The following is a 111,527-nucleotide window of genomic DNA, read 5'->3' as shown; positions in this document are numbered from 1 at the left end:
GTCCGGGTGTCCGCCACAAGCAGTTCTGTTATTCCGGTGGATATCGAAGAGCGAAACTCGCGCCTCGATAAAATCAGGCTATTTACGGCGGCACACCATACCCTGGGGTATTCGGGGACTGAAATTTTCGCGCTTGATCATGATGTCGCAGTACCGCTGGATGCCGGGTGGCCGTCTGGCGCCGAGGGTGGGGAGCTCACAGTTTCCTATAATGACCACAGAATCGGGCAGGGCACAGCCTCCGTATTGATGAGAGACTACGTGCCGGGCAGTCCGTACCAATTGTGGGGCTGGCAGTTCGATCGTTTCGGGATGTTCGAGACGGCCATCGGGCGAAAAGTGAGCGAGGTCATGGGTCGGCCGTTTGAACACCGCGGCGCGTTGTACATGAACACCCGCCATCACGATGGGTCATCCAGTCTTTACCGTTGGCATTACGGGCAAAAGCTCGAGGTACCCGTCGCCTCAGACATGACGGGCACCTGGTACGACCCGGCGACATCGGGGCAGGGGTTTGTGATGCACCGCTGGAACGACCGCTCCAGCGTGATCAGTTTTTATGGCTTCGAAGACGATGGCCAGCCACTTTGGCTAATTGGGGTTGCGGGCGATGACGTGGCGCCTTACCGGCGTGGCAAGGTGACGCTGGAAGTCGCCCAGGGTGGGCGTTTTGGAGCATTTGACCCCGGATCCGTTGAACAGGAATCCTGGGGGACGCTGGATATCGAGTTTCATGACTGCTCCACGGCAACGGCGACCCTGGAAGGAAAATCCGGAACGCAGACGTTGCAGCTGGTCAAGTTGCTCGGCCTGGAGGGGCTGGCATGCCAGGGCAGGATCGCGCCATCGGCTGCCATCGCCGGTGTGACGGGCACCTGGTTTGACCCCGCTACTTCGGGGCAGGGTATCGTGCTTCACGCCGTCAACGAGAATGAAATGGTTGTTAGTTTCTATGGGTTTTCGAATGACGGGCGGCAACGCTGGTTGATCGGGCACATCCGTACTGCGCTGGATTTTTCCGCGCCCATTGACGTGGCAATGAGCTACTCGACGGGTGGGCAGTTTGGCGGATTCGACCCCGCCGGGATCAGTACGATTCCCTGGGGAACGCTCAGCATCGAGTTCGAAAATTGCACCACGGCAATCGCGACGCTGGACGGCGAGGATGGCGAACAGACACTTGAGCTGACCCGACTGGCAGGCCTCGACGGTGTTGACGCAGGCTGCCCCATCGAAGCGCCGTAGCGCCTAAACGGCATCGCCACTGGCTGGCCCACCCTCAAACACGACATCGAGTAAGCTTTTCGCGTCACGCGTCACGCGTCACCCTTCTTCCGCGCCCGTGGGTGCGCCTTGTCATACACCTCGGCCAGGTGCTGGAAATCCAGGTGCGTGTAGATCTGCGTTGTGGAGATGTCGGCGTGGCCGAGCATTTCCTGCACGGCGCGCAGGTCGCCGGAGGATTCGAGGACGTGGCTGGCGAAGCTGTGGCGGAGCAGGTGGGGGTGAACGTGCCGGGGCAGGCCCTGGTGCCGCGCCCAGTAGCGGATGCGGTCCTGGATGTTGCGCACGGAAATCGGCTTGCCGTGCTGGCTGACGAAGACGTGCGGCTCCTCGAAGGGCGCGATCGCCGCGCGGGCCTTGCGCCAGTGGGTGAGTGCATCGGCGGCCTTGGTGCCCAGCGGCACCATGCGCTGGCGGTTGCCCTTGCCGGTGACGGTTACCAGCCCCGAGGACAGGTCGAGCCGGTCCCAGGTCAGTCCGGCCAGTTCGGACAGGCGCAGGCCGGAGGAGTAGAACAGTTCCATGATGGCCTTGTCGCGAATCGCGATGGGGGTATCGGCCTTGAACGCGAGCAGGGCGTCAATGGCCTCGGGGTCCAGCGTTTCCGGCAGTTTGCGCGGGGACTTTGGCGCGCGCACCCCGGTGGCGGGGTTCAGGCTTGCGCGGCCCTCGCGCATCAGGTAACGGTAGAACGTTCGCACGGAGGACAGCAGTCGCTGGATCGAGCGGCCGCCCAGGCCCTGCCGATGGCGGCGCGCGACCAGTGCGCGGACATGGTGCTCGGTGACGGCGCCGGCGACCTCGACCTGCTGCTCGGCCATGACCGTGACGAATGAATCGAGGTCGCGCTGGTAGGCCGTCACTGTGCGGGGTGACAGGCCGCGCTCGTTGGCCAGGTGATCGATGAACCGGCGGACGTCGTCAGCCAGGTTCACGGTTCAGGCGCTGCGCCGTTGTTGCTCCGGCGCGGTGAGTTCCAGTTTGCGGACGATGACCCGGGCCAGCAGGTCCAGGAACAGCGTGCCCATGCCGGGGTAGAAGCGTGCCGGGTCGCTGCTGCCGATGGCCATCATGCCGGCATCGCCCAGCGGCACCAGTGCCGAGGACTGCACCCACTGCGCACGGCTGCGGAACAGGAACTCCAGCTTGCCCTTGTTCAGGCGCCCGCAGACGGTCTTGCCCTTTTCCAGGTGGCCGGCGAACGGCTTCAGTTCCGGGTCGTCGCGGTCGTAGTTGAACAGCGGTGTGCTGTCGGACGCCTTGATCTCGCGCTCGAACAGCGAGATGTTCAGGATGTCGGCGTCGAATTCTTCCAGCAGCACCTCGGCCAGCCGGTCGAAGAAGGCGCCGGTGTCTTCGACCAGGATCAGCTCCAGCGTCAGGCCGTGCAGCCGGTCCATCAGCGCCTCGTTATCGGTGGCGACGCGGATCAGCTGGTTCAGCTGGCGTGACAGCTTGCGGTTCTGGTCGCGTAGCAGGTTGACCTGCTTTTCGATCAGGGAGACGGCCTCGCCACTCTCGTGGGGCAACTGCATTTCCGCCAGCAGGTCCGGGTGGTCGACCAGGAAACCGGGGTTGTCCTGCAGGAAATTCTTGACGTCGTTGTCGTCCAGGCGGGTGTCGGTCATTCAATCATTCCTTGGAAAACATGGGCGGCCGGGCCGGTCATCCAGATCGAGCCGGTGTCCGCATTCCGGCCTATTATAAGCCGCCCCCCGTTCTGCACCACTTCGACCTCGTCGTCCAGAAGGCCGGCGCGCTGTAGCACGGCCACGGCCGCGCAGGCGCCGGAGCCGCAGGCGGCGGTTTCGGCGGCGCCGCGCTCGTGGACGCGCAGGCGGATGCCCGTGCGGCTGGTGATCTCGGCGAAGCCGACGTTGCAGCCGCGGGGAAATGCCGGGTGATGGCCGATCGCCGGTCCCAGCCGGGCGACCGGCGCGGTGGCGGCGTGCTCGACGCGGATCACCACGTGTGGATTGCCCATCGACACCGCGCCGAACCGGCAGGTCGCGCCGTCGATGTCCAGCGAGTATTCATCGCCGTTGGGGACAAGGTTGGTGGGCACGGCGTCCGGGCCGAAGGCCGGCCGGCCCATGTCGACGCGGGTCATGCCGGGTTCGATCCAGGCCATGTGAATGGTCTCGACTGGGCCTTCCACGCTGAACGGGTCGTCGCCGGCTTCACCCTGGCGGTGCAGGTAGTCGGCGATGCAGCGCATGCCGTTGCCGCACTGCTCGGCGCGGCTGCCATCGGCGTTCCAGATCTCGACGCGTGCCAGTGCGGTGGCCGTTGTCGGCGGGTACAGCACCAGCAACTGGTCGAAGCCGACGCCACGGTGACGATCCGCCATGGCGCGGACCCCGTTGCTGTCCAGGGCATAGTCCTGCGCGCGCAGGTCCAGCAGCACGAAGTCGTTGCCGTTGCCGTGCATCTTGTGAAAGGTCGCGCTCAAAGGTCGTCATCCTCGTCGCTGTCGCCCTGGTCGTCCGGGCCGGTGACTTCGTCGCCTTCCGGCTCCAGCGGGGCACCTTCCACGCGGGGCTGGTCATCGGGCAGGTACAGCGCGCCCTTGTTGCCGCAGGCACCCAGCAGCATGGCCAGGCCCAGGCAGGCGGCGAGAAGGATGAATGAGCGGGTTTTCATGGGGCGATGAGCCATGTGCAGATGCTGCGGACTGGTAGACTATACGCCATGAAAGAAGCGACTTCAGCCACCGGGGACGCGGCCCCGGAACAGGGCGTCACGCTGCCGGAAACCGTCGAGGTGGTCACCGGCGTCAACCCCACGCACGCGGTCATCTGGCTGCATGGCCTGGGCGCGGACGGACATGATTTCGAGCCGGTCGTGCCGCAGCTGGGGCTGGGCGGCGGGCCGCCCACGCGGTTCGTGTTTCCGCACGCGCCGGTACGCCCGGTCACGCTCAATGGCGGCATGCCGATGCGGGCCTGGTACGACATCGTCAGCATTTCCGCCAGCCGTGACCTCGACATGGCCGGCATCGAGCAGTCCCGGCGGCTGGTGGACGCCCTGGTCAACCGCGAGATGGCGCGCGGCATCGCATCTGGAAACATCGTCCTGGCCGGGTTCTCGCAGGGTGGCGCGATGGCGCTGCACGCGGGCCTGCGGTTCCCGCACACGCTGGCCGGCATCATGTCCCTGTCCGCCTACCTGCTGGCCCCGGACCGGTTGGCCGATGAACGCGCCCCGGCCAACGCCGACACCCCCGTGTTTATCGCCCACGGCCAGGCCGACCCGGTCGTGCCGTTTGTTGCCGGTGACACGGCGGCCCGCCAGCTGCGCGAGATGGGCTACCCGGTGGAGTGGCGCCAGTACCCCATTCCTCACTCGGTGTCGATGGACGAGCTGGTCGACATCGGTCACTGGCTGAGGGCGCGCCTGGTTTGAATGTCGAGGCGCCAACGGTGCCCCGGCCGGTTCTGCCGCCGAGTTTCTGTAGCTGGCGCGCGCTGGCCGCTGTCGCGGCGGTTTCCCTGCTGGCCACGGCGCTGGTCCTGCTGGGCCGCCTGGATGTGCTGGCGCCTGGTCGCGTGGTGCCGGTGCTGGTCTACGGTGTCGCGCTCGGCGTGATTTGCGCGCTCGCGGTCTGCGTCTGCCGGGCCTTGCTTTCGCGCTTGTCCGTGCGCGCCGCCTGGCTGGGCGGGTGGCTGATCGTGGTGCTGACCACGCTGGGCATCAGCTATGGCGTCGGCGTTGTCGGCAGTGTTCACGGCGTCGGGCCGGGCCCCAATGGGCTTGGCCTGTTCATGCTCCAGAGCGTGCTGGCGACCGGTGTGGTCACGGTCGCGCTCTTTCGCTACCTGTTTATCCGCGCGCAGTGGCGTGCCGAGATGCTGGCCCAGGCGGACGCCCGGGTACAGGCACTGCAGGCGCGGATTCGCCCGCATTTCCTGTTCAACAGCCTGAACACCATCGCCAGCCTGATTCACGATGACCCGGCCAGCGCCGAGCGCGCCACCGAGGACCTGGCTGACCTGTTCCACGGCAGCATGCGGCGCGCGGACAAGTCCATACCGCTCAGTGACGAGCTGGAACTGGCGCGCAAGTACCTGGCCATGGAAAAGCGCCGCCTGGGCGAACGGCTGGCGGTGAAATGGTCAATGGACGGCCTGCCGGACAACGCGATGGTGCTGCCGATGGTGCTGCAACCCCTGCTGGAAAACGCCGTGGGCCACGGCATTGGCCCGCGCGCCGATGGTGGCGAAATCCAGGTATTCGGCCGGGTCGAGGGCCAGAACCTGGTCATCACCATCAGCAACCCGCTGGCGCCGCCACGTGACCATGCCGGCGCGGGCATGGCGCTGCGCAATATCCGCTCACGCCTGGACCTGGCGCATGGCCCGCGCGCCAGCCTGCTGACCAACCGCGACGGCAACCGCTTCTATGCCGTCCTGACGGTGCCCCATGTTAAAGATCCTGGTCGTTGACGACGAACAACCCGCGCGCTCGCGGCTGAAGCGGATGCTGGCCGACCTGCCGGGCTGGACCGTGGTTGGCGAGTCGGCGTCCGGCGATGCCGCGCTCGAGGATATTCGCCGGCTGGAGCCGGACGCGGTGCTGCTGGACATCTCCATGCCCGGGCTGGACGGCATGAGCCTGGCGCGGGCCTTGGACCAGCTGGAGCGGCCGCCGGTGGTGGTGTTCTGCACGGCCTGGCCGGGCCAGGCGCTGGATGCCTTCGACAGCGGCGCCGTCGACTACCTGGTCAAGCCGGTGCGCGCGGAGCGCCTGGCCCGGGCGCTGGACAAGGCGGCGCGCTTCGTTCAGCGCGACGCCGCCAACGAGGCCGTGCTGACGGCCACGTCCGGGCACCGCACCGAGATGATCGAGTTTGGCGCCGTGGCCTGCTTCATCTCCGAAGACAAGTACACGACGGTCCATCACGATGACGGCGAAGCACTGATCAGCGAGTCACTGGTCGAACTGGAAAAGCTGTTCGGTGACCGCCTGTTGCGCGTGCACCGCGCGGCGCTGGTGGTCCGCGAGCGCATCTGCGGCCTGAAGCGCGAAGAGGGGGGTGCCGTGCGCATCCTGCTGGACGGCTGTGACGAGGCACCCCTGGTGAGCCGGCGCTGCCTGCCGACGGTACGCCGGGTCATCAAGGAAAGGAAAGCAATACCATGAATCACACTGATGTCATCCGCATCGCCACGCGCAAGAGCGCCCTGGCCATGTGGCAGGCCAATCACGTCCGCGACCGGCTGCTCGCGACCCATCCCGGCCTCGAGGTCGAACTCGTGCCCATGGTGACCCGCGGTGACCGGGTGCTTGACCGGCCGCTTTCGGAGATCGGCGGCAAGGGCCTGTTCCTGAAGGAGCTTGAGCAGGCACTGCTGGAAGGCGGCGCGGACCTGGCCGTGCACTCGATGAAGGACATGCCGGCCGAGGACACCCCAGGGCTGGTGCTGGACGTGGCCCTGCCGCGCGCCAACCCGTTTGACGCCTGGGTCTGCCCGTCCGGCGCCACGCCACAGAGCCTGCCGGCCGGCGCACGTGTCGGCACGTCCAGCCTGCGCCGGCAATGCCTGCTGGCGGCACTGCGGCCCGACCTGGACATCGCGCCGTTGCGCGGCAACGTCGATACCCGGCTGGCCAGGCTCGACGCCGGGGAGTACGACGCCATCATCCTGGCCTGCGCCGGGCTGGAGCGACTGGGGCTGGGCGAACGCATCAGCATGCCACTGCATCCACCCGAATGGCTGCCGGCGGTGACGCAGGGCATTATCGGCCTGCAGTGCCGGGCCGGCGATGATCGCGTGCTGCAAGCCATTGCGCCGCTGCATGATGACGAGGCGGGTGTACAGAGCCGCGCCGAGCGCGCGCTTGCGGAGCTGCTGGAAGGCTCCTGCCAGGTACCCCTGGCGGGCTACTGCCGGGTCGCCGGTGAGGGCCTGTCCATGGACGCCCTGGTGGGTACGCCGGACGGCCGTACCGTGCTGCGGGCCAGTGGTGAAGGCAGCGTGGCAGAGCCGGAGCAGCTGGGCCGGGCGGTGGCCCGGGACATGCTCGGGCAGGGCGCCGCGGACATCATCGCCGGAATGAAAGCGCAGGCCTGAAGGCCCATGAGTCGCTACGTATCTGTCCTGGTCACCCGGCCGCAACCGCAGGCTGACGAACTCGCCGCGCGCCTGGCCCGGTCCGGCATCCCCGCCTTGCTGGCGCCGGCGTTCCGCTTCGAGGCCATGCCCAAGCCGCCGGTGTGGCCGGACCCCGATGACGATGGCAGCCGTTCACTGTGGCTGTTCACGTCGCCCAGGGCGGTGGCCTTCGGCCTGCCGTTGCTGGGACAGCGGATACCGGCCCAGGCCCGGCTGGGCGCCATCGGCCCCGCCACCGCCGCCAGCCTTGAAGAAGCCGGCCGCCCGGCATGGATCGTGGCCGGTGGCCAGCACACCAGCGAAGACCTGCTCGCCGACCCGCGCCTTCGTGAGCGTCAAGGCACCGCTTTCATCGTCACCGCCCCGGGTGGCCGCGGCTGGCTGGGGCCGGGCCTGGAACGGTTGGGCTGGGCGGTGAGAACACTGGACGTCTATTGCCGTGTACCCCTTGCGCCGCCGCCGGGTGTGCTGGGCGCGCTGGCCGAAAGCGGGCCGGTCATCAGCGCATGGACCAGCGGCAACGCCATGGAAGCGCTGCTCGGCCAGCTTGGCGAGGCCTCGCGCCGGGCCGTGACTGGCGGCCTGTTCGTGGTGGCATCAGCACGGCTGCAGGCCATGGCGATCGGGCTGGGCGCCCGCCAGGTGACCATCGCCAACAGCGCATCGAACGCGCATCTGCGCGCGGCGATTATCGAGGCCTGGCAGGCCGGGGCGGATGGCCGCGGGCATGAAAGCCGCGGCTGATTTGGGATAGCATCACGGGATAAACCGGGAAACGGGCAGGACCATCTTGAATACTGAAATCGAAGAGCAGGAGTTCGACCCTTTCGCCAGGGAGCTGGAAAAGGCCCGTCGCGGAAGCGCCGGGACGGTGGCCTGGCTGGCGCTGTTGCTGGCCCTGGGCGTGGCCGGTTTCGTCGGTTGGCAGTGGTGGCAGGACAGCCGTGCGCCCGACCCCGCGGCCACCTTGCATACCGCGGTCGCCGATGTTCGCCAGCAACTGGCGGCGCTTGAACGTCACGATGGTGTGCAGGATGGCCGAATCGACGCCGTCGAGCGGCGCGGTGACGGCGAGGGCGTCCGCGCGTTGCAGAACCGCGTGGCCGAGCTGGGCAGTGGCGTCAACGACCTGTCGGCCCGTGTGTCGGTGGCCGAGCAGGCGCAGGCCGACACCCAGCAGCGCCTGCGCGGCATCGAGTCCGGTTTCTCCGCGGTACTGGCGCGCGAGCAGTCGCCCACCCGCGTGCTCGAGCTGGACGAAATCGATCACCTGCTGCGCGTCGCCAGTGAACGCGCGCGGCTGTACGCCGACCCCGACACCGCCGATGGCGCACTGGCGCTGGCCGACGCGCAACTGCAGGCCATCGACGACCCGCTTTACCTGCCGGTGCGCCAGGCCATCGCGACCACGCGGCAGCATCTGCAGGCGCTCGAGCGTGTCGACACGGTCGCCGTAACCGAACAGCTGGGGGCGCTGCAGGGCCGCGTGATCGCCCTGCCGTTTCCGGGTGACGAGCCGGCCGCAACAGAGGCGGTCAGTGGCGAAGAATCTCCTGGGCTGTGGGCGCGCTTCAAGGCCAGCCTGGCCGGCCTGGTGACGGTCAGGCGTACCACCGGCGACAAGCCGCTGGGGCTGGAAGACCGGGATTTCCTGCGCCAGGCGCTGTGGCTGCAGCTGGAAACGGCCCGGCTGGCGCTGATGCGCCGCGACCAGGGGATGTACGACGGCGCGCTGGACCGCGCCGGGTCATCGCTGAACGAACATTTCGATACATCCGCGGCGACCGTCCGCGAGTTCAATGCGGCACTGGCCACGCTGGGCGATGTGAATGTCGCCCCGGCCATCCCGGATGTCTCCGCGCCGTGGACGCGCTTGCAGCGCCTGCGCACGGCGGCCCCCGCACCGGCACCCGTCACGCCGCCTGGACCGGCGGATGAACCCGATGTCGCCGAAGACACCGAAACTTCGGACAGTTCGGTGAACGAAGGGGAACCGCCGCAGTGAAACACACCGCGACCTGGCTGACGCTGCTCGCCCTGCTGCTGCTGACCGCAGGGCTGGCGCCGGTGTTCAAGTCCGACCCGGGCATGGTGCAGGTGCATTTCCGTGACTGGACGCTGGAGACCAGCGTGCTGGTGCTGGTGGGCGCGGTCCTGCTGGCCTGGCTGCTGCTGCAGTTCGCGCTGTGGCTGTGGCGCTTGCCGGCGCGCACCGCGGCGCGGGTCGCCGAGCGACGGGGCCTGGCCCAGCTGGAAAAAGGCCTGCTGGCACTGACCGAGGGCGACTGGCGCACGGCCGAGCGCGCGCTGCAGAAATCCACCGTGGCGCCTGGCCGGGCTACCGCCCGTTACCTGGCCGCGGCCCAGGCCGCCGACGGCCAGGACGCGGACGAGCGTCGAGACCATTACCTGGAGCAGGCCGACAGCGGCGGCCGCCGCCGGCGTTTCCTGGTAGAGCTGACGCGGGCACGAATGCTGGTCGCCAACGGCCGGTTCGACGAGGCCCTGCCAGTGCTCAAGTCGCTGAACGAGCGCCGCCGCCAGAACCCGCAGGTGCTGGGCATGCTGGCGCGCTGCGAGGCCGAACTGGGTCACTGGGAAGCCGTGCAGGTGCTGCTGCCCACGCTGCGTCGTGCCCAGGCCCTGCCCGAAGACGAGCTCGATCACCTGCAGGCCGAGGTCGCCCGCTTCCGCCTGCTCACGGCCGAGGATGCCCAGGCGCTGCAAACCGCCTGGCAGGGCCTGCCGAAGGACATGCAGTCGCAGGCGACAGTGCTCGAGCGCTATGCCGAGCGCGCGGGCCAGCTGGGTCATGCCGAGCTGGCCGAACCGCTGCTGCGCAAGTGGCTGAAGAAGTCATGGAGCCCCGCGCTGGTACTCCGCTATGGCGACCCGGGTGCCGGTGACGCCGCAAAGCGCCTGGCGCAATGCGAAAAATGGCTGAAAACCTGGCCGGACGACGCGGCCCTGCACATGGCCCTGGGGCGCCTGTGCGCCGGACAGGAATTATGGGGCAAGGCGCGCCATCACCTGGTTCGCAGCCTGGAGATCGAGCCGACCGCCGCCGGCTATGATGCGCTCGGCCAGCTGCTCGAGCGCCTTGGCGAACTCGAGCCGTCGCTGGTCTGCTATCGCAATGCCCTGCGCGTCACCCAGGGCCGCCAGCCCGAAGCCCTGCCCGCGAGCGCGGCCAGGATTGGCCCGCCAGGCAGGGAGTGAGTGGTGAGGCGGGAGGAGTGAGGAGTAAAGAGTGACACGCGTCTTCGCCGCCGCGAATTTCTCCTACCTCCTGCCTCCTGCCTCCTGCCTCCTGCCTCCTACCTCTTAACGCCTACCGCCTGCCCACTAGTGCGGCCGCGCAAGAATCCGTACGGGCACATCCGCGCCAAATTCAAACGAGTCGTAGAACAACCGGTCGGTATGGACACCGTGGGCGGCGAAGGCCTGCTTGGCGGCGTCGATCATGGCGGGCGGGCCGCTCATGTAGACATCGTGGCCGGAAAGATCCGGGTAGGTGTCGACCACGGCTTCGTGCACAAAACCGGCAAAGCCACGCGGTGCGGCATCGTCACCGGGCTCCGAGATTGCCGATGAATACTGGATATGCGGGTGCGCCTGCGTCCATTCCCTGACCAGGCCTTCCTGGTACAGCTCGGCCGGTGTGCGCGCGCCCCAGAACAGGTGGATCGGGCGCTGGTCGCCATGTGCCAGCAGGTCTTCGATCATCGACTTCAGTGGCGCGAAGCCGGTGCCACCGCCCATCATCACCAACGGCCGCTCGGCACCATCGTTACGGACAAAAAACGTTCCCAGCGGGCCTTCCAGACGCAGGATGTCGCGCAGCGCCAGTTCATTGAAGACCCAGCCGGTGAAGTCGCCGCCCTCGACGTGGCGGACATGCAATTCGATCTCGTCCTCGCTGGATGGCGGGCTGGCAATTGAAAACGCGCGCCGCTTGCCGCCGGCGAGAAGGATCTCGATGTACTGCCCGGCCAGGAACTGCAGTCGCTGCGCGGCCGGCAGTTTCAGCACCAGCTTCATGACGTTGTCGGCCAGCAGGGTCTTTTCCATGACACGGGCAGGCAGGCGCCGGACCTCGATATCGCGGATTGCCTCGATCTCGCGGGCTTCCACGACCAGGTCTTCCAGTGGTTCCGCCTGGCAGAGCAGGGTCTTGCTGTCGGCCAGTTCGTGGCGCTCCAGCGCCATGGGCGGGTGGAACGGGTAGTGCACTTCACCCGTGACCAGGGTGCCCTTGCAACTGCCGCAGGTGCCGTTCTTGCAGCTGTACGGCAACATCACGCCCTGGCGCAGGGCGGCATCCAGCACGGACTCGCCCGTGCGCACGGTAAAGGTCGTGCCGCTACCGGCCAACCGAACTTCGAATTCACTCATGCGCGTATTCTAACCGCGCGGCGTCGGTATTGCGCTCCGATGCGCGGGCCAAAGCTGGTACGCTTCACGGTTGGATATTGTCGGGCCGGTTTTCTCTATGTGGACGGACGCGCTGACGCCGGTACGCTGGGTGTACCGAAGCGTGCTGCTGATATTGCTGTGCCTGGTCGGGCTTTTGCCGACCGTCGTGTTGCAGGGCCGATTCGGCCAGGCCCGGCTGTGGCGTGGCCGGTCGCTGGCCGAACATTCGCTGATGGCGTTCTCGGGCGGCGTTTGCCGCGTCTTCGGCCTGCGGCCCAGGGTGCATGGTAAGCCACTGCCAGGGCCAGTGCTGATTACGGCCAACCATATCGCCTGGCTGGATATCGAGTTGCTGCACAGCGCCGGCGCCATGAGTTTTGTCGGCAAGGCGGAGATCGCCCGCTGGCCACTGCTCGGTTTCCTGGCGGCGCGTGGCGGAACGATTTTTCACCGCCGTGGCAGCCACGATTCGGCGGCCGGTGTGGCCGGCGTGATGACGGCGAAACTGGCCGAGGGCAGTCGCGTGGCGGTGTTCCCGGAGGGCGGCATCCTGCCGGGCGAAGACATCAAGCGCTTCCACGCCCGCCTGTTCAAGGTGCCGGTGGAGGCGGGCTGCCCCATCCAGCCGGTGATGATCCGCTATGTCCGCGATGGCCGGCGCGACCCGGGCACCACGTTTCTTCCTGGCGAAAACCTGGTGGTCAACTCGATCCGGCTGATGGGCCGGCCAGCCTGCGACGCGGAACTCTGGTTCCTGCCGCCGTACACGGTCGAAGACCGTTCGCGCAGGGAACTGGCCGCCGTTGCGGAGCAGGCGATCACGGCAGCCTATGAACAACCGATTGGTACAGATGGAGTTTGACGTTGGATGATTTTCGACCCGTTCCCGGGCTGCGTAACCCCCATTCACAGTCGCTGCTGAACAGCAGCGGCATCCGCCGGCGCGTGGTTGCGCGGCGCGCGCGGGACATGGTCGCCGCCGAGAAGGCGCTGATGCTGGACGGTGGCGACGGCGTTCGGCTGGTGGGACACCTGTCCAGGCCGTCCTCGAACCCGCTGGGAACGGTGGTCTTTTTTCACGGCTGGGAGGGCAGTTCGCGCTCCAACTACGTGATGTCGGCCGGCGCGCGCCTGTTCGAAGCCGGTTTCCAGGTGTTACGTTTCAACTTCCGCGACCACGGTGACACGCACGAACTCAACCCCGGCATCTTCCACTCCTGCAGACTGAGCGAGGTGATCCACGCCCTGGCCGATTTTCAGGACCGCGAGGCCGTCACCGAATGGTCACTGGCGGGTTACTCGCTTGGAGGCAATTTCGCCCTGCGGGTCGCGCGTCGCGGGCCGGCCCAGGGGCTGCGCCTGGACCGCGTGTTCAGCGTCTGCCCGGTCATCGATCCCCACAGCGCGCTCAGCGCGATGGAGTCGGGGCCCAAGTTTTACAATGACTACTACATTCGCAAGTGGGCGCGATCGGTACGCATCAAGCAGCGGCTGTTCCCGGACCTGTATGACTACGAGGAATGGTTCGAGCTGGAAGGCCTGCGCGCACGCACCGAGTGGTTCGCCACCCGCTACTACGATTTCGGCAGCCTGGACGACTATCTCGAAGGCTACTCGGTGGCCGGCGACCGCCTGGTCGGCCTGGATGTGCCGACCGTCCTGCTGACCTCCGAGGATGACCCGGTGATTCCCGCCGCGGACGCGCGCGCGCTGCCGGACATCGACGCGCTGGATGTCCAGGTCACCCGTTACGGCGGTCATTGCGGTTACCTGAAGAACTGGCGGCTGGAGAGCTGGGCGGAAGACCGCCTGTTCGACTACTTCACCGGGGACAGGACTGAACGGCGCGATGAAAGTGGAGCGGGTGATGGGAATCGAACCCACGTCATCAGCTTGGGAAGCTGAGGTTCTACCATTGAACTACACCCGCGCCTGGCAGGAATTCTAACGCTTCAGCGACCGGTGACCAATGCCCGCGTGTGCGCCGCGGCCGACGATGCCAGGCCTTCCAGGTCGTAGCCACCTTCCAGGATGGAAACCAGCCGCCCGCCGGCATGCCGGGACGCGATGGCCAGCAGTTCCCGCGTGATCCAGTCGTAATCATTGTCTTCGAGTTCCAGCGCGCCCAGCGGGTCGCGGGAATGGGCGTCGAAGCCGGCCGAGACCAGTACCAGGTCGGGCTCGAAGGCGTCGATGGCCGGCAGGCCCAGGCGTGACCAGGTCGCGCGGAAGGCGTCGCCGCCGGTGCCCGGTGCCAGCGGCAGGTTCATGATGTTACCGGCGCCGGTCTCCTCGGGGTGGCCACTGCCGGGGTAGAGCGGCATCTGGTGGCTGGACACGAACATCACGCGGGGGTCGTCCTCGAACACCTGCTGGGTGCCGTTGCCGTGGTGGACGTCGAAGTCGACGATGGCCACGCGCTCGATGCCACCCGAGGCGAGCGCATGACGCGCGCCGATGGCGACGTGGTTGAACAGGCAAAAGCCCATCGCGAAATCGGTGCCGGAGTGGTGCCCGGGTGGGCGCGTGACGCAGAAGGCATTGGCCGCGCGGCCGGCGAGTAGTTCGTCGATGGCGTAACACATGGCACCGGAGCCACGCCGCGAGGCATCCATCGAACCCCTGTTGACCAGGTTGTCGGCCTCGCCCACAGCCGCACGGCCTTCCTGCGGCTCCATCGACTGCAGCCAGTCCTGGAATTCCAGGCCATGTACGCGGCCGGCCTGTTCGGGTGTGACCAGCGGCGCGGGCAGGCGCTCAATGCCGTTGACTGCTTCCAGCGCCTCCAGCACCACGGCGGTTCGACGCACCTGTTCCGGGTGCCGCGGGCCGGGGTCGTGGCGCCGGCAGTCGTCGTGATGGATGACGAGCGTGGACATGGCCGCAGGATAACGTAATCGCGCCGCTACCGTAGCGGCAGCCGCGTGGTCTCCTTGACCTCCTCCATGACCACGTAGCTGCGCGAGCCGTTGACGCCGGGCAGCGACAGGATCTTTTCACCCAGGAACTCGCGGTACTCCTGCATGTCGCGCACGCGCGCCTTGATCAGGTAGTCGAAGTTGCCGGAGACCAGGTGGCAGTCGAGCACTTCGGGCAGCTGCCGGGCCTCGCGGCGGAATTGCTTGAAGACATCACCCGCGGTGTGGGTCAGGTTGATCTCGGCGAAGACCAGCAGGCCGGCGCCCACCAGTTCCGGGTCCAGCAGCGCGGTGTAGCCGCGGATGTAGCCGTCGCGCTCCAGTCGCTTGACCCGCTCCAGGCAGGGTGTGGGCGTCAGGTTGACCTCGCGGGCCAGGGCCACGTTGGAAATGCGGCCGTCGCGCTGGAGTACTTCCAGGATGCGTTTGTCGGTGCGATCCAGTGGTCGCGGGCGTCTTTGCGATGGACTCATGTTTATCGGGTGGTCTGTGGTTGTTAATGCTGTTCAGAGCATATTAACAGCATAAAACACCAGATACCTTGCGATAACATGGTGAATCAGTTTACCGGAGTTCGGCTATGAAGATTGGTGTGCCAAAAGAGATCAAGAATCACGAGTACCGCGTCGGCCTGGTGCCGGCCTCGGTGCGCGAACTGGCCGCACGCGGTCACGACCTGTATGTCGAGACAGGTGCGGGCGCCGGTATCGGCATGAGCGATGACAAGTACGAGCAGGCCGGCGCGACCATCCTGCCGAACGCCGAGGCCGTGTTCGAAACCGCGAAGATGATCGTCAAGGTCAAGGAGCCCCAGGCCGTGGAGCGCGCCATGCTGCGCCCCGACCATGTGCTCTACACCTACCTGCACCTGGCCCCGGACCCGGAGCAGACCGCCGACCTGGTGAAATCAGGCGCTACCTGTATCGCGTATGAAACCGTCACCGACGCCAAGGGTCGCCTGCCACTGCTGCAGCCGATGTCCGAGGTCGCCGGCCGCCTGTCCATCCAGGCCGGTGCGGCCTGCCTGGAGAAGGCGAAGGGCGGTTCCGGTGTGCTGCTGGGCGGCGTGCCCGGTGTGCAGCCGGCCAAGGTGCTGATCATTGGTGGCGGCACGGTGGGCTTCAATGCCGCGCAGATGGCCGTCGGTATGGGCGCCCGCGTGGTGATCCTGGACCGCAGCGCCGAGGTGCTGCGCTTCCTGGATGCCACTTTCGGCAGCCAGGTCGAGACCGTCTACTCCAGTGTCGACGCCATTGAAAAGCACGTGGTCAACTCCGACCTGGTCATCGGCGGCGTGCTGATCCCCGGCGCCGCGGCGCCCAAGCTGGTCACCCGCAAGCACCTGAAGACCATGCGTCCGGGCTCCGTCGTGGTCGATGTCGCCATCGACCAGGGCGGCTGCTTCGAGACCTCGAAGGCCACGACCCACGCTGAGCCCACCTACGTGGTCGACGACGTCGTGCACTACTGCGTGGCCAACATGCCCGGCGCCGTGCCGCGTACTTCAACATTCGCGCTCAACAACGCGACCCTGCCGTACGCGATCGCGCTGGCCGACAAGGGTGCCGAGGTGGCCATGCTGGACGACGAGCACCTGCTCAACGGCCTGAACGTCTACCGCGGCATGGTGACCTGCGAGGAAGTGGCGCACGACCTTGGTTACGACTACACCGATCCGCGCGAGGCCCTGACGGCCGCATGATCGGTGACGCGTAACGCGTAACGCGTGACAGGTGACGGGTGACTTACAAGGATAAGAAATAGCCTATGAAAAACTTCGATTCGTTTTGGATGCCGTTTACCAGCAACCGCACGTTCAGGAATCAGCCCAGGCTGCTCGAGCGTGCCGAGGGCGTTTATTACTACAAGCCGGGTGGTGAGAAGGTCCTGGACCTGGTGGCCGGGCTGTGGTGCTGCAATGCTGGCCATGGTCATCCAAAAATTGTCGAAGCCATCCAGTCGCAGGCGGCCGAGCTGGACTATGCGCCGCATTTCAATTTCGCCCATACGGCGGCCTTTGAACTGGCGGAGCAACTGACCGGCGTTACGCCGGCCGGCCTGGATCACGTGTTCTTCACCAACTCCGGTTCGGAGTCGGTGGACACGGCGCTGAAGATCGCGCTGGCCTACCAGCGCGAGCGCGGCAAGGCCACCAAGACGCGCCTGATCGGCCGTGAGCGCGGCTATCATGGTGTCGGCTTTGGTGGAATTTCCGTGGGCGGTATTCCGTACAACCGCATGCAGTTCTCCACCGCGCTGATTCCCGGCGTCGACCACCTGCCGCACACGCACCTGCCGGAAAAGAACGCGTTTTCGCGTGGCCTGCCCGCCGAGGGCGCCTACCTGGCCGACGAGCTGGAGCGCCTGGTCACGCTGCACCACGCGGACAACATCGCCGCGGTGATTGTCGAGCCCGTCGCCGGCTCCGCCGGCGTGCTGGTGCCGCCGGTGGGCTACCTGAAGCGCCTGCGCGAGATCTGCGACCGTCACGATATCCTGCTGATCTTCGACGAGGTCATCACCGGCTTCGGCCGCCTGGGTGCGCCATTCGCCGCGCAGGAGTTCGACGTCGTTCCGGACATGATCACCACGGCCAAGGCGCTGACCAGCGGCACCGTGCCGATGGGCGCCGTGTTCGTTGCCGACCACATCTACAACGCCTTCATGGAGCGGCCGGGCAGCGCCATCGAGTTGTTCCACGGCTACACCTACTCGGCCCATCCACTGGCCGTGGCCGCCTGCCGCGCCACGCAGCAGGTCTACGCCGAGGACGGCCTGTTCGATCGCGCCCGCGAGCTGGCGCCGGTGTTCGAAGACGCACTGCATTCGCTGGCTGATGCGCCCGGCGTCATTGACGTGCGCAACTACGGCCTGATGGGCGCCGTGGAAATGGCCCCCGACGATGGCGCCCCGGGCGCTCGCGGCATGCGCGTGCTGCAGGCGGCCTTCGATGCCGGCCTGATGATCCGCATCACCGGTGATACCATCGCCTTCAGCCCGCCGCTGACCATCGAAGCGGCGCAGCTTGAAGGAGCGGCTGAGAAACTGGGAGTGGTGCTCGCACAGGTTTGACCCCATCTCATGTCAGTGACTTTGTTGACCAGCCAGCCGGCTGGAATGGATGAACTGAAATGATGCGAATCATGTTGTTCCTGGCGACCAACGCCGCGGTGCTCGTACTGATCAGCATCGTGTTCCGCGTGCTGGGTATCGAATCGGTGCTGGCTGAGAACGGCGTCGACCTGAACCTGACCGCGCTGCTGGTCATGTCGGCCGTTATCGGATTCAGCGGCTCCTTTATCTCCCTGGCCATGTCCAAGTTCATGGCCAAGCGCGGCATGGGCGTGCATGTCATCGAGGAGCCGTCCAACGCCACCGAGCGCTGGTTGGTGGACACCGTCCGCAAGCAGGCCGAAGCCGCGGGTATCGGCATGCCGGAGGTCGGCATCTTCAATTCCGACCAGCCCAACGCCTTCGCCACCGGCATGCGCCGCAACGACTCGCTGGTGGCGGTATCCACCGGACTGCTGCGCAGCATGAAACCGAATGAAGTCGAGGCGGTGCTGGGGCACGAAGTGGCCCACGTAGCCAACGGCGACATGGTCACCATGGGCCTGCTCCAGGGCGTGGTGAATACCTTCGTGATTTTCCTGTCGAGGGTGATCGGCCACGTGGTCGACCGCGTGGTGTTCAAGGTCGAGCGCGGCTACGGCCCGGCCTATTTCATCGTCACCATCGTCGCGCAGCTGCTGCTGTCGATCCTGGCCAGCATGATTGTCATGTGGTTCTCACGACGTCGTGAATTTCGTGCCGACGAGGGCGGCGCCAGCCTGGCCGGCCGCCAGAACATGGCCGACGCGCTTCGCGCACTGCAACGCACCAGCGAGCCGAAGGACCTGCCCGGCGAAATGGCTGCCTTCGGCATCTCCGGCAGCATTGGCCAGGGCTTCAAGCGCCTGTTCATGAGTCATCCCCCGCTCACGGAGCGCATCGCCGCTTTGAGTGAGTAGTGAGTAGTGAGTAGTGAGTAGTGAGTAGTGAGTGGTGAGTGGTGAGTGGTGAGTAGTGAGTAGTAAGGGCTCCTTCGAAGGAGGTTTTTACTACTCACTACTCCCTACTCACTACTCACCCACTCACCGGTAGCGCTCGAACCAGGCCAGGATGTTGTCCACCTTCGCGATCAGGTGCGAGGGTCGGGCGACGATGCCGTGGTACGCCTCTGGTACGCGGATCAGCGCCGTGTCGACTTTCCTCAGCTTCAGTGCCTGGTAGAACTGCTCGGACTCGGTCATCGGCGTGCGAACGTCCGATTCGCCGGTCAGTAAGGCGGTGGGCGTGGTGACATTGCCTACCAGCGACAGCGGCGACTGCGCCCAGTAGGTTTCCGGGTCTTCCCAGGGCATCTTCTCGAACCAGTAGCGGCTGAAAAAGTGGGTGAAATCGGCGGTCAGCACGTGGCTCACCCAGTTGATCACCGGTTTGGCGCTGACGGCCGCGGCGAATCGGTCGGTCTTGCCGACGATCCACGCCGTCAGCAGTCCGCCGCCGGAGCCGCCGGTGACGAACAGCTGGTCCTCGTCGATAAAGCCCTTCGCGATGACGGCATCGACGCCTGACATCAGGTCGTCGTAGTCGGCGCTGGGATAATTGTGGTGAATCTCGTTGACGAAGTCGTAGCCGTAACTGGTCGAGCCGCGCGGGTTGGCGTACAGCACCACGTAGCCGGCCGCGGCGAACAGCTGGATCTCCGGTGAGAACTGCGGGCCATAGGCCGCGCGAGGGCCGCCATGGATCTCCAGGATCAACGGATACTTCTTGCTGGCATCGAAACCGGGCGGGTAGGCGACCCAGCCCTGGATATCCAGGCCGTCGGCCGACGAGGCCCAGTTGATCTCCTCGATCTTCGCCAGTTCCTTGTGACCCAGCGCGTCCTCGTTCAGCGCGGTGATGCGGCGCGGTTCGCGGTTACCCCGGCCGACGCCGACATCGGCGGGCCGGTCTGGGCGGCCCGCAGTGTAGGCGTAGTTGCCGTCACGGGCCACGGTGAAGCTGCCGCTGGTGTAAGGACGCCCCAGGATGGCGCCACCCACGTCATCGGCCAGGGAGTCGATATCGCCGTCCATTGACAGACTGGCGATGTGGGTGCGGCCGTGGTCGTCGTACTGGACCAGCAGCGAGCGGGAATTACCGGCCCACTGCACGTCATCGATGCTGCGGTCGAAATCGCCGCTGATGCGGCGCGGCTCGCCGTCCTCCAGGGACATGACGTACACGGCCGTGTTCTCGTAGCCCATCAGCTTGTCGTCGTAGCCCAGCCAGGCCAGCGTCTTGCCGTCCGGTGAGAGGGCAGGAGCGGCGTCCGGGCCGTTGCGGTCGGTGAGCGCCGCCATGGCGCCGCTGGCCAGGTCGATGGACCAGAGCTCGGACTCGATGGGGTCGTGCTCGGCGTCGTCCTGGCGGTTCGCGGCAACGATGATGGCCTTGCCGTCCGGGTGCCAGGCCAACCGGCCGCCGTGGTCGAAATCACCACTGGTCAGCTGGCGGGGGGTGCCGCCCTCGGCGGAAATGACGAACACGTGGTCACGGCCCACGTCCAGGAAGCCCTGGCCATCGGCCTGGAAGGGCAGGGTGTCGAAGACCTTCACCGGCGGCGCCCATTCGGCGCCTTCCGGTTTCGGTGGCGGCGCGGCCAGCGCCTTGCTCTCGCCGGGCACGAACTGGGTGAAGGCCAGCTGGCGGCCATCCGGAGACCAGGTGAGTGATGATGGAGAGTTGCGCAGATTGCTCAGTACCGCGGTCTGGCCCGTGTCCATCCAGCGCACGTGAATCTGCGGCCCGCGGCCCTCGACACTGGAAACATACGCCAGCCGGCTACCATCGGGAGACCAGCGCGGGCTGCCGTAGCTGTCCGCCCCGGAAAGAATCGGCCGGTGACCCTGGCCGTTGGTGCCGATGATCCAGAGATCGCCATTGGGCCGGTCGGTCATGATGTCCATCGACCGCCGCACGTACACCACCTGCTCGCCGTTGGGCGAGATCCGCGGATCGCTGGCCACCTCCATCTCGAAGATGTCCACGTTCTTCAACACCTCGGCCCCCACCAACGGCGCCACCACCACCCCAATCAACCCAACAACAATCCGCTTCACGCTCACCTCCTCCGTATTGTCTTGTCACGCGTAACGCGTAACGCGTAACGCGTAACGCGTAACGCGTCACCAGTCACCCGTCCCGCCGGTCCCCATGCACCCACAGCACCTCCGAGCCGCCATCCGCACGCGCCAAAACCCGGGCCAGCACAAACAACAGGTCCGACAGCCGGTTCAGGTACCGGGCGCTGACCGGGTTGGTGTCCTCGAGTTTGCCCAGCGTCACTACGCGACGCTCGGCCCGCCGGCAGGTGACCCGCGCCAGGTGGCATCGCGCCGCGGCTTCCGAACCACCGGGCAGGATAAAGTCCTTCAATGGCGGCAGATCCTCGTTGAACCGGTCGAGATCGTTCTCCAGTGCCTCGACGTACTCGTCCGGAATCATCGTGTAGCCCGGCATGCACAACTCGCCGCCCAGGTCGAACAACTCGTGCTGCAGCCGTGTCAGGGTGGTGCGCACGTCATCGGGCAGTTCACTGGCGAGCAGCAGCCCGACCGTTGAATTGAGTTCGTCCACGGTGCCGAAGGCCTCGACGCGCGGGCTGTCCTTGTCGACCCGGGAGCCATCGCCCAGGCCGGTGTCGCCGGCATCGCCGGTTCGTGTGTAGATTTTTGAGAGTCGATTACCCATGAGTCCCTAACTGTCGCTTGTCCTGTTCGTGGTGGAGGCAATGAAACGCTCGTTCACGGCCCGGCGCAACCCTTCCGGCGGCAGCAGCCCCTGGGAAAGGACGAAATCGTGAAACGCGCGCGCGTTGAAGCGGTCGCCCAGCGCCAGCTCGGTTTCCGTACGCAGGCGCATCAGGTTCATGTAGCCATAAAAATAGCTGGTGGCCTGGCCCGGTGCACGGAAGGTGAAGCGGTCGGCCTCGGAGCGGGCCATGGCCTCGGACAGCCCCACCTCCTCGATCATGAAGGTGACGGCCTGTTCCGGGTCCAGTTGGCCCAGGTTGATCATCGGGTCCAGGAACATGCGCGCGGCGCGCTGCAGCCTTGCCAGCAGCGTGAACAGCTGGCCTTCATCGGGCAGGTACTCCAGCATGATGGCCTCGGCATACAGCCCCCAGCCCTCGACGTTGGCGCTGTTGAAGGCGAACAGGGCGCGCGCCAGTGACGTGCCGTTCTCGACAAGCGCGGCGAACTGCAGCTCGTGCCCCGGCCGTGCCTCGTGCACGGTGACGGCCCAGGTCATGCCGTCGTGGCTCCAGTCGTCCATCTGCGCAGCAGCCCCCTTTAACGCCGGGTTCCGCGTGACCAGTACAAACTCGCCGTACTGGCCTGTGTTGCCCACCAGCTGCGGCGGGCTCATGAACGGCGCAGGGGAATTGGCCGACTCCGCGTCCGTCGCCAGGCGAATGCCGGCGGGGCGTTGGGGCAGGGTGATGATGTTCTCGCGGCGGATGATGGCTTCGATGGCCGCCAGGCGCTCGCGGTAGACGCCCAGCACCCGGTCCGGAGGGATCTGCCGTTCCTTGAGCCGGGCGATGACCGTGGCCAGGTCGGCCTCGTCCCAGCCTCGCCGGGCCGCGATCCGGCGGGCAACGGTACGCATTTGCGAGTGGATTTCCTGGTAGGCGAACTGGCCGGTACGAATCAGTCGATCCGGCGATGCATGGACGCCGTAGTCCTTCAGGTTGTTCGCGTAAACGACGGCAGGCAGCCGGTGATCGGCCCGCGCCCGTGGAAGCACGTCCTCGCGCGTCCAGTCGGCCCAGCTGGCCAGCTGTGATTCCAGCTGTGAAAACTCCGGCTCCCAGTCGACCAGCTGCGAGGCGGCGAACAGCTCGCGCATGCCATCCACCTGTGCCGGCAGGTTGTCCAGTGCGCGCTGCACTTCCCCGCGGTAGGGGCCGGCCAGCCCAGCGATGTCGAAACGTTCTTCCGTGCGCTCGCGCGCCAGTTGCACCAGTGGAACGTAGCCCGCCGCCGCACCGGTGTATTTTTCCAGCCGGACCAGCGCCGCGTCATGCCGTGCCGGGTCGTTGCGCGGGTCCAGCAGGCCCTGGAAGCTGTCGAACAGAAGCGCGGGGATGTCATGCCAGGGCAGCAACGCGTCGTGCTCGACCCTGAAGGTTTCCAGGTCGTCAGCCAGCGAGGCGTCGAGGATGTCCAGGTCCTGCAACACGCGCGGGTCCTCGACACCCTCGCGCTGCGACTCAACATACTGGCGCAGGGCCGTGATGCTGGCCTGGCGGCGCTCGAACAGCTTCTTTCCCAGGTCGATGATGTCGTCGTCGAACGGCTCCAGGCCGACCGCGGAAATATCTTCGGGAATGAATTCGCCATAGCCCTGCAAAACGCGCAGGCTGATGGCGTCGCTCTGAGCCACCCAGTCGTCTCCGGTCACATCGGCGCCCGTCATGGACACCATGAACAGCGCATACACTGCCGCGGCTGCGCGCATGAAGCCGGCCATCATTTCTCCCCCAGGATGATGGCCACAACGTTAGACCATTTCGTCATCAGCGTCACGCGGGTATAGTGTCGACCCCTGCGACCCCGGAGTTGGACGATGACCCAGAAAACGCCCCTGTACGATGCCCATGTCGCCGCCGGCGCGCGCATGGTCGACTTCGGTGGCTGGGAAATGCCCATCAATTACGGTTCCCAGATCGAGGAGCATCACCACGTGCGCCGCGATGCCGGCATGTTCGACGTGTCCCACATGACCATCGTCGACCTGCACGGCCCGGATGTCCGCGACTACCTTTCACGCCTGCTGGCGAACGACGTGGCCAAGCTGGGCGAGGCCGGCAAGGCGCTGTACAGCTGCATGCTCAATGAGCGCGGCGGCGTGATTGACGACCTGATCACCTACCGGATGGACGACAACTGGTACCGGGTGATCGTCAACGCGGCCACGCGCGAGAACGACCTGGCCTGGATGAACCAGCAGGCCGACGGCTTCAGCCTGGACATCAACGAGCGCGGTGAACTGGCCATGGTCGCCGTCCAGGGCCCGAAGGCCCGGGACGCGGTCATTCGCATCCTCGCCAGCGACGACGCCGAACGCGCGTCGGCGCTGAAGCCGTTCAGCGCCGCGGAGTGCGGCACGATCTTCATCGCCCGCACCGGTTACACCGGCGAAGACGGCTTCGAGGTCGCGCTGCCGGCCGACGAGGCGGAGATTTTCTGGAACCAGCTTGCCGAAGGTGGCGTGAAGCCCTGTGGCCTGGGCGCGCGCGACACGCTGCGGCTGGAGGCCGGCATGAACCTCTACGGCCAGGACATGGACACCGAGACCACGCCGCTGGAGTCCGGGCTGGCCTGGACGGTGGCGATGGCGGAAGAGCGTGACTTTATCGGCCGCGAAGCGCTGCAGGCCCAGCGCGAGGCTGGCGTGCCGCGCAAGCTGGTGGGCCTGGTGCTGGAAGACCGCGGCGTGATCCGCCACGGCCAGGTGGTCAACACCGCCGCCGGCGACGGCGTGGTTACCAGCGGCAGTTTCTCGCCGACGCTGGAGCAGGCCATCGCGCTGGCGCGCGTGCCGGCCGATGCCCAGGGCGAGGTGACCGTCGAGGTTCGCAACAAGGCCCTGAAGGCGCGCATGGTCAAGCCACCGTTCGCGCGCAACGGCGCCGTCTGCGACGGCATCAACTGATTCGGCCCGCGCGGCCGTATCATTCACGGAAAACAGGCATTAAAATCGCATCAGGCGATAATTGCGGGATGATCCGATGAGCAACGTACCTGAAGAACTGCGTTATACCGAGTCCCACGAGTGGGTCAGCGCCGAAGACGACGGCACCGTGCGCGTGGGCATTACCGACCATGCCCAGGAGGCACTGGGCGACCTGGTCTTCGTCGAACTGCCGGCCGTGGGCGACCAGATCGACCAGGGCGACTCCTGTGCCGTCGTCGAATCGGTCAAGGCCGCCAGCGACATCTACACCCCGCTGGCCGGCGAGGTCATCGAGGTCAACGAAGACCTGGATTCCGACCCCGGCATCATCAACAACGACCCGTACGGCGACGGCTGGCTGTTCAAGCTCAAGCTTGACGACGCCGCCGAACTCGACGACCTGCTGGACGCGGAAACCTACGCCCAGCAGCTCGACTGAGCCTGTACCCCCGAAACCCGGCGCCGGCTGGCGTCAGGTTTCCGGCTCCATGGATTGATACGCCTCGCACAGCGCGACGTTGTCCCCTGTCTTGATGATCCGCTCCAGGGCAATCGTCCCCTGTAGCGGGATTGACGGGAACGTGTACTCAAGGCTTGCCGTGTTGCAGTCGTGGAACTCGATCACGACGGTGCCATAGCCCTCGGTGGTTTCCTGTTCGTCCGCCAGTGTGTTGAAAAGGCCGTTGCCTGTCAGTGCCACGTCCAGGGTCACCACGTTGTCTTCCCAACCACCCAGTGCCGTCAACCAGCGGTGCCCGGGATCGCCGATGACCGCGCTCGCGTCTTCGCCCGGGGCCACGGTGTCGTGTGTGAACCAGGCCAGGAACATCATTTCGATATCCGTGTAGACGGCGAACAGGAAACCCTGGCCCGCCGTCAACGGGTCGTACCAGGCATCGTTGAGCCCCGGGTTGACCTGGAATGGCGGCGGTTCAGGCGCGGCTTCGACCACGACGGCGCCGCTCATGCCCACGCCGCCCGGGCCGCCATGCACGCTGCAGAAGTAGGGGTAACTGCCCGGGTCGTCGAAGGTGAACTCGAAAGTGAACTGGGATGCGGCTGCCCCCGAACTGAACAGCCCGGTGTCCGATTCCACGTCATGCGCCATCCCGCCAGCAGCGTTGACCCAACGGACGGTGTCACCGGCCTGGATGGTCAACTGGGCGGGAGAGAAGAAGTTGTCGCCCACCTCGACGATATGCACTTCGGCGACGGCCTGGCGACTGACCATGGCCAGGCCGATCGCAAGGATGATTTTTGCCAGGACATCATGCCTGTAGGGTTTCATGAGCACCTCCCGTTCGAAAATGCCCTCCCTTCAAGTATAGGCGCTGGTGCGGATTCCTCAGTTCCGGCCGCAGCTTTTCGATGAGGCCAGGCGGTCGGCGGCGTGAACGGGTTCGGGCAGGCGATAGCGGATGGCACAGTCGAGCACCCAGCGTGCCGCGCTGTCCACGCCGATGCGGTGCCCCGGCGAGACAAACAGCGGGCGGACACGGTCGCGGGTGCGCAGCACGGCACCAATCGTCTCGTCATGCACCACCAGCGGCGTTGAACTGCCTTTTTCCTCACCGGGTGGCTCAAACGCGCCGACCAGTCGCGACTTGCCCACGCCAACCGCCGGCCGGTCCAGCCACAGCCCCAGGTGGCAGGCGATGCCCAGCCGTCGAGGGTGGGCGATGCCCTGGCCGTCGCAGAGCAGCAGGTCGGGGCGTGTTTCCAGTTGTTTGAAAGCCGCCAGGATGGCCGGCATTTCCCGGAACGACAGGTAGCCGGGGATGTAGGGGAAGGTCGTCGGTACGCGCGCCAGGGTGGATTCGATCACGTCCAGGCCAGGCCAGCGCATCACCACCACCGCGGCGCGCGTCAACCGGCCGTCGTCTTCGAAACCGCAATCAACACCGGCGATGGCGCGCACCTGGCCCAGGCGGTCGTGGGTTTCCACGCGCGCGGCCAGGCGCGTCTGCACGGTGCGTGCTTCGGCGATGTCGAGATCCCAACGATGCAGTGCCCGCGGCACGGCGCGTCAGTATTTCAGGCCGATGGCGCGGTAGACGAAGGCCATCAGCCAGGCCGGGCCGATCAGCAGGAACTGGATGTCCTTGAGGAAGGAGGGCTTCTTGCCCTCGATGTGGTGGCCGATGAACTGGCCGATCCAGGCGATGACGAACACTACCAGCGCCACGGCCCACAGCGGCCACGGCGCCGCCTGCTCAACCCAGAAGGTGATGGCAATCATCAGCAGGTTGTAGGCCAGCAGGCCCAGCCCCAGCGAGAAAGACAGGCGGAAGTAGTACAACTGCGCCAGCACCAGCGCGATGACCGCCCAGTTGAGCGGTACCGGCCCGAGCGAGGCGTCGAAAGGGAACGGGATCGCCCACAGCAGGGCGATCACCGTCCAGACGATGACCGGCACGCAGACCCAGTGGATCAGCTTGTTGACGGCGTTGCGGTGGCTCTCGCCGTATTCGTCCAGCAACGCCGCCAGCGTGGTCATCGTCGTGCCTCAGTCCTGCGTCAGGCGACGGCCGACTTCGGCGTACTTGTCGCGGGTGACGTTGATGACTTCCTGCGGCAGGCGCGGGCCCGGGGCCTTCTTGTCCCAGTCCAGCGTCTCCAGGTAGTCACGCACGTACTGCTTGTCGAAGGACGGCGGTGACGAGCCCGGCGCGTAGGAGTCGGCCGGCCAGAAGCGTGAGGAATCCGGCGTCAGCACCTCGTCCATCACGCACAGCGTGCCGTCCTTGTCCAGGCCGAACTCGAACTTGGTGTCGGCGATGATGATGCCGCGCGCCTCGGCGTGGTCAGCGGCTGCCTTGTACAGGGCAATGCTGAGGTCCTTGACACGGTTGGCCATCTCTTCGCCCACCAGGCCGACGATGTGCTCGAAGGAGACGTTCTCGTCGTGCTCGCCAATGGCGGCCTTGGTGGACGGCGTGAACAGGATCTCCGGCAGCTTGTCCGCCTGCTGCAGGCCAGCCGGCAGCGGAATGCCGCAGACTTCGCCGGTCTTCTGGTAGTCCTTCCAGCCCGAGCCGATGATGTAGCCACGGACGATGGCTTCCAGCGGCAGCGGGTCCAGCTTCTTCACCACCATGGAGCGGCCTTCGAGCTGCGCGGCCAGGCCGGCATCGTCGAAAACATCGTAGATGCTGATGTCCGACAGGTGGTTGCCCACCAGGTCCTCGGTCATGCCGAACCAGTAGTTCGACAGCTGGGTCAGCATTTCACCCTTGCCGGGGATGGGATCGGGGAGAATCACGTCGAACGCAGAAATGCGGTCGGAGGCGACCATCAGCATGTGGTCGTCGCCAACGGCGAAGCAGTCGCGTACCTTGCCCTGGTGCAACAGCGGCAGGTCGGTGATCATTTCGGTCTTGTACTCGTGGGCCACGGTGTCAATCCTGTAGGGTTGTATCTGCTCAAGATGGCCAGCAATTATATACTTCCGCCCTCGGAATTTCCGGCCTGGCCGGCCGGCACACACGGACACCATGAAGACCAGCGATTTTCCCATCCCCCGCCACTGGTGGGGCAAGCTCATTCTCGGCGTGCTCGGCCTGCTCAAGGGCGGCATGACCGGTGCCGTGATCGGCGTGATTACCGGGCATTTCATCGACCGCTTCATCGGCGGCCTGGCCGACCAGGGGCGCGTGAATGACGTGTTCCTGGACACCCTGTTCGCGGTGCTGGGCCACGTCTGCAAGGCCGACGGCCGCGTTACCGAGGTGGAAATTGCCGCGGTCGAGCAGTTCATGGGCCAGCTGGGGCTGCAGGGTGACAAGCGCCGCGCCGCCATCCGCCGCTTCAACGAGGGCAAGGCCCCGGACTGGGACCTGGAAGCCGGCATGCACGATTTCGTCCAGGTCACCCACGCCAACCCGCAGGTTCGGCAGATGTTCCTGGAGTACCTGCTCAACGGCGCCGCCGTCGACGGCACGATCACCCAGGCCGAACAGGACGTGCTTTACCGCGTGGCCCGCGCGCTGCGGATTCCCACCATGGCCTTCGTCGCCATGGTCAACGCCTACCGCGCGACGCATTCATCGTCCGGCAGTTACCAGGGCCCGCAGGCCACGGCCTCCACGCTCGACCAGGCCTATGCGACCCTGGGCGTGGAGCCGTCCGCCAGTGATGCCGACATCAAGCGCGCCTACCGCCGCCTGGTCGCCCGCTATCACCCCGATCGCCTGGCCAGCAGCGGCATGCCGGAAAAAATGATCGAGCAATCGAAGAACCGCGCCCGCGAGATCAACGTGGCCTATGACGCCATCAAGGCCTCGCGCGGCATCAAGTAGGGTGACGCGTAACGCGTAACGCGTGACGGGTGAGTGGTGAGTGGTGAGTGGTGAGTAGTAAAATCGGTGATCAACGACTCACTAATCAACAGGGGATGTCCATGAAGCAGTCTGCCGTGATCGCGCCGTCCATTTTGTCAGCGGATTTCGCGCGGCTGGGTGAGGACACCCAGGCGGTGCTGGATGCCGGTGGTGACTGGGTGCATTTCGACGTGATGGATAATCACTACGTGCCCAACCTGACCTTCGGGCCGATGATCTGCAAGGCGCTGCGGAACTACGGCATCACCGCGCCCATCGACGTTCACCTGATGGTGGAGCCGGTGGATGAACTGGCCCTGGCCTTCGCGGGCGCGGGCGCTTCGGGCATCAGCTTCCACCCGGAAGCCACCCGTCACGTCGACCGCACCATCAGCCTGATCAAGGAAGCCGGCTGCAAGGCGGGCGTGGTGCTCAACCCGGCCACGCCGCTGGACAGCATCAGCTGCCTGCTGGGCAAGATCGACATGATCCTGCTGATGTCCGTGAACCCCGGCTTCGGCGGCCAGAAATTCATCCCATACGTCATGGACAAGATCCGCCAGGCGCGCGCCATCATCGACGACACCGGCCGCGATGTCCGCCTGCAGGTCGATGGGGGTGTCGACGTCGACAACATCGGTGAACTGTGGGAAGCGGGCTGCGACACCTTCGTCTCCGGCTCGGCCATCTTCGGCAGCGGTGACTACGCCCGCACTATCGCGCGCATGAACGCGGAAATCGACTCGCTGGGGTAAGCCTCTCGTTCGGGCGGGGGTGATGTTGCGTATACCCGGACTCGCTCGAGTACATCCCTGTATCGCTCATCGGCGGCATCCATGCCGCCGAAGGTCCGGGTATACGCAACATCACCCCCGCCAATGAGAGCCTTTCGCGTTACGCGTTACGCGTTACGCGTTACGCGTTACCCGTCACCCGTCACCCGTCACCCGTCACGCGTTACGCGTCACGCGGGGAGGGCGTTGATGACCCAGCGCATGGGGCCGCCGGCGGTGACGGCGTCGAAGGGCCAGCAGGTGACCAGGGTCAGCCGGTTGCCTGACGGGTCGATGACCAGTTCGGTATCGCGGCTGTCGATTACTTCCTGGTGGGTGATTCGGTAACGGCGTTCGCCGGTGGGGGTGCGCAGCGTCACCAGGTCGCCCGGTAAGGCGTGGCGCAACGCGCTGAAGTGTGTGTCGCGGTGGGCGCTGATGATGATGTCGCCGCCGGTGACCGGGGTCAGCGCGGCGGGTGCCCAGGCCAGGTTGCGGCCGCTGGCGCCCTCGACCACCAGCTGGTGCAGTCCAAGGCGGGGAATGGCGAGCTCGGCGACGGGCGAGGTGTCGGCCCAGGGCCAGGGGCGGGCGTCGGGTTCACCAGACTGGACGCGATGCCAGGCGGCTTCCAGCAGGCGCTGGCCCAGCCAGGCTTTGGCGGGGATCCAGGCGGCCTGGGCAAGAAGAAAGAGCGCGGCGACCGCCAGGGCCGCCGCGCAAAGCCGGCGAGGGTTCAACGTGCTTTCCATGCCAGGGAGAGCGCCCGGAGGGATTTCGCCGGCGAGCGGAACTTCGGGAAGCGGAAGAAGGGGCGGGCGAACAACCCGCCTGATACGGCCAGCACCAGCAGCGCCAGCAGCATCTGCGTCTTCCAGCCGGTGGCGGTGGCCGGGAAGCCGGCGGTGGTGGCGGCGCTGCCGGCGGGCAGCAGGTTGCGCACCTGGCCGCGGGCGAGTTCGGCGCCGGTGGGGCGGGCGGGGGTCTTGTCGATGGCCACCAGGCTGGTCCATTGCGTGAGCAGCCCGTGTTCCAGCGCGATATCGGTGATTGCGGCGCGGGTCCATTGCGGGTCGGCACCGAACACGGTGGCGTCCTGCAGGGCCTCGACCTTGTGGCGCGCCCAGATCGTGGCCAGGGTTTCGCCGCCGTCGGTGATGGCGGGCATGGCATCGTGGCGCCATTCCATGCCATTGAGTTCGCCGACAATGCTCACCGCGCCCGGCGCCCGCGGCATCCGCGCCACCACCCACAGCGGCTCACCGGCGTACAGGTCCGGGATGATCTCCGGGTAGTATTCGACCTCGGCGCCCCAGTCCAGGCGGATATCCGAGACCGCCGGCAGGCGGATGCGGTTCCACAGCGTGGTCATGCGTGCCTCGACCTCGTCCAGGTTACCGATGTGGGTGCTGTGCCCCCGGCCGATCTCGGCCGCCTTACGCATGAATCCGCTGTTGGGCGCCGAGCCGATGGCCACGGTAAACAGCCGGGCGTCGGCCAGTTCGTCGGCGACCAGGGCCAGCAGGTCCTGCTCGTTACCCACCGCGCCGTCGGTGATAAAGACCACCTGTCGCAGCAGGCCGGCGAACTCGGGCTGGCGCAGCGCGCGCTGCAGGGCCGGCGCCATCATCGTGCCGCCATCGGCATCCAGCCGGCCGACGAAGTCCAGCGCCTGCGCGCGGAATCCATCGGACACCGGCACACTGGTGTCCCACAGCGCCGTGGTCTCGCTGTTGAATTCGATGACGTTGAAACGGTCGCCGGCGGCCAGGCCGTCGATGCCGCGGGCCAGGGCCGTGCGCGCCTGGTCGATGGACGCGCCCATCATCGAGCCAGAGGTGTCGATAATAAAGATCACTTCCCGCGATTGCGGCACCAGCGCGTCGTCGCGGGGCGGCACCAGCATCAGCTGGGCGTAAACGTACTCGCCGTCGTCCCAGGTCTGCAGCGCGGCGCGCGCGTCGTCATCCAGCGCCGGGGCCCAGCTGAGTTCGAAGTCGCGGTCCGGCCGGGCCAAGCCGTCGGACAGGGTCACGCGGTAGCCGTCGGGGCGGGTCTCGATGTCGACGTCGTGGTGGTGTGAGCGGATCGCGTCCATGCCGATGGCGGTGACCAGGTCGACCTGCATGCGCAGGCGCCGCTCATCGCCGTCCACCTGGCTGGTGTAGGTGGGGCGTGGCGCCAGTTGTTGCGGCGCCAGGTCATAGGCCGGCGTGAAGGTCATCGGCAGGCGCAGGTCGAAGCGGCCGTCGCTGAAATCGACGTTGACCAGGTAGGCAATCACCACGTGGACCTGCTCGCCCGGGCCGATATTGGCCAGGCGCGTGCTGAACTGGTGGCGCCGTTCCTGGGTGACCAGGCCGGCCGCCCGGCCGCTGTCGCGCGCGGCCTGGTAGACGCGCTGCGCGTCTTCACGCTCGCGGATCTCGCCTTCCAGCAGGCGGTCGCCGGCGCGGATCCACAGGCGATCCACCGCGGCGCCATCCGGCAGCGGGTAGCGGTAGGTGCCTTCCACCCATTGCGGGCTGTCGTTCCTGAAGGTCTGCGCCACCTGGACCCGCGCGACCAGCCCGTTGACCTCAACGTGGACCATGGTGTCCAGCGCCAGCTGCACCTGTGGCTCCGGCATGGCGGCGTCGGTGACGGCCTCGGCCAGGGGCTGGAGTTGCAGGCCGAACGGGGTGTCGGCCTGGGCGGTTTCCATGCGCAAGAGCAGCATCAGCATCAGTGCCACGGCCAGGCACAGCAGCACGCGGTCCTGCCATCGCAGCGGTCGGCGCTCGGGCGCCGGCCTGTGCTGGTCGCGGGCCCGGCCCTGCATGCGCGCCTCGGCGCGGGCCAGGGCCTGGCGCCGGCGGGCGCGGTCGAGGACAAGGCGCGGGTGTCGTTTCAGCGTGTCGCGTTCCAGTTGGTGGCGGATGGAGGGTTCGGCTTGCATCGGTCTGGCTCCGGGATGAGGTGACGGTGCCTATTGAAGCGCTGCCGGATGCACGGCCCGTGGCGGCGGTGGGCCAGAATCGGACCGAATTGTGGCGAAGCTGTGGCGGCGTGACCCGCGGCGGCGACGCGCGCGCAGAACCCGGGCGCGCTTCGGTATCATGCCCGGGCAAGCTGGAACGATTCCCGGAGACAGGCCATGAGCATGCAACGACGGGTCGCCATCGTCGAGGACGAAGCGGCCATCCGCCACAATTACGAGGACGCCCTGCGTCGCTACGGCTATGACGTTCATGGCTACGGTGACCGCCCGTCCGCGCTGGACGCGTTCCGCCGCCGGTTGCCGGACCTGGTGATCATCGATGTCGGCCTGGGGCAGGACGTCGAGGGCGGCTACGAGCTGTGCCGGGAGTTGCGGGCGATGTCCAGGAGCCTGCCCATCATCTTCCTGACTGCGCGCGATTCCGATTTCGATGTCATCTCCGGGCTGCGCCTGGGCGCCGACGACTACCTGACCAAGGACATCAGCCTGCCGCACCTGGTCACGCGCGTGGCGGCGCTGTTTCGCCGGGTCGAGGCGCTGTCGGGCCAGGTCGGCGAGGAAAGCGCGCTGGAACGCGGGCCGCTGAAGCTGTCGGTGGAGCGCATGGAGGTGCACTGGAATGGCACCCGGATCCCGCTCACCGTCACCGAGTTCTGGATCGTGCATTCGCTGGTCCGCCGGCCGGGCCATGTGCGCTCGCGCCAGCAGTTGATGGATGACGCCAACGTCGTCGTCGACGACCAGACCATCACCAGCCACGTCAAGCGAATCCGGCGCAAGTTTGTCGCCATCGACCCGGCCTTCGACCATATCGACACCCGCTACGGCGCCGGCTACTGCTGGACGCCGCCCGCTTGAAACTCCGCAACCAGGTCCTGACGCTGTCCCTGGCCACCGTGCTGGTGCCGTGGTTCGGCTGGAAGCTGGTGCAGGAGCTGGAGCGCTTCCTGCGCGCCGGGCAGGAAACCACCCTGCTGGCCACGGCGCGCACCGTGGCGCAGGCGCTGCCGCCAGAGTTCCGGGGTGAGCTGGTGTTCGGCCGCGAACGCGTGCTGCCGCTGCGCGAGTTTGACCGGCCGCCGATCATCGACGGCTACCTGGATGACTGGCTGGAGCCCGGTAGCACCACGAATTTCACCAGTGCCGACGGCAACCTGAGACTGAGGGTGTTGGGTGGGCGCTATGCCGGCCAGCTATTCTTGTTCTGTCGCGTCGAAGACAGTACGCCCGTGCGCGCGGCGCCGCCCAGCCGGCAGGGGGGCGCCGGGCCGCACCATTCGGATGCCGTCGAACTGGCTTTGCGTAGCGCGCGTGGCCTGAACACCTGGAGCCTGCGGACGGCGGCGCCGGGGCCGCTGCTGGTGACCAGCCAGGACCCGGGCGGTGGCCAGATCGAGGCCTGGTGGACCGAGCGCCCGGGTGGTTATGACCTGGAGATCGCGCTGCCACCGGGCGGTCGCGCCGTCGACCTGGCGGTGGGCGCCATAGATGCCCATACCGGCCGCGGCGGGCGCCTGGAAACACGGGAGGCCGGCACGATGGCCGGTGGCCGCCCCACCGCCTGGCTCAGCCCGGCGCCGCAACTGGGGCCGTTGCAGGACTGGCTGGACGCGGTCCGGACGGAGGACACGCGTGCGTTCGTTATCGATCAATCGGGCTGGGTCGTCGCCGATACCGGGCCGCTGCCCACGGGGCGCCCCGGCGAGCTGTCCTGGGCCGGCAGGGCACTGTACCGGTCCATTGCCGGCGACCGCACCGAGTTGCGTGACGAGCGACCGGACGCGGTCATGCGCCTGGCGGATGAGACGGCCGTGGCGGCCCTGGACGGCGAAGCCAGTCACCACTGGGGCCAGGACCCGGAAACGGCGGTGGTCAGGCATACGGTGGCCATGCCCGTGGAAACGAATGGCCGGGTGATCGGCGCCGTGGTCATGGACTCGCGCAGCGACGGCCTTCTGCTGGTGACCAACCGGGCGCTGGGGCGACTGCTGCTGGTCACCGTGGCGGTCACCGTTTTGCTGGCCACCGGTCTGTGGTTCTTCGCCACCCGCCTGTCGCGCCGCGTGCGCCGCCTGAGCACTGCGGTCAGCGAGGCGATGGATGACGCGGCCAACCCGGCCGAGCTGCCGCTGACCCGCGACCGCGACGAACTGGGCGACCTGGCCCGCAACAACGCCCGCCTGCTGCGCTCGGTGGCCGACTACACGCGCTACCTGCGTGACCTGGCGGGCCGGCTGTCGCACGAACTGAAGACCCCGCTGGCAATCACACGTTCGTCGCTGGACAACCTGGCCACTGGCGGGCTGGACGACGAGGCGCGCCGCTACCTGGCACGCGCCCGCGAAGGCCTGGACCGGCAGGGCGCCATCGTGCGCGCCATGAGCGAGGCCAACCGGCTGGAGTCCACGGTGGCGGCCGCGGACTGGGAGCGTGTCGACCTGGTCGCCTGGCTTCGTGGCTGTGCCGAGGCCTACCGCTCGGCGCACCCGGGTCGCGATATCCGCCTGCAACTGCCCGCCGAGCCGGCCCTGACCCGCTGCGCCCCCGACTTGCTGACCCAGGCCCTGGACAAGCTGGTTGACAACGCCCTGGGGCTGACCGACGCGGACCAGCACATCACCCTGGAACTGGCCCCGAAGGGCAACTGGCGGCACCTGCGGGTGCGCAATTCAGGCACCCGCCTGCCGGAGCAGTTCCAGGACCAGCTGTTCGATTCGCTGGTGTCGGTGCGTGAGCCCGGCGCGCAGGGCACGCACCTGGGGCTTGGCCTGTTTATCGTCCGCCTGGTGGCCGAAGCGCACGATGGCCGTGTCAGCGCACACAACCTGCCGGGCGACGAAGGCGTCGAGTTCACGATGAGCCTGCCCGCGGGCTGAGCGCGTGAGAAAAGTCGCCTGCGCAGGCGTCGCGGAAGCGGTTAGAATCCCCGTTTCGCCAACCGCCGGGGCGGGGTCTTGGACAAGCAGCAATTCGATCAACTGAACGATGGTTCGCACACACGCATTCCCGTGTGGCGCACGGTGCTGGCCGACCTGGACACGCCGCTGTCGGTGTACCTGAAACTGGCCGACGGCCAGGATTCCTTCCTGTTCGAGTCGGTGGAGGGCGGTGAGACCTGGGGCCGCTATTCCATCATCGGCCTGCCGTGCCGGCGTCGCTACACCATCAACGGCCACCGGCTGGCCTGCTTCGACTACGGCCGCGAAGTCTCCGCCGAGGAGCTTGATGATCCGCTCACCGCCGTGGAGGCCATCCGCGCCGAGTACCGCGTGCCGGACCTGGACGAACTGCCGGTGTTCACCGGCGGCCTGGTGGGCTACTTCGGCTACGAGACCGTCGAACTGATCGAGCCGCGGCTGGCGAAAGGCGGCAAGCGCGACGAGATCGGCACCGATGACATCGTCCTGTTGCTGGCCGAGGAAGTGGCCGTGTTCGACGCGCTGGAAGGCCGGCTGTGGCTGATCGTCAACGCCGACCCCTCGGAAGACGGCGCCTTCGAGCGCGCCCAGCGGCGCCTGGACCAGCTGGAACACCGGCTGCGCTCCGGCAGCACCGGTTACGGCCTGGCGGTAGACGGCCAGGCCGTCGGCGAGCCGGATTTCCACTACGGTTTCGAGAAGGCCGATTTCCTTGACGCGGTGCGCCGCAGCCAGGAATACATCCTGGCCGGCGACATTTTCCAGGTGGTGCTGAGCCAACGCATGAGCGTGCCGTTCCGCGCCCGGCCCATCGACGTCTACCGCTCCTTGCGGGCCCTGAACCCGTCGCCGTACATGTATTTCATCGACCTGGGCGACACCCAGATCGTCGGCAGTTCACCGGAGGTGCTGGTGCGCGTGCAGGACCGCCGCATGACCGTGCGGCCCATCGCGGGCACCCGCCCGCGCGGCGCCACTGCGGCGGACGACCGCGCCCTGGCCGCCGAGCTGATGGAAGACCCGAAGGAACTGGCCGAGCACCTGATGCTGGTCGACCTGGGCCGCAACGACGTCGGCCGCGTCGCCGCCACCGGCACGGTGCAGGTGACCGAAAACATGGTCATCGAGCGCTACTCGCACGTCATGCACATCGTCTCGCAGGTCGAGGGCGACCTGGCCGATGACATGACCGCCATGGACGCCATCCGCGCCGCGTTTCCGGCCGGCACGCTCTCCGGTGCGCCGAAGATCCGCGCCATGGAAATCATCGCCGAGCTGGAGCCGGTGAAACGCAACATCTACGCCGGTGCCGTCGGCTACATCAGCTGGCACGACGACACCGACCTTGCCATCGCCATCCGCACCGCCGTCATCCGCGACGGCCAACTGCACGTGCAGGCCGGCGCCGGCATCGTCGCCGACTCCGACCCCGAGGCCGAGTGGCAGGAGTGCATGAACAAGGGCAGGGCGCTGATCACGGCGGTCGACCGCGCCTCGCGCGGGCTGTAACGCCCGGCGGCCCTGGTTCAGTCAGGGCGGGTTCGGGTCGAAGCTGAACGCGTCCGCCTCGGCCAGGAACGGCAACTCGCGGCGTACCCGCCGCACGTCCTCCAGCGATACCGTCGCGGTCTTCACGCCCTCGTCCTCCCAGGGCTCGATGACCGCATCGCCCATGGCGTCGTAGATCGCGCTGTGACCGTTGTAGCGCAGCCCCCGGTTGTCCTGGCCCACCCGGTTCACGGCGGCCACCACGCACTGGTTCTCGATGGCGCGGGCGCGCAATAACGCGTCCCAGGCCCCGATGCGGCTGTCCGGCCAGTTGGCGACGAACAGCAGCAAGTCGTAGTCGTCACGCACCCGGCACCAGGCCGGGAAGCGCAGGTCGTAGCAGACCATGGGGCAGACACGCCATTCGCCGATGGTGAAGACCACGCGCTCGCGCCCGGCCACGTAGCGCCGGTCCTCGCCCGAATACGAAAACAGGTGGCGCTTGTCGTAGACATCCACGCGCTCATCCGGGTGCACCAGCAGGAATCGGTTGCGGCGCTGGCCGTCGTCGTCCTCGATGACGACGCTGCCACCGATCACTCCGCCCGTGGATGATGCCAGCTCACGCATCCAGGCCACGGTGTCACCCGACATGGTCTCGCCCTGCACCGGCTCGCCCCCCTGGAAACCCGTGGTGAAGGTCTCAGGTAACAGGTACAGCCCGGACGGCTCGGCCGACAGGATGAGTTTCTGCAGGTACTCGCGGTTGGTGCCAGGGTCGCGCCACTCCAGGCGCGGCTGAACCAGGGTCAGGGTCAGGTCTTCGCTCATGTGCTCACCGCTTCACCATGTTGAAGCCCATGATGCGGCAATCTGCAACCGTGTGGAAAGTGAAGGTCGCCGTGACGCGCCATCTGCGCTACATTCCGTCCCATGATTCTCATGATCGACAATTACGACTCGTTCACCTTCAACCTGGTGCAATACCTGGGTGAGTTGGGGGCCGAGGTTGAGACGGTGCGCAACGACGCGATCACGCCCGATGGCATTCGCGCGAAGGCGCCGGATGGCATCGTCATTTCGCCCGGGCCGTGCACGCCGGATGATGCCGGCGTGTCGCTGGCGTTGATTCCGGAGGTGGCCGGCGAGATCCCCATTTTTGGTGTCTGCCTGGGCCACCAGTGCATCGGCCAGGCCTTTGGCGCCAACGTGATTCGCGCCGGCCGGGTGATGCATGGCAAGACCTCGCTGATCCACCACGACGACCGTGGCGTGTTCGCGGGGCTGCCGCAGCCGTTTGAGGCCACGCGCTACCACTCGCTGGTGCTGGAACGCGATAGCGTGCCGGACGACCTGGAAATCTCTGCCTGGACCATTCGCGAGGACGGCTCGCAAGGCGAGATCATGGGCGTGCGCCATCGCCAGCTGGACGTCGAGGGCGTGCAGTTCCACCCCGAGTCGATCCTGACCCGCAGCGGTCACGACCTGCTGCGCAATTTCCTGGTCCGTTGTGGCCAGTCGCAGGCGCGGCCCGAGCCCGTGACCGCCTGATGGGGGCATGCTGATGGATATTCGCGAAGCCCTGGCCGTGCTGGCCGCCGGCGACGACCTGGAGACCGAGCAGATGGCGGCCGTCATGCGCCAGGTGATGACCGGCGAATGCGACGAGGCGCAGATCGGTGCCTTCCTGATGGGCCTGCGCGCCAAGGGCGAGACCATCGACGAGATTGCCGGCGCCGTGGAGGTCATGCGCGAGCTGGCCACCGGCGTACCGCTGGACGACCCGCACGCGGTCGACATCGTCGGTACCGGCGGTGACGGCGCCAACCTGTTCAACGTGTCCACCGCGTCCGCGTTTGTCGCCGCCGCGGCGGGGGCAAGGGTGGCCAAGCACGGCAACCGCTCGGTGAGTTCGAAATCGGGCAGCGCCGACCTGCTGGAGGCCGCCGGCGTGCGCCTGGACCTGACTCCGGAACAGGTGCGGGAATGCGTCGACCAGGTCGGCGTCGGCTTCATGTTCGCGCCCATGCATCACTCGGCCATGCGCCACGCCATCGGCCCGCGCAAGTCGCTGGGCATGCGCACCGTGTTCAATATCCTGGGGCCGATGACCAATCCCGCCGGCGTCAGCCGCATGGTGATTGGCGTGTACAGCGCCTCGCTGTGCGCGCCCATGGCCGAGGTGCTTGGTAGGCTGGGGGCCGAGCACGCGCTGATTGTCAGCGCCGATGACGGCCTGGACGAGATCAGTATCGCCGCACCCACATCGGTGGCCGAATACCTGGATGGCGAGGTCGAGGAGTACGTCATCGACGCGCCGGATTTTGGCATTGAACGCCAGTCGCTGGACGGCTTGCAGGTGGAAGGCGCCGCCGACTCGCTGGCGTTGGTGCGCGCCGCGCTGTCCGGTGACCGCTCCGGCAACGCCGGCAAGGCCGCCGACGTGGTGGCGCTGAATGCCGGTGCCGCCATTCACGTGGCCGGGCTGGCCGATGATATCGAGGACGGCGTCAGCTGGGCGCTGGAGGTGATCGCCTCGGGTGAGCCGCTGCGCCGACTGGAGCAACTGGCCCGCCTGACCAGCGCGTTCCCGCCCGCCGCCTGAACCCACAAGGTTTGACGATGAGCCTGCCAACAATCCTGGAACGCATCCTTGTGACCAAGCGCGAGGAAATCGCGGCCGGCAAGGCCCGCACCAGCGCTTCCGAACTGAACGCGAAGGCCGCCGACCTGCCGCCGGCACGCGGCTTCGTCGCCGCGCTCGATGCCGCCGCCGCCCGCGGCCCGGCCATCATCGCCGAGGTCAAGAAGGCCTCACCCAGCGCGGGCGTGATCCGTGCCGACTTTCGCCCCGCGGACATCGCCGCCGCCTACGAACGTGGTGGCGCGGCCTGCCTGTCGGTGCTCACCGACGAGGACTACTTCCAGGGCCATGCCGATTACCTGGCCCAGGCCCGCGGGGCCTGCGCGCTGCCGGTGCTGCGCAAGGACTTCATCATCGACCCCTGGCAGGTGCCGGAGTCCCGCTGCATGGGCGCCGACTGCATCCTGCTGATCGTCGCCGCTCTGGATGACGAGCAGTTACACCAGCTGTTCGGCCTGGCCCGCGAACAGGGCATGGACGTGCTGGTTGAAGTCCACGACGAGGACGAGATGCGCCGAGCGCTGGCGCTGCCGGACGATGCCCTTCTGGGCGTGAACAACCGCGACCTGCACCGCTTCGTCACCTCGCTGGACACGACCACGCGCCTGCAGGCCATGCTGCCGCCCGGCCGTATGCTGGTGACCGAGAGCGGCATCCGCACCCGCAAGGATATCGCCGGCCTGCGGGCCGACGGCATCGACGCCTTCCTCGTGGGCGAGGCGTTCATGCGCGAGGATGACCCGGGGCAGGCGCTGCGGCAGTTGTTCTTTGACACCACGGAGGTTTCAGAATGAGCAGGATCGTCACACGGCTCGCGGCGCTGGCTGCGACCTGGGCACTGGCCGGGGCAGCCATGGCCGCGGATGATATCGACGCGGGGACCGGTTGGCACGACCCGGTGGCCAATGTCCTTGACGTCGACTTTGGCGACGGCTCAGGCTTCCACGCGCGCTGGTCGTATTTCCACTGTGAATGCGGTGACGTGCTGATCCGCTTCGAGCAGGGTGCGCCCGAGGGCGTCACGACCGGCGAAATGCTGTTGATTGACGGCCAGGTGCTGGCCGCGCGCGGTGACATCGCCCAGGTCGACGACCTGGAAACCGTGCTGCAGGCCCCGCTGCTGATGCTGCATCTGTCGTTTGGCCTGCTGGAGCGAGCCGTTCCGGAGGGGCCGTCGGCGATCGGCGAGCGGCGGCACCGGTTCAGCGCCAGCGACAACCTGAATGCGTACCGGCTCGAGTCCGGCCGCTACAGCGGTACGTTTGATGCGCCCTGGAAGGCCAGCGGCCAGGCCTGGTCTGGCGCCGAGAGCCGTCGCCGGTTCGAGATGGATTTCACCTTCACCCTGCGTGACGACCAGGGCGGCGAAGATGAGAGCACGATCACGTTTTCGGGTGGCCAGGACTACCGGCCGGGCGCTTTTCCCATGCAGGAAGAAAGTTCGTTAGAAGGCTGGAAGGTGCAATGGATATCCAGGAACGAGACCGTGGCCCACGCCGCTGAAAGCGGCCTGACCCTGGGCGCACTGCGCGAACAGACCGGTCAGACCCGGTAAGCGATCCTTTTCATTACTCCCGAAGCCAGTCGCATGGCGCTGCGCACCGGGCCAGGCAGGTCACGGGCGCCGGCCGCCGCGGCGGTCTCGGCGTGCTGCGCCTCATCGATCTTCATCTGCGCCAGGATGGCGTGACTGCGCCGGTCCTCGGCCGGTAACTGCGCCAGGTGATCGGCCAGGTGGGCCTCGACCTGGCGCTCGGTCTCCTTCAGGAAACCCAGGCTCCAGGCGTCGCCGGCCAGCCCGGCGGTCGCGCCGATGGCGAACGAGCCCGCGTACCACAACGGGTTGAGCGCGCTGGTATGGCTGTCGAGTTCGTCCAGCCGCTCCGCGCACCAGGACAGGTGATCGATTTCCTCGCTGGCCGCGTGCGCCATTTCGTCACGGACCGCCGGGTCGCGTGCGGTCACGGCCTGGCCGGCATACAGCGCCTGGGCGCAGATCTCGCCGGTGTGGTTGATACGCATCAGCCCGGCCACGTGCTGGCGCTGGTCTTCCTCGAACGTGGTGTCCGGGGTTTCGGCCGCAGGGTTGGGGCGGCTCGCCGCGGGCGCGACGCCGGCAGAGAGCCGCAGGGCGTCATCAAGAAAGCACAGGGCGCGATCGATGGGAGTGAGATGCCTTTCCATTGGCATAGTATATTGGCATTCCGGCTGACCGACCCCACATCAGGCCCATGAGTTATTACCAGCGACACATTTTCTTCTGCGTCAACGACCGTGGGCCGAACGCCGACCGCCCCTGCTGCGGCAAGTGCGGCACCGAGGCCCTGCGTGCGCACGCCAAGCAGCGCATCAAGGCGCTCGACCTGGCCGGCGAGGGCAAGGTACGGGTCAACTCATCAGGCTGCCTGGACCGCTGCGAGGAAGGCCCGGTCTGCGTGGTCTATCCCGACGGCATCTGGTACACCTTCGTCGACGAATTCGATATCGACGAGATCGTCGAATCACACCTGGTCGACGGTGTTCCGGTCGAGCGGCTGCGAATTTAGCGATCGTCCGGACGCGGAATGTAAAAAATAGCGCCCCCAGCGCTTGAAACCGGGGCCGGTTCTCAGTAGAATTCCCGCCCTTCACCCCGCCGTGGGTGTTTTTGCATGGTCGAGTGACGTGTGATTCGCTCGCGGTACGAACTCCAACAGGGTTCCAGGATTACGGATATGAAAACTTTTTCTGCGAAGCCGCAGGACGTCAGGCGCGATTGGCACCTGGTGGATGCGACCGACAAGACGCTGGGCCGGCTGGCCACTGAACTGGCACGCCGCCTGCGCGGCAAGCACAAGCCGGAATACACCCCGCACGTGGACACGGGCGACTGCATCGTCGTGATCAACGCCGACAAGATCCGCGTCACCGGCAACAAGCTGCAGGCCAAGATGTACCACCACCACACCGGTTACATCGGCAACCTGAAGTCAATCCCGCTGCACAAGCAGCTGGACGAGCACCCCGAGCGCGTGATCCAGAGCGCGGTCAAGGGCATGCTGCCGAAGAACCCGCTGGGTCGTGCCATGTTCAAGAAACTGCACGTCTACGCCGGCCCCGAACACCCGCACGCCGCCCAGCAGCCTGTTGCGCTGGACATCTGAGCGCGGGCGAGACAAGGAACTGAATGATGGCAACTGAACAGTACTACGGCACCGGCCGACGCAAGTCTTCCGCCGCCCGTGTTTACGTCACCAAGGGCACCGGCCAGATCCTGGTCAACGATCGTCCCCTGGATGAATTTTTCGGCCGTGAAACGGCCCGCATGGTCGTGCGCCAGCCGCTCGAAAAGCTGGAACTGAACGACCAGTTCGACATCAACGCCAAGGTATCCGGCGGCGGCACCACCGGCCAGGCCGGCGCCATCCGCCTGGGCCTGTCCCGCGCGCTGCTGGAATACGACGAAGAGCTGCGCAAGCCGCTCCGCGCCGTCGGCCTGCTGACCCGCGACGCCCGCGAAGTCGAGCGTAAGAAAGTCGGCCTGCACAAGGCCCGCAAGGCGACCCAGTACAGCAAGCGCTGATACGCCTCGCCGCGATCCGGATTTGGGGGATCGTCTAGTGGTAGGACTGCGGACTCTGACTCCGCCAGCGGGGGTTCGAATCCCTCTCCCCCAGCCAAGCACAAAAAAGCCCGCCTCGCGCGGGCTTTTTTGTGCTTTGTTGCGGGAGAGGCCGATGCAGAACACCTGTGGGCCAACGGCCCACGGGGTTCGACAAATCGGCAGGACTGCCGATTTGGACGGACGGCGAAGCCGGCCGCCCGCAGGGCGAGCGCCAGGATGGCGCGAGTCAATCCCTCTCCCCCAGCCAATTACGCAAAGCCCGCCAAGTGCGGGCTTTGTGTTTTCTGGTGGCTGGCTGCCCCTGATAGATCTTAATTTGTGTCATTGGCGTAATCAGCGCAATTAGCGCCCGGCTCCGCCGGGCGCCCGCAGGGCGAGCGCCAGGATGGCGCGAGTCAATCCCTCTCCCGCCCAGCGCGAACGTCTTTAACGCGGCGGATCAACCCGCTCACCCATCGACCCGTTCAACCGGAACCACCCCGCCACGCTAAATCGATCCCGTGCCGCCGGCAGCACCTCGTGCGGCATCTCCTCCGAAAGAAACAGCACGACGGTGCGATAGGCCGGTGGCACGTGAATGGCGCCGAGGTCGGTGTGCAGCACCAGTTCGCCGCCGTCGCCCGCCTGCCAGTCCGGGTTCAGGTAGGTCACCAGTGAGACCACGCGGCTGGCCTCGCCGCGGAAGGCATCCAGGTGGGTGCGGTAGAAGTCACCGGGCCGGTAGTGGGCCAGCTGGCTTTCGAATGAAAACAGGCCCAGGAACAGGCGTCGGTTCAGGTGCACGCGCAGTGCTTCGGTCCATTCGCGCCAGGGCGCGAGCGCGGGTGCGTGCTCGTCCAGCCAGTGGATGGCGTCGCGGCGGACGAAACGGTTGCGTTGCTGGTCGTCGCCGCGGCCGACCGTGGCGGCGTGGAATTCGCCGCCGTCGACCTGCTCCAGGTAGGTCATCAGCGTGCCGGCGATTTCGGAGGGCAGGCCGTCGGGACACACCACGTAACCCTGGCGTTCTAGCGCGGTGGCCAGAACCTCGTGGCCATCGCACTGAGCGATGACGGAAGACGGAAGGATTTGCAATGTCGGGCATTCCCAGGGCGGTGAGGGAATGTACACCACGCCACGTGACGCGCCAAGCCTTGCGTCACGCGGTGTTCATGAAAGGGTGGTATTTACTGTCAGGCATTTGCGGTACTATCCATTTTCGCCCATTTGTTGAACGAGCGACGAACGACCTGATGACTGGCACTTCAAACGGTTCCCGCCCACGCAAACTTTTCGGCAACGCCATGATGGCGGCCGGCGTAGTGTTGCTGGCCAGCTTCGGCCTGGCCAAGGGCTGGAGTTCGACCCAGAGCCAGGCCGGCGTGGATGCCTTCGAGGCCAACCGGGCGGCCATGCAGGCCGGCCTGCAGTCTTCGCCGCCGCCGCGGCCCAGCCATGATTTCGAGCCGGATACGGCCAACGCCGTGGCCGCGATCGACGCTGACGCGGCCATCCAGGCCGCGCGCGAGTCAGCCAACGCGGCCTGGTATTCGGACCCGGATTTCAGCCTGTGGTCGGAAAAGCGGGTCAAGGACTTCGAAGATAGCCTGAAGGTCGAGAGTGATGCGCCGCACGCGGTCCTGAACATCGACCACCTGAACATCCGCGTGCCGGTCTATAACGGCGCCGACGAGTTCAACCTCAACCGCGGCGTGGCGCGCATTATCGGCACGGGACGTATCGGTGAGACCGGCAACCTCGGCATTGCCGGGCATCGTGACGGCTTCTTCCGACCGTTGAAAGACATCAAGGTGGGGGATACCTTTGAGCTTGAGACCTACTATGGCACCGAGACTTACGCGGTTTCATCCATTGATATCGTCGATCCTGCGGATCTGCATGTTCTGGCGCCCACCGACGCGCCTACCGTTACGCTGGTAACCTGCTATCCTTTTTACCATGTCGGTCATGCACCAAAACGCTTCATCGTGAAAGGTGAGGTAGTCAACCATCAGGTCAATTCATAGAGGAGGAGAGTATGAAGAAGATGACCCTGAAGCTAGGCCTGGTCGCACTGATGTGCACCGGGTATTCCGTGACTGTCCAGGCGCAGGTAGCGTGTGAGGACGGCATGTTCGTGGATTCTGTCTACGAGCGCTGGCCGCATGCTGACGATGCCTGCCTGGAAATCGTGACCCGCGACGATGGCAACGAGTACGCCAAGTTCGAGGCCGAAGTCGTATCCCAGAGCCCCAGTGGCACCTACGTACGTTACACGCTGAAAGATGGTTCCAAGACACCGAGCCGCAAGGTCCATCCGCCGGAGGGCTTCATGGCCCACATCGGTGGTAAGGACATGGCATTCGAAGACATGAACCCGCGCCAGAAGGTGAATATCTACCTGCCGAAGCGCTCATTCCCGGATCCGGAACCGGAAGTGGCCGAAGCCGCACCGACCCCGCCGCCTCCGCCTCCGCCGCCGGCACCTGAGCCGGAGCCGGAGCCGGTCATGCCGACCACGGCTGGCAACACCGGCTGGTTGGCGATCCTCGGCACGATGTTCCTGCTGTTGGGTGGCGCACTGCGTTTCACGCGCCAGTAAGCATCACCGAAACCATCGTTTGACTTGATAAGCAGGGGCGCCTTCGGGCGCCCCTTGTTTATTGTGGTGCTGCGGCCGCGGTCTCACCCTCGCCCTGGCTGACCAGGTCTTCCAGGGTGTGGACGCTAAGCGAATCAACAAAGGCCTGGATGGCCTGGACCAGAACGCTTCGCAGGCGGGACTGAACGGCGTCGATTTCTGCCTTGGTCTCGTTCATGCAATCAAGCAGTGTCATGCTGCCTTCGGCATCCATGATCACGTCGGCCAGGTTGATGTCCGACGGTGTGACCCGCAGACGAATCCCGCCGCCGGGACCGCGCTGCGAGCGCAGGTAACCCTGGGTGCCCAGGAAACTGGCCACCTTCATCAGGTGATTGCGCGAAATGTCGTAGTCTTCGGAGATCTGCCGAATGGTGACCCATTCGTCGGGGTGTTCCGCAAGATAGACCAGTGCCTTGATCGAATAATCGGTAAAACGTGTTAACTGCATGGCGGTGCGCATGCCTCCGGGTCGTTTTCGTTTCCCCCCCGGATAAGCGCTGATTATAGTGTCATGCGCCCATTCATGCCATGAAAATGAGCGATTTGGCGTGGCACCACCCGGCCGCCGTGGCCAGGTGGCGCCTGCAAGATCAGAGGCCCGAGTAGTACGCCGCCAGGTTGGCGATATCCTCGTCGCTCAGGCCGGCGGCCATGGGCGTCATCAACGGATCCTTGCGGTCGCCGTCGCGGAAGGCCTTCATCTGTTTGACCAGGTACTGGTCCTTCTGGCCGGCCAGGTTCGGCCAAAGCGGGTTGGGGCTGATGCCGTCGGCACCGTGACAGGCGACGCAGGTCGCGGATTTCGCCTTACCGGCTTCGGGGTCGGCGGCCAGGGCCGTGCCGGCAGAGGCAATGGCCATGATGGCCAGGGTGATGCAGGTGCGCTTCATTATGTTCCTCGCAGTCTTTACCAGATTGTCTTTGGGAAAGACTGGAATATTAGCGGATTCATTCCGGCGTTGCGCTGGAATTTACCGCACGGGCGCGCTCCGTGTGCTCAGGCTTCGGGCTGGGGCTCAAGATCCGTGCTGGCGGGCGACTGGGCCGCGATTCGTGGCGCATCCACTTCCGGCTTGATCTCGCTGGCCTGCAGGGCGCTATCGTGCTTGGGAACGATGAAGTTCGCCGTCATTTCCTTGATGGCGTCTGAATCCGGGTTTGGCGCGCTGGCGAGAAAGATGGCCAGTGCCAGTAACAGGGTGGGCTTCAGGTCGTTTGCGACGTCCATGTTGTTTCTCCTGGTTGCTGGAGGGAGCGGCTCCCGGTTATCCGTGACGGGAGAATTTCGCTCTATACTAAATATAACGTAAATTAGCCAAAAAAGTCTAATTCGTTTCGTCGCATTCAGGAAATCCGCTCTACGCCGCCACTTCCCGCGCACAGCACCACGTTGGCCGGGCGTATCGCGAACAGGCCGTTGCAGACCACGCCGGGAATGTCGTTGATGGTGCGCTCCATGCGCACCGGGTCGACCAGGTCCAGGTTGTGCACGTCCAGCACCAGGTTGCCGTTGTCGGTCACCAGCCCCTCCCGCCATATCGGCTGCCCGCCGAGGGCGACCAGCTTGCGGGCCACCAGGCTGCGCGCCATCGGGATCACCTCCACCGGCAGCGGGAAGGCACCCAGCACACCGACGCGCTTGCTTTCATCGACCATGCAGACAAACGTACGCGCGGCCTCGGCGACGATCTTCTCGCGGGTCAGGGCGCCGCCGCCACCCTTGATCAACCGGCGGTGCGGGTCGAACTCGTCGGCGCCGTCGATGTACACATCGATATCGCCGGCATAGTTCAGGTCGACGATATCAATGCCGATGCCACGCAGGCGCTGGGTCGTGGTCTCGGAACTGGAGATGGCGCCGTCAACCGGGATGCGCGACTCTTCCAGCGCAGTGATAAAGGCGTCCACGGTGCTGCCGGTGCCGACGCCGATCACGCTGCCGGGTTCGACCCATTCCAGTGCCGCGCGAGCGGCTTCCTGTTTCTGCCGTAGCTGGCTCATTCGTGTATCCGGGGTATCTGAAGGGTAAGGGACATTGTTACCGCTCAGGGTTGGCAGGTAAACCACCCGGCCTCGCAGACAACGTGATCCATGGGGATGTCCCAATCGTCCACCTGCAGCGTTTCTGCCCGTTGGCATTCATAGGCGACGCCGACGGTGGCTGGCCGGCGGCTATCGTCACGGGCCGCCAGGAAACGGTCGTAATAGCCCGCGCCCATGCCCAGTCGCTGGCCGGACCGGGTCCATGCCACCAGGGGAACGAGGATGATGTCGATGCTGCCGGGCGCGAACCATTCGCCCGAGCCCGGCTCGTCGATGCCCAGCGTATTGGGGCCGAGCGCGTTACCGGCCTGCCAGTGCCGGAAGCGCATGAGCCCGCGTTGTTCGGTACTGATGACGGGCAGCGCGATGCGGGTGCCGGCAGCAGCCAGTGAAATCAGCCAGGGGGCCAGATCGGGCTCGCCATCGAAGGCGGAATACGCGGCAATGGTCTGGGCGGACTGCACCAGCGGATGCCGCGAGAGGTGTTCGCGGATGGCCTGGTCGTGCCGGGCCCGCGTCTGCGCGTCCAGGGTGCGCCTGGCCTGGCGGTAATGGCGGCGCGCGGTGGTTTTATCCATCACTGGGGCTGCGGTGTCATGATGCTGGGTCGCCACGGTGGCGTGGCGACGGGAAGGTAAAAAACCCTCCACGGATGCCGCTGTGGAGCCATTGACCTTGAACCAGTGGGTTCAGGTGGGTGGGCTTGCTGGGTCCCAGGCTTTTCGCACCATGGCGAACATGCACACCGACTACCAACGACGCCGACCCGAGGTCAAAAACTAGGGACAAGGCATTATATGGGCCCACTGGCAAACACCGCAGAGGGCAGGTTCATTTTAGTCGATTGGGTCGCCCAGCGCACCTTCCAGCTCATCGGCAAGCATGCGGATGCGGCGATCGACCTGTTCCTCGCGGGCCACGCCCACCTTGCGCAACTCGATCAGTTCGTTGGACATGTTCAGCGCAGTCATGACGGCGATGCGTTCCAGCGCCATCAGGTTGCCGGTGGCCTTGATCTCGCGCATGCGGCCGTCCAGGAGCTCGGCGGCTTCTTTCAGCGCGGCGCGTTCTTCGGGCAGGCAGGCAAACTGGTATTCCCGGTCCAGTATGGTGACCGAGATGGGTTCTTTTTCAGTGGACATCGGGGACGGGCGCCCTGTTACATCTGTTCCAGCGCCTTCAGGCGATGGATCATGGCTTCGACCTTGGTGCGTGCTTCGTCATTCTTTGCCACCAGCGCCGCGCGCTCGGAAACCAGCGATTCCTGCCGGGTCTGCAGGGACTCGTTTTCCTCGCGCAGGCGTTTGACCTGGTCCAGGAGCTGGCGCAACTTGGCCTCGAGGCGCTGCAGGTCCCGGGTGGACTGTTCTAATGACTCCATGGGGCCACTATAATTTGCGTCATCAAAACGGTCAATCAGAGTCAATCCATGTCAACCATAGCGCTGCCCGATTTCGACCATACCCTGGCATTGAGCCATGGCAATCTCGACGCCGCCGGGCTGTCCGAGTGCCATGGCGTGGCCTGCGGCCTGCTGGTGCGCCAGCCGTCCAGCGGCGCCGATGCTTTCCTGGGGCTGCTGGACATGCTGCAGATCACCGACCAGCCGGGTGTCGCCCTGCGTGAAGCCCTGGCGGACCTGTTCACCGCCGCGGCCTCGCAACTGGCCGACGACGACATGGGTTTCGTAATCTGGCTGCCGGATGACGAGGAGAGCCTGGAGGACCGGACCGAGGCGATCGCGCAGTGGTGCAACGGCTTCCTGGCTTCGATCGGCGCCGGCGATGACGGCTGCCTGGAGACACTCTCCGACGATGCCGGCGAAGCGTTGGCCGACTTGAAGGAGATCGCGCTGGCCGAGGTCGCGGTCGAGTACGAGGACGAATCCGGCCAGGCGCCGGTGGACGATGACGAGCAGGCCTTCGCCGAGATCGTCGAGTACATTCGCGTGTCCGTGCTGATCCTGCGCGAGGACCTGCGCGGGCCGGTCGACGGCGACAGCATTCACTGATACGGGCGAGCGATGATCAAGGCTGAAGAATACGCGCGCCGCCGGCGCCAGTTAATGCGCACGGTGGGCGAGGGCGCGGTGGTGATCCTGCGCGCCGCGCCGGAGCGCGTGCGCAACCACGACGTGCTTTACCCCTATCGCCAGGACAGCGATTTCCTCTACCTGACCGGGTTCAAGGAGCCGGACGCCATGCTGGTGCTGGTCACCGAGGCCAGCGGCGGGCGCAGCATCCTGTTCTGCCGGGAAAAGGACCCGGTCAAGGAGATGTGGGACGGGGCGATGATCGGGCTCGAGGCCGCGGTGTCGGAATACGGCATGGACGAGGCCTGGCCCATCGGCGAGGTCGAGCGGCGACTGCCGGACCTGCTGCACGACCGGGTGCGCATCGTGCACGACCTGGGCCGTGACCCGGCGTTCGACACCCAGCTGATTGGCTGGCTGAACGCGTTCCGCGGCAAGCCGCGGCGTAGCTTCCATGCCCCTGACGAGATCGTTGAACTCGGCCACCTGCTGCACGACATGCGGCTGTACAAGAGCCGCGGTGAGCTGTCGGCCATGCGCCGCGCGGCGCGGGTCTCGGCCGAGGCCCACGTGCTGGCCATGCAGGCCTGCGAGCCCGGCCTTAACGAGGCGGATATCCATGCCACGCTGGTCCAGCACTTCATGCGCGAACACTGCGACGTGGCCTATTCGCCCATTGTCGGTGGCGGCGCCAATGCCTGCGTGTTGCACTACATCACGAACAATGCGCCGCTGGCCGACGGCGACCTGCTGCTGATCGACGCCGGCGCGGAATATGACGGTTACGCCGCCGACATCACCCGGACCTTTCCCGTGAATGGTCGCTTCAGCGAACCGCAGCGGCAGCTCTACGAACTGGTGCTGGCCGCGCAGGCCGCGGCCATCGACAGGGTGCGCCCGGGCAGCCAGTGGGAGGATATCCACGAGGCCGCCGTGTCGGTGCTGACCGACGGCCTGCTGGCGCTGGGCATTCTCGAAGGTGAGCGTGAGGACGCGCTGGAGCAGGGCCTGGTCGACAACTACTACGTGCACAAGACCGGCCACTGGCTGGGCCTGGACGTGCACGATGCCGGTGACTACCAGGTCGACGGTCATTCACGGGAGCTGGAGCCCGGCATGGTGCTGACCATCGAGCCCGGGCTGTATATCCGCGCCGACGACACGCGCGTGGATGAACGCTGGCGCGGCATCGGCATCCGTATTGAGGATGATGTCGTGGTGACCCGCGACGAGCCGGAGATTCTGACCCGGCATGTACCCAAGGCGATCGCCGACATCGAGGCCCTGATGGGCGCATGAGCAGCGACGCGACCAGTCGGCCCGATGTCGACGTGGCCATCGTCGGCGGCGGCCTGGTCGGAACCGCGCTGGCCTGCGCGCTGGCGCCGCTGGGCTGGGCCGTGGCCGTGATTGAAGCGCGGCCGGTCGCCGCTGGCGAAGCGACGTCCACGAATCATGACCCCCGCTGTTTCGCGCTCGCCGCCGCTTCCTGCCGCATCCTCGAGGGCCTGGACGCCTGGCCGGCCCTGGCCGCCTCCGCCGGCCCCATCCGCGATATCGTCGTCACCGAAAAGGGCCGCCCCGGGCGCGTGCACCTGGATCCTGCCGAACTGGGCCTGGACGCATTCGGGCAGGTTGTTCCCGCGCCCGCGCTGGGCCGGGTGTTGCTGGACCGGGCCCGCGGCCTGGATGGCGTGGTGATGCACCAGGGCGCGGTCGTGACCGCGTTGCAACAGGCCGATGACCGCGTGACCCTGGCGATGGACCGTGGCCCGGCAGCCGACGGCTCCGGCCCCGCGCATCTTTCCGCATCGCTGGTGGTGGCCGCCGACGGTGCCGACTCCCCGGTGCGCGAAATGCTAGGCATCGGCACGCGCCGCAAGGATTACGGTCAGACCGCCGTGGTCTGTCATGTCACGCCGGCGCAGCACCATCGTGGCCGCGCCTTCGAACGCATGACAGCCGACGGCCCATTCGCCATGCTGCCGCTGCCTAACGGGCGTTGCGGCCTGGTCTGGTGCGCGCCACCGGGCCGCGCGGCCGAACTCATGGAGGCACCGGACGAGGACTTCCTGGCGGAAGCCGGCGGGCGTTCGGGTGGCGTGCTGGGGACATTCTCAGAAGCCGGTGCGCGCCGTGCCTGGCCGCTTTCGCTGGTGGTGCCCGAGCGCGATGTCGATGACCGGGTGGTGCTGGTCGGCAATGCCGCCCACACCATTCACCCGGCCGGCGCCCAGGGCTTCAACCTGGGGTTGCGCGATGTGGCCGCGCTGGCCGAGGCGCTCTCGGGTCACACGGCCGGCAGTTCAAGCCGCCCGATTGATGCCGGCGACCCGGCCAGGCTCGCCGCTTACGCCAGCGCACGCGCCGCGGACCGGAAGGCCACGGTGGCTTTCACTGACGGCCTGGTCGGCCTGTTTTCCAGCGCCATGCCGTTCGCTGCCAGTGCGCGGTCGGGCGCCCTGCTGGCACACGCGTTGTTGCCGCCGTTGCGTCGTCGCCTGGTCTCGGCCGCCATGGGCTACCGGCCGCCGGTATCGCGGTTGGCGCTGGGTGAACCGTTGGCGCCGGTGCGCGAGGGCGCGTCATGACCAACCGTTCAGCTCCGGTAATCGTGGTCGGTGGTGGCATCGTCGGCGCCGTCACGGCGAGTCTTCTGGACCGTGCCGGGTGGCCAGTCATGCTGGTCGATCCCGGGCCGGCGCCCGTTGCACCTACGGGTGACTTCGACCTGCGCGTTTCCGCCGTGTCGCCGGGCTCTGCCGCCATCCTCGGCCAGGCCGGCGGTGCCGGTGCCCTGCAGGGCGAGCGCGCCTGCGCCTATCGGCGCATGGTGGTGGAGGACCGGCATCCGGGCACCCGGATCGAATTCGAAGCACCCGCCTTCGGCCTGGAACGGCTCGGTACGCTGGTGGAGAACGAGGCCGTCAGGGCAGCGCTATGGCAGTCCCTGGACGATGTCGAGGTGGTCCGCGACCGGGTGCGCTCGGTGGATGGCCGTCGTGGCCAGGTCACGCTGGCCGGCGGTCGGGACATCGAGGCTGACCTGGTCATCGCCTGCGATGGCGCGGGGCCGGGCGTGCGCACCCTGCTGGGCATTTCCGAGTCCACCTGGGAGTACAACCAGGCCGCGCTGGTCTGCGAGGTCCGGTGCCAGGCACCCAACCCCGGAACGGCCTGGCAGCGCTTCCTGGATACCGGCCCGCTGGCCTTCCTGCCGCTGGCCAGCGGCGCGTCGTCCATCGTGTGGACGTTGCCTGCGGCACGCGCGCGGGAACTGGCGGATGCCGACCAGGCGAGCTTCCACGCGGCACTGGATGATGCCGGCGGAGACTGGCTGGGCGGTGTGGTCAGCACCGGGCCACGGGCCACATTCCCGCTGGTGATGCGAGCCAGCGATCGCCTGGCCGGCCCTGGCGCCGTGTTGCTGGGCGATGCCGCGCACGCGGTGCACCCGCTGGCCGGGCAGGGCGTCAACCTGGGCCTGGCCGATGCCGCGGCGCTGGTCGAGGCGCTGCTGGCGGCCCGCGCGGCTGGTCGCGAAGCCGATGCCGATGTGCTGGCCGGCTGGGCCCGGCAGCGGCAATCGGAGAGCGGATTGATGGCCCGCGGGATTCACGCCCTGGGCGGATTGTTCGGGCCCGGCTGGCTGGGTCCGGTGCGCGCGCTGGGCATTCGCGCGGTGTCCGCAAGCTGGCTGGCACGCGACGCGTTTGTGCGCCGCGCGGCCGGATTGGGCCCCGGTTCACCGCGGCTGGCGCGGGGCGCGACCTTGAAATCGCTGTTGGCGACCTGAAATCCTGCTATAACAACCATGATGCGCCTTCGGGGCGCAACCACTTTCTCAACACCATGAACTCGCGGGGAGTCAAATGATTCACGACAGCATCCTGGGCACCATCGGCCGTACGCCGGTAGTGAAAATCAATAAGCTGGCGCCGGAAGGCATCGACATGTTCGTCAAGATCGAGGCCTTCAATCCCCTGTCTTCGGTCAAGGACAGGTTGGCGATCGCCATCATCGAGGATGCCGAGCGACGCGGTACGCTGAAGCCCGGGCAGACGGTGGTCGAGGCCACGTCCGGCAACACCGGCATCGCGCTGGCCATGGTCTGCGCCGCCAAGGGCTACCCGTTCGTGTCAGTCATGGCCGAGTCATTCTCGGTCGAGCGTCGCAAGCTGATGAAGTTCCTGGGTGCGAAGCTGGTGCTCACCCCGGCGGCCGAACGCGGCACCGGCATGGTGCGCAAGGCGGCCGAGCTGGCCGAAGCCAACGGCTGGTTCCTGGCCCGGCAATTCGAAAACGAGGCCAACCCCGCCTATCACCGCAATACCACCGGCCCGGAAATCCTGCGTGATTTCGCCGGCCGTCGGCTGGACTACTTCGTCAGTGGCTACGGCACCGGCGGTACGGTCACCGGCGCGGGCCAGGTCATCAAGGCCGCGCGCCCCGATGTGAAAGTGGTGATCACCGAGCCGGCCGGCGCGGCCCTGCTGGATGGCAAGGAATGGGCGCCGCACAAGATCCAGGGCTGGACACCCGACTTCATTCCCGATGTGCTCGACCGCGACGTGGCCGATATCTACCAGCCGGTTACCGACGACGCGGCCATCGAGACATCCCGCGCGCTGGCCACGAAGGAAGGCATTTTCTGCGGCATCTCCAGCGGCGCGACCTTCGCGGCCGCGTTGCAGACCGCGGCGCAGGCGGAACCGGGCAGCGCCATCCTGGCGATGCTGCCGGATACCGGTGAGCGTTACCTGTCCACGCCGCTGTTCGAAGGTATTACCGAAGAATCCGACGACGTCTGACGACGTCGCCTGGCGTCAGTGATCACGGTTCGCGGCCTGGGTTCAGGCCGCGAGCAGGTCGTCGGGCAGGGCCCGGAAACAGGTCGCCAGCTCCCGCATCAGTTCACCCAGGGGTGAGGTCCTGCGCCAGACCAGTGCGATGGTCCGGTGCGGCGCCGGCTTGGCGAACGAGCGCAGCTCGATGCCCTGGGTCTGGGCAATCGGGGGGCGCACGGCCATCACCGGCATCAGCGTCACGCCGACATCGGCCGCCACCATCTGCCGCAGTGTTTCCATGCTGGTGGCATGAAAATCCAGCCGCTCTCGCGCGTTGGCCATCGCACAGACCTCCAGCGCCTGGTCCCTCAGGCAATGTCCATCCTCCAGCAGCAACAGCTCGGCGCCGTCCAGGTCGCCGACATCGATGCTGTCCTTGCTGGCCAGCGGGTGGTTTTGCGGCAGCGCCATGACGAACGGCTCCTCGAACAGGACCTCGTGTTCGAGGTTGTCGTGGCCCACCGGCAGGGCGATCAGCCCGGCATCGAGTTCCCCGTCGTCGATCTTGTTCAGCAGGTCGGCGGTCTTCTCTTCCGCCAGTTCCAGTCGCAGCCGGGGAAAGCGCTGCCGGATGCCCGGCATCACGTGGGGCAGCAGGTAAGGGGCCAGGGTGGGGAACAGCCCCAGCCGCAGGGTGCCGGTCTCGGGGTCGCGGCTGCGGCGCGCGACCGAGTAGATCTGCTCGACATCACGCAGTACATGCCGTGCCCGCGCAACGACGTCCTTGCCCACCGGGGTGAGCTGGACGTTCCGTGGCGCGCGCTCCACCAGTTGCACGCCCAGTTCTTCCTCGAGCTTGCGGATCTGCGTGCTCAGCGTGGGCTGGCTGACATAGCAGGCGTCGGCGGCACGGCTGAAGTGCTGCAACTCGGCCAGCTTGATCAGGTACTTGAGGGCTCGTAGGTTCATATGGATAATTAGACACTATCAAAACTAGTTAATCAATAGCCAAATCATATTTAATTGCGGGGAAGTTTCACGTGGGTTTGCCGGTGCCCACCTATAATCAGATCATGCGTCGCGTGTTGGTATGGCTGTGTGTATTTCTCCTGCTCGCGCAGGGCACGGTGACCGCTGCCGACGGCCTGCCGGGCTGGGCCGTTGCGCCACCCCGACCGCAACCGGATGCGGCGACACTGGCGCGACTGCGTGACGGCGAGATCCTGGTCGAGGCTGAGCGCGGCGACGATGGTGGAGGTCGTGGGTTCGTGCAGGCCTGGTTCGCCGGTGACCCCGGCGCTGCCTGGCAGCGGCTGCAGGATTGCCCGACCAACCTGGCGTTCATTTCCGGGCTGGAGGACTGCGAGTTGCTGTCGTCGTCAACGCATTCCGCGGTGACCCGGCATGTCCTCAAGCGCGCCTGGTACCTGCCCAGGCGCGAGTACGTGTTCGAGACCGTCAGGCAGCCGGTCGAGTGGCTGCGCGTTCGCCTGCTTAGCGGCGAACTGCGTGCGCTCGATGGCTACTGGCGCTTCGATCCAATGGACGGTGGCGGCTACCTGGTGACCCATGACATCCAGGTCCGCCCGGGCTTCATGGCGCCGGGCTGGTGGGTGCGCCGGACCCTGGAGCGGGACCTGCCCGACCTGCTGGCCTGCCTGCGGTCGATATCGGAGGCGTCGCCATCCGCCGTAACGGCGCGCGCAGACGCCGAACGCTGCCCGCGCTGAAACGCCGCATTGGCGGGCCGAATCCCTTAAAATGGCGGTTTCGCATTCAATTCGATCACGAGACCCGGAACGCATGACCCAGCACACCGTCCTGACCGGCATCACGACCACCGGAACGCCCCACCTGGGCAACTACGTGGGCGCCATCAAGCCGGCCATCCGCGCCAGCCTCGACCCGGACACGGCGTCGTTCTTCTTTCTTGCCGACTACCACGCGTTGATCAAGTGCGAGGACCCTGAACGGGTGCGCCAGTCGACGCTGGAAATCGCTTCCACATGGCTGGCGCTGGGGCTGGATCCGGAGGCCGTCACTTTCTACCGGCAGTCCGATGTGCCGGAGATCACCGAGCTGACCTGGATCCTGACCTGCTCCACGGCCAAGGGCCTGATGAACCGCGCCCATGCCTACAAGGCGGCGGTGCAGGACAACACCGATGCGGGTGAGGACCCGGACCACGCCATTACCATGGGGCTGTTCAGCTACCCCATCCTGATGGCCGCCGACATCCTGATGTTCAACGCCGACAAGGTGCCGGTGGGTCGCGACCAGGTCCAGCACCTGGAGATGGCGCGTGATATCGCCGCGCGCTTCAATCATCGTTTCGGCGAACTGTTCGTGCTGCCGGAAGCCGTCGTCGAGGAGCACGTGGCCACGCTGCCCGGCCACGACGGCCGCAAGATGTCGAAGAGCTACAACAACACCATTCCGCTGTGGCTGCCGGAGAAGCAGCTGCGCAAGTCCATCATGAAGATCGTCACCAACTCGCTGGAGCCGGGTGAACCGAAGGACCCGGACGAGGGCGCGCTGTTCCCGATCTTTGCCGCCTTCGCCGACCAGGCGCAGCGCGATGACATGCGCCAGGCCTTCGCCGACGGCATCGCCTGGGGCCAGGCCAAGCAGCAGGTCTTTGAGTTGATCAACGCCGAGCTGGCCGAGGCCCGCGCGCGCTACGAGGCGCTGATTGCCGATACCGCCGCGGTCGAGGCCGTGCTGTTGCGCGGCGCGGAAAAGGCCCGCGCCGCGGCGGCGCCGTTGCTGCAGCGCGCCCGCGAAGCGGTCGGGATTCGCAAGCTGGCCTGATCCATGGTCAAGGCGACACCACACGGCCAGGTGCTGGTCGCGGCGTTCTACCGCTTCTCCCACCTGGATGACTACCGCGAGCGCCGCGAGCGTTTGCAGCAGTCCTGCCAGGACCTGGGCCTGCTGGGCACCATCCTGTTGGCCGAGGAAGGCATCAACGGCACCGTGGCGGGCCCCGAAAAGGGTGTCCGGCGCCTGCTCGAGCGCTTGCGCGAGGACCCGCGACTGGCCGACCTGCAGGCCAAGTTCTCCTGGGCCGCCGAGCAGCCGTTCTACCGCATGAAGGTGCGGCTGAAGAAGGAGATTGTCAGCCTGGGCGTGCCCGGCATCGACCCGCGCAGCCAGGCTGGTGATTACGTCGCGCCGGAAGACTGGAACGCGCTGATCAGCCGTGATGACGTGCGCGTGATCGATACCCGCAACGACTACGAGGTCCACCTGGGCAGTTTCGAAGGCGCGGAGGACCCGGGCACGCGCTCGTTCCGCGATTTCCCGGCGTGGGCCCGCGAGAACCTGGACCCGGCCCGCGACCGCAACGTCGCCATGTTTTGCACCGGCGGCATCCGCTGCGAGAAATCCACTGCGCTACTGAAGCAGATGGGTTTCGAGAATGTCTTCCACCTGGACGGCGGCATCCTCAACTACCTGGAAACCGTGGACCCGCAGGACAGCCTGTGGCGCGGCGACTGCTTCGTGTTCGACAACCGCGTCACCGTCGATCACGAACTGCGCCAGGGCGACCTGGAAGTCTGCCCGGCCTGCCGCATGCCGGTGACGGCCGAGGACCGCGCCTCGCCGAAATTCGAGCTGCACGTGTCATGCCCCAAATGCTTCGACCGCCTGACCCCGGAGCGCCGGGAGAGCCTGCTGGAACGGGCGCGACAGATCGAACTGGCGGCCGAGCGCGGCGAGAAGCACCTGGGTAGCCGCTAAACCGCGGCGGTGGCATGATGCCGGCCGCCTCATTACCATAGGTCGTATCCCCACCAACCCCGACGAGACATTGCAGAATCCCGTAACGGACCCGGCCACCACGGCCACCCCCTCTCCCGAATCCGCCGACAATACGGAATCCACGGCCGCCGAACAGGCCGGCGACAGCATCGAAACCTTCGATGCGGTGGTGCTGGAATGGCTGCCGGAAAGTGTCAGCTCGCCGATGGAAACCCTTGCAGCCTATCCCCTGCTGATGGCATTCCTGGTGATCACCGCCGGCTATGTCCTGGGCAAGATTCTGCAGTTCCTGCTGCGGGTCATCGGCCAGCGGCTGACCAGCCGCACCCGCACCGACCTGGATGACAGGCTGTTGCAGGCCGCGCGGCGGCCGGCGTTGACCATCCCGGTGATCCTGTCGCTGCTGGTGGTCACGGCGCTGGCGCCGTTGCCGGGGCTGCTGCACCGCTTTACCGTCGGCGTGCTGGCCACGGTGCTGCTGTTTTCGCTGCTGCGCGCCTCGCTGGCGGCGGCGCATGCCGTGCTCGAGGTGCTGGCACGCAACCAGGACCGCGCCGGCATCATCCAGCCGCGTACCATCCCGCTGTTCGAGATCAGCGCCAAGGTGCTGCTGGTGGCCATTGCCGGCTACGCCTTCCTGCTGATCTGGGGCATTGACCCGACCGCATGGCTGGCCTCGGCCGGTGTCATTGGTATCGCGGTGGGTTTCGCGGCCAGGGATTCGCTGGCCAACCTGTTCTCGGGCATCTTTATCGTCGCCGATGCGCCGTACAAGATCGGCGACTACATCGTGCTGGACACTGGTGAGCGCGGCGAAGTGACCCACCTGGGCCTGCGCTCAACCCGGCTGCTGACACGGGACGATATCGAGGTCACGATTCCCAACGCCATCATCGCCAACGCCAAGATCATCAACGAGAGCGGCGGGCCGTGGGAAAAACACCGCATTCGCCTGCCGGTGGGCGTGGCCTACGGCAGCGACCTGGACCAGGTGGTGGGTATCCTCGAAGGCGTGGCCGCCGAGCACCCCGAGGTGCTGGACGACCCGGCGCCACGGGTGCGCATGCGCGCCTTCGGCCCCAGCTCACTGGATTTCGAACTGCTGGGCTGGGTTGAGCGCCCGGTGCAGCGCGGCAAGGTGCTGCACGAGCTGTTCATGGCGGTTTATCGCCGCTTTAACGATGAAGGCGTGAAGATCCCGTTCCCGCAGCGCGATATTCACATCCGCCGCGATTTGCCGGACATCGTGGATGACGGTGGCAACGCGCCAGAGCCGGACAACGGCCGCGACGACTGACGCCGCGGCCCCGGGTTCAGCCTGAGCGGCCGAGCTTCTCCAGGATGGCGTCGACGGCGCCGTCCAGCGGGATGGCCTCGTTGTCGCTGGCGCCACGGGCGCGGTACTCCAGCGTGCCATCGTCCAGGCCGCGCTCGCCCACCACCACGCGGTGCGGAATGCCAATCAGCTCCATGTCGTTGAACATCACGCCGGGGCGCAGGCCGCGGTCGTCGTAGAGGACGTCGACGCCGGCATCCAGCAAATCGCGGTAAAGCGCGTCGGCGGCTTCGGCCACGCGCGGTGACTTCTTTGCGTTCATCGGCAGCAGCGCGATATCGAACGGCGCCAGCGGCGCGGGCCAGATGATGCCGTTGTCGTCATGGTTCTGTTCGATGGCAGCGGCAACGATGCGCGACACGCCGATGCCGTAACAGCCCATGGGCATGACGTGCGACTTGCCGTCCTCGCCCAGCACCACGGCATTCATGGCCTCGGAGTACTTGGTGCCCAGCTGGAAAATGTGACCCACCTCGATGCCGCGGGCAATTTCCAGCACACCCTGGCCGTCCGGGCTGGGGTCGCCGGCCTCGGCATTGCGCAGGTCGGCCACGCGTGGCAGCGGCAGGTCGCGCTCCCAGTTGATGCCGAAGTAGTGCTTGCCGTCGTCGTTGGCGCCGGCGGTGAAGTCCGCCATGGCGGCGACCGCGTGGTCGGCGATCACCGGCAGGTCGATGCCGACCGGGCCCAGTGAGCCGGGGCCGGCGCCAAAGGCGGCGCGAATCTCTTTCTCGTCGGCGAACACCAGCGGCGACGCCACGCCGTTCAGCTTTTCCGCCTTGATCGCGTTCAGGGTGTGGTCACCGCGTACCAGCAGCACCACCAGGCCGTCGTCGCCGTGCGCGACCAGCGTCTTCACGGTCTTCTCGATGGGTACATCAAAGCCGCTGACCAGGTCGTCGATGGTCTTCGCGTTGGGCGTGTCGACGGTGCGCAGTTCTTCGGCAGGCGCGGGCCGGTCACCGGCGGGCGGCCTGACCTCGCACAGTTCGACGTTGGCGGCATAGTCGGAGCCGGTGGAGAACGCGATCAGGTCCTCGCCGGAATCGGCCAGCACGTGGAATTCGTGCGACTGGTTGCCACCGATGGCGCCCGGGTCGGCGTTGACGGCGCGGAATCCCAGGCCGGCGCGCTCGAAGATGCGCGAGTACACCTTGTACATCTGCCAGTAGGTCTCGTCCAGGCTGGCGGCGTCGATGTGGAAGGAATAGGCGTCCTTCATCAGGAATTCGCGCGCCCGCATCACGCCGAAGCGCGGACGGATCTCGTCGCGGAACTTGGTCTGGATCTGGTAGAAGGTGATCGGCAACTGCTTGTAGCTGCGCAGTTCGTTGCGCACAAAGTCGGTGATGACCTCCTCGTGGGTGGGGCCGAAGCAGTAATCACGGCCACCGCGATCCTGGATTTTCAGCAACTGGCCGCCGAATTTCTCCCAGCGTCCGGATTCTTCCCACAGTTCGGCCGGCTGCACGGCGGGCATGAGCATTTCCAGGTAGCCGGCGCGGTCCATTTCCTCGCGGACGATGTTCTCGACCTTGCGCAGTACCTTCAGCCCCAGCGGGGTCCAGGTGTAGATGCCGGCGGTGAGTTTGCGGATCATGCCGGCGCGCAGCATCAGCTGGTGGCTGGCAATCTCGGCATCGGCGGGGGTTTCGCGGGTCGTGGTCAGGTGGAAAGCGGAAGTTCTCATGATGTTGGGTCGCAGGCCGTCGTGGGCGGCCATGGTGGCCGCCGCTGAGTGAATGAATCCGCTATTTTATCCTGACCGGGCGCGTCAGTCGCAGTTACTGGCGATGAATTCCTTGCTTTTTGCCAGCATGGCCAGTCGCTCGTTGTCGTCCAGGCGGCGGCTGCCGCCGTTGCCATCGGGCATCAGCACGTTGGTGCTCGATTCCAGGGTGACGGCCTGCTCGCGGGCCTGGGTGCAGGCGGCCTGGAGTTGCTGGCGAATGCTGGCCTGCTCCGCGGCCGCTTCCTGCTGGGCCTGGCGTTCCTGCCGCGCCTGGGCGCCGGGGGTCAGGGCGTCGTCCCCAGGAGCCCCGGCACCGTCCTCGGCGGCTGTCTCAATCGTCGGCTCACCAGTGGCGACCGGTGGCGGCTTGATATCGACCGACTGGGCGTTCGCGCCATCGGGCGCGCGCTCGCCAAAATGAACAGTACCGTTCTCGTCGGTCCACTTGTAGATTTCGCTGCCGGAACCGCCGTCGCTGTCCTGGGCAAGGCCGGAAGATGCGATGGCAAGGCTGGCGACGAGGGTGAGTACCCGGACGGGGTGGGGTGTGACGATAGACATGAGCCGGTTCCTTCCTGGAATTCGAGTGACTGTTATAGCACAGCCGCCACAAGGCCCCAACGTGCCCGTGATATCATCTGCCATAACGATTGAAGTGCACGGCAACCCATGGATTCGAACGGAAAAATCCCCCCGAAGGGCGCGTTTCTCCTGCCCAACCTGCTGACGACCTGCGCGTTGTTCGCCGGCGTGTACTCGATCATCTCGGGCATTAACGGCCAGTACGAGGCGGCGGCCATCGCCATCGGCATCGCCGGCGTGCTCGACGGGCTGGATGGCCGCGTTGCGCGGCTGACCAATACCCAGAGCGAGTTCGGTGTGCAGTTTGACAGCCTGTCCGACATGATTTCATTCGGCCTGGCGCCGGCGATGCTGGCCTTCAACTGGTCGCTGCAGAGCCTGGGTCACCTGGGCCCGATGGCGGGCAAGCTCGGCTGGCTGGCGGCCTTCGTCTACATCGCCTGCGCGGCGCTGCGGCTGGCGCGCTTCAACGCCCAGGCCGGCAAGCAGGACAAGACCTATTTCCAGGGCCTGGCCAGCCCCGCCGCGGCGCTGACACTGGCGGTGACCATCTGGTTCTTCGTCGACAACGGCATCGATGGTGAGCAGGTCAGCTGGCTGATCTGGTTCGCCACGGTCACGCTGGGGCTGCTGATGTTTTCCAGCGTGCGCTATTTCAGCTTCAAGTCCATGGGCGGCTCCGAGAAGGTGCCGATGGCGTGGATATTTGCGCTGGTGCTGCTGCTGGTGCTGTTCTCGGTCGATCCGCCCGCCGTCGGCATGGTGGCCGGCACGGTCTACGTGCTGTCCGGCATCATCATGACCCTGGCCGGTCGCCGCAGCCGCCTGGAGCGGCGCGCGCGCCGGCGCCGCCTGGCACGTCGCCGGCAGGCGGAAAAAGCCATGCAGGCCGAAGAGCGGGGGCCGGATTCATGAACCCGCATACACGCGCCGGTTACCTGAAGGCCCTGGGCATCCCGTTGTGGGTGCGGCCGGAGCGCCTGGCGGACTATGCCGGCCCGGAAGCCGAAATCGCGGCCGGCGTCGCAGCCGAACCCGTCGCCGTTACGGCGGCGCCCGTGGCTGAGCCGGCACCGGTCCCCCAGCCCGCGCCGGCGCCAAAAGCCGTGCCTGAAACGGCACCCGCGAAGACTCCCGCGCCGCCCGCCGCCGAGCCCGCGAGCCGCGCGCCGCGCGCGGTGCGCCTGGGGCCTGGCGAGGGGCCGGCCTTGCTGCTGTGCGCGGGGCCGGGCGAAGCCTCGGGCGCCCTGGCCAACGATGTCTGCCGCGCCCTGGGTGGCCAGCCCGCCTGGGCCTGGCCGGACAGCGGAGAGCAGGGCATGCCGGTTGCAGAAGCGGCTGAGGAGCGGATGTTCACGGCGATCGTTATCTTTGGCGCCGGGCTGGCTCGGACGCTGTTCGGCGGCAAGCCGCCGGTGAGCTGCGGCGCGGCGCGCGTGGTGATCGCGCCGTCGATGGCCGAGCTCAAGTCGGGGCCCGATGCCCGCCGGGCCTGCTGGAAGGCGCTGCTGGAGTCCGGCGTCGTTCGCGCGCCGTGAGCGCCCAGCCCAACCCGTTTCACCCGGTACTGCGGCCGCTGGTCGAAGCCGACCTGGACGCCGTGTTCGAAATCGAGATCAGCGCCTACCCGTTCCCGTGGACGCGGGGCATTTTTTCCGAGTGCCTGCGCGTGGGGTACGGCTGTTATGGCCTGCAGGCGGGGCCCGACCTGGCCGGCTACGCCATCCATAACTGGGCGGCGGGTGAGAGCCACCTGCTCAACCTCTGTGTTTCCCCGGACTGGCAGCGCCGTGGTTTTGGCTCGATCCTGCTGGATCACGCCATCGACCACGCTCGGGTGTGTGGGGCCGAGGTGATGTTCCTGGAAGTGCGGCCGTCCAACCCGGGCGCAATCGCGTTGTACGAGCGCCGCGGGTTCACCGAGATTGGCCGCCGCCCCGCGTATTACCGCGCCGGCGACGGCCGTGAGGATGCCGTGGTCATGCGCCTGCCACTGGTGGCCGGCCCGTAAGGCGGCGCTAGAGCCGCGCGAGTCGTTCCAGCTGGGCCTTCAGGCTGTCGACGCGCGCCTCGTGCGTGGCCAGGCGCTCGCGTTCCGTCGTGACCACCTCTTTCGGGGCGTTGTCGACAAAACGCGGGTTGGACAGCTTTTTGCGCGCCTTCTGCAATTCGGCTTCTTCCTTGGCCAGCTGCTTGTTGATGCGGTCGGTTTCCGCCTGGGGGTCGACCAGGCCGGCCAGCGGGATCAGCACCTTCAGGTCGCCCACCAGTGCCACGGCCGAGGTCGAGATATCGGTATCGTCCGGCAGCCATTCGAAGCCCTCGCCGCGGCCCAACGCCGCCACCAGGGGCTGGAATTGCGCCATGCGCTCGCGGTCGTCGGCGGAACCCTGTTGCAACTCGACCCGCAGCTCGCGGTTCGGCGCCAGGTTCAGCTCGGCGCGGATCTTGCGAATGCCGCCCAGGATGCCCTTCATCCAGTCGACATGGTCCTCGGCCTCGCTGTCGCGGGCCGGTGCCTGCGGCCACGGCTGCACCATGATGCTGTCGCCGTCGATGCCCAGCGGCTCGCGCACCCGCTGCCAGATTTCCTCGGTCACGAAGGGGGTGAACGGGTGCAGCGCGCGCAGCGTCATCTCCAGCACGGCCAGCAGCGTATGGCGGGTCGCCGCCTGTTCCGCGGCGCTGCCGTTCTGCAACGCCGGCTTGGACAGCTCCAGGTACCAGTCGCAGTACTCGTTCCAGGTGAACTCGTAAAGCGCCTGCGAGGCCAGGTCCACGCGGTAGTTCTCGACCTGGGTGGCCACCTCCTGCAGCATTACGCCGGCGCGTGACAGGATCCAGCGATCGATCACCGAGTGTTCGGCCGGTGCCTGCACCGTGCCTTCGCCCACCTGCATCATCACGTAGCGCGTGGCATTCCACAGCTTGTTGCAGAAGTTGCGGTTGCCCTCGATGCGGCCCAGGTCGAAACGGATGTCGCGGCCGTTGGTGGCCAGGTTGGCAAAGGTGAAGCGCAGCGCGTCACAGCCGAACGCCGGGATGCCGTCGGGGAACTCGCGGCGGGTGGCTTTTTCGATGGCCGGCGCCATGTGCGGCTGCATCAGCCCGGTCGTGCGCTTTTCCACCAGCGCGTCCAGCTCGATGCCGTCGATCAGGTCGATGGGGTCCAGCACGTTGCCCTTGGACTTGGACATCTTCTGGCCCTGGCCGTCGCGGATCAGGCCGTGGATGTAGATCTCGCGGAATGGCACGTCGTCCATGAACCGCAGGCCCATCATGATCATGCGTGCGACCCAGAAGAAGATGATGTCGAAACCGGTGACCAGCACGCTGGTGGGATAGAAGGTGTCCAGGCGGTCGGTTTTCTCCGGCCAGCCCAGCGTGGTGAACGGCCACAGCGCGGACGAGAACCAGGTGTCCAGCACGTCCTCGTCCTGGCGCAGGGCAACATCGTCGCCCAGGCCGGCGCGTTGGCGGGCGTCGGCCTCGTCATGGCCCACGTAGATGCCGCCCTCGTCGTCGTACCAGGCCGGGATCCGGTGGCCCCACCACAGCTGGCGCGAGATGCACCAGTCCTGGATGTCGTTCATCCAGTTGTAGTAGGTCTTGTTCCAGTTCTCCGGTACAAAGCGGATGCGGCCGTCCTCGACCGCTTCAATCGCGGGTTTGGCCAGCGACTCGACTTTTACGTACCACTGGTCGGTCAGGTAGGGCTCGACCACGGCGCCGGAGCGGTCACCCAGCGGAATCTTGTTGCTGTGTTTGTCGACGCCGTCCAGCAGGCCGGCGGCTTCCAGGTCGGCGACGATGCGCTCGCGGGCCTCGAAGCGGTCCAGGCCGCGGTAGGCCTCCGGCGCGTTGTCATTCAGCGTCGCGTCCGGGTTCAGGATGTTGATCATCTCCAGGTTATGACGCTGGCCGATCTCGTAGTCATTGAAGTCGTGCGCCGGGGTGATCTTCACGCAGCCGGTACCAAATTCCGGGTCGACGTAATCGTCGGCGATGACGGTGATGGTGCGGTCGGTCAGCGGCAGGCGCAGCTGCTGGCCCACCAGCGAGGCGTTGCGCTCGTCTTCGGGGTGCACGGCCACCGCGGTGTCGCCCAGCAGGGTTTCCGGGCGCGTGGTGGCCACCACCACGTGGCCCTGGCCGTCGACCAGCGGATAGCGGATGCGCCAGATCTTGCCGTTGCGCTCTTCCGACAGCACTTCCAGGTCGGACAGGGCGGTGTGCAGCACCGGGTCCCAGTTGACCAGGCGCTTGCCACGGTAGATCAGGCCCTCGTCATGGAGCTCGACGAAGACCTTCGCCACCGCTGCGGACAGCGACTCGTCCATCGTGAAGCGCTCGTTGTCCCAGTCCACGGAAGCGCCCAGGCGGCGCATCTGCCGGGTGATCGTGCCGCCGGAGCTGTCTTTCCAGTCCCATACCGCGTCGACGAAGGCCTGGCGGCCCAGGTCGTGGCGCGACTGGCCTTCGGCCGCCAGCTGGCGCTCCACCACCATCTGCGTGGCGATGCCGGCATGGTCGGTGCCCGGCTGCCACAGCGTCTTGCGCCCCTGCATGCGCGCGAACCGCGTCAGGATATCCATGATGGTGTCCTGGAACGCGTGCCCCATGTGCAGGCTGCCGGTCACGTTCGGCGGCGGCAGCATGATGCAGAACGGCTCGCCGTCGCCGTCCATGTCCGGCGCGAAGTAGCCTTTTTCTTCCCAGGCGTCGTACCAGCGGCTCTCGATGTCCGCCGGTGAGTAAGTCTTGTCCATCGTGGAGGAAGTCCTCAGTTCATCTCGTGCATGTCCGGCGCCAGGCCCTGGCCCCGGTAGGTCTTGAATTTTTCCCTCGAGGCCTCGCGCTCGGCGGGGTCGTGCGGGACGATTTCCAGCAATCGCCGCCAGGCCGGTGAAATGTCGAGGGCGCGTTGGGTCAGGTTGATGACCAGGTCGGCGTCGGCCGGCGGTTCGGTACCCAGGCGCACCGGCGCGACATCGCCGGCGGCGGCCGGGGCGTGCGGCAGGAACCGGCCCTCGGGGCTCGACCACATCAGCGCGTCCAGGCGCTCGGCGTGCGCGGCCTCGGCCACCACGTCAACCCGGTGACCGCGCTCCCAGGCCATCATCGCCAGCTTGCAGGCGAGTTGGTCCGGGTCGAGCCGGGGAGAACCGAGCAGGTAGAAGTCCACCTTGCAGCCGGGATCCCCGGTCATGTTCAGCCGGCCCGGTCGATCAGGTACTGGGTCAGCAGGCCGACGGGACGGCCGCTGGCGCCGTCGCGGCCATTGCCTTCCCAGGCGGCGCCGGCGATGTCCAGGTGGGCCCAGCGCTGGTCGCGCATGAAGCGGCCCAGGAAGCAACCCGCCGTGATCGCGCCCGCAGGCATGCCGCCGACGTTCTTCATGTCGGCGAATGGCGTCTTCAGCTGGCTGTCGTAGTCTTCCCACAACGGCAGGCGCCAGCCGCGGTCGGCAGCGTACTGGCCGGCCTCGATGAGTTCATCGGCCAGGCTGTCGTCGCGTGTCATTACCGCCGTGGCGTGGTGGCCCAGCGCGACGACGCAGGCGCCGGTGAGCGTGGCCACGTCGATGATCGCGGCCGGCTCGAAGCGCTCGCCGTAGGTCAGCGCGTCGCACAGGGCCAGGCGGCCCTCGGCGTCGGTGTTGAGAATCTCGATGGTCTTGCCGGCCATGCTGGTAATCACATCGCCCGGGCGGTAGGACTTGCCGTCCGGCATGTTCTCCACCGCGGCGACGATGGTCACCAGGTTGACGGGCAGGCCCATGGCGGCGACGGCCTCGAAGGTGCCGATGACCGCCGCGGCGCCGCACATGTCGTACTTCATTTCTTCCATGCCCTGGCGCGGCTTCAGTGAAATACCGCCGGTATCGAAGGTCACGCCCTTGCCGACCAGCACGTACGGCGCCTGGTCATCGGCGGCGCCGTTGTAGCGCAGCACCACCAGCCGCGGCGGGTTCGCGCTGCCCTGGCCGACGGCCAGCAGCGCGCCCATGCCCAGTTCGGCCATTTCCTTGCGCTTGAGCACCTCGATCGAGCAGTGGTCATGGCGTTCGGCGATGCCGGTGGCGTAGCGCGCCAGGTAGGCCGGCGTGCAGATATTGGGCGGCAGGTTGCCCAGCTCGCGCGCGGCGCGGAAGCCGACGGCCAGGCCACGGGCCTGGTCCAGGGCGTCCGCCAGGTCGTCGTCGCCGGAGAAACTGGTGCTGGCCAGCGGCTTCGGCGCGCTCTTGCCCGGGGCCTTGGTCGCCACGTAACGGTAATTACCCAGGTCGATGGCCAGGGCCGCGTGGCGCAGGCGCCAGTCCGTGTCCAGGGCTCCGATCGGCAGCTCGTGCAGGCAGACGTGCGCCTCGGTGACGGCGTGGTCGCGCAGGAACACGCCGGCGGCCCGGCAGGCGGCCTGGAAGCGGATCGGGTTCCGCTTGTCGCCGTCGCCGCAGCCCACCACCAGCACCCGGCTGGCCTTGATACCGGGGACATCATGCAGCAGGGTGGTGGCGCCGTTGTCGGTCTTGATGTCGCCGGACTTGAGCAGGCGGCTGATCATCTCGCCGCTGGCGCTGTCGACCTGTTGTGCAGGGCCTTCCAGGGTGTCGCCTTCGAAAACGCCGATGACCAGGCACTCGGTGCTGACCTCGACGGGTGACTGGTGCTTGAGTTCCATATCCATGTGTTTGAGCCGCTCTCCCCCCGGATGAATTAATCGCGAGCGAGGCCATGCAGGCCTTGCCACGCGCCAAATCGTACCATTCTACCGGATTGCCGTTGCCCATGAAGCCATTCGCCTTGCGCTGGCCCCTGCGCGGGGCTAACGTGGCGACCGGAACGCGTACCTTCGGACGACCGAATTGACCCTGCTGCAAGCCTACATCTTCCGCGAATGGTTCTGGACCCTGCTGGCCGTGACGGCGGTGCTGCTGATCGTGCTCATGGGCGTGTTCCTGGGCGAGCTGCTCAATGACATGGCCGATGGCCGCGTACCCGCCGGCCTGCTGGGCATCCAGCTGCTGCTGAACCTGCCCGACGCGCTGAGCAAGATCCTGCCGCTGGCCGGTTTCGTGGCGGTCATGTGGGGGCTGGGGCGCATGTATCGCGACCATGAGATGGTGGTCATGCGCTCCAGCGGCTTCAGCTGGCTTATGCTGCTGCGGCCGCTGGCCCTGCTGGTGCTGCCGGTGGCGGTGTTGCTGCTGGTGCTGACCTTCGTCGTGGCGCCGCGGGCCGCGCAGAAATCTGACGCGGCGCTGGAAGAGGCCCTGCGCTCGGCCGCCCTCTGGGGGCTGCAGGACGGCCGCTTCCATATCATGCAGGGCGGCGACTTCGTCATCTATGTCGAGCGCCTGGACACCGAGGGCCGCACCCTGGAGAACGTCTTCGTTCGCCAGCAGGACGGCCTGCGAACCAAGATATGGCAGGCCGCAACCGGTGAGTACTGGGTCGATACCACCACCGGCAATCGGTTCCTGAAACTGACTGACGGCCAGATCACGGACGCGCTGCCTAACGCCCGCGACCTGCGGGTGCTGCAATTCGAGCGCAATGACATCATGTTGCCGGAGCCGGCCATGCGCACCGACGAGGAGCGCCTGGAGGCGCGCGGCTTCACGGAACTGGTGACGCAGGGTGGCGCCGAGGCCAGCGCCGAGCTGCAGTGGCGGCTGTCGCCCGCGCTGGCGGTGATCGTGCTGGGGCTGCTGGCCATTCCGCTGGCCCATTCCGACCCCCGCGAAGGGCGCTCGTCCCGGGTCGTGCTGGGCATCCTCGCTTACGCCCTCTACGCCAATACCCTGTACCTGTGCCGCGCCTGGGTCGCGGGCGGTGAGCTGCCGCCGGCGCTGGGCCTGTGGTGGGTCCACGCCCTGGTCTTCATCAGCGCCCTGTGGTGGTTGCGGCGCCAGGGGCGGATGGTGGGCCGTTCATGATCAAGCAACTGGACCAGTACATCGGCCGTGCCGCACTGCTGGGCACGCTGGGTGTATGGCTGGCGCTGACCATGCTGATGACGCTGTTCAACCTGCTCGACGAACTCGAACCGGGTGAGGGCGGCTTTCATATTGGCGAAGTGCTCTGGTACGTGATGCTGAGCATTCCGCGCGCCTCGTACATGGTGTTCCCGGTGTCGGCGCTGCTGGGCTCGCTGATCGGCGTGGGCGGACTGGCGGCGGCCAATGAACTGGTTGCCTTCCGCACCAGCGGCGTGTCGCGGCTGCGGATTTCCGGTTCGGTGCTGGGCGCCGTCCTGCTGCTCACGCTGGGCGTGATGGCCATGGGTGAATGGGTTGCGCCGCCCGCCGACGCGCAGGCCCGAAACTACAAGCTGCAACAGGCCGTGGGGCGCGGTGCCGCCAGCGGCGACGTCGGCATGTGGCTGCGCGACGGCAACGAGTTCGCGTTTATCCAGAAGCCGATCGTCGGCGGCACGCCGGGTGAGAACGACCTGCGCTTTCACAATGTGGTGATCTACGGCTTTAACGACGACGGCGACCTGCGCAGCATGTCGCGGGCCATGTCGGCACGCCACCGTGATGGTCGCTGGCTGCTGGAAGACGTGACCGACCTGGATATTTCCCCGGCCGGCGTGGAGCGCCAGACCTGGGACCAGCGCATCTGGCACACCGGTTTCCTGCCCGAATTGCTGGAATCGGCGGTGGTTCGGCCACGTTACATGTCCGCGCGCGACCTGTCCGACCAGATCACCTACCTGGGCCGCAACGGCCTCGATGACCGGGTTTATCGGTCGGCGCTGTGGTCCAAGCTGCTGTTTCCGGTGACGGTGCTGGCGCTGGTGCTGGCCGGCATGCCGTTCGTGTTTGGCCATGGGCGGCAGCAGAGCATGGGCCTGAGAATTTTTATCGGCATGGCCATGGGCAGCCTGTTCATGATCGTCAGCCGGGCGGCACAGAATTTTGCCGACGCCTACGGCCTGCCGGTGATGGTAGGCGCGCTGGCGCCGTCACTGCTGCTGACCGTGGCCGTGGTACTGGCGCTACGCCGCTCGGTCTGATTTCGGCGCGCGCCGCACCAGCCGGGTGCCGCTGGCACGGTCATGCCAGCAGGCGCGGTCGGCGCGCAGCAGGCCGGTGAGAAAACCCAGCCCGAATATCGCGGCCGACAACAACGAAACGACGAACCGAATGCCGGCCCGCCGCCAGTCCATGGGCTCACCGGTCGTGCTGGCCAGGCGCACCTTCCAGGCACGCATGCCCACCGTGCCACCGGCGTGGATCCAGCACCCGCTCACGTAGCCAAACCAGACGGCCACCAGGTACAGCGTGTACAGCACATCGCGGCCCGCCTGCTGGCTGGTGCCGGTAAAGGGCAGGGCGATGATACCGGCGATGATCAGCAGGGCGATCACCAGCACGGTGTCGTAAAGCATGACCAGCAGCCGTCGCGGCAGGCCACAGGGCGGGTTGGGCACGCCCGTTTCGGTCGTGCTGGATGGCGTGTGTGGCTGGGTCATGGACGCTATTATCAGCGGCCGCGCGCACGGGGGCCAGCGGCGCTGCGGCGACGAATTGCATGCCGGAATGTGGAATTCCCCGTGTGCCTTCGGGTATCCTGACTCGCCCCCGTCCCCAGGCAACTGAAAACCCGGCCGTCGACCGGGCGTTGACGGGCGTACCACCTATCAAATTTGGGAAAGGCGATGCCAAAGCAGACAAGAATTCTCACGACCCGCTTGACGGCGGTGGCCGTGGCCGCGGTGCTGGTCACCGGGGCCCAGGCCCAGACGCTCGACAGCACGGTCGCGCGCGAATCGCGGATCAACCAGGACGCGGCGGCGTCGCAGCAGCGGGTCACGCGGCTGGCGCAACAGACCGCCGACCTGCTGGCCGAGTACCGGCAAGTGGTTCGGCAGGCCGAGAGCCTGGCGGTCTACAACGACCAGCTTGAGAAGGTCGTGGTCGACCAGCGCAACGAGGTCACCTCGATCAATGAGCAGCTGGCCGGCCTGGAAGACACCAACCGCGGTGTCGTACCGCTGATGCTGGAGATGATCGACGCCCTGGGGCAGATCGTCGAGAGCGACATGCCTTTCCGCCTGGAAGAGCGCCGCGCCCGCGTCGAGCGGCTGCGCGACATGATGGACCAGGCCGACGTGACCACGTCGGAGAAGTACCGCCGCATCATGGAGGCCTACCAGGGTGAGCTCGAGTACGGACGCACCACCGAAGCCTACTCCGAGGCGCTGCCGTCCACCGGCCAGACCGTCGAATTCCTGCGCGTCGGCCGCACGCTGCTGGTCTACCAGACCAGCGACCAGGAGACCACCGGCTGGTTCAACCCCACCACCCGCGAATTCGAATCACTGCCGGACCGCTTCCGCCTGGAAGTGAAGGAAGGCCTGTCGATCGCCCGTAACGAGAAGGCCCCAGACCTGGTGACCCTGCCCGTGCCCGGACCGGAGGTGGCGCAATGAAACTGTTGAAGACCCTCTTTGTTGTCTCGGCCCTGTTCGCGGCCGGCGCCCAGGCGCAGACGCTGGAAGAGCTGGCCCGCCAGGTGGAACAGGCGGCCCGCGAGGAAGGCCAGATCAATGCCGCCCGCGAAGCCGAGTTCCAGCGCGACCGTAACAACCAGCAGGCACTGCTGAACCAGGCCCGCCAGGAACTGGCGGCACAGGAAAACCGCAGCGATTCGCTGAAGGCCGAGTACGACGGCAACGAGCGTGAACTGGCCGAGCTGGAAACGGTGCTGGCCGAGCGCATGGGTAACCTGGGTGAGCTGTTCGGCATCGTCCGCCAGTCCGCCGGCGACCTGCAGTCATCACTGGACGATTCCATGGTGTCCGCGCAGTTGCCGGGTCGTGGTGACTTCCTGTCCGACATCGCCCAGCGCAAGGAGCTGCCGAACGTCGGCGAGCTGCGCCAGATCTGGTCGGCGATGGTCACCGAGATCGCGCAGTCCGGCAAGGTGGTGAAATTCAACGCCCAGGTCGAGCTGGCCAACGGTGAAAAGGCCGACCAGCAAGTCACGCGCGTGGGCGTGTTCAATGCCGTGTCCGACGGCAACTTCCTCGACTGGGATCCGTCCAAGAGCCGCGAGCACCTGATCGAGCTGGCGCGCCAGCCGTCCAGCCGCGTGCAGGGCATGGCCAGTGACCTGCAGGGCGCCGCACCGGGTGCGATGACCGACATGGCCGTCGACTTCTCGCGCGGCCAGATCCTGCGCGCCGTGGTGCAGAGCAAGTCGCCCATCGAGCGTGTCCAGGAGGACGGCGGCCCGGTGGGCTATGTGATCATCGGTGTCGGCATCCTGGGCCTGTTGCTGTGTGCCTGGAAGGCCTTCGCGCTGTATTCCACGGGTGCAAAGATCAGCCGCCAGCTGAAGTCCAGCAGCCCCAGCAAGACCAACCCGCTGGGTCGCGTCATGTCCATCCATGCCGACGCGCCGGAAGCGGACATCGAGACCCTGGAACTGAAGCTGGACGAGGCCATCCTGCGCGAGACCGCGCCGCTGGAATCGGGCCTGAGCTTCATCAAGGTGCTGTACGTGGTGGCGCCGCTGCTGGGCCTGCTGGGTACCGTGGTGGGCATGATCGCCACGTTCCAGATGATCACGCTGTTCGGTACCGGCGACCCGCGGATGATGGCCGGTGGTATCTCCACCGCGCTGGTCACCACGGTGCTGGGCCTGGTCGTTGCGATTCCGCTGACGCTGCTGCACAGCTTCCTGCAGGGCAAGGCCAAGGCGCTGATCCAGGTGCTGGAAGAGCAGGCTGCCGGCATCATCGCCCGCATCGCGGAGCGGCAGGGCTGATACCGGCATGATCTGGTTCTACGACGCCGTTGCCTCCATCCGGGACTTCATGGACCTGGGTGGCGATGTGCTGTACGCCATTGCGCTGACGCTGATCCTGATGTGGACCTTCATCCTGGAGCGGCTGTGGTTCGTGTACCGCGTTCATCCGAAGCACGTGCGCGAGATCTACCGCGACTGGGAGCAGCGCGCCGACACCACGTCGTGGTACGCCAAGCGCGTGCGCGAGGAACTGATCTCGCGCGCCAACATCGCGCTGAAGCGTAATGTCGGCGTCATCAAGGCACTGATCGCCATCTGCCCGCTGCTGGGCCTGCTCGGCACGGTCACCGGCATGGTGTCGGTATTTGACGTCATGACCTTTTCCGGTTCCGGCAACGCCCGCGCCATGGCGGCGGGCGTGTCCAAGGCCACCGTGCCCACCATGGCCGGCATGGTCGCGGCGCTGTCGGGCGTTTACTTCGGCACCTTCCTGGAACACAAGGCCGCCACGGCGACCGAAGAGCTGGAAGACCACCTCCAGCACCACTGACCCGGAGACTGATACGTGGCCAGAAGGCACGCCAGAGAAGACGATACCGAGATCAACATCACGCCGATGCTGGACATCGTCTTCATCATGTTGATTTTCTTCATCGTCACCACCTCGTTCACCAAGGAAACCGGTGCCGAGATCATCAAGCCGGAGGCGGACCAGTCGCAACGCATCCAGCAGGGAACCATTTTGATCGGCATACGGCCTAACGACGATATCTGGATGAACAAGCGCCAGCTGGAGGTTCGCGAAGTGCGCGCCATGGTCGAACGAGCGAAAGCCGAGAACCCCGAGGGCAGCGTTGTGATCGTTGCCGACAAGGGTTCGCGTATCGGCGTGGTCACCCAGGTCATGGACCAGGTGAAGCTGGCCGGTGTCGAAGGCATCGCCATCTCCGCCGAGCCGCCGGGTAACTGATCATGGGAACACTCAGGACACCTGTCGCGGCGCTTTGCGCCATCGCCGTCACCTTCGGCCTGTTTATCTTCATGTACAAGCTGGTGTCGTCCGGTGACGGCACCCGCGACGCGCTCGACCCGATTGCCGGCATCCGCTTCGGGCCGGTGGACATCCCCGATGATGTCACCACCCGCCAGCGCCGCCGGCCGCCACCACCACCGCCGCCGGAAGAGCCGCCGCCACCGCCCAAGATGGAGGTGAGCAAGCCGCAGGCCGTGGTGCAGAACATGCCCAATGTCGACATCCCCAGCCTGGACAACCCGCTGGTGGGCGGCGAAGGCATGTTCCTGGGCAACTTCGGCACGATTGACAAGACGGCCGAGGGTGACGCCGTGCCGATGGTGGTGATCCAGCCGCAGTACCCCCGCGAAGCGGCCATCGAAGGCATCGAGGGCTGGGTGCGACTGGAGTTCACGATCCTGCCGGATGGCTCGGTCAAGAGCCCCAGGGTGATCGAGGCGGAACCGCGCCGCGTGTTCAACCGCGAGGCCCTGCGCGCCATCCTCAAATGGAAGTTCAAGCCGCGCGTGGTCGATGGCCAGGCCGTCGAGCGGGTTGCCACTTACACCATTGATTTCAATCTGGGTGGATAGGCCATGAGCAACACCACAACCAGAATTGCAACCCGGTTTACACCGCTGACGGCCCTGCTGGTGGCGCTGGCCGCCGTACCGGCCGGCCCGGCGCAGGCCCAGGTGGGCGCCTGTGGCGAGAAGCGTGATGTGCAGCAAGGCGCCCTGAACGAGCAGACCTACCGGCAGCTGGAGCAGGCCTACGAGCTGGTTGGCGAGGAGCGCTACAACGATGCCTACGAGATCTTCACCCGGTTGAAAGGGCGCGCCAACGGCGACTATGTCCAGTCCATCCTCAGCCAGGCGCTGGGCCAGACCGAGTGGGCGCGTGGCAACTACGATGCCGCGCTGCGCGAGATGGAGCGCGCCGTCGAGCTGAACGGCCTGCCGGACGAGACCCATTACGCGCTGATGTACCAGATCGCGCAGCTGTACTTCATGCAGGAACGCCTGGACGACGCGCTGGCCGCGCTGGACCTGTGGTTCTGCAAGGTGCCGGAAGAAAAGCGCGTTGATACCGCCTACGTGCTCAAGGCCTCCATCCTGGCGCAGAAGGAAGACTGGGGCGGGGTGGTCGAGGCCATTGACCAGGCCATCAGCCTGGGCGATGCGCCCAGGGAAGACTGGTACCGACTGAAGCTGGCGGCGCTGTTCGAACTGGAGCGCTACCCCGAAGCGGCCGAGACGCTCGAGATTCTCGTGGCCGGCTGGCCGGACAAGAAGGACTACTGGCTACAGTTGTCCAATATCTACATCCAGCTGCAGGACAACGCGAAGGCCCTGTCGGTGAGCGCGCTGGCCTACCGCCGCGGCATGATGACGACGCAGGCCGATATCCTGCTGCTGGCCAATCTCTACGCCATGCAGGATGTGCCCTACAAGGCGGCCCAGGTGCTGCAGAAGGGTCTTGAGGATGGCATTGTCGAGGGCTCCGAGCGCTACTGGACCCTGGCCGGTGACACCTGGTACAGCGCGGAAGAATTTGATCGTGCCCTGGGCGCCTTCCAGCAGGCCGGCGCCGCGGCAGATGACGGCGAGATCGACCTTCGCCGCGGCTACCTGCTGGTCGACATGGAGCGCTGGGACGAGGCCTCGCAGGCGCTGTCGAACGCGCTGGAGAAGGGCGGCCTTAACGACACGGAAACCGGGCGCGCCTACCTGATGCTGGGTATGACCCAGTTCAACCTGGGCAACTACGACCAGGCCAGCACCAATTGGGGTCGCGCCGGCCGTTACGACAGCACCCGTGACGCCGCCCAGCAGTGGATGAACCACCTGCGCCAGGAGCGGGCGCGGCAGGCCGCCGCGTCCTGACCGGCACGGCTACGCGTTATTGACACCCGGCCCGATGACCCGCTGATCGAGGCCTTTCTCGACGCCGCCTGGGCCGAACGTGGCCTGAGCGCCAACACCCTCGACGCCTACCGCCGCGACCTGCGCAAGCTGGCCGCTTTCCTGCGCCAGCGCAGCGGTGGCACGGCCGGGCTGCAGGCCGCCGGTCGCGATGCGCTGCTGGCCTTCCTGGCCGCGCAGGTGCAGTCGGGCCTGAGCCCGCGCACCGTCACCCGGCACCTGTCCGGCATCCGCCAGTTCTATCGCTGGCTGGTGCGCGAACGGCGCCTGGACGAGGACCCCTCGGCACTGATCGACAGCCCCCGCGTGGGCCGTGGCCTGCCCAAGGCACTGACCGAGGACCAGGTCGAACGGCTGCTGGCCGCGCCCGACTGCGACACGCCGCTGGGCCTGCGCGACCGCGCCATGCTGGAACTGATGTACGCCACCGGCCTGCGGGTATCCGAACTGGTGGGGCTGCAGCAGGCCAGCATGAACCTGGAGCGCGGCGTCGTGCGGGTGCTGGGCAAGGGTGGCAAGGAGCGCCTGGTGCCGCTGGGCGACGAGGCGCGCAGCTGGATGCAGCGCTACCTGGCCGATTCGCGCCCGGTGCTGGCCGGCGGCGCGGTGCCGGCCGAAGTGTTCATCACCGCCCGGCGTGCCGGCATGACGCGGCAATCGTTCTGGCACCGCGTCAAGGCGCACGCCCGGACCGCAGGAATCGGCACGTCGATCTCACCGCACGGGCTCCGGCATTCATTCGCCACGCACCTGCTGAACCACGGCGCCGACCTGCGCGTGGTGCAGTTGCTGCTGGGCCATAGTGACCTTTCGACCACCCAGATTTATACTCACATCGCCCGCGAGGGGCTCAAGCGCCTGCACCAGCAGCACCATCCCAGGGGATGAGGCCGCCGGATTGCACCGGGGAACTTTCCCCGCGCGCCGGGTCAAAGCAGGCAAGGCACGTATCAACTTCCGGAAAAATGACATGTTTGAATCAATGAAAGCCCGGGGCATGGCCGCCCTGTTCGCCTGCGCCCTGGCGCCGGCTGCGCTGGCGGCCGAAGAAACCGATTTCGCGGCCGTGGAAGCCAAGATCCGCGAGCTGGCGCCCAACGTCACCTCCATCGCGCTGTCGGACACGCCCATCGAGGGCCTGTTGCAGGCACAGATCGGCAACGAGATCGTCTACGTCTCGCGTGACGGCGTTTACCTGGTGCAGGGCACGATGTTCAACATGAACACGCGCATGAATGTCACCGACGAGGCCAAGTCGGTACTGCGCAAGGAGCTCATCCAGGACCTGGATCCGAAGCAGCAGATCACTTTCGGCCCCGAAGACGCGGACTACGACCTGCTGGTCTTTACCGATATTGACTGCGGCTATTGCCGCAAGCTGCATGACCAGATCGAGGCCTACAACGACGAGGGTATCGCCATTCATTACCTGGCCTTCCCGCGAGCCGGTGTGGGTTCCCACTCCTACGAGAAGTTTGTGTCGGTGTGGTGTGCAGACGACCAGCAGTCCGCACTGACCCTGGCCAAGGGTGGCGACGAGCCGGATCCGCAGCAGTGCGACAACCCCATCGAGGCGCAATATGAGCTCGGCCGTGAAGTGGGTGTGACCGGTACGCCGGCGCTGCTGACCGCCGACGGCGCACTGATTCCGGGCTACATGTCCCCCGCGGACCTGCGCGAGCGCCTGGACGCGATCGCGTCAGCGCAATAATTTTCCCGCCAGGCGTTGTCCGGACCGGGCAACGCCGGCTACAGGCGGTATAATCCCGTCCCATTCGATTGGGCCGTCGCCACGGGCGACCTTCACCGGGAGAGTACTCCTTGCCAGAGTTCACCTGCCTGCCGGGCGAACCCGCCATTTCCGGGTTCCGGCAACGTAAATTTATCCGCGCCGCGTTGCGTTCACTGGGCCTTGATCCAGCCGATACCGACGCGCTGACCCTGTCCGCGGATTTCGTCTATTTCATCGAAAGCGCCGACGCGCTGGCCGCCGACACCCTGGGCCAGCTGCGCGACCTGCTGCACGCGGGCGCGCCCGAGGCACTGGGTGATGACGACGGCCTGGTGCTGGTGGTGCCGCGCCTGGGCACGCTGTCGCCGTGGTCGACCAAGGCCACCGACATCGCCCGCGGCTGTGGCCTGCCGGGCATCGAGCGCATCGAGCGCGGCGTGGCCTTCCGCATTGGCGGCGAGGCTGCCACGCCGGCCAACCGCGATGACATCGCCGCGGCCCTGCATGACCGCATGACCCAGGACGTGCTCGACAGCCATGCCGCCGGGCGTGAACTGTTCCGCCACTCCAATCCGCGGCCGCTGGCGCGCGTGCCAGCCACCGTCGAGGCGCTGTCGCGCGCCAATGGCGAGCTGGGCCTGGCGCTGTCCTTTGATGAGATCGACTACCTGGTGAATGCCTACGGCGAACTCGGCCGCGACCCCAGCGATGCCGAGCTGATGATGTTCGCCCAGGCCAACTCCGAGCACTGCCGCCACAAGATCTTCAACGCCGACTGGACCCTGGACGGCGAGCCACAGTCGATGTCGCTGTTTGGCATGATCCGCAACACCCACGCGGTCAGCCCGGACGGTGTGCTGTCGGCCTACCACGACAACTCCGCGGTCCTTGCAGGCGCCGAAGCGGCGCGTTTCTTCCCGGCCGTCGAGGACCACGTCTACGGTTTCACCACCGAACCGGTGGCGATCCAGATCAAGGTCGAGACCCACAACCACCCGACCGCGATCTCGCCATTCCCCGGCGCGGCCACGGGTTCCGGCGGCGAAATCCGCGATGAGGCCGCCACCGGCCGCGGCGCCAAGCCCAAGGCCGGCCTGACCGGCTTCACGGTGTCCAACCTGAACCTGCCGAACCAGAAGCGCGCCTGGGAAATCGACTCGGGTAAGCCGGAGCGCATCGTCACGGCGCTGGACATCATGGTCGAAGGGCCGATCGGCGCGGCGGCGTTCAACAACGAATTCGGCCGCCCGGCGCTGGGTGGCTACTTCCGCACCTTCGAGGCCGAGGTCGGCGGGCAGCTGTGGGGCTATCACAAGCCCATCATGCTGGCCGGCGGCATGGGCAATATCCGCCCGCAGCACGTCGAGAAGCACCCGCTCGCACCCGGCGACGCGGTCATCGTGCTGGGTGGCCCGGCCATGCTGATCGGTCTGGGCGGCGGCGCCGCCTCGTCGATGGGCAGCGGCCAGAGCGCCTCCGAGCTGGACTACGCCTCGGTGCAGCGCGGCAACCCGGAAATGCAGCGCCGCGCCCAGGAAGTCATCGACGCCTGCTGGGCGCTGGGTGACGACAACCCGATTGTCTCCATTCACGATGTCGGCGCCGGCGGCCTGTCCAACGCGCTGCCGGAACTGCTGGACGACAGCGAGCGCGGCGGCGAACTGGAACTGCGCAGAATCCCCAATGCCGACGCCGACATGGCGCCGATGGAAATCTGGTGCAACGAGGCCCAGGAGCGTTACGTGCTGGGCGTGCGCGGCGAAGACGTGGAACGCTTCCAGGCCCTGTGCGAGCGTGAGCGCTGCCCGGTGGCCGTGCTGGGCCACGCCACCGAGGTGCGCCACCTGGCCGTCACCGACGAACTGCTGGGCGAGTCGCCCGTTGACGTGCCGCTAAAGGTGATCCTGGGCAAGGCGCCGCGCATGCATCGCGATGCGGTCCGCCAGGTCTTTGACGGCGGCAAATTCGACGCCACCGCCATCGACCCGTCAACCGCGCTGGCGGATGTGCTGCGGCACCCCGCCGTGGGCAGCAAGGCCTTCCTGGTCACCATCGGCGACCGTACCGTGGGCGGCCTGACCGCGCGCGACCAGATGGTCGGGCCCTGGCAGGTGCCGGTGGCCGATGCCGCGGTCACGGTCAACGGTTTCGAGTCGTATTCGGGCGAAGCGCTGGCCATTGGTGAGCGCTCCCCGCTGGCGATTGTCGACGGCCCGGCCTCCGGGCGCATGGCCATCGCCGAAGCGGTCACCAATATCGCCGCCGCGCCCATCGCAAAACTGTCCGATGTCCGCATTTCCGCCAACTGGATGGCGGCCGCCGGCGAGCCCGGCCAGGACGCCACGCTGTTCGACACCGTGCGCACGGTGGGCATGGAGCTGTGCCCGGCGCTGGGCATTGCCATCCCGGTGGGCAAGGACTCGCTGTCGCTGAAGACGGTCTGGGAGCGCGACGGTGAAGAAGTGCGCATGCTGTCACCGGTGTCGCTGGTGGCCACGGCCTTCGCGCCAGTCACCGACGCGCGTCGCGCACTGACACCGCAGCTGGATACCGGCGGCGAGCCCACCCGCCTGCTGCTGCTGGACCTGGGTGCCGGCAGGGACCGCCTGGGCGGTTCAATCCTGGCGCAGGTCAACGGCCGCTTTGGTAACGATGTGCCCGACTGTGACGACGCGGCGCGCCTGAAGGCCTTTTTCGGCCTGGTGCAGTCGCTGTCCGCCGACGGCCTGTTACAGGCCTATCACGATCGCTCCGACGGCGGCCTGGCCGCCACGCTGTGCGAGATGGCCTTCGCCGCGCGCTGCGGCCTGGACCTGGACCTGGGTGCCAATGGCGCGGCATTGACCGCACGCCTGTTCGCCGAAGAACTGGGCGCCGTCATCCAGGTGCGCGAAGCCGACCTGGACACCGTCATCGGCCGCTGCCGCGACGCCGGCCTGGACGGCCTGGTGCACGATATCGGCGCGCCGGTCACCGGCAAGCGACTGGTCATCCGCGATGGCGAGAACACGGTACTGGAACAGGACCTGGGCGAGCTGCTGAAGGCCTGGGCCGAGACCAGTCACGAGGTCCAGCGCGTGCGCGACAACCCGCGCTGCGCGGACCAGGAATACGTTGCCCTGCAGGAGTGGGACCTGCCCCTGCTGGCGCCGGCGCTGACCTTCGACCTGGATGACAACCCGGCCGCGCCCATGGTCAACACGGGCGCGCGACCACGCGTGGCCATCCTGCGCGAGCAGGGTGTGAACGGCCATGTCGAGATGGCGGCCGCATTCCACCTGGCCGGTTTCGAGTCGGTCGACGTGCACATGTCGGACCTGGCCGCGGGGCGCCAGTCGCTGGACGGCTTCAGCGGCCTGGTCGCCTGCGGCGGTTTCTCCTACGGTGACGTGCTTGGCGCCGGCCGTGGCTGGGCCAAGTCGATCCTGTTCAACGCACCGATGCGCGCCCGGTTTGAGGCTTTCTTCGCCAACGAAGAGCGCTTCGCCCTGGGGGTGTGCAATGGCTGCCAGGCGCTGTCGGCCCTGCGGGAGATCATCCCCGGCACCCAGGCCTGGCCGGATTTCGTGCGCAACGAGTCCGAGCAGTTCGAGGCCCGGCTCAGCCTGGTGCGCGTGGAATCCTCGCCGTCGCTGTTCTTCGCCGGCATGGAGGGCAGCCTGTTGCCGGTGGCCACCGCGCACGGCGAAGGCCGCGCCGATTTCGGCGCCATCGACCCGATGACCGCGCCCGTGGCGCTGCGCTACTCCGGTGTCACCGGCCTGCCGGCCGCGACCTACCCGCGCAACCCGAACGGCTCGCCGCTGGGCATCACCGGCCTGTGCAATACCGATGGCCGGGTCACGGTGATGATGCCGCACCCGGAGCGCACGCTGCGCAACGTCAACTTCTCGTGGGCGCCGTCGCAGTGGTCGGAGACCTCGCCGTGGCAACGCATGTTCCGCAACGCGCGGGCCTGGGTGGGCTGAGTCTTGACCGGCGACAAGGCGCCCATGCGACTGGGCGAGCTGCTGATCCTGGCCGCGCTGTGGATGCTGTTCGGCTTCATGATCTGGTACTACCTGTCGGCCTTCCACGGCGCCCCGGCGCGCTGGCTGGCGGGGCAGGGGCTGTCGGCACTGCTGGGCGACGCCTTCTACAACATCATCCCGAACCCGGACAAGCACTACCTGTTCCAGGTGCAGACGCGCGTGCCGTTCACCTTTCCCGACGGCAGCACCGGCCCGCTGGGCTTCATCGTCAACCCGCTGGTCTACGGCTACGGCCTGCCGCTGCTGTTCGGCCTGATCATGGCCACCGACCAGGCGCTGCGCCACAAGCTGGTGGTGCTGCTGGTCGGCTGGGTGGCGATCACCGGGGTGCAGGCCTGGGGCGTGTTCTGGGAGAGCCTGAAGACGATGGTGTTCAGCTTCGGCGGCGCCGCGCAGCAGGCCGTGCTGGCTACCGGCATGTCCGAATCGGTCATCGCCCTGTGCTATCAACTGGGGGCGCTGATCCTGCCGGCGCTGGCGCCCGTGATTGTCTGGGTGCTGGGCAGCCGGACAGAGATCGAGCGCTTCATTCGCGCCGCACCGGCGAAATGAACGTGGAACCGACGCGCGCGCGGGCGGTCAGTAGCGGGACATGATGGCGACAGCCGTATAATGCGATGATGGAAACACCGACAGAGCCCACCGAGACCACCACCGACGATGCCGTCGCGGTGACCGAACCCGCGGCCACCCGGGCGCCGGTGGACCCGGTCTGCCAGCAGTTGCTGGACAGCGGCCGCCTGCGCGACAACGACCTCAAGCGCGCCGTCGCCTATCGCGACCAGCACGGTGGCGAACTGGTCTCGTTGCTGGTGCGGCTGGGCCTGGCGTCCGAGCGTGACGTCGCCGAGGCCGAGTCAAAGCTGCTCGACCTGCCGCTGGTGATGCAGTCTGACTTCCCCGAGGAAACCCCGGAAATCGGTGACCTCTCGGTGCGCTACATGAAGCAGAACCTGCTGTTGCCCATCGCCGCCGACGATGACGCCATGACCGTGGTGATGGCCAACCCGCGCGATGCCTTCGCCCTTAAGGCGCTGGGCATGGCCAGCGGCAAGCATATCGACGTGCGTGTCGGCATCGCCTCGGAAATCGAAAACGGCATCGAGAAGCTCTACGGCGGCGGCCGCAGCCAGATGGGCCAGATCGTCGAGAGCCTGGGCGGCGAAGGCGAGGACCTGGAGAACGTCGAGCACCTGCGCGACCTGGCCTCCGAGGCACCGGTCATCCGCCTGGTGAACCTGATCATGCAGCGCGCGGTGGAAGCACGCGCCTCCGATATCCATATCGAGCCGTTCGAGAACCGCCTGAAAGTGCGCTACCGCGTGGATGGTGTGCTGCAGGAAGTGGAATCGCCACCGGCCAGTTCCACCGCCGCGGTGATCTCGCGCGTCAAGATCATGGCCAGCCTGAACATCGCCGAGCGGCGCCTGCCGCAGGACGGCCGCATCATGCACCGCGTGCAGGGCAAGGAGTTGGACCTGCGTGTGTCCACCGTGCCCACCTCGCACGGCGAGAGCGTGGTCATGCGTATCCTCGACCGCGAATCCATCGTGCTCGATTTCGACGCCCTGGGCTTTGAGGAAAAGACCCGCGACGAATTCATCCACGCGCTGGAAATGCCGCACGGCATCATCCTGGTCACCGGCCCGACCGGCTCCGGTAAGACCACCACGCTGTACACGGCGCTGAACCAGATCAATACGCCCGAGCGCAAAATCATCACCGTCGAAGACCCGGTGGAGTACCAGCTCGAGGGCATCAACCAGATCCAGGCCAAGTCGTCCATCGGGCTCGACTTCGCCAGCGCCCTGCGCGCCATCGTGCGACAGGACCCTGACGTCATCATGATCGGCGAAATGCGTGACCTGGAAACCGCGCGTATCGCCATCCAGTCCGCGCTCACCGGTCACCTGGTGTTGTCCACGCTGCATACCAACGACGCCGCCAGCGGCGTGACCCGTATGCTCGACATGGGCGTGGATGACTACCTGCTGACCTCGACCGTCAACGCCATCATGGCCCAGCGCCTGGTGCGCACGTTGAACCCTGAACACCGCGAAGCGGTCGAGCTGCTGCCGGAAGTGGCGGAAGAACTGGGCCTGGCGGAACTGGTGCCCGGAGGCCCGTACCGCGTGTACAAGCCGGTGCCCAGCGCCGAGCGACCCACCGGCTACTTCGGCCGCCAGGCGATCGTCGAACTGATCCGCATGACCGACCCGCTGCGGCGCATGGTCATGCAGCACGCGACTTCCGGCGAGCTGCTGAACCAGGCGCGCAGCGAGGGCATGCGCACCATGTACCAGGATGGCCTGCTGAAATGCCTGAAGGGCGTCACGACCATTGAAGAAGTGCTGCGGGTCACCCAGGAAGCCTGATGCCGCTTTTTGAGTACAAGGCCGTATCGCCCACCGGCGAGACCGTGCAGGGCGAAATGGAGGCGATCAGCCAGGAAATGGTGATCGCCAAGCTGCAGGAAGCCGGCAACATCCCGCTGAACGCAAAGCTGGCCGGGCAGGGCTTCAGCCTGTCGCGGCTGCGCATGGGCCGCCGCGGCATGAGCGGCCGCGAGGTCATGGAGTTCACCCAGCAACTCTCCACGCTGCTGGCCGCCGGCCTGCCGCTGGATCGCTCGCTGGGCGTGCTGTTTGACCTCACCGAGTCCGAGCGCGTGAAGCGCACCGTTGGCGATATCCGCGACCGCGTGCGTGGCGGCGGTTCATTGTCGGACGCGCTGGAGGCCCAGCACGGTGCCTTCGGCCGGCTCTATATCAACATGGTCCGCGCCGGCGAGCTGGGCGGCACGCTGGACGCGACGCTGGAGCGCCTGTCCGATTACATCGAGCGCTCACGCGAACTGCGCGACGCCGTGATCTCGGCGCTGATTTACCCGATCCTGCTGATCCTGCTGGCGGCCGGCTCGCTGATCCTGCTGTTGGTCTACGTGATCCCGCAGTTCACGCCCATCTTCGAGGAGCTCGGCGGCGACATGCCGATGATCACCAGGATGGTCCTTGCGGTAGGCGGGGTGCTGCAGAACTTCTGGTGGGGCCTGATCGGCATCACCGTGTTGGCCGTGGTGCTGTTCCGGCGCATGCTCGCCGACCCGGAAAAGAAGATGAAGTGGGACACGCGCGTGCTGGGTACGCGCTGGATCGGCGACTTGATTGGCAAGCTGGAAACCGCGCGCCTGGCCCGGACACTGGGCACGCTGCTGGTCAACGGCGTACCGTTGCTGTCAGCCATGTCCATCGGCGGCAAAGTGGTCGGCAACAGCCAGTTGCGCACCGAGGTCGAAGAGGCCGCCCGCGAGGTCAAGACCGGTGGCGGCCTGGCGCGAAACCTGGCCAAGGCCGGCAACTTCCCGCGCCTGGCGCTGCAGATGATCAGCGTCGGCGAGGAAACCGGCCAGCTCGATAGCATGCTGCTCAAGGTGGCCGACACCTACGACCGCGAGGTACGGAACACCATCGACCGCCTGTTGTCGGTATTCACGCCGGTCGTGACATTATTATTGGCGGTGATGATCGGCACCATCGTCCTGTCGGTGCTGCTGGCCATCCTCAGCGTCAACGACCTCGTCGGGTGACGCGTGACGCGTAACGCGTAACAGGCAGCCGACATAGGGCTTGGAAGCAATGATGAACGTTTAAGAAATGATGAAAACCTCGCAAGCAACAATGTCTTTAAGTCACGCGTCACGCGTCACGCGTCACCAGCCTCCCAGCGCTCGTCACGCATCACACGTAGCGCGTCACAAAAAGGAAGTCTGAACATGAACAAACGAATTAAGCGAATGCCCGCCACGGCGGCCGGTTTCACGCTTGTCGAACTGCTGCTGGTGCTGGTGATCCTGGCGCTGATCGCGGGCCTGGTGCTGCCGGGCATTATCGGCAAGGCCGAGGGCGCCAAGGTGCGCGCGGCATCGTCACAGATCAGCCGGCTGTCGATGTCGGTGGAGACTTTCTACCTGGATACCGGCTCCACGCCGGACTCACTGGAAGACCTGGTCAATGAGCCGTCCAGCGCGAGTGGCTGGAACGGGCCCTACGTCAAGGCCTCGCTGCTGAAGGATCCCTGGGGGCGTGAATACCAGTTCCGCAGCCCGGGCGAGCATGGCGACTTCGACATCTACTCGTTTGGCGCCGACGGCCAGCAGGGTGGCGACGGCAACAACGCGGACATCACTTCCTGGGAATAACCACCCGGGATAAACGCGCATGAACAATCACCTTCCGACCGGCGCGCGGCAGCGCGGTTTCACGCTGGTGGAACTGGTGGTGGTGATGGTCATCGCGGCGCTGGTGATGGGCCTGGTCGCGACATCGATGTCGCGCAGCATCACCGGCGCGGAGCAGCGCCAGGCGGCACGCAAGATGGTCGCGGCGCTGCGATACACCCGCACCCAGTCGATCATCAAAAAGGAAGAGAACCGCTTCGAGGTCAACCTGGAAGAGCGCAGCTACCTGGCGCCCGGGCGCAAGCCCGTGACCCTGCCTGAGGGCATCGAGATCCAGCTCACCACGGCGCGTTCCGAGGTCATGGATGACCAGGTTGGCGGCATCCGCTTCTTCCCCGATGGCGGCTCGACGGGCGGGCGTATCGACCTGTCGGTCAACGACCGCCTGTACGTGGTCAACGTGGCCTGGCTGACCGGCGAGGCCAGCCTGGACATCCCCGAATGATGCGGTCGCGGCAACAACAATCCGGCTTCACGCTGCTTGAAGTCCTGCTGGCGTTCGTGATTTTCGCGCTCAGCTTCGCCACGGTGCTGGAAATCGTCGGCGGCTCGGTGCGCAGCACCGTGCGGGCGCGTGACTATTCGGAAGCCGCGCTGACGGCGCAGTCGATCATGGAACTGGTGGGCACCGAGATCCCGCTGGCGCCCGGCGGCTACCAGGGCGAGACCGACGACGGCTTCCGCTGGACCGTCGATGTCTTCGACTTCGAGCCCATGGATGACGACCCCCGCATCATGGAGGTCGCCCAGGGCGAGGGCACACTGCTGTTCTGGGTCGACCTGCACCTGGAGTGGGGTGACGGCCTGCGCTCGCGGCACGCGCAGTTCACCACGCTGCGCGCGGTCATGGAGGCGGCGATCCAGTGACGAGGCGAGCGCTTATCCTGCATCACCGCGCATCCGGCTTCACGCTGGTCGAGTTGCTGCTGGCCATCACGATGATGAGCCTGCTGCTGGCGCTGGCCTATGGCGGCATGCGTGCGGCCACGCGCGCGACCGAGAGCGGCCAGGCGCAGCTGGAGGAAAGCAGCCGCCTGCGCATTACCCACCAGTTCATCCGCCGCCAGTTCAGCCTGATGCTGCCGTTGCCCTACATGGTCGAGGCCGATGGCCCGGACGAGGAACTGCGCCAGGTCATGACCGGGACGCCGGAATCCATCCAGTTTGTCGGCCCCATGCCGGGCTACCTGGGCACCGGCGGGCCGCAGGTCCAGTACATCGAACTGGAGCCGGGCGAGAACGGCATGGCGCTGACCTTCCGCCATGCCGTGCTGGAGAATTTCGAGCCGGACAACCTGTTCCTGCGCGACCCCGTGGTCCTGCTGGATGGGCTCGAGTCCGTGCATTTTGAATACCTGGAGCCGGCCGAGGCCGTGGGTGTACGCGCCAACCTGCGGGACAACGAGTCCGCCGCGGACCTGGCCGAGGGCGAAGTCGCCGGCCAGTGGGTGGCCGACTGGCAGATGATCGATACGCTGCCGCTGCTGGTGCGCATGGACGTGGTCTATGCCGACGGCGCCAAGGTCAGCTGGCCGACACTGTACGCCTCGCCGCGGCTGGACCCGCTGGCTGTGGGCGGCGCCGAGTCGCGGCAGGATTACCAGGACATCATTCGCGACATGATCCGCCGTCGCGGGGGAGACCAGGACTGATGGCCGCCTTCGGCCAGGCGCGGCAGCGGGGCATCGCCCTGGTGCTGGTGCTGTGGATCCTGGTGCTGCTGACGGTCACCACCGGCGCCTTCGCACTGATGGCGCGCATGGACCAGCTCGAGGCCAACCAGTTGCTGTCTGGTACCCAGGCGCGCATGTGGGCCGAGGCGGGCCTGCACCTGGCCGCCGTGCGCCTGCGCGACCCCGATGACGCCGAGCGCCCGGTCACCGATGGGCGCGCCTATCGCACCCAGATGAATGGCGTGATCATCGAGACGCTGATCACCGACGAGCGCGGCAAGCTGGATATCAACATGGCCGACGAGGCCATGCTCGAGACGCTGTTCATCAACAACGGCCTGGACCCGGCCCAGGCGGGGCCACTGGCCGCCGCGGTCATGGACTGGCGCGACGACGACGACGTCGAGCGGGTGGATGGCGCCGAGGCGCCCACCTACGAATCCGCCGGCCTGGCCGTGATCCCGGCCAACCGCGATTTCATGCTGCCGGAGGAACTGCTGCAAGTCATCGGCATGCCGTATGAACTGTTCCGCAAAATGGAGCCGGGGATCTCGGTGTTTTCCAACACCGACCTGCCGGAACTGGCCTACGCACCGCCCGAGGCGCTGATGGCCCTGGCGGACATGTCGGCCGAGGACGCCTGGAACTTCGTCCAGAACCGGCGGTCGACGGACATGGCTGACCTGTCGGCAATGACCTTGCCAAACGGCCAGCCCATCATGGCGCAGGGAAGGGGCCTGACGTATAGTATTCGCGTCAAGGCGACCATGCCCAATGGCGTGTGGGACCAAATAGAAGCCACCATCCGCCTGGGCGGCGGGCCGTCCGGCCGGCCATTCCGTATCCTGCGCTGGAAAGAAGGCTTCCAGAAGTGAGCATCGATGGCATCGGCATTGCAAACCCGGCTTGAGAACTGGCGGCTGCGTCTTCAGACCAGTCGCTTCGGCCAATTCCTGAACTGGTGGGGCGCGGAACTGCGCGGCCTGCTTCCGCAAGCCCTGCAGGCGCGCCTGTCGCACGCCCAGGGCAAGGTCGTGCTGCGCCTGGACGACGGCACGCTCGACGTGGCCTGGTTCGAGGCCGGCAGCATCACGCCGCTGGAAAATTACTCGCTGGAGCAGGACGCCGGGCTGCAACAGCAGCAGATCGCCGACCTGCTGCAGGCGCGCGAGCTGGACGAGGCCCATCGTGACCTGCTGCTGGACGGCGGTGACGTGCTCACCAAGACCGTCACCATGCCGCTGGCCACCGAGGCCAACCTGCGCCAGGCGCTGGCGTTTGAAATGGACCGCAACACGCCGTTCAAGGCCGGCGATGTCTATTTCGATTACCGCATTCTTGAGCGTGACCGCGAAAAGGCGCAGCTGCGCGCCGAGCTGCTGCTGGCGCCGCGCGGCATCGTCGACGCCAGCCTGCGGGTGCTGGCCGCGCGCGGTGTGCCGCCCAGCGGTGTCGACGTCGAGCAGGACGGCCGCCCCGTGGGGGTCAACCTGCTGCCGCTGGAACAGCGCCATCGCGTGGTCAACCGCAAGGCGCGCATGAACCTGCTGCTGGCGCTGGGCGCCGTGGCGCTGCTGGTGGCCGTGATGCTGCAGTCATTGTGGCTGCGCCAGCACCAGGTCGAGCAGGTCACCGAGGCCATCGACGAGGTCCGTGTCGAGGCCCGGCGCGTGCAGAACATCCGCGCGCAGATCGAGGACGCCGCCGAGGCCGCCGGTTTCATGGCCAGCCGACGTGCCGAGAACCCGCCATCCGTGGCCGTGCTGGCGGAGGTCACGCGCATTGTGCCCGACGACACCTTCCTCGACCGTTTCCGGGCCTGGGAAGGAAACCTTCAACTGCAGGGCAAGTCCGACAATGCCCAGCAACTGATCGAAGTGGTGAACGGCTCGGCCATGTTTGGTGAAAGCGCATTCCGCGGGTCGACCCGCTACGACAACCGCAGCGGCAAGGAAATCTTCGACCTGCGCGCGACCCTCGAACTGGGGGCCGACGGCTGATGCAGCTCACCTCCGACCAACAGAACGGCAAGCTGACCGCGGTCCTGCTGCTGCTGATCACGTTGATCCTGGCCTACATGCTGGGTTTTCACTGGTTCGTGAAGCGCCACATGGCCTACGCCGAGGAACTCGACGGCCTGCGCAACCAGCTCGGCCGTTTCCAGGCCGTGGCCGGACAGCACGACACGCTGGTCGCGCAGCTGGCGGACATCCGCGCTTCGCGTGATGACGCCGAGCTGTTCCTGGCCGAAGGCGGGTTCAACGAGGCCGCGGCGGCGATGTCGCAGCGCCTGGGCCAGCTGGTCAGCGCCGAGGCCGAGGGTGGCTGCCACGTCGTCAGCCAGCAACCCATCCGCCCGCGTGTGCAGGAACGATTCCAGCGGGTCACGGTCAACGTCCGCATGCGATGCGACGGCGATGATCTCATCCGGGTGCTGTACCGGCTCGAATCCGAGGTGCCGATGGTGCTGATCGATGACCTCAACATCATCCGCCCGCGCACCCGCCGCCGCGTCGGTGGCCAGGTGACCGAGGTGGCGCAGCCCATGGATGTGCGCTTCAACATGTCCGGGTACCTGAAATCATGAGCTGGGCCGAGAACAATCCCGTCGGCCTGGCGCTGGCCGGCTTCTGCGGCCTGCTGGTCGCCATCGCCCTGGTGCTGGGCCTGGCCTGGAGCGGCCCGGGTTCCGTGGACATCGACCCCGACGCCGACGAACTGGCGACACCGGTCACCCCGGATACCACCGGCCTGGTGCTGGGCGACCGCGATGAATACCAGGTCATCAACGACCGCCCGCTGTTCAACGAGACGCGGCGGCCGGAAACCATCGAAGTGATCGAGGGCGAAGACGTCGAAGAGCCGGTGGAAGCCCTGGCCTCCGAAGTGGCCAACCGCCCCGACGTCCGCCTGACCGGCGTCGTCATCACGCCCGAGCAGTCCTACGTCTCGCTGACACCCACCAAGGGCGGCGAGTCGGTCGTCACCCAAATTGGTGCCCCGCTCGAAGACCAGGCCTACGTGGGCTGGAAAGTGGAGTCGGTGGGCGCGCGCAGCGTCGAGCTGGCCTCGGCCCGCGGCGAGACCTTCAGCCTGGACCTGTCGGTCTACGACACCGTGATCGAGGCGCCACCGGAACTGGAACAGCGCGCGATCCCGGGCATGGAGCTGCCGCCGGAAGAAGGCGAGCCCACCGAAGACGGTGAGCGCCTGTCGCGCGCCGAGGAGATCCGCCAGCGCATCGCAGAGCGCCGTGAGCAGCTGCGCCAGGAAGCCGAGCAGGAAGCCGAAACAGAAGCCGATCGCCGCGAAGCCCATCGCAACCAGTACCAGGACGCGATGCGGGCGATGATCAACAGGAATAACACTGATAGTGAACAGTCCGATGAAAATGAATAACACCCGACAACGCCGAGTGACCCTCCGCCAGAGCACGCACCGTGGGGGTGCGCTTTGAGCCGGTGCCTGGTCGCCCTGCTGGTCATGCTGGTCTCGCTGGCCAGCTGTACCACCACGCAGCGCCCGGTCAACAACCCGCACCCGCGCCTGACCAAGGACACTCCGGAAGGCATGCAGGCCGTCGAAGGCGTCTACGCCTCGGGTGCCGATACCGAAGGTGATCCCGGCGTGGTCGAAAACGAGTTTTACGTGGGCGAGAGCGACCGGATCAACGAAGAAGCCGCCCGCCGCCGCCCAACACCGATGGCCGCCGACGGCGAGATCGTCCTGAATTTCGAGGGCGAATCGATCCAGTCCGTGGTGCACACCATCCTGGGCGAGGTCCTGGGCGAGACCTTCGTCATCGGCCCCGGCGTCAGCGGCCAGGTGACCTTCGCCACCTCGAAGCCGGTCTCACGCGACCAGCTGATGCCCATCCTGGAACTGCTGCTGCGCTGGAACGGCGCCACCCTGGTCTGGCACGCCGACCGCTACCACGTGCTGCCGGTGGAGCAGGCCATCCCCGGCCACACCGTGCCGCGCCTGGGCGACGTCGAAAAGGTACGCGGCTACGAAGTCCAGGCCGTGCCGCTGGAATACATCTCCCCCACCGAGATGGCCAAGATCCTCGAGCCCTACGTGCGCCCCAACGCCATCGTCAACGTCGACGTCATGCGCGGCATGATCTTCCTGGCCGGCACGCGCGAAGAGCTGATGAACTACCTGCAGACCGTCGAAATCTTCGACGTCGACTGGCTCGCCGGCATGTCCGTCGGCATCTACCCGTTGATGACCGTCGACGTCGAATCCATCACCACCGAGCTGACCGCGATCTTCGGCATGGAAGAGGGCAGCCCGCTGGCCGGCCTGTTCCGTTTCGTGCCGCTGGAACGCCTGGGCTCGGTCATGGTGATCACCCCGCACGAAAAGTACCTTGAAAAAGCCGAGGAATGGATTACCCGCCTCGACCGCGGCGCCGCCGGCGGCGGCGTGCAACTGTACGTCTACCGCGTCAAGAACCTGGAAGCCCAGGTCCTGTCCGGTTACCTCAGCCAGTTGTTCGCCGGCCAGTCCCTGGACGGCGGCCGCGACAACCAGCAGACCAACCTGGCGCCGGGCCTGGAGCCCGTCACCATGGGCAGCGTCAGTGACTTCAACAACAATCGCAACCAGGCAAACAACGCCGGGTTTCAGGGTAATCGCCGTAATAACCGCGGTGGAGGCTCGACGACCATCGAGACTGAGGAAGGCGTGATTCGCATTACGGCTGTCGAAGAAACCAACTCGCTGCTGATCCAGGCCACGCAATCGCAGTACGCGAGCCTGCAGGCGGCCATCGAGCGTATCGACGAAGAGCCACTCCAGGTGCTGATCGAGTCGCAGGTGATGGATGTGGCGCTGAACGACACGCTCCAGTACGGCGTAAGCTGGTTCCTGTCGAATAATGCCGCCGACATTCCTGCCGATGCCGGCCGGGTGCTGGATACCGTCGAGATCATTGGCTCCGCGTCGGTGTTTAACTTTTCGGACATTATTTCGGGCGGCAAGACGTTTATTGAAGCCACCGTGGCCGCCTTGGACAGTGTGACCGACGTGCGCTCCCTGGCGGCACCCTCGTTGGTGGTGCGCAACAATTCAACGGCGACCATTACCGTGGGTGACCAGGTGCCCATCCAGTCGTCCAGCATCAATACCGGGGGAACGGGCAACGTGGTTTCCAGTGCCCAGTACGTATCAACGGGTGTAACCCTGAACGTGACGCCGCGAATTAATCCGGGTGGCCTGGTGTACATGGACATTTCCCAGGAAGTCAGCCGCCCCGGTGAGGTTGCTGACCCGGAAACGAACCCCAACCCGCCGATCAGCAACAAGTCGGTGACCAGCCAGGTGGCGGTGCAGTCCGGCCAGACCATTTTCCTGGGCGGACTGATCCAGGAGCAGGAAAGCGCGTCATCGGGTGGGCTGCCCTATCTGAGCCGCATTCCGGGCATTGGTGGCATATTCGGGCGCAAGTCCAACACCAAGCTGCGCTCCGAAACCATCGTTATGATCACACCGACCGTGTTGGAGAATTCGAACGACCTGCGTAACGTGACCGATGACCTGCGCGACGAATTCATTCGCGTGCGGCCAATTGAAATCCATACCATCCTGGATAACGAGGAATAATAATGAACAGGGCTCAGTCCGCAATCCGTGCTTTCGCCGCAGCGTTGACCGCGGCGCTGCTCCTTTCTGCCTGCGCCACCATGGGCGGCGGCACGCCTGAAGAGCAGGTGGCCGATCGTGCCCAGGCGCGCTGGGACCTGTTGCTCGAGCGTAACCTAGAAGACGCCTATGAGTACTTCACGCCGGGCTATCGGTCCAGCGTGTCGATCGACCAGTGGCGCCGCAAGTTGTCGGCCCAGCCGGTGACCTGGGATGGTGCGTCTGTTACCGGTGTCACCTGTGACCCGGAAGGCAGTTGCATGGCGCGCGTGCGCGTGGATTACTCCATCCGGGGTGGTTTGCCCGGTGTGCAGCAGTTCAAGTCGGTGACCGACGTCGAAGAAACGTGGATTAATTCAAACGGCGAGTGGTTCTATCTTCCGAAGTCTTGAAGTAAAATCCGTTGCCAACAAACTGCGATTGTCGTAGTATTGCCGTGCAATTGTGCGCGAGAGGTGCGAAGGTTCCGTCTGGAGTGGCCGTTCTCTTCGTGCCAAAGCGTTTAGTTTTTTGCTAGCCCTGTGTACACAATAGGAGTGTTGTAATGAACAGAAAGAATTTGACTTCAGCTGTGTTGGCTGGTCTGACGGGTGTGGCGGGTATCGCTGCTTCCGCTCAGGCAGTTAACCTGAACCCTGACGGTCTTGGTCAGGTCCTGATCTACCCCTTCTACACCAGCCTGGGTGACAACACCACGGCTCTGTCTGTGGTTAACACCACCGGCGAAGCCAAGGCTGTGAAGGTCCGCTTCCTGGAAGGCATGAACTCTTGGGAAGTGCTCGACTTTAACCTGTACATGTCTGAGTACGACGTGTGGACCGCTGCGATCACCACCATTGACGGTGCCCCGCACCTGGTGACCACCGATACCAGCTGTACCGTTCCGTACCTGTACGACGCTGACTTCGACGGTACCCCGGACGCACCGCAGCCGTTTATCGACGTGCTGTACGCTGGTGTTGACGGCAACCCGAACTTCAACGGCGACGGCGGCCCGGACGACATCGACCGTGCAGCCCAGGGTCACTTCGAAATGATCGAAATGGGTACCCTGGTTGGTCCTTCTGCTGTGGCAGCGACCCACGTCGACGGCGTTCCGGCCGACTGTGCTTCCCTGACCGAAGCATGGACCGACGAAGACGTCACCGACCCGCTGGTCGGCGGCTACTGGATCCTGGACGAGTCTGTTGACATCGAAGCGCCGTCTGGCGGCCTGTTCGGTGGCGCAGCAGTCATCAACGTCGAGAAGGGCTTCATGGTTTCTTACGACGCGCGCGCCATCAACGGCTTCGCTACCGTCGCTAACCCGGGTGGCATCTACCTGCACACCGAGCCGGGCAACGTTGACCCGAACCTGAACTCAGGTGACGTCACCGACGGCTTCGTGTTCCTGGAAGACGGTACGGTCCAGGCTTCTTCTGGCCTGACTCGTGGTCTGGACGCCGTGTCCTACGTGTTCATGCACGACCAGATCATGAACGAGTACGCTACCGAGCCGACCGGCACGGGCATCGACTCTGACACCGAGTGGGTTATCACCTTCCCGACCAAGCACCTGTACGTGAACCAGCCTGCTCCGGCAGACATTCCGTTCACCAACGTGTGGGTTGGCAACGGCGACGACTCCGGCGCATGTGAAGTTGTGCTGCTGGAAGGCGAGTACGACCGTGAAGAAGGTACGCCTGGCGACAACCCGAACCCGGGTGAAGGTCCGGTCGTGTCTCCGTCTATCCCGGACGCACTGCCTGGTCTGATTCCGTTCGAACTCTGCTTCGAAACCAACGTCATTCGCTTCGGCGACATCGACGAGGTTGCGGAAATGGGCGACGACGACGAGTACGTGTTCACCGCAGCCACCGAGATCTTCGGCACGCCGGCGAACCGCTACCACAACATCGACCTGGGTGACGACTTCCAGTTCGGTTGGGTGCAGATCGAACTCGACGACTACCCGCATGACCAGAACCAGAACGGCCTGATCGATCCGAACGAAGCCGATCTGTCCCGTGATGCGCTGGGCGGCCTGGAAGGCCTGCCGGTTACCGGGTTCTCCGCTAACCGCTACGGCAACTCCTCGCTGGGTGAGGGCGGCGACGTCCTGGCCAACTACGGCGGCATCTTCCAGCACAAGGGTACGCGCAAGGTGGCGTCCTCTTAATCTGGTAGCTGTAAGTGTCATAGTTAGACCAAGAGAGGGCCGGCATCGGCCCTCTCTTGCATCAAGAAAGAAATATTGTTAATGATTTGTTAGCAATAGATGTATCGACAGCGATGTTCCCGGGAAAGTAATAGAGGAACAGGCTGACTAAATTTTGGGCGGATATGGAGAGTGACAATGTTTAAGACAACAAGGCTGTTGTTGTGTATGGGCGTGCTGGGGGTTTCCGGCATCGCTTCCGCCACCGTCGAAATCGATGGCGTGATTGTTGATGACGTAACCATCAAGTCCGTCTGGACTTACACGCCAAACCAGGCCGTCAATATTCGGACCTGGGAGGGCGACATGACCCTGGTGCCGCAAGCCGGCACGGGTGTAACCAGCGTTACCGGTATGCGGGATGCGAAGGTCGACGGTGAGCTTGTTCCCGGCGTCCAGATCAAGACCGCTTTCTTCAATGGTGATGTGGGTTACTACAACATCGAAACCATCCAGGGCGGCTACACCTTTGGTCCCATGGATAATGGTGAGCCTGAGCCGCCTCCGGTGACCGACGACATTGCCCTGGACATCAGCGCGATGCCGAATACCGTTGTCGAAGGCAGCAACGTGACCATTTCATGGACATCAGCTAACGTGACTTCGTGCACGACCCGGCTGGGTAACGCGGAATGGCAGTCAATCGACCCGGTGATCAATGGTGACGGCAGCGCGGTGATCTACATCGCCAGCACTGCGGGCGTCCCCAACGATCCCAATCCCGTGACGTTCCGTATGCGCTGCGTCAATGAAGACACCGATGAGGAAATCATCAAGGGTACGCATGTCACGGTGACCCCGGCAGAGACGCCGGCGGTGTCCTGTGATGCCCCTTCGCTGTCCAAGGCGGACAGCTGGTCATGGAACGCGTTCTTCCACCTGGACTTCCCGAGCAGTAACCAGCGCGAGACGCTGGATATTGGCCGCACGACCTATTCGTCGATCTTCTGGGATACCGATAATGTGCAGCACAGCGGTGCGTTCACGACCACCCCGCCGGTACAGACGCCGTCTGGCCGTCGCCTGGTAGCGATCAGCCAGTGCCCGGGAGATTTTGACGTCGCGCCCGAGTGCAAGAAGTTGTTTTCCCAGGGTAGTTCTATCCAGTGGTCAACCGAGGGCGGACCGGGTTGCCAGCTGGAGTCAAACTCGCGTTACTACCTGAATGTGACCTTTACCGATGGCGAAAGCTCGACGGCATCTGAATGTACGACGCCGTATTGCCAGACGGAAATTCTGCACGTCGACTGATTCGTTTCGCTGAACTAAGCGATACCGAACAAGTCAGAGCAAGAGAACGACGGGCACCCGTACGCGGGTGCCCGTTTTTTTCAGTTTGAGAAAAGGTGTTTCCCTATGCGCGTTACCATATCCCTGCTCGTGGCCTTGCTGGCCCTCTCACAGACGGTCTCCATGGCCTGGGCCGAAGACGATGACGTTTTTGCCCGACGTGGCAATGGCGTGATTACCCACGAAGAATTTGATGCCCGGGTCGAGCAGATTCCGCCCGAGTACCGAAACAACGTCATTCGGGACAAGGGTCGCCTGCGGCAGATCATCCAGAAGATGCTGATGAACAGCCAGCTGGCTTTTGACGCGCGTGAAGACGGGTTCGAGGCGGACCCGGTAGTACAGCTACGCATGCAGCTCGCGGCCGAGGAAGAGTTGGCCAACGCCTGGGCCGAGCACGTGGTCCTACAGTCCGACCCCGCCGATTACAGCGTCATGGCCGAAGAGTATTACCAGGGCAATCGCTCCATGTTCATGACCCCGGAGACGGTCGATGTTACGCATTTGCTGGTCGGTACCGGTGACCGTACCGATGGAGAGGCCCGGGAGAAAGCCGATCTCCTGTATGCCGAGATCATCGCCCAGCCGGACCGTTTCCAGGCCCTGATTTTTGAGAACACCGATGACCCCAGCGTCAGCACCAACGAAGGCAGCTTCAAGAACGTCAAGCCGGGCGACATGGTCAAGCCGTTCGAAGATGCCGCCTTTGCGTTGGAAGTGGGCGCGTTTTCCGAGCCGGTTAAGAGCCGATTCGGGTATCACATCATCCGCCTGGACGCGCGTAACCCCGGCAAGCAACGCAGTTTCGAGGACGTACGTCCGCAGCTGGTTAACCGGATGCGCAAGGAGCACCGTGAGCGGGTCAAGAATGAGTACCTGTCCTCGCTGCAGCACCAGCCCCTGGAGCTGACCGAGGAGGACCTGGAAGCGATGGTGATTCGCCACTTCGGCCCGGATGCTGTCGAGGGTGCCGGGCAGGAAAAGGAAACCGGCGAGTAGAAGCGACTAGAATGGCCGCTGGTTGTGGCCAAAAGGATAGTGTCCGTTCATGGCGAACGCGTCTCGCGCATCGGTTGCCCCTGAATTCTTCCGCCAGTTGGTGGTGCGGCAGATCCGCCAGGATTACCTGGACAACCTGTCCGGGTTTGCCTGGCTGATCCTGCAGCCACTGTTGCTGCTGGCGGTCTACGCGTTCGTCTTCACGAAAATCTTCCAGGCGCGGATTCCGTCCGGTACCGGCGTGGATTACGTGCCCTGGCTGGCCGTGGCCTTCTGGCCGTGGATGGCGTTTTCCGAAGCCGTGCTCAAGGCTTCGGCCTCCATCGGTGCCTATAGCGGGCTGATTACCAAGGTGGCGTTCGACCGCGAACTGCTGCCGCTGGCCACGGTCACGTCGACCTTTGCCATGCACATGATCGGTTACGTGGCCATCCTGGTCGTGCTGCAACTGCTGGGTACGGACATTCACTGGCTGATGTTGCCCGTCGCCCTGGTGGTGTTGCTGGTGTTCTGGTTGCTGGCCTGCGCGCTGGCGCTGTTCTTCTCGTCCACGCAGGTCTACATCAAGGACATGGCGCAGGTGTTGCCGCCGCTGATCACCCTGTGGTTCTTCATGTCGCCCATTCTCTACAGCCCCACGCAGTTGCCGGGCGCGTTGGCCCACGTGCTGGCCTGGAACCCGGTGACCTGGGTGATGGGGCAGCTGCGCGGCGCGTTGCTGTTCGGCGAATGGCCTTCCGCGCTGGCGCTGTTGGCCGCGGCGGTGATTGTCATCGTGCTGGCCTGGGCCGGGCTGGGCTGGTTCCGCCGCCTGGCCGGTCATTTCGAGGACTTTCTCTGATGCGTCGCCTGGCCCGAATCCAGGGGGTGTCCAAGGTCTATCCGCGGCTGAGCCGGCCCAGGGAGCGCTTCGCGGCGTTTGCCTCGGTGCTGGCCGGGGGCAGTCCCCGCAATGGCGCCCACGTGCTGGAGGGCATCGACCTGGAGCTGTTCGCCGGGGAGTCGTTGGGTATTGTGGGTGAGAACGGCGCCGGCAAGTCGACACTGCTGAAAGTGCTGACCGGGGTCATCCGTCCCACCACCGGCACCGTGGAGATGGACGCCCGCGTAGCGGCACTGCTGGAACTGGGCGCGGGCTTCCAGCCCGAGTTCAGTGGCATGGACAACATCCGCATGAAGGCCTCGCTGCTGGGCCTGGGCCGGCGCGAACTGGCCGAGCGCATGGACGATATTCTCGCCTTCGCGGACATCGGTGAATACATCCACGAGCCGGTCAAGCACTACTCCTCCGGCATGGTGGTGCGGCTGGGTTTCGCGGTGGTGGCCGCGTCCCGCCCGGAACTGCTAATTACCGACGAGGTGCTGGCGGTGGGCGACGAGTCGTTCCAGAAAAAGTGCATTCGCTGGATCGATGGCTTCCTCAACGATGGCGGCACGCTGATCCTGGTCTCGCACAGCATGTACCTGGTACAGAAACTCTGTAAACACGCGCTGTGGTTACAGGATGGTCGCGTCCGCGCGCACGGTGACGCGCACACGGTGGTGCAGGATTACCTGGCCTGGCACGAGTCGCGCGAGGTCGAACGCAAGACCGAGGTCACCCGCCGTAAAGGCGAGCACGCGATCTACCGTGTCGATGCCATGACCCTGGGTGACGATGCCGACCAGGACGCCGCCGGCGTGCTCGACGAGCACGTCATCAATGTCCCGATGGGCAAGGACCTGGACGTCGAACTGGTGCTGCACGGTCCGGATGGGCGCGTGCCCGTGCCGATGTTCGGGATTGTCCGCAACGACGGCACCCCGGTCTACGGCGCCGCGGCCGACCTGGACCAGTACGCGCCGGAAACCCTGTCCGAAGGGGTCTACCGCTTTCGCCTGCGCCTGCCGGCGCTGGCCCTGATGCCGGGTCGCTACCAGTTTCGCGGCCACGCGCTGGACCCGGAAGGGCTGCGCGTGTGTGATACCGAGGAGCGCGAGATCCGCGTCACCGGCGCCTGCAACGACCTGGGCGTGGTTCGCCTGGCGCACGAGTGGGTGGGGCCGGACGAATGATCGCCTCAACGGGCCTGCCCACCGTCGTGCTGCCGGTGCACGACGCGATCGACTGCCTGCGCGGCTGCCTGGCTTCCATTGACGCCCACAGTCCGGAAGCGCGCGTGGTGGTGGTCGATGACGCTTCTGCCGACCCGGCAGTCAGGCCGTTACTGGTGGACTGGTGTGCCGCTTCACCGGGCCGTGAGCTGGTGCCCCTGGATCACAACCTGGGGTTCGTCGGCGCCGCCAACCTGGGGGCCGAACGGGCCGGTGGCGACGATATCGTGCTGCTGAATTCCGACACCCTGGTCACGCCGGGCTGGCTGCAGGCGCTGGCCCGTTGCCTGGCTTCGGACCCCGCCATCGGCTCGGCCACGCCGTGGTCCAACAATGGCGAGATCGTCTCGATACCGGTGTTCTGCCAGGCCAACCCGGTCCCTGCCGACCCCGCCCGGGTGGCCGCCGCGATCGCCGCCGCCGGCGAACCGGTCTACCCGAAACTGCCCACCGCGGTGGGGTTCTGCATGGCGATATCACGCCGGGCCATCGACCGCCTGGGCCTGTTCGACGCCGACACCTTTGGTCGCGGTTACGGCGAGGAGAATGATTTCAGCCTGCGCGTCACGGCCGCGGGTATGCGCAACGTGCTCTGTGATGATGCCTACGTCGCCCACGTGGGTGGCCAGTCCTTCGGCGCCGTCGGCCTGGCGCCCGGCGAGGACAGCATGCGCCGCCTGCTGGGCAAGCACCCCGGGTACCTGGACCTGGTCACGGCCTGGATCGCCGCCGACCCCCTGGCCGGGCGCCGCGCCGAGGTCGTCGCCGCGCTGGGTTAGAATCACCCCACCCAGGAAGACGAAGAACACCGTGTCCGAAGAACTTGAATTTACCGGCGAACGCTTCACCCCGGAGTGCGTTCGCGAGATCTGGTACGAGCACCTGCACCGCTACGCGCTGGCCGAACGGCTGGTCGCCGGCAAGCGCGTACTCGATGCCGCCTGCGGCGAAGGCTACGGCTCCGCGCTGCTGGCCCGGTCCGCGGCCTCGGTGACGGGTGTCGACGTGTCCGAAGACGCGGTGGCCCATGCGCGCGGCCGCTACGGTGATACCGCCAATCTCTCTTTCGAGGTGGCGGACTGCACCCGGCTGCCGTTCGCCGAACAGTCGTTCGATGTCATCGTCTCGTTTGAAACCCTGGAGCACCTGGAGGCCCATGACGACATGCTCGCCGGCTTCCGGCGCCTGCTCGCCCCGGGCGGTGTGCTGCTGCTGTCCTCGCCCGACAAGGCGGTGTACACGGACCAGCAGGGCAACGACAACCCCTGGCATGTGCGCGAGCTTTACCGCGACGAACTCGAGGCGCTATTGCGGCGGCATTTCCCGGCCTGGCGCCTGCTGGGCCAGCGGCTGCAGTTCCAGTCGGTGATCTGGGACATGGCCGCTTCGGGTCCCACGCTTTTCCAGCGCTGGGACGGCGAGCGCGTCGACACGCTGGACAGCGTCGGCCGCGAGCCGGTCTATTACCTGGCCGTGGCGGCCGCCGCGGATGCCGACCTGCCCGACCTGGGCGCGGGACTGTGGCTGTTTGATGACGCGGAGGAGTCGGTCTACGACCACTACATCGGCGAAATCCGTCGCAACATGGCGGCCGGCGGCATCATCGCCGACCGCGATGCCGAGATCGAACGGCTGCGCGCCGAGATCGAATCGCTGAGAAGTGCTCCGGCTCCGGAAACAGCTGCGTCTACAACCCCGGCCCCGCTGCCGTGGTACCGGCGCCTGTTCGGCGCGCCCCGACGGCAAGGTTGACGGGGCCGCGCGCCGTGAGCACGGTCGCCATCGTCGTCAATTTCAACGCCGGCGCCACGCTGGCCCGCTGCATCGAATCCCTGCTGGCTGAAGGCGTGACCCGCATCCGCGTGGTCGACAACGCCTCCACCGATGGCAGCGCCGACGCCGCGGCCGCGCTGGCCGCCCGCCATGACGCCGTCGAGCTGCTACGCAACGACACCAATGTCGGCTACGCCAGCGCCGTGAACGCGGCGGCCGCGGGCATTGGTAATGGCCACCTTCTGATTATCAATCCCGACTGCTACCTGTGCCCGGGGGCGCTGGCCCAGCTGGCCGCGGCTTTGGATGTCGATGAACACGCCGTGCTGGCCGCGCCCATGGTCCGTGACCAGGATGGCGAGCCCGAGAAAGCCGCGTTCAGGCCGCTGCCGGATGCCTGGCGCTCATTCACGCATTTCACCGGGCTGGCACGCCTGGCCGGAGACGACGGGGCGCTGGCCGGTATCCGGCTGGATCCCGCGGCCTGGCCAAGCGAGGTGGCCGTGGCCGAAGCGGTTTCCGGTGCCTGCATGCTGGTCGACGCGGCCGCGTTCGCCCGCCTGGGTGGCTTCGATACCGGCTACCCGTTCCACTGCGAGGACTACGACCTGATGTACCGCATCCACGCGGCCGGCGAACACTGCCTGTTCGTGCCGGCGGCCGGGGCGGTGCATGTGCAGGGGGTCTCCAGCGCGTCCAGGCCGCTGTGGGTGCACCGGCAGAAGCACCGCGGCATGCAGCGCTACTACCGCAAGTTCCAGGCCGCGGGGCACGCGCTGCCGGTGCGCTGGTTCGTACAGGCCGGCATCTGGGGCCACTGGGCGCTGACCTGGCCACGGGCATGGCTGCGCCGCTAGCGGGGCGCACCATCGCCGTGCTGGGCGCCAGCGGCCAGGTGGGCCGCTTCGCGCTGCCGATGTTGCTGGCGCGCGGCGCCCGCGTCATCGCCATCAGCCGCCAGGGTGCGCCGCAGGGCTACCCCGCATTCGAAGGCCTCGACTGGGTCCGTCCGGACCCGCCGGTCCAGGCCGATGGGCTGCTGTCCACGGGGCCACTGACGCTGGCGCAGGAATGGCTGGGGCGAAGCGGTACCACTGCCGGCGTGGCCGCGCTGTCGACCACCAGCCTGCACACGAAGGCGACGTCTGGCAGCACAGCCGAGCAACACCTGTTGTCACGCATTGCCGCCGCCGAAGCGGCATTGGCCGAGGCCGCCGCGCGCGAGCACTTCCCGCTCTGCCTGCTGCGCCCGACCCTGGTCTACGGCGCCGGCATGGACGGGAACCTGACCCGCCTGGCCGCGTTTATCCGCCGCTTCGGCTTCCTGCCGCTATCCAGCCAGGCCACCGGTCTGCGCCAGCCCGTGCATGCCGCGGACCTGGCGCTGGGACTGGTCAGCGGTTTGGCGGCGGACATGGCCTGGACCGGGCCGCTGGTGGGCGGCAGCACGCTGCCGTTCAACGAGATGGCCGGCCGCCTGTTCGACGCCCTGGGCCGGCCGCGGCGCCTGCTACGGCTGCCGCCCGGCCTGCTGGCCACGGTCGTGTCGATGGCCGGGCAGGGCGCCCATGCCGGCATGATCCACCGCCAGTCGCGGGACTTCGTTTTCGATGATCATGACACGCGCGAGCGGCTGGGCATCACGCCGCGGCCGTTCGAGCCCACGGCGGCCGATTTCAGGCCACCCGATACGGCCACGCTGCAAGCGCTGGCGGCGCTGCACGGGTAAGGCTCACGCGCTTATCGGTGGTAGAATGCGTCCTTGTCCATCGTCCGCTCACCCTCCAGTCAAAAAGGAATCGCTGCCCCATGTTTGACAGCCGCTCCACCATTGCCGGTTACGACCCGGAACTGGCCGCCGCCATCGCCGACGAAGCCCGTCGCCAGGAAGACCACATCGAGCTGATCGCCTCGGAAAACTATGCCAGCCCGCTGGTGCTCGAGGCCCAGGGCTCGGTGCTGACCAACAAGTACGCCGAGGGCTACCCCGGGCGTCGTTACTACGGCGGTTGCGAGTACGTCGACGTGGCGGAAAGCCTGGCGCAGGAGCGCGTCAAGCAGCTGTTTGGTGCGGACTATGCGAACGTGCAGCCGCATTCGGGCTCGCAGGCCAATGCGGCGGTGTACATGGCGCTGCTGCAGCCGGGTGACACCATCCTGGGCATGAGCCTGGAACATGGCGGCCACCTGACCCATGGCGCCAAGGTGAACTTCTCCGGGCGCATCTTCAATGCCGTGCAGTACGGCGTTGACGAAGAGACCGCGCTGATCGACTACGACGAAATCCAGCGCCTGGCCGACGAACACCAGCCGAAGATGCTGATCGGTGGTTTCTCCGCCTACTCGCGCGAGATCGACTGGGCGCGCATGCGCGAAATCGCCGATTCCGTCGGCGCCTGGTTCGTGGTCGACATGGCCCACGTAGCCGGCCTGGTGGCCGCCGGCATCTACCCGAACCCGGTGCCGCACGCGCACGTGGTGATGTCGACCACGCACAAGACGCTGCGTGGCCCCCGCGGTGGCATCATCCTGGCGCAGGAAAACGAGGACGTGACCAAGCGCCTGAACTCGCTGGTCTTCCCGGGCACCCAGGGTGGCCCGCTGATGCACGTGATCGCCGCCAAGGCGGTGGCCTTCAAAGAGGCCCTGGATCCGTCGTTCGCCGATTACCAGCGCCTGGTGGTGGACAACGCCCGCGCCATGGCCGATACGCTGGTGCAGCGCGGTTACAAGGTGGTTTCCGGCGGTACCGACAACCACCTGTTCCTGGTTGACCTGATCGGCCGCGACTACACCGGCAAGGACGCGGAGGAATCACTGGGCCGCGCCAACATCACCGTCAACAAGAACACCGTGCCGGGCGAGCCGCGTTCGCCGTTCGTCACCAGTGGCCTGCGCCTGGGTACCCCGGCGGTGACCACGCGTGGCTTCGGCGTCGAGGAATGCACCGAGCTGGCCGTGACCATCTGTGACCTGCTCGACAACGTCGGCGACGAGGCCGCCGAGGCGCGCTCGCGCGCCGTGGCCACGGCGCTGTGCGAGCGTCACCCGGTATACGGCAAGGCCTGAGCCCCGGTGTAATGCATGTGGTGCCCGCTCTGTAACCATGACGAAACCCGGGTGGTGGATTCCCGCCTGACCCGGGATGGTATGCAGATCCGGCGTCGCCGCGAGTGCATGAAGTGCAATAACCGCTTCAACACCTTCGAGGCGCCGGAGCTGAAGGCGCCCCGTATCATCAAGTCCGATGGCGGCCGCGAGGTCTTTTCCGAGGAAAAACTCCGCAAGGGCATGCTGCGGGCGCTGGAAAAGCGCCCCGTGGAAACACGCGAGGTTGAACGCGCCATCCGCCGGCTGCTGCGTGAAATCAGCGGCGCCGAGGAGGCCGAGATCCCGTCCACGCTGATCGGCGAGTGGGTCATGCGCGAGCTGCGCAGCCTGGACCAGGTGGCCTACGTGCGTTTTGCCTCCGTGTACCGCCGCTTCGAGGACCTGCAGGCCTTCCGCGAGCTGATCGAGACCCTGGAGCGCGAAGGCGCGTCGGCGCTGGATACGCGGCAGTTCTCGCTATTGGACGCGCCCACGCCAGGCAAACGGCGCGACGGGTGAGTTTTTCCGATTTCGACCGCGCCTGCATGGCGCGGGCCATCGAGCTGGCGGAACGGGGCATGAACACCACCGCGCCTAACCCGCGGGTGGGCTGCGTGCTGGCGCGCGACGGCGACATCATCGCCGAGGGCTGGCACGAGCAGGCCGGCGGGCCACACGCGGAAGTCATGGCGCTGGCCGCGCTGGAGGACCCGCAGGCCGCCCGTGGCGCCATCGCCTATGTCACGCTGGAGCCCTGTTCCCATCACGGCCGCACGCCGCCGTGCGCGGACGCGCTGGTGGCGGCCGGCGTGGCCGAAGTGGTGATCGCCGCCACCGACCCGAATCCGTCTGTCAACGGCGCCGGCGTGGAGCGGCTGCGCGCCGCCGGTATCGCCTGCCGCACCGGGCTACTGGGCGAGCAGGCCGAGGCGCTGAACCCCGGTTTTATCCTGCGCATGCGCGAGGGCCGGCCGTTCGTTCGGGTCAAGCTCGCGCAGAGCCTGGACGGACGCATTGCCCTGGGCAACGGCGCCAGCCAGTGGATTACCGGCCCGGAAGCCCGCGCCGACGTGCAGGCCTGGCGCGCGCGCGCCTCGGCCATCCTGACCGGCATCGGCACGGTGGCGATGGACGATCCGTCGCTGAACGTGCGCCTGGAGGGCCATGAAGGGCAGCCGCTGCGAGTGATTGTCGACAGCCGCTGGCGCACCCCGGCCGCGGCGCGGACGCTGGCGCTGCCGGGCGAGGTGCTGGTGGCCGGTTGCGCGGACGAACCGGTTCCGGATCTTTTGGCCGTGTCGCCGGCCACGCTGTTGCCGCTGCCGGCCGCGCCGGGTACAGCCGCGGGCACGGCGCCGGTACGCGTGGACCTGCACGCGTTGATGGCGGCCCTGGCGGCGCGCGAATGCAACGAGGTACACGTGGAAGCAGGCGGCCAGCTGTGCGGTGCGCTGCTGGCGGCCGGGCTGGTGGACGAGTTGATGGTCTATATCGCGCCCTGCCTGCTGGGGTCGGATGGCCTGCCATCGTTCGTGCTGGCTCCGCTGGAGGACATGGCCGCGCGGCCCGGCTTCGATTGGATTGACCGGCAGATGTTTGGCGATGACTTGAGAATCCGGCTGCGGCCGCAATATCGGGACAGCTGAGGAACGCGGAGCACGCATGTTTACCGGAATCATTACCCACCAGGGCCGCCTGGCCAGCAGTGACGCCGTTGGCGGCGATCGCCGCATGGTGTTCGAGGTGCCCGTGGACGCGCTGGATGGCGCCCGCGACGGCGACAGCATGTGCGTGTCCGGCGCCTGCCTGACCATGCTGCAGCCCGGTGACGGCCGCTTCAGCGCCGACGTGTCCGCCGAGACCCTGGCGCTGACCACGCTGGGCTCACTGGCGCCCGGCGCCACCGTCAACCTTGAGCCGGCCCTGCGCGCCGGCGACCCGCTGGGTGGTCACCTGGTCAGCGGCCACGTCGACGGCCTGGCACACCTGGCCGACCGCGCGCCGGACGGCCGCGCCGAGCGTTTCGGTTTCCAGGCCCCGGCCGCTTTGGCGAAGTACATCGCCACCAAGGGCTCGATCTGCGTCGACGGCGTCAGCCTGACCGTCAACGCGGTCGCCGGTGAACGCTTCGAAGTCTGTATCATTCCCCATACGCTGGCGGTCACCACGCTGGGGCAACTGGCACCGGGCGACACGGTCAACCTGGAGGTCGACATGGTGGCCCGCTATCTTGAACGCATGCTCGAGGCGAGAGACCCGGGAGCGAACCCATGAGTTTCAATACCATTCCGGAGATCGTCGACGACATCCGCGACGGCCGCATGGTGATCCTGGTCGACGACGAGGATCGCGAGAACGAAGGCGACCTGATCATGGCCGCGGAGAAGGTCCGCCCCGAAGACATCAACTTCATGGCCACCCATGGCCGCGGCCTGATCTGCCTGCCGCTCACGGTCGAGCGCTGCCGGCAGCTGGGTCTGCCGCTGATGGTGACCCGCAACGAGGCCCGTTTCTCGACCAATTTCACGGTCTCCATCGAGGCCGCCGAGGGCATCACCACGGGTATTTCGGCGCATGATCGCGCGCACACCGTGCGCACCGCCGTGGCCCCGGATGCCGGCCCTGCTGACCTGTCACAGCCCGGCCACGTGTTTCCGTTGATGTGCAGCCCCGGTGGCGTGCTCACCCGCGCGGGCCATACCGAAGCCAGCGTCGACCTGGCCACGCTGGCGGGCCTGGACCCGTCCGCGGTGCTGGTCGAGGTGCTGAACGCCGACGGCAGCATGGCGCGCCGGCCGGAGCTTGAGGCCTTCGCCGCCGAGCACGGCCTGAAGATCGGCACCATCGCCGACCTGATTCGCTACCGCCTGGAGAACGAACGCACCGTCGAGTGCCTGTCCAAACGCGAAGTGCAGACCGATTTCGGCCCCTTTGTCATGCATACCTATCGCGACACCATCGAAAACCGCGTCCACCTGGCCATGCTGCGGGGTGACCCGGCCGAGCAGGATGACATGCTGGTGCGCGTGCACATGAAGAACCCGCTGAACGACATCCTGGGTGTTCACCGGGATGATTTTGGCCTGCCAGTGCGTACCGCGTTGCGGGAGATCGACCGCCGTGGCGCCGGCCTGCTGCTGGTGCTGGGCGGCAATGACGACGACGACGCGCTGCTGCGCCGCATCGAGGCCGAACCGGAGCCGGATATCCTGCCCACCGGCGACAACCGCCAGTCACGCGAGCTGCGCACCTACGGTATCGGCGCACAGATCATCGCTGACCTGGGCATTCGCCGCATGCGCGTGTTGAGCGCACCCACCCGCATGTCCGGCCTGTCCGGCTTCGGGCTGGAAGTGGTGGCCTACGACGACCCCGCGGAGGACGACTGATGGCAATCCGTGAACTCGCACCGCGGCGCCCCGGGCGCGGCATCCGCATCGGCATCGCCGCCGCGGAGTTCAACCGGTTCATCACCGACCAGCTGCTCGAGGGCGCGCTGGATGCGCTCCGGCGTGCCGGTGTCGATGACGACGCCATCACCCTGGCCTGGGTACCCGGCGCCTACGAACTGCCGCTGGCTGCCGACCGGCTGCTGGCCGCCGGCTGTGATGGCGTGGTTACTCTGGGCGCGGTCATCCGCGGCGGCACGCCGCATTTCGACTACGTGGCCGGCGAATGCGCCAGCGGCTGCATGCGCGTCGGCCTGGACCATGGCAAGCCGGTGGTCTTCGGCGTGCTGACCACCGACACCATCGAACAGGCGCTGGAGCGCGCGGCCGTGGACGAGGGGAACAAGGGCTACGATGTCACTAACGGCCTGCTGCAGATGATCGCGCTGGTCGATGAACTCACGCCAGGAGAGGGCGGTAATGAATAAGCGCAAAACGGCAGACCGCAATGCCTGGGAGCCCCGCAGCCGTGCCCGTCGACGGGCCCTGCAGGCGCTGTACCAGTGGCGCATGACCGACCAGGCCATCAACGACATCCTGGTGCAGTTCCGCGAGACCCAGGACTTCAAGGGTGTCGACGACGACTACTTCGAACAGCTGGTACGCGGCGTCGAGCGCTCGTCGCCCGAGCTGGCCACGCAGCTGGACGAGTTCATGGACCGTGAACTGGCCCGCTGCGACCTGATGGAGCAACTGGTGCTGCTGATCAGCGCCTGGCAGCTGCGCAACGAACCGGAGACCCCGGGCGCGGTCGTGCTGGATGAAGCCGCCGACCTCGCCAACCGTTTCGGCTCCGCGCAGACGCACAGTTACGTGACAGCGGTCCTGGACCGCGCCGCCCGGGCCTGGGGCGCGCTGCCTGCCGCGCCGGCCGGTGAATGAGTTTGGCCTGATTGACCGCCTGCGGGCCGCCATGCCCGCGCCCGGCCCCGGCCTGGCCCTGGGCATCGGTGACGACGCTGCCGTTTTCGATCTGCCGACAGGCCAGCAGCTGGTGGCCTGCACCGATACCCTCAATACCGGTATCCACTTTCCCGACGACACCGACCCCGCCGCCATCGGCCACAAGTCGCTGGCGGTGAATCTCAGCGACCTGGCCGCGATGGGTGCGGACCCTGCCTGGGCGCTGCTGAACCTGTCTCTGCCCGATACCTGCCCGGACTGGCTGGATGCCTTCGCCGCCGGCTTCGCCGCGCTGGCGGGGCCGTCAGGCATCACGCTGGCCGGTGGCGACACCACCCGGGGGGCGCTGTCGGTCACGGTCACCGCGCTGGGCTTCGTCCCGGCCGGCCAGGCCCTGACCCGTGACGGCGCCCGGCCCGGCGACCGCGTGGTGGTCTCGGGCACGCTCGGCGACGCCGCGCTGGCCCTGTCGCGACTGGGTTCCGACGCGCCACCGGCAGCGGCGCAGCGCGACCGCCTGGATCGCCCGACACCCCGGCTCGAACTGGGCCGTCGCTTGCGTGGCCTGGCCACGGCCTGCATCGATATCTCCGATGGCCTGGCGGCAGACCTGGGGCATATCCTGGCGGCCTCCGCCGTCGGCGCGCACCTGGACGCCACGCGGTTACCCGCGTCCACGGCCCTGGCCAGTCTGCCGTTCGCACAGCGGCTGTCGCTGCAGGCGACCGGCGGCGACGACTACGAGCTGTGCTTTACGCTGCCAGCTGCACACGCCGCCGAACTGGACGCGCTGGCGGCGGACGCCGGCGTTGCCCTCACCGATATCGGTGAGATCACGCCGGGCGACGCGCTCGAGTGGAGCGGCCCCGGCGGACAGCCGGTGCGGCTGGACACGGCGGCCGGCTACGATCATTTCGGGGGCGGCGGGACATGACGACCGTCGACCGCAAGGCCCTGTATGCGGCGTTCCGAAGCTGGGACGGCTTCCTGGCCATGGGTTTCGGCTCCGGGCTGTCGCCGCGCGCGCCGGGCACCGCGGGCACGTTGGTGGCGGTGCCCCTGGCCTGGCTGCTGCAGCCGCTGGGCACGATGGGCCTGCTGGCCGTGGTAGCCGTCACGTTCGCCTTCGGCACCTGGATCTGTGATCGCGTCGGCCGCCGGCTTGGCGTGCCGGACCACGGTGCGTTGGTCTGGGATGAGTTCGTCGGCTATTGGTTTGCGATTGCCTTCGCGCCACCGGGCTGGCCCTGGCTGCTGGCCGGGTTCGTGCTGTTCCGGATCTTCGACATCCTCAAGCCCTGGCCCATCCGCCTGGCCGATCGCCATGTGCACGGGGGCTTCGGGGTCATGCTTGATGACCTCATCGCGGGTGGCTTCGCGGCGCTCGTGCTGTGGGGGGTGGTCGCCCTGGTGGGGTGAAACCCGTCGTTGCGTGAGGGGGCGTTGCCCTGGGTGGGTGAGGTGTGGGGGTTTTGGGGTGGTGTGTTGGCCTTCGGCTGCCCTCGGCCCGGTGGGCTTGGTGGGGTCGGGCCGACGGGGCATCCTGCCCCGGCGCCCCTCGGCGCGCCATCCCTGGCGCGCCG

The 111,527-nt window shown here is 66.5% G+C and carries 116 protein-coding genes, 2 tRNA genes and 1 other RNA gene (1 of these 119 running past the window's edge); 84 read left to right on the top strand and 35 right to left on the bottom strand.

The features are described 5' to 3' along the window. Window positions 1–1,245, top strand: the 3' portion of a protein-coding gene (locus tag F3N42_RS10845) for a thrombospondin type 3 repeat-containing protein (protein WP_150864490.1). It extends 1,464 nt beyond the left edge of the window; 1,245 of the gene's 2,709 nt are visible here — the last part of the coding sequence; its start codon lies beyond the left edge, outside the window; the stop codon is at window positions 1,243–1,245. A 71-nt stretch (window positions 1,246–1,316) separates the two neighbouring features. On the opposite strand, the gene xerC is transcribed toward F3N42_RS10845, so the two are convergent. Genes xerC through lptM form a run of 4 tightly spaced genes read right to left on the bottom strand, consistent with a single transcriptional unit; the run spans window position 1,317 to window position 3,927 of the window. Continuing rightward, window positions 1,317–2,219 (bottom strand): tyrosine recombinase XerC, encoded by a 903-nt coding sequence (gene xerC / locus F3N42_RS10840; RefSeq protein ID WP_224784861.1) that lies wholly within the window; start codon window positions 2,217–2,219, stop codon window positions 1,317–1,319. 3 nt (window positions 2,220–2,222) lie between these two features. Beyond that, window positions 2,223–2,912: a DUF484 family protein gene (locus F3N42_RS10835; RefSeq protein WP_150864489.1), complete on the bottom strand. Its 690-nt coding sequence runs from the start codon at window positions 2,910–2,912 to the stop codon at window positions 2,223–2,225. Continuing rightward, entirely contained in the window at window positions 2,909–3,736 is an 828-nt protein-coding gene (gene dapF, locus F3N42_RS10830) for a diaminopimelate epimerase (RefSeq protein WP_150864488.1), read from the bottom strand. Before dapF ends, F3N42_RS10835 begins: the two co-directional genes overlap by 4 nt. Then, entirely contained in the window at window positions 3,733–3,927 is a 195-nt protein-coding gene (lptM, locus tag F3N42_RS10825; RefSeq protein ID WP_150864487.1) for an LPS translocon maturation chaperone LptM, read from the bottom strand. Before lptM ends, dapF begins: the two co-directional genes overlap by 4 nt. 48 nt (window positions 3,928–3,975) lie before the next feature. Here lptM and F3N42_RS10820 point away from each other — a divergent pair, with 48 nt between their 5' ends. From F3N42_RS10820 to F3N42_RS10790, 7 genes are read left to right on the top strand one after another with little or no spacing between them, the layout of a single operon-like run. Next, window positions 3,976–4,689 (top strand): alpha/beta hydrolase, encoded by a 714-nt coding sequence (locus F3N42_RS10820; RefSeq protein WP_150864486.1) that lies wholly within the window; start codon window positions 3,976–3,978, stop codon window positions 4,687–4,689. 17 nt (window positions 4,690–4,706) lie between these two features. Beyond that, the gene (locus F3N42_RS10815) at window positions 4,707–5,729 is read left to right on the top strand and encodes a sensor histidine kinase (protein ID WP_150864485.1); all 1,023 of its coding nucleotides are present in this window, start codon (window positions 4,707–4,709) and stop codon (window positions 5,727–5,729) included. Continuing rightward, on the top strand, window positions 5,707–6,426 hold the full coding sequence (locus tag F3N42_RS10810; RefSeq protein ID WP_150864484.1) for a LytR/AlgR family response regulator transcription factor: 720 nt from the start codon (window positions 5,707–5,709) through the stop codon (window positions 6,424–6,426). Before F3N42_RS10815 ends, F3N42_RS10810 begins: the two co-directional genes overlap by 23 nt. Then, a complete protein-coding gene (gene hemC, locus F3N42_RS10805) occupies window positions 6,423–7,358 on the top strand; it encodes a hydroxymethylbilane synthase (protein WP_150864483.1) in 936 nt (311 codons plus the stop codon). The genes F3N42_RS10810 and hemC overlap by 4 nt, the downstream gene beginning before the upstream one ends. A 6-nt stretch (window positions 7,359–7,364) precedes the next feature. Next, a complete protein-coding gene (locus F3N42_RS10800) occupies window positions 7,365–8,144 on the top strand; it encodes a uroporphyrinogen-III synthase (protein ID WP_150864482.1) in 780 nt (259 codons plus the stop codon). Window positions 8,145–8,190: 46 nt separating this feature from the next. After that, window positions 8,191–9,405 carry a uroporphyrinogen-III C-methyltransferase gene (locus F3N42_RS10795; protein WP_191621363.1) on the top strand — a complete coding sequence of 405 codons (1,215 nt, stop codon included), beginning with the start codon at window positions 8,191–8,193 and terminating at the stop codon, window positions 9,403–9,405. Continuing rightward, window positions 9,402–10,619 (top strand): heme biosynthesis protein HemY, encoded by a 1,218-nt coding sequence (locus F3N42_RS10790; RefSeq protein WP_150864480.1) that lies wholly within the window; start codon window positions 9,402–9,404, stop codon window positions 10,617–10,619. The genes F3N42_RS10795 and F3N42_RS10790 overlap by 4 nt, the downstream gene beginning before the upstream one ends. A 126-nt stretch (window positions 10,620–10,745) precedes the next feature. On the opposite strand, the gene F3N42_RS10785 is transcribed toward F3N42_RS10790, so the two are convergent. After that, entirely contained in the window at window positions 10,746–11,795 is a 1,050-nt protein-coding gene (locus F3N42_RS10785; protein ID WP_150864479.1) for a CDP-6-deoxy-delta-3,4-glucoseen reductase, read from the bottom strand. A gap of 142 nt (window positions 11,796–11,937) precedes the next feature. Between F3N42_RS10785 and F3N42_RS10780 the strand changes: the two genes are divergently transcribed. Then, window positions 11,938–12,678 (top strand): lysophospholipid acyltransferase family protein, encoded by a 741-nt coding sequence (locus tag F3N42_RS10780; RefSeq protein WP_191621362.1) that lies wholly within the window; start codon window positions 11,938–11,940, stop codon window positions 12,676–12,678. A gap of 107 nt (window positions 12,679–12,785) precedes the next feature. Continuing rightward, a complete protein-coding gene (locus tag F3N42_RS15915) occupies window positions 12,786–13,721 on the top strand; it encodes a YheT family hydrolase (protein WP_150864696.1) in 936 nt (311 codons plus the stop codon). Here F3N42_RS15915 and F3N42_RS10770 read toward each other — a convergent pair. From F3N42_RS10770 to F3N42_RS10760, 3 genes are all read right to left on the bottom strand, one after another. Then, window positions 13,673–13,746: transfer RNA gene (locus F3N42_RS10770), tRNA-Gly, on the bottom strand. The two genes, F3N42_RS15915 and F3N42_RS10770, sit on opposite strands and share 49 nt — an antisense overlap. A 22-nt stretch (window positions 13,747–13,768) precedes the next feature. Continuing rightward, a complete protein-coding gene (locus F3N42_RS10765) occupies window positions 13,769–14,695 on the bottom strand; it encodes a histone deacetylase family protein (RefSeq protein ID WP_150864477.1) in 927 nt (308 codons plus the stop codon). 26 nt (window positions 14,696–14,721) lie between these two features. Then, window positions 14,722–15,207: an Lrp/AsnC ligand binding domain-containing protein gene (locus F3N42_RS10760; protein WP_150864476.1), complete on the bottom strand. Its 486-nt coding sequence runs from the start codon at window positions 15,205–15,207 to the stop codon at window positions 14,722–14,724. A gap of 107 nt (window positions 15,208–15,314) precedes the next feature. On the opposite strand from F3N42_RS10760, the gene ald reads away from it, so the two are divergent. The 3 genes from ald (at window position 15,315) to htpX (ending at window position 18,744) form a co-directional block, all read left to right on the top strand. Beyond that, a complete protein-coding gene (gene ald, locus F3N42_RS10755) occupies window positions 15,315–16,436 on the top strand; it encodes an alanine dehydrogenase (protein WP_150864475.1) in 1,122 nt (373 codons plus the stop codon). Between the two features lie 65 nt (window positions 16,437–16,501). Beyond that, entirely contained in the window at window positions 16,502–17,806 is a 1,305-nt protein-coding gene (locus F3N42_RS10750; RefSeq protein ID WP_150864474.1) for an aspartate aminotransferase family protein, read from the top strand. A gap of 59 nt (window positions 17,807–17,865) precedes the next feature. Next, window positions 17,866–18,744, top strand: a complete 879-nt coding sequence (gene htpX / locus F3N42_RS10745) for a protease HtpX (RefSeq protein WP_191621361.1) — start codon at window positions 17,866–17,868, stop codon at window positions 18,742–18,744. 123 nt (window positions 18,745–18,867) lie between these two features. Here htpX and F3N42_RS10740 read toward each other — a convergent pair whose 3' ends face one another. From F3N42_RS10740 to F3N42_RS10730, 3 genes are all read right to left on the bottom strand, one after another. Next, on the bottom strand, window positions 18,868–20,883 hold the full coding sequence (locus F3N42_RS10740; RefSeq protein WP_224784860.1) for a S9 family peptidase: 2,016 nt from the start codon (window positions 20,881–20,883) through the stop codon (window positions 18,868–18,870). Window positions 20,884–20,956: 73 nt separating this feature from the next. Continuing rightward, window positions 20,957–21,514 carry a cob(I)yrinic acid a,c-diamide adenosyltransferase gene (locus tag F3N42_RS10735; protein ID WP_150864473.1) on the bottom strand — a complete coding sequence of 186 codons (558 nt, stop codon included), beginning with the start codon at window positions 21,512–21,514 and terminating at the stop codon, window positions 20,957–20,959. Between the two features lie 6 nt (window positions 21,515–21,520). After that, entirely contained in the window at window positions 21,521–23,299 is a 1,779-nt protein-coding gene (locus F3N42_RS10730; RefSeq protein WP_191621360.1) for a DUF885 domain-containing protein, read from the bottom strand. 96 nt (window positions 23,300–23,395) lie between these two features. Between F3N42_RS10730 and gcvT the strand changes: the two genes are divergently transcribed. Further along, window positions 23,396–24,484 (top strand): glycine cleavage system aminomethyltransferase GcvT, encoded by a 1,089-nt coding sequence (gcvT, locus tag F3N42_RS10725; protein WP_150864471.1) that lies wholly within the window; start codon window positions 23,396–23,398, stop codon window positions 24,482–24,484. A 76-nt stretch (window positions 24,485–24,560) separates the two neighbouring features. Beyond that, entirely contained in the window at window positions 24,561–24,944 is a 384-nt protein-coding gene (gene gcvH / locus F3N42_RS10720; protein ID WP_150864470.1) for a glycine cleavage system protein GcvH, read from the top strand. A gap of 33 nt (window positions 24,945–24,977) precedes the next feature. Here the strand turns inward: gcvH and F3N42_RS10715 are convergent, their stop codons facing one another. The 4 genes from F3N42_RS10715 to F3N42_RS10700 are packed head-to-tail and all read right to left on the bottom strand — an operon-like array spanning window position 24,978 to window position 27,875. Next, window positions 24,978–25,793 (bottom strand): cupredoxin domain-containing protein, encoded by an 816-nt coding sequence (locus F3N42_RS10715; protein ID WP_150864469.1) that lies wholly within the window; start codon window positions 25,791–25,793, stop codon window positions 24,978–24,980. A gap of 57 nt (window positions 25,794–25,850) precedes the next feature. Continuing rightward, on the bottom strand, window positions 25,851–26,525 hold the full coding sequence (nfi, locus tag F3N42_RS10710) for a deoxyribonuclease V (RefSeq protein WP_150864468.1): 675 nt from the start codon (window positions 26,523–26,525) through the stop codon (window positions 25,851–25,853). Between the two features lie 6 nt (window positions 26,526–26,531). Next, the gene (locus F3N42_RS10705) at window positions 26,532–27,002 is read right to left on the bottom strand and encodes an Mpo1 family 2-hydroxy fatty acid dioxygenase (protein WP_150864467.1); all 471 of its coding nucleotides are present in this window, start codon (window positions 27,000–27,002) and stop codon (window positions 26,532–26,534) included. 9 nt (window positions 27,003–27,011) lie between these two features. Further along, window positions 27,012–27,875, bottom strand: coding sequence for a phosphoribosylaminoimidazolesuccinocarboxamide synthase (locus F3N42_RS10700; RefSeq protein WP_150864693.1), 864 nt, complete (start codon window positions 27,873–27,875; stop codon window positions 27,012–27,014). 124 nt (window positions 27,876–27,999) lie between these two features. On the opposite strand from F3N42_RS10700, the gene djlA reads away from it, so the two are divergent. Both djlA and rpe read left to right on the top strand, forming a co-directional pair. Continuing rightward, window positions 28,000–28,803 (top strand): co-chaperone DjlA, encoded by an 804-nt coding sequence (gene djlA / locus F3N42_RS10695; protein ID WP_150864466.1) that lies wholly within the window; start codon window positions 28,000–28,002, stop codon window positions 28,801–28,803. A 101-nt stretch (window positions 28,804–28,904) separates the two neighbouring features. Then, window positions 28,905–29,579, top strand: coding sequence for a ribulose-phosphate 3-epimerase (rpe, locus tag F3N42_RS10690; RefSeq protein WP_224784858.1), 675 nt, complete (start codon window positions 28,905–28,907; stop codon window positions 29,577–29,579). A gap of 209 nt (window positions 29,580–29,788) precedes the next feature. Here rpe and F3N42_RS10685 read toward each other — a convergent pair whose 3' ends face one another. Both F3N42_RS10685 and F3N42_RS10680 read right to left on the bottom strand, forming a co-directional pair. Beyond that, complete coding sequence (locus tag F3N42_RS10685; protein WP_224784857.1) at window positions 29,789–30,337, bottom strand: class GN sortase; 549 nt, start codon at window positions 30,335–30,337, stop codon at window positions 29,789–29,791. Continuing rightward, complete coding sequence (locus F3N42_RS10680; protein ID WP_150864463.1) at window positions 30,334–32,535, bottom strand: VIT domain-containing protein; 2,202 nt, start codon at window positions 32,533–32,535, stop codon at window positions 30,334–30,336. Before F3N42_RS10680 ends, F3N42_RS10685 begins: the two co-directional genes overlap by 4 nt. 198 nt (window positions 32,536–32,733) lie before the next feature. Here F3N42_RS10680 and pdsR point away from each other — a divergent pair, with 198 nt between their 5' ends. From pdsR to trpE, 3 genes are all read left to right on the top strand, one after another. Further along, window positions 32,734–33,435 (top strand): proteobacterial dedicated sortase system response regulator, encoded by a 702-nt coding sequence (gene pdsR / locus F3N42_RS10675; RefSeq protein WP_224784856.1) that lies wholly within the window; start codon window positions 32,734–32,736, stop codon window positions 33,433–33,435. Beyond that, window positions 33,432–35,453: an ATP-binding protein gene (locus F3N42_RS10670; protein WP_150864462.1), complete on the top strand. Its 2,022-nt coding sequence runs from the start codon at window positions 33,432–33,434 to the stop codon at window positions 35,451–35,453. Before pdsR ends, F3N42_RS10670 begins: the two co-directional genes overlap by 4 nt. Window positions 35,454–35,531: 78 nt before the next feature. Then, window positions 35,532–37,004 (top strand): anthranilate synthase component I, encoded by a 1,473-nt coding sequence (trpE, locus tag F3N42_RS10665; RefSeq protein WP_150864461.1) that lies wholly within the window; start codon window positions 35,532–35,534, stop codon window positions 37,002–37,004. 21 nt (window positions 37,005–37,025) lie between these two features. Here trpE and F3N42_RS10660 read toward each other — a convergent pair whose 3' ends face one another. Beyond that, complete coding sequence (locus F3N42_RS10660) at window positions 37,026–37,814, bottom strand: nitrilase-related carbon-nitrogen hydrolase (RefSeq protein ID WP_150864460.1); 789 nt, start codon at window positions 37,812–37,814, stop codon at window positions 37,026–37,028. Window positions 37,815–37,916: 102 nt separating this feature from the next. Between F3N42_RS10660 and F3N42_RS10655 the strand changes: the two genes are divergently transcribed. The 4 genes from F3N42_RS10655 to F3N42_RS10640 are packed head-to-tail and all read left to right on the top strand — an operon-like array spanning window position 37,917 to window position 41,182. Further along, a complete protein-coding gene (locus F3N42_RS10655) occupies window positions 37,917–38,534 on the top strand; it encodes an anthranilate synthase component II (protein ID WP_150864459.1) in 618 nt (205 codons plus the stop codon). A 13-nt stretch (window positions 38,535–38,547) separates the two neighbouring features. Next, the gene (trpD, locus tag F3N42_RS10650) at window positions 38,548–39,588 is read left to right on the top strand and encodes an anthranilate phosphoribosyltransferase (protein WP_150864458.1); all 1,041 of its coding nucleotides are present in this window, start codon (window positions 38,548–38,550) and stop codon (window positions 39,586–39,588) included. 17 nt (window positions 39,589–39,605) lie between these two features. Continuing rightward, window positions 39,606–40,421 (top strand): indole-3-glycerol phosphate synthase TrpC, encoded by an 816-nt coding sequence (gene trpC / locus F3N42_RS10645; RefSeq protein ID WP_150864457.1) that lies wholly within the window; start codon window positions 39,606–39,608, stop codon window positions 40,419–40,421. Then, window positions 40,418–41,182 (top strand): hypothetical protein, encoded by a 765-nt coding sequence (locus tag F3N42_RS10640; RefSeq protein WP_150864456.1) that lies wholly within the window; start codon window positions 40,418–40,420, stop codon window positions 41,180–41,182. Before trpC ends, F3N42_RS10640 begins: the two co-directional genes overlap by 4 nt. Here F3N42_RS10640 and coq7 read toward each other — a convergent pair. Further along, entirely contained in the window at window positions 41,170–41,811 is a 642-nt protein-coding gene (coq7, locus tag F3N42_RS10635) for a 2-polyprenyl-3-methyl-6-methoxy-1,4-benzoquinone monooxygenase (RefSeq protein WP_224784855.1), read from the bottom strand. The two genes, F3N42_RS10640 and coq7, sit on opposite strands and share 13 nt — an antisense overlap. Before the next feature lie 47 nt (window positions 41,812–41,858). Between coq7 and F3N42_RS10630 the strand changes: the two genes are divergently transcribed. The 4 genes from F3N42_RS10630 to F3N42_RS10615 all read left to right on the top strand — a co-directional run bounded on the left by F3N42_RS10630 (window position 41,859) and on the right by F3N42_RS10615 (window position 43,286). After that, complete coding sequence (locus tag F3N42_RS10630) at window positions 41,859–42,173, top strand: (2Fe-2S) ferredoxin domain-containing protein (protein WP_150864454.1); 315 nt, start codon at window positions 41,859–41,861, stop codon at window positions 42,171–42,173. A 168-nt stretch (window positions 42,174–42,341) separates the two neighbouring features. Further along, window positions 42,342–42,770, top strand: coding sequence for a 50S ribosomal protein L13 (gene rplM, locus F3N42_RS10625; protein WP_150864453.1), 429 nt, complete (start codon window positions 42,342–42,344; stop codon window positions 42,768–42,770). Window positions 42,771–42,796: 26 nt separating this feature from the next. Further along, on the top strand, window positions 42,797–43,189 hold the full coding sequence (gene rpsI, locus F3N42_RS10620; protein ID WP_150864452.1) for a 30S ribosomal protein S9: 393 nt from the start codon (window positions 42,797–42,799) through the stop codon (window positions 43,187–43,189). A gap of 23 nt (window positions 43,190–43,212) precedes the next feature. Continuing rightward, window positions 43,213–43,286 (top strand) — tRNA-Gln (locus tag F3N42_RS10615). 371 nt (window positions 43,287–43,657) lie between these two features. Here the strand turns inward: F3N42_RS10615 and F3N42_RS10610 are convergent. After that, window positions 43,658–44,305: a 2OG-Fe(II) oxygenase gene (locus F3N42_RS10610; RefSeq protein WP_224784854.1), complete on the bottom strand. Its 648-nt coding sequence runs from the start codon at window positions 44,303–44,305 to the stop codon at window positions 43,658–43,660. Between F3N42_RS10610 and F3N42_RS10605 the strand changes: the two genes are divergently transcribed. Next, window positions 44,305–45,237 carry a class D sortase gene (locus F3N42_RS10605; RefSeq protein WP_150864451.1) on the top strand — a complete coding sequence of 311 codons (933 nt, stop codon included), beginning with the start codon at window positions 44,305–44,307 and terminating at the stop codon, window positions 45,235–45,237. The two genes, F3N42_RS10610 and F3N42_RS10605, sit on opposite strands and share 1 nt — an antisense overlap. Before the next feature lie 20 nt (window positions 45,238–45,257). Continuing rightward, a complete protein-coding gene (locus tag F3N42_RS15625) occupies window positions 45,258–45,812 on the top strand; it encodes a hypothetical protein (RefSeq protein WP_191621359.1) in 555 nt (184 codons plus the stop codon). Between the two features lie 58 nt (window positions 45,813–45,870). On the opposite strand, the gene F3N42_RS10595 is transcribed toward F3N42_RS15625, so the two are convergent. The 8 genes from F3N42_RS10595 to F3N42_RS10560 form a co-directional block, all read right to left on the bottom strand. Beyond that, window positions 45,871–46,314 (bottom strand): RrF2 family transcriptional regulator, encoded by a 444-nt coding sequence (locus tag F3N42_RS10595; RefSeq protein ID WP_150864449.1) that lies wholly within the window; start codon window positions 46,312–46,314, stop codon window positions 45,871–45,873. A gap of 130 nt (window positions 46,315–46,444) precedes the next feature. Next, the gene (locus F3N42_RS10590) at window positions 46,445–46,744 is read right to left on the bottom strand and encodes a c-type cytochrome (RefSeq protein WP_150864448.1); all 300 of its coding nucleotides are present in this window, start codon (window positions 46,742–46,744) and stop codon (window positions 46,445–46,447) included. A gap of 107 nt (window positions 46,745–46,851) precedes the next feature. Continuing rightward, entirely contained in the window at window positions 46,852–47,082 is a 231-nt protein-coding gene (locus F3N42_RS10585; RefSeq protein ID WP_150864447.1) for a hypothetical protein, read from the bottom strand. A gap of 116 nt (window positions 47,083–47,198) precedes the next feature. Next, window positions 47,199–47,855: a ribose-5-phosphate isomerase RpiA gene (gene rpiA / locus F3N42_RS10580; RefSeq protein ID WP_150864446.1), complete on the bottom strand. Its 657-nt coding sequence runs from the start codon at window positions 47,853–47,855 to the stop codon at window positions 47,199–47,201. 44 nt (window positions 47,856–47,899) lie between these two features. Beyond that, entirely contained in the window at window positions 47,900–48,475 is a 576-nt protein-coding gene (locus F3N42_RS10575; RefSeq protein WP_150864445.1) for a 5-formyltetrahydrofolate cyclo-ligase, read from the bottom strand. Between the two features lie 61 nt (window positions 48,476–48,536). Next, window positions 48,537–48,725, bottom strand: a non-coding RNA gene (gene ssrS, locus F3N42_RS10570) — 6S RNA. Window positions 48,726–48,733: 8 nt separating this feature from the next. Next, window positions 48,734–49,039, bottom strand: a complete 306-nt coding sequence (locus F3N42_RS10565) for a cell division protein ZapA (RefSeq protein ID WP_150864444.1) — start codon at window positions 49,037–49,039, stop codon at window positions 48,734–48,736. A 17-nt stretch (window positions 49,040–49,056) separates the two neighbouring features. Then, window positions 49,057–49,278: a TIGR02449 family protein gene (locus F3N42_RS10560; RefSeq protein WP_150864443.1), complete on the bottom strand. Its 222-nt coding sequence runs from the start codon at window positions 49,276–49,278 to the stop codon at window positions 49,057–49,059. Between the two features lie 48 nt (window positions 49,279–49,326). On the opposite strand from F3N42_RS10560, the gene F3N42_RS10555 reads away from it, so the two are divergent. The 5 genes from F3N42_RS10555 (at window position 49,327) to cysK (ending at window position 54,740) form a co-directional block, all read left to right on the top strand. Beyond that, complete coding sequence (locus F3N42_RS10555) at window positions 49,327–49,908, top strand: UPF0149 family protein (RefSeq protein WP_150864442.1); 582 nt, start codon at window positions 49,327–49,329, stop codon at window positions 49,906–49,908. Between the two features lie 12 nt (window positions 49,909–49,920). Then, window positions 49,921–51,228 (top strand): aminopeptidase P N-terminal domain-containing protein, encoded by a 1,308-nt coding sequence (locus tag F3N42_RS10550; protein ID WP_150864441.1) that lies wholly within the window; start codon window positions 49,921–49,923, stop codon window positions 51,226–51,228. Next, on the top strand, window positions 51,225–52,520 hold the full coding sequence (locus F3N42_RS10545; protein ID WP_150864440.1) for an FAD-dependent oxidoreductase: 1,296 nt from the start codon (window positions 51,225–51,227) through the stop codon (window positions 52,518–52,520). Before F3N42_RS10550 ends, F3N42_RS10545 begins: the two co-directional genes overlap by 4 nt. Then, complete coding sequence (locus tag F3N42_RS10540; RefSeq protein ID WP_150864439.1) at window positions 52,517–53,725, top strand: FAD-dependent monooxygenase; 1,209 nt, start codon at window positions 52,517–52,519, stop codon at window positions 53,723–53,725. Before F3N42_RS10545 ends, F3N42_RS10540 begins: the two co-directional genes overlap by 4 nt. Before the next feature lie 76 nt (window positions 53,726–53,801). Further along, entirely contained in the window at window positions 53,802–54,740 is a 939-nt protein-coding gene (cysK, locus tag F3N42_RS10535; protein ID WP_150864438.1) for a cysteine synthase A, read from the top strand. A gap of 42 nt (window positions 54,741–54,782) precedes the next feature. On the opposite strand, the gene F3N42_RS10530 is transcribed toward cysK, so the two are convergent. Beyond that, a complete protein-coding gene (locus F3N42_RS10530) occupies window positions 54,783–55,685 on the bottom strand; it encodes a LysR substrate-binding domain-containing protein (protein ID WP_150864437.1) in 903 nt (300 codons plus the stop codon). A 104-nt stretch (window positions 55,686–55,789) separates the two neighbouring features. On the opposite strand from F3N42_RS10530, the gene F3N42_RS10525 reads away from it, so the two are divergent. The 4 genes from F3N42_RS10525 (at window position 55,790) to F3N42_RS10510 (ending at window position 59,778) form a co-directional block, all read left to right on the top strand. Continuing rightward, entirely contained in the window at window positions 55,790–56,446 is a 657-nt protein-coding gene (locus F3N42_RS10525; protein WP_191621358.1) for an SRPBCC family protein, read from the top strand. Window positions 56,447–56,519: 73 nt separating this feature from the next. Beyond that, entirely contained in the window at window positions 56,520–57,527 is a 1,008-nt protein-coding gene (gene trpS / locus F3N42_RS10520) for a tryptophan--tRNA ligase (protein WP_150864435.1), read from the top strand. A 3-nt stretch (window positions 57,528–57,530) separates the two neighbouring features. Continuing rightward, entirely contained in the window at window positions 57,531–58,460 is a 930-nt protein-coding gene (gene trhO / locus F3N42_RS10515; RefSeq protein ID WP_150864434.1) for an oxygen-dependent tRNA uridine(34) hydroxylase TrhO, read from the top strand. A gap of 70 nt (window positions 58,461–58,530) precedes the next feature. Continuing rightward, window positions 58,531–59,778, top strand: a complete 1,248-nt coding sequence (locus tag F3N42_RS10510; RefSeq protein WP_224784853.1) for a mechanosensitive ion channel family protein — start codon at window positions 58,531–58,533, stop codon at window positions 59,776–59,778. Between the two features lie 16 nt (window positions 59,779–59,794). Here the strand turns inward: F3N42_RS10510 and F3N42_RS10505 are convergent, their stop codons facing one another. Then, window positions 59,795–61,507 (bottom strand): proline--tRNA ligase, encoded by a 1,713-nt coding sequence (locus tag F3N42_RS10505; RefSeq protein WP_150864689.1) that lies wholly within the window; start codon window positions 61,505–61,507, stop codon window positions 59,795–59,797. A gap of 84 nt (window positions 61,508–61,591) precedes the next feature. Then, window positions 61,592–62,110, bottom strand: coding sequence for a DUF4124 domain-containing protein (locus F3N42_RS10500; RefSeq protein ID WP_191621357.1), 519 nt, complete (start codon window positions 62,108–62,110; stop codon window positions 61,592–61,594). Between the two features lie 108 nt (window positions 62,111–62,218). Between F3N42_RS10500 and pssA the strand changes: the two genes are divergently transcribed. Genes pssA through rimI form a run of 3 tightly spaced genes read left to right on the top strand, consistent with a single transcriptional unit; the run spans window position 62,219 to window position 64,142 of the window. Next, entirely contained in the window at window positions 62,219–63,046 is an 828-nt protein-coding gene (gene pssA, locus F3N42_RS10495; RefSeq protein WP_150864432.1) for a CDP-diacylglycerol--serine O-phosphatidyltransferase, read from the top strand. Then, window positions 63,043–63,669 carry a hypothetical protein gene (locus tag F3N42_RS10490; protein ID WP_150864431.1) on the top strand — a complete coding sequence of 209 codons (627 nt, stop codon included), beginning with the start codon at window positions 63,043–63,045 and terminating at the stop codon, window positions 63,667–63,669. Before pssA ends, F3N42_RS10490 begins: the two co-directional genes overlap by 4 nt. After that, window positions 63,666–64,142 (top strand): ribosomal protein S18-alanine N-acetyltransferase, encoded by a 477-nt coding sequence (rimI, locus tag F3N42_RS10485; protein WP_150864430.1) that lies wholly within the window; start codon window positions 63,666–63,668, stop codon window positions 64,140–64,142. Before F3N42_RS10490 ends, rimI begins: the two co-directional genes overlap by 4 nt. Window positions 64,143–64,149: 7 nt before the next feature. Here rimI and F3N42_RS10480 read toward each other — a convergent pair whose 3' ends face one another. From F3N42_RS10480 to F3N42_RS10470, 3 genes are read right to left on the bottom strand one after another with little or no spacing between them, the layout of a single operon-like run. Further along, window positions 64,150–66,900, bottom strand: a complete 2,751-nt coding sequence (locus tag F3N42_RS10480) for a valine--tRNA ligase (protein WP_150864429.1) — start codon at window positions 66,898–66,900, stop codon at window positions 64,150–64,152. A 14-nt stretch (window positions 66,901–66,914) separates the two neighbouring features. Then, complete coding sequence (locus tag F3N42_RS10475; protein WP_150864428.1) at window positions 66,915–67,340, bottom strand: DNA polymerase III subunit chi; 426 nt, start codon at window positions 67,338–67,340, stop codon at window positions 66,915–66,917. Window positions 67,341–67,342: 2 nt separating this feature from the next. Next, window positions 67,343–68,818 carry a leucyl aminopeptidase gene (locus tag F3N42_RS10470; protein ID WP_150864427.1) on the bottom strand — a complete coding sequence of 492 codons (1,476 nt, stop codon included), beginning with the start codon at window positions 68,816–68,818 and terminating at the stop codon, window positions 67,343–67,345. A gap of 178 nt (window positions 68,819–68,996) precedes the next feature. Between F3N42_RS10470 and lptF the strand changes: the two genes are divergently transcribed. Continuing rightward, window positions 68,997–70,070 carry an LPS export ABC transporter permease LptF gene (gene lptF, locus F3N42_RS10465; protein ID WP_150864426.1) on the top strand — a complete coding sequence of 358 codons (1,074 nt, stop codon included), beginning with the start codon at window positions 68,997–68,999 and terminating at the stop codon, window positions 70,068–70,070. Next, window positions 70,067–71,152 (top strand): LPS export ABC transporter permease LptG, encoded by a 1,086-nt coding sequence (gene lptG, locus F3N42_RS10460; RefSeq protein ID WP_150864425.1) that lies wholly within the window; start codon window positions 70,067–70,069, stop codon window positions 71,150–71,152. Before lptF ends, lptG begins: the two co-directional genes overlap by 4 nt. On the opposite strand, the gene F3N42_RS10455 is transcribed toward lptG, so the two are convergent. Next, window positions 71,135–71,611, bottom strand: coding sequence for an RDD family protein (locus F3N42_RS10455; RefSeq protein WP_150864424.1), 477 nt, complete (start codon window positions 71,609–71,611; stop codon window positions 71,135–71,137). The two genes, lptG and F3N42_RS10455, sit on opposite strands and share 18 nt — an antisense overlap. 186 nt (window positions 71,612–71,797) lie before the next feature. Between F3N42_RS10455 and F3N42_RS10450 the strand changes: the two genes are divergently transcribed. The 40 genes from F3N42_RS10450 (at window position 71,798) to F3N42_RS10255 (ending at window position 111,363) form a co-directional block, all read left to right on the top strand. Further along, window positions 71,798–72,571 carry a DUF3450 domain-containing protein gene (locus F3N42_RS10450; protein WP_150864423.1) on the top strand — a complete coding sequence of 258 codons (774 nt, stop codon included), beginning with the start codon at window positions 71,798–71,800 and terminating at the stop codon, window positions 72,569–72,571. After that, window positions 72,568–73,911 carry a MotA/TolQ/ExbB proton channel family protein gene (locus tag F3N42_RS10445; RefSeq protein WP_150864422.1) on the top strand — a complete coding sequence of 448 codons (1,344 nt, stop codon included), beginning with the start codon at window positions 72,568–72,570 and terminating at the stop codon, window positions 73,909–73,911. The genes F3N42_RS10450 and F3N42_RS10445 overlap by 4 nt, the downstream gene beginning before the upstream one ends. Before the next feature lie 7 nt (window positions 73,912–73,918). After that, on the top strand, window positions 73,919–74,443 hold the full coding sequence (locus F3N42_RS10440; protein ID WP_150864421.1) for a MotA/TolQ/ExbB proton channel family protein: 525 nt from the start codon (window positions 73,919–73,921) through the stop codon (window positions 74,441–74,443). A gap of 15 nt (window positions 74,444–74,458) precedes the next feature. Further along, window positions 74,459–74,863, top strand: coding sequence for an ExbD/TolR family protein (locus F3N42_RS10435; protein ID WP_150864420.1), 405 nt, complete (start codon window positions 74,459–74,461; stop codon window positions 74,861–74,863). Between the two features lie 2 nt (window positions 74,864–74,865). Continuing rightward, window positions 74,866–75,498, top strand: a complete 633-nt coding sequence (locus tag F3N42_RS10430) for an energy transducer TonB (protein WP_150864419.1) — start codon at window positions 74,866–74,868, stop codon at window positions 75,496–75,498. Between the two features lie 3 nt (window positions 75,499–75,501). After that, on the top strand, window positions 75,502–76,791 hold the full coding sequence (locus tag F3N42_RS10425; RefSeq protein ID WP_150864418.1) for a tetratricopeptide repeat protein: 1,290 nt from the start codon (window positions 75,502–75,504) through the stop codon (window positions 76,789–76,791). 18 nt (window positions 76,792–76,809) lie between these two features. Beyond that, the gene (gene xerD, locus F3N42_RS10420; RefSeq protein ID WP_150864417.1) at window positions 76,810–77,718 is read left to right on the top strand and encodes a site-specific tyrosine recombinase XerD; all 909 of its coding nucleotides are present in this window, start codon (window positions 76,810–76,812) and stop codon (window positions 77,716–77,718) included. An 82-nt stretch (window positions 77,719–77,800) separates the two neighbouring features. Beyond that, complete coding sequence (locus tag F3N42_RS10415) at window positions 77,801–78,541, top strand: DsbC family protein (RefSeq protein ID WP_150864416.1); 741 nt, start codon at window positions 77,801–77,803, stop codon at window positions 78,539–78,541. Window positions 78,542–78,651: 110 nt separating this feature from the next. After that, window positions 78,652–82,530, top strand: coding sequence for a phosphoribosylformylglycinamidine synthase (gene purL, locus F3N42_RS10410; protein WP_224784852.1), 3,879 nt, complete (start codon window positions 78,652–78,654; stop codon window positions 82,528–82,530). A gap of 3 nt (window positions 82,531–82,533) precedes the next feature. Beyond that, window positions 82,534–83,145: an exosortase H-associated membrane protein gene (locus F3N42_RS10405; RefSeq protein ID WP_150864415.1), complete on the top strand. Its 612-nt coding sequence runs from the start codon at window positions 82,534–82,536 to the stop codon at window positions 83,143–83,145. A 68-nt stretch (window positions 83,146–83,213) separates the two neighbouring features. Next, the gene (gene gspE / locus F3N42_RS10400; protein WP_150864414.1) at window positions 83,214–84,968 is read left to right on the top strand and encodes a type II secretion system ATPase GspE; all 1,755 of its coding nucleotides are present in this window, start codon (window positions 83,214–83,216) and stop codon (window positions 84,966–84,968) included. Beyond that, window positions 84,968–86,179 (top strand): type II secretion system F family protein, encoded by a 1,212-nt coding sequence (locus F3N42_RS10395; protein ID WP_150864413.1) that lies wholly within the window; start codon window positions 84,968–84,970, stop codon window positions 86,177–86,179. Before gspE ends, F3N42_RS10395 begins: the two co-directional genes overlap by 1 nt. 186 nt (window positions 86,180–86,365) lie before the next feature. Beyond that, window positions 86,366–86,791 (top strand): type II secretion system major pseudopilin GspG, encoded by a 426-nt coding sequence (gspG, locus tag F3N42_RS10390; protein WP_150864412.1) that lies wholly within the window; start codon window positions 86,366–86,368, stop codon window positions 86,789–86,791. A gap of 19 nt (window positions 86,792–86,810) precedes the next feature. Continuing rightward, the gene (locus tag F3N42_RS10385; RefSeq protein WP_150864411.1) at window positions 86,811–87,275 is read left to right on the top strand and encodes a GspH/FimT family pseudopilin; all 465 of its coding nucleotides are present in this window, start codon (window positions 86,811–86,813) and stop codon (window positions 87,273–87,275) included. Then, window positions 87,272–87,697, top strand: a complete 426-nt coding sequence (locus F3N42_RS10380; protein WP_150864410.1) for a type IV pilus modification PilV family protein — start codon at window positions 87,272–87,274, stop codon at window positions 87,695–87,697. Before F3N42_RS10385 ends, F3N42_RS10380 begins: the two co-directional genes overlap by 4 nt. Beyond that, window positions 87,694–88,482: a prepilin-type N-terminal cleavage/methylation domain-containing protein gene (locus tag F3N42_RS10375; RefSeq protein WP_150864409.1), complete on the top strand. Its 789-nt coding sequence runs from the start codon at window positions 87,694–87,696 to the stop codon at window positions 88,480–88,482. Before F3N42_RS10380 ends, F3N42_RS10375 begins: the two co-directional genes overlap by 4 nt. Beyond that, complete coding sequence (locus F3N42_RS10370; protein ID WP_150864408.1) at window positions 88,482–89,378, top strand: type II secretion system minor pseudopilin; 897 nt, start codon at window positions 88,482–88,484, stop codon at window positions 89,376–89,378. Before F3N42_RS10375 ends, F3N42_RS10370 begins: the two co-directional genes overlap by 1 nt. A 6-nt stretch (window positions 89,379–89,384) precedes the next feature. Beyond that, window positions 89,385–90,503: a PilN domain-containing protein gene (locus F3N42_RS10365; protein ID WP_150864407.1), complete on the top strand. Its 1,119-nt coding sequence runs from the start codon at window positions 89,385–89,387 to the stop codon at window positions 90,501–90,503. Then, a complete protein-coding gene (gene gspM / locus F3N42_RS10360; protein WP_150864406.1) occupies window positions 90,503–91,090 on the top strand; it encodes a type II secretion system protein GspM in 588 nt (195 codons plus the stop codon). Before F3N42_RS10365 ends, gspM begins: the two co-directional genes overlap by 1 nt. Continuing rightward, entirely contained in the window at window positions 91,087–91,902 is an 816-nt protein-coding gene (locus F3N42_RS10355; protein ID WP_150864405.1) for a hypothetical protein, read from the top strand. The genes gspM and F3N42_RS10355 overlap by 4 nt, the downstream gene beginning before the upstream one ends. Before the next feature lie 54 nt (window positions 91,903–91,956). Next, on the top strand, window positions 91,957–94,110 hold the full coding sequence (gspD, locus tag F3N42_RS10350; protein WP_150864404.1) for a type II secretion system secretin GspD: 2,154 nt from the start codon (window positions 91,957–91,959) through the stop codon (window positions 94,108–94,110). A 2-nt stretch (window positions 94,111–94,112) separates the two neighbouring features. Further along, complete coding sequence (locus tag F3N42_RS10345; protein WP_150864403.1) at window positions 94,113–94,541, top strand: hypothetical protein; 429 nt, start codon at window positions 94,113–94,115, stop codon at window positions 94,539–94,541. Window positions 94,542–94,855: 314 nt separating this feature from the next. Then, a complete protein-coding gene (locus F3N42_RS10340) occupies window positions 94,856–96,307 on the top strand; it encodes a hypothetical protein (protein ID WP_191621356.1) in 1,452 nt (483 codons plus the stop codon). Between the two features lie 177 nt (window positions 96,308–96,484). Beyond that, complete coding sequence (locus tag F3N42_RS10335; RefSeq protein WP_150864401.1) at window positions 96,485–97,597, top strand: hypothetical protein; 1,113 nt, start codon at window positions 96,485–96,487, stop codon at window positions 97,595–97,597. 105 nt (window positions 97,598–97,702) lie between these two features. Continuing rightward, the gene (locus F3N42_RS10330; protein WP_150864400.1) at window positions 97,703–98,635 is read left to right on the top strand and encodes a peptidylprolyl isomerase; all 933 of its coding nucleotides are present in this window, start codon (window positions 97,703–97,705) and stop codon (window positions 98,633–98,635) included. 49 nt (window positions 98,636–98,684) lie between these two features. Beyond that, a complete protein-coding gene (locus F3N42_RS10325; protein ID WP_150864399.1) occupies window positions 98,685–99,476 on the top strand; it encodes an ABC transporter permease in 792 nt (263 codons plus the stop codon). Further along, complete coding sequence (locus F3N42_RS10320) at window positions 99,476–100,690, top strand: ABC transporter ATP-binding protein (protein WP_150864398.1); 1,215 nt, start codon at window positions 99,476–99,478, stop codon at window positions 100,688–100,690. The genes F3N42_RS10325 and F3N42_RS10320 overlap by 1 nt, the downstream gene beginning before the upstream one ends. Next, entirely contained in the window at window positions 100,687–101,508 is an 822-nt protein-coding gene (locus F3N42_RS10315; RefSeq protein WP_150864397.1) for a glycosyltransferase family 2 protein, read from the top strand. Before F3N42_RS10320 ends, F3N42_RS10315 begins: the two co-directional genes overlap by 4 nt. A gap of 31 nt (window positions 101,509–101,539) precedes the next feature. Continuing rightward, entirely contained in the window at window positions 101,540–102,481 is a 942-nt protein-coding gene (locus F3N42_RS10310; RefSeq protein ID WP_191621355.1) for a class I SAM-dependent methyltransferase, read from the top strand. A gap of 14 nt (window positions 102,482–102,495) precedes the next feature. After that, a complete protein-coding gene (locus F3N42_RS10305; RefSeq protein ID WP_191621354.1) occupies window positions 102,496–103,359 on the top strand; it encodes a glycosyltransferase family 2 protein in 864 nt (287 codons plus the stop codon). Further along, window positions 103,344–104,231, top strand: a complete 888-nt coding sequence (locus tag F3N42_RS10300; protein ID WP_150864394.1) for a Rossmann-fold NAD(P)-binding domain-containing protein — start codon at window positions 103,344–103,346, stop codon at window positions 104,229–104,231. The genes F3N42_RS10305 and F3N42_RS10300 overlap by 16 nt, the downstream gene beginning before the upstream one ends. Before the next feature lie 80 nt (window positions 104,232–104,311). After that, window positions 104,312–105,571 carry a serine hydroxymethyltransferase gene (glyA, locus tag F3N42_RS10295; protein WP_150864393.1) on the top strand — a complete coding sequence of 420 codons (1,260 nt, stop codon included), beginning with the start codon at window positions 104,312–104,314 and terminating at the stop codon, window positions 105,569–105,571. A 15-nt stretch (window positions 105,572–105,586) separates the two neighbouring features. Then, window positions 105,587–106,111, top strand: coding sequence for a transcriptional regulator NrdR (gene nrdR / locus F3N42_RS10290; RefSeq protein ID WP_150864392.1), 525 nt, complete (start codon window positions 105,587–105,589; stop codon window positions 106,109–106,111). Next, the gene (ribD, locus tag F3N42_RS10285; protein WP_318190953.1) at window positions 106,108–107,238 is read left to right on the top strand and encodes a bifunctional diaminohydroxyphosphoribosylaminopyrimidine deaminase/5-amino-6-(5-phosphoribosylamino)uracil reductase RibD; all 1,131 of its coding nucleotides are present in this window, start codon (window positions 106,108–106,110) and stop codon (window positions 107,236–107,238) included. Before nrdR ends, ribD begins: the two co-directional genes overlap by 4 nt. Window positions 107,239–107,254: 16 nt before the next feature. Then, complete coding sequence (locus tag F3N42_RS10280) at window positions 107,255–107,866, top strand: riboflavin synthase (RefSeq protein WP_150864391.1); 612 nt, start codon at window positions 107,255–107,257, stop codon at window positions 107,864–107,866. Beyond that, on the top strand, window positions 107,863–108,981 hold the full coding sequence (gene ribBA, locus F3N42_RS10275) for a bifunctional 3,4-dihydroxy-2-butanone-4-phosphate synthase/GTP cyclohydrolase II (protein WP_150864390.1): 1,119 nt from the start codon (window positions 107,863–107,865) through the stop codon (window positions 108,979–108,981). Before F3N42_RS10280 ends, ribBA begins: the two co-directional genes overlap by 4 nt. Then, window positions 108,981–109,469, top strand: coding sequence for a 6,7-dimethyl-8-ribityllumazine synthase (ribH, locus tag F3N42_RS10270; RefSeq protein ID WP_150864389.1), 489 nt, complete (start codon window positions 108,981–108,983; stop codon window positions 109,467–109,469). Before ribBA ends, ribH begins: the two co-directional genes overlap by 1 nt. Continuing rightward, on the top strand, window positions 109,462–109,923 hold the full coding sequence (gene nusB / locus F3N42_RS10265) for a transcription antitermination factor NusB (protein ID WP_191621353.1): 462 nt from the start codon (window positions 109,462–109,464) through the stop codon (window positions 109,921–109,923). Before ribH ends, nusB begins: the two co-directional genes overlap by 8 nt. Continuing rightward, window positions 109,916–110,878, top strand: coding sequence for a thiamine-phosphate kinase (gene thiL / locus F3N42_RS10260; RefSeq protein ID WP_150864387.1), 963 nt, complete (start codon window positions 109,916–109,918; stop codon window positions 110,876–110,878). The genes nusB and thiL overlap by 8 nt, the downstream gene beginning before the upstream one ends. Continuing rightward, window positions 110,875–111,363, top strand: a complete 489-nt coding sequence (locus F3N42_RS10255) for a phosphatidylglycerophosphatase A family protein (protein ID WP_150864386.1) — start codon at window positions 110,875–110,877, stop codon at window positions 111,361–111,363. The genes thiL and F3N42_RS10255 overlap by 4 nt, the downstream gene beginning before the upstream one ends. The last annotated feature ends 164 nt before the right edge of the window (window positions 111,364–111,527 follow it).

The sequence above is a fragment of the Marinihelvus fidelis genome (genome assembly GCF_008725655.1).
GTDB classification, from domain to species: domain Bacteria; phylum Pseudomonadota; class Gammaproteobacteria; order Xanthomonadales; family SZUA-36; genus Marinihelvus; species Marinihelvus fidelis.
This window is presented reverse-complemented; position numbering and strand designations above follow the sequence as displayed.

What these genes read in the sequence shown, in the direction of transcription:
- F3N42_RS10835 (WP_150864489.1), bottom strand. Translation starts at nt 2,912, where the DNA reads ATGACCGACACCCGCCTGGACGACAACGACGTCAAGAATTTCCTGCAG.
- lptM (WP_150864487.1), bottom strand. Translation starts at nt 3,927, where the DNA reads ATGAAAACCCGCTCATTCATCCTTCTCGCCGCCTGCCTGGGCCTGGCC.
- F3N42_RS10820 (WP_150864486.1), top strand. Translation starts at nt 3,976, where the DNA reads ATGAAAGAAGCGACTTCAGCCACCGGGGACGCGGCCCCGGAACAGGGC.
- F3N42_RS10810 (WP_150864484.1), top strand. Translation starts at nt 5,707, where the DNA reads ATGTTAAAGATCCTGGTCGTTGACGACGAACAACCCGCGCGCTCGCGG.
- hemC (WP_150864483.1), top strand. Translation starts at nt 6,423, where the DNA reads ATGAATCACACTGATGTCATCCGCATCGCCACGCGCAAGAGCGCCCTG.
- F3N42_RS10800 (WP_150864482.1), top strand. Translation starts at nt 7,365, where the DNA reads ATGAGTCGCTACGTATCTGTCCTGGTCACCCGGCCGCAACCGCAGGCT.
- F3N42_RS10785 (WP_150864479.1), bottom strand. Translation starts at nt 11,795, where the DNA reads ATGAGTGAATTCGAAGTTCGGTTGGCCGGTAGCGGCACGACCTTTACC.
- F3N42_RS15915 (WP_150864696.1), top strand. Translation starts at nt 12,786, where the DNA reads ATGGTCGCCGCCGAGAAGGCGCTGATGCTGGACGGTGGCGACGGCGTT.
- F3N42_RS10765 (WP_150864477.1), bottom strand. Translation starts at nt 14,695, where the DNA reads ATGTCCACGCTCGTCATCCATCACGACGACTGCCGGCGCCACGACCCC.
- F3N42_RS10760 (WP_150864476.1), bottom strand. Translation starts at nt 15,207, where the DNA reads ATGAGTCCATCGCAAAGACGCCCGCGACCACTGGATCGCACCGACAAA.
- ald (WP_150864475.1), top strand. Translation starts at nt 15,315, where the DNA reads ATGAAGATTGGTGTGCCAAAAGAGATCAAGAATCACGAGTACCGCGTC.
- F3N42_RS10750 (WP_150864474.1), top strand. Translation starts at nt 16,502, where the DNA reads ATGAAAAACTTCGATTCGTTTTGGATGCCGTTTACCAGCAACCGCACG.
- htpX (WP_191621361.1), top strand. Translation starts at nt 17,866, where the DNA reads ATGATGCGAATCATGTTGTTCCTGGCGACCAACGCCGCGGTGCTCGTA.
- F3N42_RS10735 (WP_150864473.1), bottom strand. Translation starts at nt 21,514, where the DNA reads ATGGGTAATCGACTCTCAAAAATCTACACACGAACCGGCGATGCCGGC.
- F3N42_RS10730 (WP_191621360.1), bottom strand. Translation starts at nt 23,299, where the DNA reads ATGGCCGGCTTCATGCGCGCAGCCGCGGCAGTGTATGCGCTGTTCATG.
- gcvT (WP_150864471.1), top strand. Translation starts at nt 23,396, where the DNA reads ATGACCCAGAAAACGCCCCTGTACGATGCCCATGTCGCCGCCGGCGCG.
- gcvH (WP_150864470.1), top strand. Translation starts at nt 24,561, where the DNA reads ATGAGCAACGTACCTGAAGAACTGCGTTATACCGAGTCCCACGAGTGG.
- F3N42_RS10715 (WP_150864469.1), bottom strand. Translation starts at nt 25,793, where the DNA reads ATGAAACCCTACAGGCATGATGTCCTGGCAAAAATCATCCTTGCGATC.
- F3N42_RS10705 (WP_150864467.1), bottom strand. Translation starts at nt 27,002, where the DNA reads ATGACCACGCTGGCGGCGTTGCTGGACGAATACGGCGAGAGCCACCGC.
- F3N42_RS10700 (WP_150864693.1), bottom strand. Translation starts at nt 27,875, where the DNA reads ATGATCACCGACCTGCCGCTGTTGCACCAGGGCAAGGTACGCGACTGC.
- djlA (WP_150864466.1), top strand. Translation starts at nt 28,000, where the DNA reads ATGAAGACCAGCGATTTTCCCATCCCCCGCCACTGGTGGGGCAAGCTC.
- rpe (WP_224784858.1), top strand. Translation starts at nt 28,905, where the DNA reads ATGAAGCAGTCTGCCGTGATCGCGCCGTCCATTTTGTCAGCGGATTTC.
- F3N42_RS10680 (WP_150864463.1), bottom strand. Translation starts at nt 32,535, where the DNA reads ATGCAAGCCGAACCCTCCATCCGCCACCAACTGGAACGCGACACGCTG.
- pdsR (WP_224784856.1), top strand. Translation starts at nt 32,734, where the DNA reads ATGAGCATGCAACGACGGGTCGCCATCGTCGAGGACGAAGCGGCCATC.
- F3N42_RS10660 (WP_150864460.1), bottom strand. Translation starts at nt 37,814, where the DNA reads ATGAGCGAAGACCTGACCCTGACCCTGGTTCAGCCGCGCCTGGAGTGG.
- F3N42_RS10655 (WP_150864459.1), top strand. Translation starts at nt 37,917, where the DNA reads ATGATTCTCATGATCGACAATTACGACTCGTTCACCTTCAACCTGGTG.
- trpD (WP_150864458.1), top strand. Translation starts at nt 38,548, where the DNA reads ATGGATATTCGCGAAGCCCTGGCCGTGCTGGCCGCCGGCGACGACCTG.
- trpC (WP_150864457.1), top strand. Translation starts at nt 39,606, where the DNA reads ATGAGCCTGCCAACAATCCTGGAACGCATCCTTGTGACCAAGCGCGAG.
- F3N42_RS10640 (WP_150864456.1), top strand. Translation starts at nt 40,418, where the DNA reads ATGAGCAGGATCGTCACACGGCTCGCGGCGCTGGCTGCGACCTGGGCA.
- coq7 (WP_224784855.1), bottom strand. Translation starts at nt 41,811, where the DNA reads ATGGAAAGGCATCTCACTCCCATCGATCGCGCCCTGTGCTTTCTTGAT.
- F3N42_RS10630 (WP_150864454.1), top strand. Translation starts at nt 41,859, where the DNA reads ATGAGTTATTACCAGCGACACATTTTCTTCTGCGTCAACGACCGTGGG.
- rplM (WP_150864453.1), top strand. Translation starts at nt 42,342, where the DNA reads ATGAAAACTTTTTCTGCGAAGCCGCAGGACGTCAGGCGCGATTGGCAC.
- rpsI (WP_150864452.1), top strand. Translation starts at nt 42,797, where the DNA reads ATGGCAACTGAACAGTACTACGGCACCGGCCGACGCAAGTCTTCCGCC.
- F3N42_RS10605 (WP_150864451.1), top strand. Translation starts at nt 44,305, where the DNA reads ATGTCGGGCATTCCCAGGGCGGTGAGGGAATGTACACCACGCCACGTG.
- F3N42_RS15625 (WP_191621359.1), top strand. Translation starts at nt 45,258, where the DNA reads ATGACCCTGAAGCTAGGCCTGGTCGCACTGATGTGCACCGGGTATTCC.
- F3N42_RS10595 (WP_150864449.1), bottom strand. Translation starts at nt 46,314, where the DNA reads ATGCGCACCGCCATGCAGTTAACACGTTTTACCGATTATTCGATCAAG.
- F3N42_RS10590 (WP_150864448.1), bottom strand. Translation starts at nt 46,744, where the DNA reads ATGAAGCGCACCTGCATCACCCTGGCCATCATGGCCATTGCCTCTGCC.
- F3N42_RS10585 (WP_150864447.1), bottom strand. Translation starts at nt 47,082, where the DNA reads ATGGACGTCGCAAACGACCTGAAGCCCACCCTGTTACTGGCACTGGCC.
- rpiA (WP_150864446.1), bottom strand. Translation starts at nt 47,855, where the DNA reads ATGAGCCAGCTACGGCAGAAACAGGAAGCCGCTCGCGCGGCACTGGAA.
- F3N42_RS10575 (WP_150864445.1), bottom strand. Translation starts at nt 48,475, where the DNA reads ATGGATAAAACCACCGCGCGCCGCCATTACCGCCAGGCCAGGCGCACC.
- F3N42_RS10565 (WP_150864444.1), bottom strand. Translation starts at nt 49,039, where the DNA reads ATGTCCACTGAAAAAGAACCCATCTCGGTCACCATACTGGACCGGGAA.
- F3N42_RS10560 (WP_150864443.1), bottom strand. Translation starts at nt 49,278, where the DNA reads ATGGAGTCATTAGAACAGTCCACCCGGGACCTGCAGCGCCTCGAGGCC.
- F3N42_RS10555 (WP_150864442.1), top strand. Translation starts at nt 49,327, where the DNA reads ATGTCAACCATAGCGCTGCCCGATTTCGACCATACCCTGGCATTGAGC.
- F3N42_RS10550 (WP_150864441.1), top strand. Translation starts at nt 49,921, where the DNA reads ATGATCAAGGCTGAAGAATACGCGCGCCGCCGGCGCCAGTTAATGCGC.
- F3N42_RS10545 (WP_150864440.1), top strand. Translation starts at nt 51,225, where the DNA reads ATGAGCAGCGACGCGACCAGTCGGCCCGATGTCGACGTGGCCATCGTC.
- F3N42_RS10540 (WP_150864439.1), top strand. Translation starts at nt 52,517, where the DNA reads ATGACCAACCGTTCAGCTCCGGTAATCGTGGTCGGTGGTGGCATCGTC.
- cysK (WP_150864438.1), top strand. Translation starts at nt 53,802, where the DNA reads ATGATTCACGACAGCATCCTGGGCACCATCGGCCGTACGCCGGTAGTG.
- F3N42_RS10530 (WP_150864437.1), bottom strand. Translation starts at nt 55,685, where the DNA reads ATGAACCTACGAGCCCTCAAGTACCTGATCAAGCTGGCCGAGTTGCAG.
- F3N42_RS10525 (WP_191621358.1), top strand. Translation starts at nt 55,790, where the DNA reads ATGCGTCGCGTGTTGGTATGGCTGTGTGTATTTCTCCTGCTCGCGCAG.
- trpS (WP_150864435.1), top strand. Translation starts at nt 56,520, where the DNA reads ATGACCCAGCACACCGTCCTGACCGGCATCACGACCACCGGAACGCCC.
- trhO (WP_150864434.1), top strand. Translation starts at nt 57,531, where the DNA reads ATGGTCAAGGCGACACCACACGGCCAGGTGCTGGTCGCGGCGTTCTAC.
- F3N42_RS10505 (WP_150864689.1), bottom strand. Translation starts at nt 61,507, where the DNA reads ATGAGAACTTCCGCTTTCCACCTGACCACGACCCGCGAAACCCCCGCC.
- F3N42_RS10500 (WP_191621357.1), bottom strand. Translation starts at nt 62,110, where the DNA reads ATGTCTATCGTCACACCCCACCCCGTCCGGGTACTCACCCTCGTCGCC.
- pssA (WP_150864432.1), top strand. Translation starts at nt 62,219, where the DNA reads ATGGATTCGAACGGAAAAATCCCCCCGAAGGGCGCGTTTCTCCTGCCC.
- F3N42_RS10490 (WP_150864431.1), top strand. Translation starts at nt 63,043, where the DNA reads ATGAACCCGCATACACGCGCCGGTTACCTGAAGGCCCTGGGCATCCCG.
- F3N42_RS10480 (WP_150864429.1), bottom strand. Translation starts at nt 66,900, where the DNA reads ATGGACAAGACTTACTCACCGGCGGACATCGAGAGCCGCTGGTACGAC.
- F3N42_RS10475 (WP_150864428.1), bottom strand. Translation starts at nt 67,340, where the DNA reads ATGACCGGGGATCCCGGCTGCAAGGTGGACTTCTACCTGCTCGGTTCT.
- F3N42_RS10470 (WP_150864427.1), bottom strand. Translation starts at nt 68,818, where the DNA reads ATGGATATGGAACTCAAGCACCAGTCACCCGTCGAGGTCAGCACCGAG.
- lptG (WP_150864425.1), top strand. Translation starts at nt 70,067, where the DNA reads ATGATCAAGCAACTGGACCAGTACATCGGCCGTGCCGCACTGCTGGGC.
- F3N42_RS10455 (WP_150864424.1), bottom strand. Translation starts at nt 71,611, where the DNA reads ATGACCCAGCCACACACGCCATCCAGCACGACCGAAACGGGCGTGCCC.
- F3N42_RS10450 (WP_150864423.1), top strand. Translation starts at nt 71,798, where the DNA reads ATGCCAAAGCAGACAAGAATTCTCACGACCCGCTTGACGGCGGTGGCC.
- F3N42_RS10445 (WP_150864422.1), top strand. Translation starts at nt 72,568, where the DNA reads ATGAAACTGTTGAAGACCCTCTTTGTTGTCTCGGCCCTGTTCGCGGCC.
- F3N42_RS10440 (WP_150864421.1), top strand. Translation starts at nt 73,919, where the DNA reads ATGATCTGGTTCTACGACGCCGTTGCCTCCATCCGGGACTTCATGGAC.
- F3N42_RS10430 (WP_150864419.1), top strand. Translation starts at nt 74,866, where the DNA reads ATGGGAACACTCAGGACACCTGTCGCGGCGCTTTGCGCCATCGCCGTC.
- F3N42_RS10425 (WP_150864418.1), top strand. Translation starts at nt 75,502, where the DNA reads ATGAGCAACACCACAACCAGAATTGCAACCCGGTTTACACCGCTGACG.
- F3N42_RS10415 (WP_150864416.1), top strand. Translation starts at nt 77,801, where the DNA reads ATGTTTGAATCAATGAAAGCCCGGGGCATGGCCGCCCTGTTCGCCTGC.
- gspE (WP_150864414.1), top strand. Translation starts at nt 83,214, where the DNA reads ATGGAAACACCGACAGAGCCCACCGAGACCACCACCGACGATGCCGTC.
- F3N42_RS10395 (WP_150864413.1), top strand. Translation starts at nt 84,968, where the DNA reads ATGCCGCTTTTTGAGTACAAGGCCGTATCGCCCACCGGCGAGACCGTG.
- gspG (WP_150864412.1), top strand. Translation starts at nt 86,366, where the DNA reads ATGAACAAACGAATTAAGCGAATGCCCGCCACGGCGGCCGGTTTCACG.
- F3N42_RS10385 (WP_150864411.1), top strand. Translation starts at nt 86,811, where the DNA reads ATGAACAATCACCTTCCGACCGGCGCGCGGCAGCGCGGTTTCACGCTG.
- F3N42_RS10380 (WP_150864410.1), top strand. Translation starts at nt 87,272, where the DNA reads ATGATGCGGTCGCGGCAACAACAATCCGGCTTCACGCTGCTTGAAGTC.
- F3N42_RS10370 (WP_150864408.1), top strand. Translation starts at nt 88,482, where the DNA reads ATGGCCGCCTTCGGCCAGGCGCGGCAGCGGGGCATCGCCCTGGTGCTG.
- F3N42_RS10365 (WP_150864407.1), top strand. Translation starts at nt 89,385, where the DNA reads ATGGCATCGGCATTGCAAACCCGGCTTGAGAACTGGCGGCTGCGTCTT.
- gspM (WP_150864406.1), top strand. Translation starts at nt 90,503, where the DNA reads ATGCAGCTCACCTCCGACCAACAGAACGGCAAGCTGACCGCGGTCCTG.
- F3N42_RS10355 (WP_150864405.1), top strand. Translation starts at nt 91,087, where the DNA reads ATGAGCTGGGCCGAGAACAATCCCGTCGGCCTGGCGCTGGCCGGCTTC.
- F3N42_RS10345 (WP_150864403.1), top strand. Translation starts at nt 94,113, where the DNA reads ATGAACAGGGCTCAGTCCGCAATCCGTGCTTTCGCCGCAGCGTTGACC.
- F3N42_RS10335 (WP_150864401.1), top strand. Translation starts at nt 96,485, where the DNA reads ATGTTTAAGACAACAAGGCTGTTGTTGTGTATGGGCGTGCTGGGGGTT.
- F3N42_RS10330 (WP_150864400.1), top strand. Translation starts at nt 97,703, where the DNA reads ATGCGCGTTACCATATCCCTGCTCGTGGCCTTGCTGGCCCTCTCACAG.
- F3N42_RS10325 (WP_150864399.1), top strand. Translation starts at nt 98,685, where the DNA reads ATGGCGAACGCGTCTCGCGCATCGGTTGCCCCTGAATTCTTCCGCCAG.
- F3N42_RS10320 (WP_150864398.1), top strand. Translation starts at nt 99,476, where the DNA reads ATGCGTCGCCTGGCCCGAATCCAGGGGGTGTCCAAGGTCTATCCGCGG.
- F3N42_RS10315 (WP_150864397.1), top strand. Translation starts at nt 100,687, where the DNA reads ATGATCGCCTCAACGGGCCTGCCCACCGTCGTGCTGCCGGTGCACGAC.
- F3N42_RS10300 (WP_150864394.1), top strand. Translation starts at nt 103,344, where the DNA reads ATGGCTGCGCCGCTAGCGGGGCGCACCATCGCCGTGCTGGGCGCCAGC.
- glyA (WP_150864393.1), top strand. Translation starts at nt 104,312, where the DNA reads ATGTTTGACAGCCGCTCCACCATTGCCGGTTACGACCCGGAACTGGCC.
- nrdR (WP_150864392.1), top strand. Translation starts at nt 105,587, where the DNA reads ATGTGGTGCCCGCTCTGTAACCATGACGAAACCCGGGTGGTGGATTCC.
- F3N42_RS10280 (WP_150864391.1), top strand. Translation starts at nt 107,255, where the DNA reads ATGTTTACCGGAATCATTACCCACCAGGGCCGCCTGGCCAGCAGTGAC.
- ribBA (WP_150864390.1), top strand. Translation starts at nt 107,863, where the DNA reads ATGAGTTTCAATACCATTCCGGAGATCGTCGACGACATCCGCGACGGC.
- ribH (WP_150864389.1), top strand. Translation starts at nt 108,981, where the DNA reads ATGGCAATCCGTGAACTCGCACCGCGGCGCCCCGGGCGCGGCATCCGC.
- nusB (WP_191621353.1), top strand. Translation starts at nt 109,462, where the DNA reads ATGAATAAGCGCAAAACGGCAGACCGCAATGCCTGGGAGCCCCGCAGC.
- F3N42_RS10255 (WP_150864386.1), top strand. Translation starts at nt 110,875, where the DNA reads ATGACGACCGTCGACCGCAAGGCCCTGTATGCGGCGTTCCGAAGCTGG.